General features: G+C 55.1%; 78 protein-coding genes and 1 riboswitch. Of the genes, 54 read left to right on the forward strand and 24 right to left on the reverse strand.

The window, feature by feature from the left end:
- Positions 1 to 332: 332 nt before the first annotated feature.
- From DFG60_RS11405 to dnaA, 7 genes are all read right to left on the reverse strand, one after another.
- Entirely contained in the window at positions 333 to 1391 is a 1059-nt protein-coding gene (locus tag DFG60_RS11405; RefSeq protein ID WP_114571902.1) for an HD-GYP domain-containing protein, read from the reverse strand.
- A gap of 86 nt (positions 1392 to 1477) precedes the next feature.
- Positions 1478 to 4117, reverse strand: coding sequence for a DNA gyrase subunit A (gyrA, locus tag DFG60_RS11410; RefSeq protein ID WP_114571903.1), 2640 nt, complete (start codon positions 4115 to 4117; stop codon positions 1478 to 1480).
- 27 nt (positions 4118 to 4144) lie between these two features.
- Positions 4145 to 6058, reverse strand: a complete 1914-nt coding sequence (gene gyrB, locus DFG60_RS11415; RefSeq protein ID WP_232818704.1) for a DNA topoisomerase (ATP-hydrolyzing) subunit B — start codon at positions 6056 to 6058, stop codon at positions 4145 to 4147.
- 10 nt (positions 6059 to 6068) lie between these two features.
- Positions 6069 to 7223, reverse strand: a complete 1155-nt coding sequence (gene recF, locus DFG60_RS11420; protein WP_114571905.1) for a DNA replication/repair protein RecF — start codon at positions 7221 to 7223, stop codon at positions 6069 to 6071.
- Positions 7224 to 7225: 2 nt separating this feature from the next.
- Positions 7226 to 7447, reverse strand: coding sequence for a S4 domain-containing protein YaaA (gene yaaA / locus DFG60_RS11425; RefSeq protein WP_114571906.1), 222 nt, complete (start codon positions 7445 to 7447; stop codon positions 7226 to 7228).
- A gap of 138 nt (positions 7448 to 7585) precedes the next feature.
- Positions 7586 to 8719, reverse strand: a complete 1134-nt coding sequence (gene dnaN / locus DFG60_RS11430) for a DNA polymerase III subunit beta (protein WP_114571907.1) — start codon at positions 8717 to 8719, stop codon at positions 7586 to 7588.
- 189 nt (positions 8720 to 8908) lie between these two features.
- A complete protein-coding gene (dnaA, locus tag DFG60_RS11435; protein ID WP_114571908.1) occupies positions 8909 to 10288 on the reverse strand; it encodes a chromosomal replication initiator protein DnaA in 1380 nt (459 codons plus the stop codon).
- 746 nt (positions 10289 to 11034) lie between these two features.
- On the opposite strand from dnaA, the gene rpmH reads away from it, so the two are divergent.
- From rpmH to DFG60_RS11475, 8 genes are all read left to right on the forward strand, one after another.
- Positions 11035 to 11169: a 50S ribosomal protein L34 gene (rpmH, locus tag DFG60_RS11440; protein ID WP_114571909.1), complete on the forward strand. Its 135-nt coding sequence runs from the start codon at positions 11035 to 11037 to the stop codon at positions 11167 to 11169.
- 171 nt (positions 11170 to 11340) lie between these two features.
- Positions 11341 to 11694, forward strand: coding sequence for a ribonuclease P protein component (gene rnpA / locus DFG60_RS11445; protein ID WP_114571910.1), 354 nt, complete (start codon positions 11341 to 11343; stop codon positions 11692 to 11694).
- Positions 11695 to 11762: 68 nt separating this feature from the next.
- The gene (gene yidC, locus DFG60_RS11450) at positions 11763 to 12608 is read left to right on the forward strand and encodes a membrane protein insertase YidC (RefSeq protein WP_114571911.1); all 846 of its coding nucleotides are present in this window, start codon (positions 11763 to 11765) and stop codon (positions 12606 to 12608) included.
- A 135-nt stretch (positions 12609 to 12743) separates the two neighbouring features.
- On the forward strand, positions 12744 to 14126 hold the full coding sequence (gene mnmE / locus DFG60_RS11455; RefSeq protein WP_114571912.1) for a tRNA uridine-5-carboxymethylaminomethyl(34) synthesis GTPase MnmE: 1383 nt from the start codon (positions 12744 to 12746) through the stop codon (positions 14124 to 14126).
- A gap of 31 nt (positions 14127 to 14157) precedes the next feature.
- Complete coding sequence (gene mnmG / locus DFG60_RS11460; RefSeq protein WP_114571913.1) at positions 14158 to 16050, forward strand: tRNA uridine-5-carboxymethylaminomethyl(34) synthesis enzyme MnmG; 1893 nt, start codon at positions 14158 to 14160, stop codon at positions 16048 to 16050.
- Between the two features lies 1 nt (position 16051).
- Complete coding sequence (rsmG, locus tag DFG60_RS11465; protein ID WP_114571914.1) at positions 16052 to 16768, forward strand: 16S rRNA (guanine(527)-N(7))-methyltransferase RsmG; 717 nt, start codon at positions 16052 to 16054, stop codon at positions 16766 to 16768.
- Between the two features lie 51 nt (positions 16769 to 16819).
- Positions 16820 to 17659, forward strand: a complete 840-nt coding sequence (gene noc, locus DFG60_RS11470) for a nucleoid occlusion protein (RefSeq protein WP_114571915.1) — start codon at positions 16820 to 16822, stop codon at positions 17657 to 17659.
- Positions 17660 to 17698: 39 nt separating this feature from the next.
- On the forward strand, positions 17699 to 18463 hold the full coding sequence (locus DFG60_RS11475) for a ParB/RepB/Spo0J family partition protein (protein WP_114571916.1): 765 nt from the start codon (positions 17699 to 17701) through the stop codon (positions 18461 to 18463).
- A 44-nt stretch (positions 18464 to 18507) separates the two neighbouring features.
- Here DFG60_RS11475 and yyaC read toward each other — a convergent pair whose 3' ends face one another.
- On the reverse strand, positions 18508 to 19128 hold the full coding sequence (gene yyaC, locus DFG60_RS11480) for a spore protease YyaC (RefSeq protein WP_114571974.1): 621 nt from the start codon (positions 19126 to 19128) through the stop codon (positions 18508 to 18510).
- A 176-nt stretch (positions 19129 to 19304) separates the two neighbouring features.
- On the opposite strand from yyaC, the gene DFG60_RS11485 reads away from it, so the two are divergent.
- The 19 genes from DFG60_RS11485 to DFG60_RS11575 all read left to right on the forward strand — a co-directional run bounded on the left by DFG60_RS11485 (position 19305) and on the right by DFG60_RS11575 (position 37546).
- On the forward strand, positions 19305 to 20225 hold the full coding sequence (locus DFG60_RS11485) for a mechanosensitive ion channel family protein (protein WP_232818703.1): 921 nt from the start codon (positions 19305 to 19307) through the stop codon (positions 20223 to 20225).
- On the forward strand, positions 20206 to 20394 hold the full coding sequence (locus tag DFG60_RS11490; protein WP_114571917.1) for a DUF951 domain-containing protein: 189 nt from the start codon (positions 20206 to 20208) through the stop codon (positions 20392 to 20394). The genes DFG60_RS11485 and DFG60_RS11490 overlap by 20 nt, the downstream gene beginning before the upstream one ends.
- 247 nt (positions 20395 to 20641) lie before the next feature.
- Positions 20642 to 21742 carry a redox-regulated ATPase YchF gene (gene ychF, locus DFG60_RS11495; protein ID WP_114571918.1) on the forward strand — a complete coding sequence of 367 codons (1101 nt, stop codon included), beginning with the start codon at positions 20642 to 20644 and terminating at the stop codon, positions 21740 to 21742.
- Positions 21743 to 21850: 108 nt separating this feature from the next.
- Positions 21851 to 22138, forward strand: a complete 288-nt coding sequence (rpsF, locus tag DFG60_RS11500; RefSeq protein WP_114571919.1) for a 30S ribosomal protein S6 — start codon at positions 21851 to 21853, stop codon at positions 22136 to 22138.
- A gap of 23 nt (positions 22139 to 22161) precedes the next feature.
- Positions 22162 to 22677: a single-stranded DNA-binding protein gene (gene ssb / locus DFG60_RS11505; RefSeq protein WP_114571920.1), complete on the forward strand. Its 516-nt coding sequence runs from the start codon at positions 22162 to 22164 to the stop codon at positions 22675 to 22677.
- A 46-nt stretch (positions 22678 to 22723) separates the two neighbouring features.
- The gene (gene rpsR / locus DFG60_RS11510) at positions 22724 to 22954 is read left to right on the forward strand and encodes a 30S ribosomal protein S18 (RefSeq protein ID WP_012371896.1); all 231 of its coding nucleotides are present in this window, start codon (positions 22724 to 22726) and stop codon (positions 22952 to 22954) included.
- A gap of 178 nt (positions 22955 to 23132) precedes the next feature.
- Positions 23133 to 25076, forward strand: a complete 1944-nt coding sequence (locus DFG60_RS11515) for a DHH family phosphoesterase (RefSeq protein WP_114571976.1) — start codon at positions 23133 to 23135, stop codon at positions 25074 to 25076.
- Entirely contained in the window at positions 25073 to 25516 is a 444-nt protein-coding gene (rplI, locus tag DFG60_RS11520) for a 50S ribosomal protein L9 (protein ID WP_114571921.1), read from the forward strand. The genes DFG60_RS11515 and rplI overlap by 4 nt, the downstream gene beginning before the upstream one ends.
- Before the next feature lie 19 nt (positions 25517 to 25535).
- Positions 25536 to 26888, forward strand: coding sequence for a replicative DNA helicase (gene dnaB / locus DFG60_RS11525; protein WP_114571922.1), 1353 nt, complete (start codon positions 25536 to 25538; stop codon positions 26886 to 26888).
- 204 nt (positions 26889 to 27092) lie between these two features.
- Positions 27093 to 28385: an adenylosuccinate synthase gene (locus DFG60_RS11530; protein ID WP_114571923.1), complete on the forward strand. Its 1293-nt coding sequence runs from the start codon at positions 27093 to 27095 to the stop codon at positions 28383 to 28385.
- A gap of 278 nt (positions 28386 to 28663) precedes the next feature.
- Positions 28664 to 29374 carry a response regulator YycF gene (gene yycF, locus DFG60_RS11535; RefSeq protein ID WP_114571977.1) on the forward strand — a complete coding sequence of 237 codons (711 nt, stop codon included), beginning with the start codon at positions 28664 to 28666 and terminating at the stop codon, positions 29372 to 29374.
- Positions 29375 to 29379: 5 nt separating this feature from the next.
- Positions 29380 to 31221: a cell wall metabolism sensor histidine kinase WalK gene (gene walK, locus DFG60_RS11540; RefSeq protein ID WP_408608667.1), complete on the forward strand. Its 1842-nt coding sequence runs from the start codon at positions 29380 to 29382 to the stop codon at positions 31219 to 31221.
- Positions 31218 to 32570: a two-component system activity regulator YycH gene (yycH, locus tag DFG60_RS11545; RefSeq protein ID WP_114571925.1), complete on the forward strand. Its 1353-nt coding sequence runs from the start codon at positions 31218 to 31220 to the stop codon at positions 32568 to 32570. Before walK ends, yycH begins: the two co-directional genes overlap by 4 nt.
- On the forward strand, positions 32557 to 33390 hold the full coding sequence (locus tag DFG60_RS11550) for a two-component system regulatory protein YycI (RefSeq protein WP_114571926.1): 834 nt from the start codon (positions 32557 to 32559) through the stop codon (positions 33388 to 33390). The genes yycH and DFG60_RS11550 overlap by 14 nt, the downstream gene beginning before the upstream one ends.
- A gap of 10 nt (positions 33391 to 33400) precedes the next feature.
- Positions 33401 to 34192: an MBL fold metallo-hydrolase gene (locus DFG60_RS11555; RefSeq protein WP_114571927.1), complete on the forward strand. Its 792-nt coding sequence runs from the start codon at positions 33401 to 33403 to the stop codon at positions 34190 to 34192.
- 107 nt (positions 34193 to 34299) lie between these two features.
- The gene (locus tag DFG60_RS11560; protein WP_114571928.1) at positions 34300 to 35580 is read left to right on the forward strand and encodes a S1C family serine protease; all 1281 of its coding nucleotides are present in this window, start codon (positions 34300 to 34302) and stop codon (positions 35578 to 35580) included.
- A gap of 139 nt (positions 35581 to 35719) precedes the next feature.
- Entirely contained in the window at positions 35720 to 35881 is a 162-nt protein-coding gene (locus DFG60_RS11565) for a CxxH/CxxC protein (RefSeq protein WP_114571929.1), read from the forward strand.
- A 71-nt stretch (positions 35882 to 35952) separates the two neighbouring features.
- Complete coding sequence (gene rlmH, locus DFG60_RS11570) at positions 35953 to 36432, forward strand: 23S rRNA (pseudouridine(1915)-N(3))-methyltransferase RlmH (protein WP_114571930.1); 480 nt, start codon at positions 35953 to 35955, stop codon at positions 36430 to 36432.
- A gap of 178 nt (positions 36433 to 36610) precedes the next feature.
- Positions 36611 to 37546 (forward strand): aldo/keto reductase, encoded by a 936-nt coding sequence (locus DFG60_RS11575; protein ID WP_114571931.1) that lies wholly within the window; start codon positions 36611 to 36613, stop codon positions 37544 to 37546.
- Positions 37547 to 37769: 223 nt separating this feature from the next.
- On the opposite strand, the gene DFG60_RS11580 is transcribed toward DFG60_RS11575, so the two are convergent.
- Together DFG60_RS11580 and DFG60_RS11585 are read right to left on the reverse strand one after the other, a co-directional pair.
- On the reverse strand, positions 37770 to 38633 hold the full coding sequence (locus DFG60_RS11580) for an RNA polymerase sigma-70 factor (RefSeq protein WP_114571932.1): 864 nt from the start codon (positions 38631 to 38633) through the stop codon (positions 37770 to 37772).
- Positions 38599 to 39918: a phytoene desaturase family protein gene (locus DFG60_RS11585; protein WP_114571933.1), complete on the reverse strand. Its 1320-nt coding sequence runs from the start codon at positions 39916 to 39918 to the stop codon at positions 38599 to 38601. The genes DFG60_RS11580 and DFG60_RS11585 overlap by 35 nt, the downstream gene beginning before the upstream one ends.
- Positions 39919 to 40141: 223 nt before the next feature.
- Here DFG60_RS11585 and DFG60_RS11590 point away from each other — a divergent pair, with 223 nt between their 5' ends.
- The 11 genes from DFG60_RS11590 to DFG60_RS11640 all read left to right on the forward strand — a co-directional run bounded on the left by DFG60_RS11590 (position 40142) and on the right by DFG60_RS11640 (position 58909).
- Complete coding sequence (locus tag DFG60_RS11590) at positions 40142 to 40735, forward strand: DUF4230 domain-containing protein (RefSeq protein WP_114571934.1); 594 nt, start codon at positions 40142 to 40144, stop codon at positions 40733 to 40735.
- Between the two features lie 252 nt (positions 40736 to 40987).
- Positions 40988 to 44587, forward strand: a complete 3600-nt coding sequence (locus tag DFG60_RS11595; RefSeq protein ID WP_114571935.1) for an AAA family ATPase — start codon at positions 40988 to 40990, stop codon at positions 44585 to 44587.
- On the forward strand, positions 44584 to 45021 hold the full coding sequence (locus DFG60_RS11600) for a hypothetical protein (protein WP_114571936.1): 438 nt from the start codon (positions 44584 to 44586) through the stop codon (positions 45019 to 45021). Before DFG60_RS11595 ends, DFG60_RS11600 begins: the two co-directional genes overlap by 4 nt.
- A gap of 12 nt (positions 45022 to 45033) precedes the next feature.
- Positions 45034 to 45630, forward strand: coding sequence for a hypothetical protein (locus tag DFG60_RS11605; protein WP_114571937.1), 597 nt, complete (start codon positions 45034 to 45036; stop codon positions 45628 to 45630).
- 234 nt (positions 45631 to 45864) lie between these two features.
- Complete coding sequence (locus DFG60_RS11610) at positions 45865 to 47058, forward strand: DUF4317 domain-containing protein (protein WP_114571938.1); 1194 nt, start codon at positions 45865 to 45867, stop codon at positions 47056 to 47058.
- Between the two features lie 34 nt (positions 47059 to 47092).
- Positions 47093 to 48184, forward strand: a complete 1092-nt coding sequence (locus DFG60_RS11615; RefSeq protein ID WP_114571939.1) for an alpha/beta hydrolase — start codon at positions 47093 to 47095, stop codon at positions 48182 to 48184.
- 82 nt (positions 48185 to 48266) lie between these two features.
- Positions 48267 to 51044 (forward strand): glycoside hydrolase family 3 protein, encoded by a 2778-nt coding sequence (locus tag DFG60_RS11620; RefSeq protein ID WP_114571940.1) that lies wholly within the window; start codon positions 48267 to 48269, stop codon positions 51042 to 51044.
- Positions 51045 to 51261: 217 nt separating this feature from the next.
- On the forward strand, positions 51262 to 52275 hold the full coding sequence (locus DFG60_RS11625; RefSeq protein WP_114571941.1) for a Wadjet anti-phage system protein JetD domain-containing protein: 1014 nt from the start codon (positions 51262 to 51264) through the stop codon (positions 52273 to 52275).
- A complete protein-coding gene (locus DFG60_RS11630) occupies positions 52257 to 53771 on the forward strand; it encodes a replicative DNA helicase (protein WP_114571942.1) in 1515 nt (504 codons plus the stop codon). The genes DFG60_RS11625 and DFG60_RS11630 overlap by 19 nt, the downstream gene beginning before the upstream one ends.
- Entirely contained in the window at positions 53758 to 54498 is a 741-nt protein-coding gene (locus DFG60_RS11635; RefSeq protein WP_114571943.1) for a DUF6063 family protein, read from the forward strand. Before DFG60_RS11630 ends, DFG60_RS11635 begins: the two co-directional genes overlap by 14 nt.
- A complete protein-coding gene (locus tag DFG60_RS11640) occupies positions 54482 to 58909 on the forward strand; it encodes a coiled-coil domain-containing protein (RefSeq protein ID WP_114571944.1) in 4428 nt (1475 codons plus the stop codon). Before DFG60_RS11635 ends, DFG60_RS11640 begins: the two co-directional genes overlap by 17 nt.
- 42 nt (positions 58910 to 58951) lie before the next feature.
- Here the strand turns inward: DFG60_RS11640 and DFG60_RS11645 are convergent, their stop codons facing one another.
- From DFG60_RS11645 to DFG60_RS11655, 3 genes are all read right to left on the reverse strand, one after another.
- Entirely contained in the window at positions 58952 to 59221 is a 270-nt protein-coding gene (locus DFG60_RS11645) for a type II toxin-antitoxin system RelE family toxin (protein WP_114571945.1), read from the reverse strand.
- Positions 59218 to 59442, reverse strand: a complete 225-nt coding sequence (gene relB, locus DFG60_RS11650; RefSeq protein WP_114571946.1) for a type II toxin-antitoxin system RelB family antitoxin — start codon at positions 59440 to 59442, stop codon at positions 59218 to 59220. Before relB ends, DFG60_RS11645 begins: the two co-directional genes overlap by 4 nt.
- A 123-nt stretch (positions 59443 to 59565) precedes the next feature.
- The gene (locus DFG60_RS11655) at positions 59566 to 60564 is read right to left on the reverse strand and encodes a tRNA dihydrouridine synthase (protein ID WP_114571978.1); all 999 of its coding nucleotides are present in this window, start codon (positions 60562 to 60564) and stop codon (positions 59566 to 59568) included.
- A 270-nt stretch (positions 60565 to 60834) separates the two neighbouring features.
- Here DFG60_RS11655 and DFG60_RS11660 point away from each other — a divergent pair, with 270 nt between their 5' ends.
- From DFG60_RS11660 to DFG60_RS11680, 5 genes are all read left to right on the forward strand, one after another.
- The gene (locus DFG60_RS11660; protein WP_114571947.1) at positions 60835 to 62355 is read left to right on the forward strand and encodes a malate:quinone oxidoreductase; all 1521 of its coding nucleotides are present in this window, start codon (positions 60835 to 60837) and stop codon (positions 62353 to 62355) included.
- Between the two features lie 278 nt (positions 62356 to 62633).
- Positions 62634 to 63191: an RNA polymerase sigma factor gene (locus DFG60_RS11665; protein WP_114571948.1), complete on the forward strand. Its 558-nt coding sequence runs from the start codon at positions 62634 to 62636 to the stop codon at positions 63189 to 63191.
- A gap of 1 nt (position 63192) precedes the next feature.
- Positions 63193 to 63912, forward strand: a complete 720-nt coding sequence (locus DFG60_RS11670) for an anti-sigma factor (protein ID WP_114571949.1) — start codon at positions 63193 to 63195, stop codon at positions 63910 to 63912.
- 130 nt (positions 63913 to 64042) lie between these two features.
- The gene (locus DFG60_RS11675) at positions 64043 to 65407 is read left to right on the forward strand and encodes a copper amine oxidase (protein ID WP_114571950.1); all 1365 of its coding nucleotides are present in this window, start codon (positions 64043 to 64045) and stop codon (positions 65405 to 65407) included.
- Positions 65408 to 65471: 64 nt separating this feature from the next.
- Positions 65472 to 66068 (forward strand): class F sortase, encoded by a 597-nt coding sequence (locus tag DFG60_RS11680; protein ID WP_114571951.1) that lies wholly within the window; start codon positions 65472 to 65474, stop codon positions 66066 to 66068.
- 47 nt (positions 66069 to 66115) lie between these two features.
- Here the strand turns inward: DFG60_RS11680 and DFG60_RS11685 are convergent, their stop codons facing one another.
- The gene (locus tag DFG60_RS11685) at positions 66116 to 66655 is read right to left on the reverse strand and encodes an ECF transporter S component (protein WP_114571952.1); all 540 of its coding nucleotides are present in this window, start codon (positions 66653 to 66655) and stop codon (positions 66116 to 66118) included.
- Between the two features lie 208 nt (positions 66656 to 66863).
- Here DFG60_RS11685 and DFG60_RS11690 point away from each other — a divergent pair, with 208 nt between their 5' ends.
- The 7 genes from DFG60_RS11690 (at position 66864) to rbsK (ending at position 73784) form a co-directional block, all read left to right on the forward strand.
- On the forward strand, positions 66864 to 67610 hold the full coding sequence (locus DFG60_RS11690; RefSeq protein ID WP_114571953.1) for a methionine ABC transporter ATP-binding protein: 747 nt from the start codon (positions 66864 to 66866) through the stop codon (positions 67608 to 67610).
- Entirely contained in the window at positions 67603 to 68265 is a 663-nt protein-coding gene (locus DFG60_RS11695) for a methionine ABC transporter permease (protein ID WP_114571954.1), read from the forward strand. The genes DFG60_RS11690 and DFG60_RS11695 overlap by 8 nt, the downstream gene beginning before the upstream one ends.
- Positions 68266 to 68281: 16 nt before the next feature.
- Positions 68282 to 69103: a MetQ/NlpA family ABC transporter substrate-binding protein gene (locus DFG60_RS11700; protein ID WP_114571955.1), complete on the forward strand. Its 822-nt coding sequence runs from the start codon at positions 68282 to 68284 to the stop codon at positions 69101 to 69103.
- Positions 69104 to 69318: 215 nt separating this feature from the next.
- Positions 69319 to 70347, forward strand: coding sequence for a LacI family DNA-binding transcriptional regulator (locus tag DFG60_RS11705; protein WP_114571956.1), 1029 nt, complete (start codon positions 69319 to 69321; stop codon positions 70345 to 70347).
- A 115-nt stretch (positions 70348 to 70462) separates the two neighbouring features.
- The gene (gene fucP, locus DFG60_RS11710) at positions 70463 to 71794 is read left to right on the forward strand and encodes an L-fucose:H+ symporter permease (protein WP_114571957.1); all 1332 of its coding nucleotides are present in this window, start codon (positions 70463 to 70465) and stop codon (positions 71792 to 71794) included.
- Positions 71795 to 71837: 43 nt separating this feature from the next.
- Complete coding sequence (locus tag DFG60_RS11715; protein WP_114571958.1) at positions 71838 to 72863, forward strand: aldose 1-epimerase family protein; 1026 nt, start codon at positions 71838 to 71840, stop codon at positions 72861 to 72863.
- Positions 72864 to 73784 (forward strand): ribokinase, encoded by a 921-nt coding sequence (gene rbsK, locus DFG60_RS11720; RefSeq protein ID WP_114571959.1) that lies wholly within the window; start codon positions 72864 to 72866, stop codon positions 73782 to 73784.
- 59 nt (positions 73785 to 73843) lie between these two features.
- Here the strand turns inward: rbsK and DFG60_RS11725 are convergent, their stop codons facing one another.
- A complete protein-coding gene (locus DFG60_RS11725; RefSeq protein WP_114571960.1) occupies positions 73844 to 75499 on the reverse strand; it encodes a M20/M25/M40 family metallo-hydrolase in 1656 nt (551 codons plus the stop codon).
- A 184-nt stretch (positions 75500 to 75683) separates the two neighbouring features.
- Positions 75684 to 75867: riboswitch (Lysine riboswitch) on the forward strand.
- A gap of 79 nt (positions 75868 to 75946) precedes the next feature.
- Between DFG60_RS11725 and DFG60_RS11730 the strand changes: the two genes are divergently transcribed.
- The 3 genes from DFG60_RS11730 (at position 75947) to DFG60_RS11740 (ending at position 78193) form a co-directional block, all read left to right on the forward strand.
- The gene (locus tag DFG60_RS11730; RefSeq protein ID WP_114571961.1) at positions 75947 to 76729 is read left to right on the forward strand and encodes a transporter substrate-binding domain-containing protein; all 783 of its coding nucleotides are present in this window, start codon (positions 75947 to 75949) and stop codon (positions 76727 to 76729) included.
- Between the two features lie 100 nt (positions 76730 to 76829).
- Positions 76830 to 77468 carry an amino acid ABC transporter permease gene (locus tag DFG60_RS11735; protein ID WP_114571962.1) on the forward strand — a complete coding sequence of 213 codons (639 nt, stop codon included), beginning with the start codon at positions 76830 to 76832 and terminating at the stop codon, positions 77466 to 77468.
- Positions 77465 to 78193, forward strand: a complete 729-nt coding sequence (locus DFG60_RS11740; protein WP_114571963.1) for an amino acid ABC transporter ATP-binding protein — start codon at positions 77465 to 77467, stop codon at positions 78191 to 78193. The genes DFG60_RS11735 and DFG60_RS11740 overlap by 4 nt, the downstream gene beginning before the upstream one ends.
- A gap of 53 nt (positions 78194 to 78246) precedes the next feature.
- Here the strand turns inward: DFG60_RS11740 and ahpF are convergent, their stop codons facing one another.
- From ahpF to DFG60_RS11780, 8 genes are all read right to left on the reverse strand, one after another.
- The gene (ahpF, locus tag DFG60_RS11745) at positions 78247 to 79770 is read right to left on the reverse strand and encodes an alkyl hydroperoxide reductase subunit F (RefSeq protein ID WP_114571964.1); all 1524 of its coding nucleotides are present in this window, start codon (positions 79768 to 79770) and stop codon (positions 78247 to 78249) included.
- 12 nt (positions 79771 to 79782) lie between these two features.
- Positions 79783 to 80346, reverse strand: a complete 564-nt coding sequence (ahpC, locus tag DFG60_RS11750) for an alkyl hydroperoxide reductase subunit C (protein ID WP_114571965.1) — start codon at positions 80344 to 80346, stop codon at positions 79783 to 79785.
- A 273-nt stretch (positions 80347 to 80619) separates the two neighbouring features.
- Positions 80620 to 82995 carry a putative bifunctional diguanylate cyclase/phosphodiesterase gene (locus DFG60_RS11755; protein ID WP_114571966.1) on the reverse strand — a complete coding sequence of 792 codons (2376 nt, stop codon included), beginning with the start codon at positions 82993 to 82995 and terminating at the stop codon, positions 80620 to 80622.
- A gap of 219 nt (positions 82996 to 83214) precedes the next feature.
- On the reverse strand, positions 83215 to 84762 hold the full coding sequence (locus tag DFG60_RS11760; protein ID WP_114571967.1) for a serine hydrolase domain-containing protein: 1548 nt from the start codon (positions 84760 to 84762) through the stop codon (positions 83215 to 83217).
- Positions 84763 to 84777: 15 nt separating this feature from the next.
- Complete coding sequence (locus DFG60_RS11765) at positions 84778 to 85212, reverse strand: DUF1801 domain-containing protein (protein ID WP_114571968.1); 435 nt, start codon at positions 85210 to 85212, stop codon at positions 84778 to 84780.
- Between the two features lie 75 nt (positions 85213 to 85287).
- On the reverse strand, positions 85288 to 86865 hold the full coding sequence (locus DFG60_RS11770) for a cation:proton antiporter (RefSeq protein ID WP_114571969.1): 1578 nt from the start codon (positions 86863 to 86865) through the stop codon (positions 85288 to 85290).
- A 55-nt stretch (positions 86866 to 86920) separates the two neighbouring features.
- The gene (locus DFG60_RS11775) at positions 86921 to 87286 is read right to left on the reverse strand and encodes a VOC family protein (RefSeq protein ID WP_114571970.1); all 366 of its coding nucleotides are present in this window, start codon (positions 87284 to 87286) and stop codon (positions 86921 to 86923) included.
- Between the two features lie 19 nt (positions 87287 to 87305).
- The gene (locus DFG60_RS11780; protein ID WP_114571971.1) at positions 87306 to 88067 is read right to left on the reverse strand and encodes a class I SAM-dependent methyltransferase; all 762 of its coding nucleotides are present in this window, start codon (positions 88065 to 88067) and stop codon (positions 87306 to 87308) included.
- Between the two features lie 219 nt (positions 88068 to 88286).
- Between DFG60_RS11780 and htpG the strand changes: the two genes are divergently transcribed.
- Positions 88287 to 90149 (forward strand): molecular chaperone HtpG, encoded by a 1863-nt coding sequence (htpG, locus tag DFG60_RS11785; protein WP_114571972.1) that lies wholly within the window; start codon positions 88287 to 88289, stop codon positions 90147 to 90149.
- Between the two features lie 64 nt (positions 90150 to 90213).
- Here htpG and DFG60_RS11790 read toward each other — a convergent pair.
- The coding region (locus DFG60_RS11790) for an IS3 family transposase (RefSeq protein ID WP_157964544.1) at positions 90214 to 91145 on the reverse strand (932 nt) is incomplete at its 5' end.

The following is a 91145-nucleotide window of genomic DNA, read 5'->3' on the forward strand; positions in this document are numbered from 1 at the left end:
AACAAGTTCTTCCGAACAAGTCAACGATTATTTTCAAATCGTTTTTCTTCTTTTCGCGTCGTCATCGTGTTTCTCTTGAGGACATGAAATAATATACCATGGTGATTATTATTGTGCAACCCTATTTCTGAAAAAGTTTTTGGATGTGACCCGATAAGTCGCCCCTTCGTTTTTTCTCTTCCATATATAGCTCTCTGAATATGCTCTCTGATGGTAACTTTGACATAGCAAAAGACTGCCTCTCCTCGATTGGATGGAGATAGCAGTCTTGAATGAACTTCATATTGATAGAACAGGACTATACATCGTTATGTTCGTTCCATCGTTCGAACTTAGAGTATTTGCATGATTTCTGTCTGACGTTTTTCTTTGAGGTTTATCGTCATCGTTTGACCAAAGTGATCATAAGAGACTACCGGCCGATCGAATTCGTTTGTCTCCTCGACGACCTGTCCGATTTTCCCGTCACTCAGCAATATCCGGTCCCCCTGTTTGATCTCAAAGAACTGGGCACCGAGTAACGTCGTGTAAGTCTCGTCAAACTGATGCGGCCGCGCCTTCATGAAACGGTATGCCTCCCACGGAGAATGCGCCTCCCGGTATGGACGCCAACTCGTCATCGCTGCGAACACATCCGCGACGATGAACAGCCGGGCATGGTCCGTAATCTTGTCCCCGTTCACCTTGAGCGGGTACCCTGAACCGTCAAGCCGCTCGTGATGCTGAACGATAAGGCGCCGGACCGTGTCCGAGATGATCGTCTCCTTTTGCAGGAGCTGGAACGCCATCGCCGGATGGCGGTGGAAGATTTCCTGCTTCATCGCTTCATAACGCTTAGAGTGGCGCCATTCCATCAATCGGGCGAGACCGCAGTCGGCGAAATAGGATGCTGTCCACAGATCGAGAACCATCCGGCGATCCTTGCCTGTCCGTTCAGCGAGCAATTGCGCGAGCGCCCCGCGATAAATTGCATGCCGGACCGTGTAGGCTTCCGTTCCTTTTTCAAGGAAGTAAGGCAGGATCTCATCAGGTGCAATTCTGTCAGGTGCGGACCGGTTGATCAAATCGATCGCTTCATAGATATTAGGGGGCATCCCTTGTTCCCAAGAAGTGAATGCCTTGTCGTAGGAAGCGATGAATGCACCGAATCGATCCACCTCGATCGGTTCGGACAGGAGCGCATCTTTCGCTTCAAGCTGCTTGCGCGCCGCCTCCTCAAGTTCCTTCCCGCGTGGTTCGATCTCGACTTCCTTGATCAGAAAGCGTTGCAGACGACGCAACTCGTCGAACGTGACCTTCTTTCCTGAGTCGACGATCGGGTTTTTTGTATGTAAAAATACCGGGCTGCTCAGTTTATCCCCAATCACCAGGTGTTCACTTTTGATTTTCATTCCGGTCCCTCCTTTTTCGCAAAAAGAGCAGAGCAAAGACACGGTTGATGTCTCTACTCTGCTGTCAACTTACTCATATGGTTGTCTTACTCTTCTGGTGCTTCTTCTGACGTCTCTTCAGGAAGGACTTCATCCACTTCGACTTCCGCGCCCTCTGTTTCGCCGATCACAGGCTCTTCCGTCTCTGCTTCAAGACTCTCTTCCTCTTTTTTCAGCTTCGCGACGGTCGCTACGCGATCTCCGTCCTCGACCCGGATGACTTTGACCCCTTGGGTGTTTCGTCCGACGCGCGAGATGTTCTGGGAGTCGGTACGAATGACGATTCCGCTTTCCGTCATGATCATGATGTCGTCATCGACATCGACGATCCGAAGAGCGACGATCGGCCCTACCCGTTCCGTCACCTTGCTCGCGATGAGACCTTTACCGCCACGCGACTGCGTGCGGAACTCAGTCATCGGAGTACGCTTCCCGTAGCCTTTTTCCGTGATGACGAGGACATCCTGCGTCTCGCGGACAAGTTCCATTCCGATGACGATATCTTCACCGGTGAGCGTCATCGCCTTGACGCCGCGTGCACCGCGGCCCATCGAGCGGACGTTCGCGATCGGGAATCGAATCGATTTCCCATTTTTCGAGGCCGTGATGACTTCGTCCTCCGTCGCTGCAAGGCGTACGGTGACGAGTTCGTCGTCCTCGAAGAGACGGATCGCAATCAAGCCGTTCTTGTTGATGCGAGCATATGCAGAGAGTGGGGAACGCTTGACGCGTCCCTTCTTCGTCATGAAGATGAGCGACTTCTGCTCATCCTGCATGATTTCTTCCTCTGCCTCGACCTCTTCGCCTTCTATAACGTCGATCACTTCAGCCGGCGGCAGAACTTCCTGCGCCGCCTGCTCTTCGAGATAGCGTTTGAAGTTGACCGGAATCATCGTCTCGACCTTCTCGTCGCGTTCGATCTGAATCAAGTTGATGATCGGAACACCCTTCGAAGAACGGCTCATCTCCGGCACTTCATAACCGCGGATCCGGTAGACCTTGCCCCGGTTCGTAAAGAAGAGGATCGTGTCGTGTGTCGAGCACGAAAGCAGACGCGTGACATGGTCTTCGTCGTTCGTGCCGATTCCTTGGACCCCTCGTCCGCCACGACGCTGCGTGCGGTACGAGTCGGTCGTCAGGCGTTTGATGTAGCCGCTGCTCGTCAACGTGATGATGATATCCTTCTCCGGAATCAGGTCCTCATCCTCGAACTCGATGTGGTCCATCCGGATCTCAGTCCGGCGTTTGTCGTTGAAGCGTTCCTTCACTTCCTCGAGTTCCGTCCGGATGAGGTCGAGCAGGCGCTCGTCATCTTCAAGGATCGCCTGCAACTCCGCGATGAGTGAGATGATTTCTGCGTACTCTGCGTCGATTTTCTCACGTTCGAGACCAGTCAGGCGCTGAAGGCGCATCTCAAGGATCGCCTGCGACTGCCGGTCCGACAACGCGAAGCGCTCCATCAGCTGCTCGCGCGCAGCGTCCGATGTCCGGTTTCCGCGGATGATCGCGATGACTTCATCGAGATGATCGAGGGCGATACGGAGTCCTGCAAGCAGGTGCTCCCGCGCTTCAGCTTTCTCGAGGTCGAACTGCGTCCGGCGACGGACGATCTCTTTTTGGTGCTCAAGGTAATGATAGAGCATCTCCTTGAGCGTCAATGTCTTCGGTCGTCCGCCGACGATCGCTAGCATGTTGACGCCGAACGTCGTCTGCATCGGTGTCTGCTTATAGAGGTTGTTCAGGATGACGCTCGCGTTCGCGTCGCGGCGTACTTCCATGACGATGCGCATACCGCGGCGGTCCGATTCGTCACGAAGATCCGTGATGCCCTCGATCTTCTTCTCACGGACGAGATCCGCGATTTTCTCGACGAGACGTGCCTTGTTGACTTGGTAAGGAAGCTCTGTGACGAGGATGCGTTCCCGGCCCTTCTTCGTCGTTTCGATCTCCGTCTTCGCCCGGACGATGATCGATCCGCGACCTGTCTCATACGCGCGGCGGATGCCGCTGCGCCCGAGGATTTCTCCTGAGGTCGGGAAATCAGGGCCCGGGATGTGGTGCATGAGCTCTTGGATCGTGATGTCCGGATTGTGCGACAGTGCGAGCACACCGTCGATCACTTCGCCGAGCTGGTGAGGCGGAATGTTCGTCGCCATCCCGACCGCGATCCCGCTCGATCCGTTGACGAGCAGGTTCGGGAAGCGGGCAGGCATGACGACCGGCTCGCGTTCGGATCCGTCGTAATTGTCCTTGAAGTCGACCGTGTTCTTGTTGATGTCACGGACGATCTCCATCGCGATTTTCGACATACGCGCTTCCGTATACCGCATCGCTGCCGCCGAATCGCCATCGACGGAACCGAAGTTTCCGTGTCCATCGACGAGTTCGTAGCGGTAGCTGAAGTCCTGTGCCATCCGGACCATCGTGTCGTAGACGGCAGTATCCCCGTGCGGGTGATACTTACCAATGACTTCACCGACGATACGGGCGGACTTCTTGTGCGGCTTGTCGGCACGGATCCCGAGGTCGTTCATCGCGTAGAGGATACGGCGATGACCGGGCTTGAGCCCGTCACGCACGTCAGGCAGCGCCCGCGAGACGATGACGCTCATCGCGTAGTCCATGAAGGATGTACGCATTTCTTGACTGATATTGATATCTTTAATATTCGACTGTTGATCGGACATTCTTGTGGCCACCCTTTCTGTTCAACGTTAAATATCCAGGTTCTTCACGTAATGGGCGTGCGACTGGATGAAATCACGGCGTGGTTCGACCTGATCGCCCATCAGCATATCGAAGACCTCATCGGCCTCGATCGCATCTTGGAGCTCGACGCGCAACATCATGCGGCCGCTCGGGTCCATCGTCGTTTCCCAGAGCTGCTCAGGGTCCATCTCACCGAGACCTTTATAACGTTGAATGTCATAACGGGCATTTTCCGGAAGACGCTCGAGCGCTTCCTGCAGCTCCCGCTCATTGTGGACGTAAGTGATGTTCTTGCCTTGCTTGATCCCAAAGAGCGGCGGCTGTGCGATATAGACGTAGCCGTACTCGACGAGGGGACGCATGTAGCGGTAGAAGAACGTCAAAAGCAATGTCCGGATGTGGGCGCCATCGACGTCGGCATCGGTCATGATGATGACTTTGTGATAGCGCGCCTTCTCGATATTGAACTCCGCGCCGACACCTGTGCCGAGCGCCGTGATGATCGTCCGGATCTCGTTGCTTCCGAGGATCTTATCAAGACGCGCCTTCTCGACGTTCAGGATTTTCCCTCGAATCGGAAGGATCGCCTGGAAATGACGATCGCGTCCCGATTTCGCAGAACCGCCCGCCGAGTCACCCTCGACGATGTAGAGTTCTGAGATGGTAGCATCGCGCGACGAGCAGTCGGCGAGCTTACCAGGGAGCGAGCTGACTTCGAGGACACCTTTACGGCGTGTCAGTTCCCGCGCTCGCTTCGCAGCGAGACGGGCGCGTGAAGCCATCATCCCTTTTTCGACGATTGCACGTGCGCTCGACGGGTTCTCGAGCAGGAACTGCTCGAACGTCGACGAGAACAGCGTGTCTGTCGCCGTCCGCGCGTCCGAGTTTCCGAGCTTCGTCTTCGTCTGTCCTTCGAACTGTGGATCCGGGTGCTTGACCGAGACGATCGCCGTCAATCCTTCACGGACGTCTTCACCGGACAGCGTGCCGTCCGCATCCTTCATCAAACCGAACTTCTTCGCGTAGTCATTGATGACTCGCGTAAGCGCCGTCTTGAAGCCGGTTTCGTGCGTTCCGCCCTCGTGTGTCGGGATGTTGTTCGTAAATGAGTAGATGTTCGCGGCGAAGCCGTCGTTGTACTGGAGCGCGACTTCGACTTCGATCCCGTCCTTCGTCCCGTGGACGTAGACCGGATCTTCATGGACGACTTCCTTCGAACGGTTCAAGTGCTGGACGTAGGACTTGATTCCACCTTCGTAATGGAACTCGCGTGTCATCGGCTCATCGTCACGGTCATCCGTGATGATGATCTTCAGTCCCTTGTTCAGGAACGCGAGTTCACGGAGACGTGTCGCGAGCAGATCGAAATCATATTCGAGCGTCTCCTGGAAGATCTCGCTATCCGGGAAGAAACGGATCGTCGTCCCTGTATCCTCGGACGTACCGACGACTTCGAGGTCCTGTACAGGCGCCCCGCGGTGATACGCTTGATAGTAGACCTTCTCATTGCGCCGGACGAAGACTTCGAGCTTCGTCGAGAGCGCGTTGACGACCGACGCCCCGACTCCGTGGAGACCGCCGGACACCTTGTATCCGCCGCCGCCGAACTTACCGCCGGCGTGCAGGACGGTCAAGATGACCTCGACCGCAGGACGGCCCATCTTCTCCTGGATGTCGACCGGGATTCCGCGGCCGTTATCCTCAACGACGATCGAGTTGCCCGGTTCGATCGTCACTTTGATCGTGTCACAGTGACCTGCGAGCGCTTCGTCGATCGAGTTGTCGACGATTTCCCAGACCAAGTGGTGAAGTCCTTTCGAGCTCGTCGAGCCGATATACATACCAGGGCGCTTCCGGACTGCTTCTAGACCTTCAAGGACTTGAATCTGTTCGGCACCATACCCTTGTTCCATTTCCATATCTTCATGATTACTCATCGGTTTTCTCACCTACTGTTTTTTTATATGGTCTATCTTCAAAAATAACTTCCCCTTGTTTCACGTGGAACAGCCGTGCTTGCCGGATCGTCTCGTGGGCGATCCCTTCGACGCTCGTCGTCGTCAGGATCGTCTGGACCTTCCGCTGCATCGTGTCGAGCAGATGGGTCTGCCTATGGTCATCGAGTTCTGATAGGACGTCGTCGAGCAACAGAATCGGGTACTCGCCGACCTCCTCGTGGATCAACTCGATCTCCGCAAGTTTCAAGGAAAGCGCGGCTGTCCGCTGCTGCCCTTGCGAACCATAGGTCTGAACATTGCGTCCGTTGACCTCCATCTCGAAATCGTCACGGTGCGGACCGAAAAGCGTCACGCCCCGACGGATTTCACTCTCTTTCATTTTACCAAACTTCTGTTCATAAGCTGCAGTCATTCCTTCTACATCCAGCAAATCATCACCGAACGTATCGGAACGATAGATCAGGACGAGCTCTTCCCGTCCTCGGCTGATCCCGTCATGGATCGGCCGTGCCCATTTTTCGAGCTGGGCGATGAAATGATGACGTCGCGTTACGATCTTAACGGCTAGCGCGATCATCTGCTCCGTCAAAATATCAAGGAAGGTCTCGTCCCCTCCTTTCATCGACAGCTGCTTGAGCAGCGCGTTGCGTTGCTTGAGCACCTTCAAGTATTGACTGAGCTCGTGGAGATAGACGGGGCTGACCTGACCGATCTCCATATCGAGGAAGCGTCTTCTGAGCTGGGGGCTGCCCTTGACGATGTGCAGATCCTCCGGAGCGAACAGGACGACGTTGAGCGCGCCGATATAGTCGCTCAGGCGTCGTTGCTCGAGATGGTTCAGCTTCGCCTTCTTCCCGCGTTGCGAGATGATGATCTCCTGCGTGTGGCTGCCCGTCCGCTTCACGATCCGTCCCTCTACCCTGGCCGCTTCCGCGTCCCACTGGATCAGTTCCTTGTCATGCGTCGTCCGGTGGGATTTCGCGAGCGCGAGGACATAGATCGCTTCGAGCAGGTTCGTCTTCCCTTGCGCGTTCTCCCCGATCAGGACGTTCGTCTTCTCCGAGAATGACAACTCGAGCGTGTCGTAGTTGCGATAGTGGCTGAGCTGCACCGAGTCCAGCCGCACGATCAGTTGCCCTCGTTCTTGATGACGAACTGACCGTAGTCCTCGACGTCGATGACATCCCCGTCCCGAAGCTTACGGCCGCGTCGCTGATCGACCTCGCCGTTGACGAGAATCGGCACTTCCGCGAGAAACGGCTTCGCCTGCCCGCCGCTCGAGATGATATCCGCTAATTTCAGGAATTGACCGAGTGTGACGTATTCAGTCGTGATATTGATTTGAATCATGTCTGATTCCTCCTACCTACATATTAAAAATGGCGTACTCTTTATTGTACTAAAAAAGTTCGTTTTTAGCAAAAAAACGAACACATATACTCCTTATGAAAAAACGGCTCAGGGAAGTCCTCTCCCTGAGCCTGTTGGTCATGCTGTACGGACGGGCAAAATCAACTGCAAGACGTTGTCCTGGTCGACCGGATGAAGGATGAACGGGCGGATCGAACCGGTGAACTGGATCTCGATATCCGTCGCGTCGAGCGCCTTCAGCGCATCCATCATGTATTTCGAGTTGAAGGAGATCTTCAACTCCTCCCCTTCGAGCGAGAGGATGCTGACTTGCTCCGACACCTTTCCGACTTCCGGGGAATGCGAAGAAATCTCGACGGCCTCAGAACCTTCAGCGGCGAACTTGATGACGTTGTTGCGGTCCTCACGCGCGAGAAGCGAGGCACGGTCGATCGCCTGAAGCAATTCCTTCGCGTTCATGCGGACTGCCGTCCGGTATTCTTCCGGGATGAGACGCGACGTGTCCGGGTAGTTGCCGTCGAGCAGACGTGAGAAGAACAAGACGTGCTTCATCTTGAAGAGAATCTGCTGGTTCGTGATCACGACATCGACGTATCCGTCGCTCAGAAGCTTCGAGAGCTCGTTCAAGCTCTTTCCGGGTACGATGACATTCTGGAACGTGATCTCCTCCTCAGTGTCGAACTGAGCGCGTCTGAGGGCAAGGCGGTGACTGTCGGTCGAGACGCAAGTCAAGATTCCTTTATCCGCCGAGAAGTTGACACCGGTCAGGACCGGGCGCGTCTCCTGGACGGCGACGGCGAAGCTCGTCTGGCGGATCATCGAGCGCAACAGATCTGCAGGCAGACGCAAACGTTGGCCTCCGTCCACTTGCGGCAGGCGCGGGAACTCATCCGGATCGAGTCCATTCAAATGGAACTCTGCCGTACCGGACTGGATGCGCGTCATGAAGTTCGGAGAGACTTCGAGCGTCACTTCATCCGTAGGAAGCTTCTTGACGATGTCACCGAAGAAACGGGCGTTCAGGACGACACTGCCTGCACGATGGACCGTCACGTATGACTTGCCTTCTTCTTCCGCATAGATCGTCCGTTCGATCGAGATTTCCGTGTCGCTGCCAGTCAACGTCATGCCGTCGCCGTGGGCTTCGAGCTTGATGCCTGTCAGGATCGGGATGGTCGTACGGGATGAGACTGCCTTTGCTACATCTTGCACAGCTTGAATCAATGCTTCGCGTTGAATGGTGATATGCATAAGTTCGTTGTTCTCCTCTCGATTGGTCGGTCAGACCATCATAACATAATAATATTTATTTTTAATAATAGTATTAGGGCCTGTGGATAGTGTGGATAAGTCGGTGGATAACTTGGTATTAAGCCAAAATGCTTGTGGATAAACTGTGGATAACCACCCTCTTTTATCCACACCCTTATCCACAGGTCTTCATGAGTGTTTCAGTTCGTGCTTGATTTGTTCGACGACCTTGCCCGTTTCTTCATCGGAACGGACGAGCATGCTGATTTTCTCATGTGCATGGATGACCGTCGTGTGATCACGTCCGCCGAACTCCTCCCCGATTTTCGGAAGAGAGCTCTCCGTCATCTCCCGGGAGAGATACATTGCGATCTGGCGCGGGAAAGCGATCGATTTCGTCCGCTTTTTCGCCTTCAGGTCGTCAAACGGCAGATTGAAGTGTTTGCTGACGGATTCCTGGATGTCTCGGATCGTCACCTTCTTCGGTTCTGCGACCGGCATGATGTTATGGAGCGCCTCGGCTGCGACGTTCGGATCGATCGGACGGCCGACGAGATTCGCATAAGCGATGACGCGAGTCAAGGCACCTTCGAGCTCCCGGATGTTCGTGTCGATTTGGCTCGCGATATACATCATTACTTCATTAGAGACGTCAAGCTGCTCCGCGTTCGCCTTCTTCCGCAGGATCGCGATCCGCGTCTCGAGGTCCGGAGGCGTGATGTCGGTGATCAGTCCCCACTCGAAACGGGAACGCAGACGGTCTTCAAGCGTCGGGATCTCCTTAGGAGGCCGGTCGCTCGAGATGATGATCTGCTTCTGGTCGTTGTGGAGCGCGTTGAACGTGTGGAAGAACTCCTCCTGCGTCTGTTCTTTACCGGCAAGGAATTGGATGTCGTCGATCAGCAGGACGTCGATGTTCCGGTACTTGTTCCGAAACTCGACCGTCTTGTTGTCGCGAATCGAGTTGATGAAGTCGTTCGTGAACTTCTCAGAGGATACATAGGCGATCCGCGTACCGAGGTTCTGCTCCTGGACGTAATGACCGATCGCATGCATCAAATGCGTTTTGCCGAGCCCTACTCCCCCGTAGATGAAGAGCGGATTATAGGCTTTAGCAGGTGCTTCTGCCACGGCAAGCGAAGCAGCGTGGGCAAAGCGGTTTCCTGAACCGATGACGAACGTATCGAACGTATACTTCTCATTCAATTGTCCGAGTTCCGAGATCGTCATCTCCTCGACGGGACGCTTACGCGGTGCGGGCAACGGAGCCGGTTCGTACGCTTCCTCATTTTGACGGTCTAGCATCTTCTTCGCTTGGCCCTCTTCGATGAACTGGATATCGAGCCGGCTTCCGGTCACTTCCTCGACCGTGTCTTCAAGCAAAGATAAGTACTGGCGTTCTAACCACGTCACTGTGAACGCAGCCGGTGCCGACACGATCAAGGTCGTGCCGTTCAACATGACGCCTTCTGTGGATTTCAGCCACATATCGTAACTTGCTTTCGGTGTCCGTTCTTCCTCTTCGATCACAGACAACACGTTGTGCCAAAGTTCTGCGGCATTCTTCATAAAAACCCCCCTTACCTCCATATTGCGAAAAAATTATACACAGACATATGCACAGCACAAGTTAATGTAGAAACACGACTTATCCCCAAAACATAAAAGTTGTGGATAACGTTATCCACAAGCAAGAAAAACTGTGGGTAAAGTTATCCACAACGTGTGTATAACTCACTGTTCTAAATCATGATCCGACAATGTTATGCACAATTAGTGTATCAAATGAAATGTGGTGTGACAATGCTTTAAATGATTTATCCACAACAAAAGAGGGATATACACAGGGAGTTACCCACAGGGTGTGTACAGTGTGGATAAGCTGTGGATAATGAGTGGATAACTATTCGAAAGAGGAAGCGTCAAGGAGGAAGTTATACACAAATGGAATCAATCGTTCAAAATATAACGTACGGATTCAATATTGACGATTCGATTTCCATTCATTATGCTAGGCAAAGGTAAGAGTTATCCACGGAAAGTGTGGATAGTGTGGATAAGTCTGTGGATAGCTGGAAAAAGGAGTACTTCATTAGCAAAACTTCGATTCCTTTCTATCGCATGATAAGATCAATCAAATCGTCGACGCTCGAGATGATAGATTGGTGATGATCACTCCCCTCCTACCTTTCATGAACAATTCTTTTCCTGGAACGATTGACAATGCCGGAATCTGTTTATATAATCAACAAGACTGCCTTATGTAGCAAACGACGATTTTTGATAGAGTGTCATTTTAGAGGAGGTGCAGACTGATGAAACCAACTTTCAACCCGAACAACCGTAAGCGTAAAAAAGTCCACGGCTTCCGTGCACGCATGGCTACGAAGAACGGCCGCCGTATTTTGGCTGCTCGCCGTCTTAAAGGCCGCAAAGCCTTGACTGTATAATCGACAGCTTTTGCTGAGGTGATGGATCACGAACGCGTCTTGCGTTCCGTGGTCCATTTTTTTTGTCCCGAGTTCTGTCTTTTGTCACACCATAGGTATCGCCCGTGTGGAATGTTCTATGATATGATGAAAGACGACGAATTTTCGTGAAGTAAGGATGGAGTGATCAAGGTGAAGAAAGAATACCGCATCAAGAAGAATGAGGAGTTCCAAGCGGTGTTTAATCGAGGAGCCTCTGTCGCCAATCGACAGTTTGTCGTATACGCGCTTAAAAAGGAAGGACAGCCGCATTTTCGGATTGGTCTTTCCGTCAGCAAGAAAGTTGGGAACGCCGTCGTGCGTAACCAAGTGAAACGATACATTCGTGCGGCTTGTCAGACGCATACCGCCTCACTCTCGCCTGCCTATGATTTTGTGATCATCGCGCGGAACCCTGCTGCTGCGCTTACGCAGCAAGAGGTGACGGACAGTTTGCGGCATGTGTTCAAACGTGCTGGTGTATGGAAGCGTCAAGAGCAAAAATAACCGAAGACAAGACTTCGGCGTCCCGTTCATCACCAAGGCGCCTGAAGGGATGACATTTAGGAGGAATTATGAACAAGAAAGTGAAAATTTGGCTGACGCTTGGACTCGTTTCTGTCCTCGCCGTCGTCCTGTCCGGCTGTACGCCGGGTACGTATGGTACTGGGGATCCGATCACATCGGAGACAGAAGGTTTCTGGAATCACTATTTCGTCTGGCCGATGGCTTGGCTGATCCGTGAAATCTCGCACTTCTTTAATGATGACTACGGTGTCGGGATCATCATCACGACATTGATCGTTCGCCTTCTCATCCTCCCGTTGATGATCAAACAGACGAAGAGCATGGGCGGGATGCAGGTCATCCAGCCGGAGATGATGAAACTCCGAGAGAAATACAGCTCGAAGGACCAAGAGACACAGCAGAAGCTGCAGCAAGAGATGATGAAGCTCTATTCGGAGCACAACGTCAACCCGCTTGCCGGCTGTTTGCCGATCTTGATCCAAATGCCGATCCTGATCGCCTTCTACAACGCGATCGTCTATACGCCGGCAATCTTCCAGCACACGTTCCTCTGGTTCGACCTCGGTAAACCGGATCCGTTCTTCGTCCTTCCGATCCTCTCTGCGATCTTTACGTACCTTCAGCAGAAGATCTCGATGGCAGGACAGGAAGACAACCCGCAGATGAAAATCATGCTCTACGTCTTCCCGATCATGATCTTCATCATGGGTGTGACGCTCCCGTCAGCCCTTTCGCTCTACTGGGTCGTCGGTTACATCTTCTCGATCATCGTCACGATCGCGATCATGAAGCCGATGCGTGAGAAGATCAAAGCTCAGACGGAGGCGACTCTCGCTGCGAAGCGTGAGGCGGAAACACCGCAACCAGCTCCTAAAAAGAAGAAGAAACGCTGATCGTCCCGAGCGGCGCTCCATGAGGAGTGTCGCTCTTTTTCTTTATCCCCATTTCGTGTATAGTAGTTCCGTTATAGACTTTTTGAAATTCAACAGATGACATAGATCGATTTTAAGGATAGAGGTGCAGGACGGATGATGGAATTCGATACGATAGCCGCGATCTCGACGCCGATGGGCGAAGGGGCGATCGCGATTGTAAGACTATCCGGGACGCAGGCGGTTACGATCGCTGACCATGTATACCGGGGTGCAAACAGGTTGATCGATGTGCCGACGCATACGATCCATTACGGAAAGCTCGTCGACCGCGAGACGGATCAGGTCGTCGACGAAGTGATGGTGAGCGTCATGCGTGCGCCGAAGACGTTCACGCGTGAAGACGTCGTCGAGTTGAACTGCCACGGCGGGCTCGTCGCAGTCAATCGGGTGCTCGAGTTGATCCTTGAACAGCCGGGCGTACGGCTCGCGGAACCGGGCGAATTCACGAAGCGTGCATTCCTGAACGGCCGAATCGACCTGTCGCAGGCGGAAGCTGTGATGGATTTGATCCGGGCGAAGACGGACCGGGCGATGACCGTCGCGCTCGGTCAGATGGAAGGACGTCTGTCCCGGCTCGTCAACGAGTTGCGACAGCAGCTGCTCGAGACGATCGCGGCCGTCGAGGTCAACATCGACTATCCGGAATACGACGCGGAGGAGATGACGCAGGCGATCATCCGCGACAAGGCGGGAGACGTCCGTCGCGTCCTCGGTGAGTTGTTATCCACAGCCCGGCAAGGCAAGATTTTGCGGGAAGGGTTATCCACAGCCATCATCGGGCGTCCGAACGTCGGGAAATCGTCGCTTCTCAATACGCTCGTCCAGGAAGCGAAGGCGATCGTCACCGACATCGCCGGGACGACTCGGGATACGATCGAGGAGTACGTCAACGTCAGAGGCGTGCCTCTCAAACTGGTCGATACGGCCGGAATCCGGGAGACTGAGGACATCGTCGAGCGGATCGGCGTCGAGAAGTCACGACAGGCACTCAAGTCAGCAGATCTCGTCCTGCTCGTCCTGAACGGGAACGACGAACTGACGCCTGAGGACGAGCTTTTGTTCGATGCGATCGAAGGGATGAACGCGATCATCATCGTCAACAAGAGCGACCTCGAGCAGAAGGTGGACCTCGGGCGTGTTCGCGAGCGTGCGGATGGCCGTCCGGTCGTGACGACCTCGCTGCTTGAAGAGGCAGGGGTCAATGACCTCGAACAGGCGATCGCAGCCCTGTTCTTCGAAAAAGGCGTCGAGAGCAAGGACATGACGTACGTCTCGAACGCACGTCACATCCAGCTGATCAAGCAGTCGAGCAAGATGATCGAGGACGCACTCGACGCGGCAGAGAATGGCATGCCGATCGACATGGTCCAGATCGACCTTCGCCGCGCGTGGGATACGCTCGGGGAAATCAACGGGGACACGGTCCAGGAGAGCCTGATCGACCAGTTGTTCTCACAATTCTGTCTAGGGAAATGATCGTTTAATCATAGAAGGAGGAACCACATTTATGGCTTATCAAGCTGGTGAATTTGACGTCGTCGTCGTCGGTGCGGGACATGCGGGGATCGAGGCATCGCTCGCTGCCGCACGTATGGGGGCGAAGACCGTCATGTTGACGATGAACCCCGACATGGTCGGATTCATGTACTGCAATCCGTCGATCGGCGGTCCGGCAAAGGGGATCGTCGTCCGCGAAATCGATGCCCTCGGCGGTGAGATGGCGCGCGCGATCGATGCGACGTACATCCAAATGAAGATGCTCAACACCTCGAAAGGTCCTGCCGTTCGTGCGCTTCGTGCGCAGGCGGACAAGTTCGAGTACCAAAACCGGATGAAGAAGGCGCTCGAGGACGAACCGAACCTGCTTCTTCGTCAAGCCCTCGTCGAGCATCTGCTCATCGAGGACGGCAAATGCGTCGGCGTCGTCACGAACACGGGGGCGGAGTACCGGGCGAAGGCGGTCATCGTCACGACCGGGACGTTCATGCGCGGGAAAATCATCATCGGCGAACTGTCGTATGAAAGCGGTCCGAACAACCAGATGCCTTCGGTCAACCTGTCGAAGCACCTCGAGGAGCTCGGTCTCGAGCTCGCCCGTTTCAAGACGGGTACCCCGCCGCGGATCGACGGGAAGACGATCGACTACTCGAAGACCGAGATCCAACCTGGAGACGATGTCGCCTTGCCGTTCAGCTATGAGACGACGGAGATGATCACGGAACAGATTCCTTGCTGGCTTACGTACACGAGCGAGCGGACACACCGGATCATCGACGAGAACCTGCATCGTTCGCCGATGTTCTCCGGCATGATCAAAGGGACGGGACCGCGTTACTGCCCGTCGATCGAGGACAAGGTCGTCCGTTTCAATGACAAGCCGCGCCATCAGATTTTCCTCGAACCGGAAGGGCGCGATACGGAAGAGATCTACGTCCAGGGCCTCTCGACTTCCCTGCCGGAAGACGTCCAGCACGACATGCTTCGTTCGATCCCGGGGCTCGAGAAGGCAGAGATGATGCGTCCTGGCTATGCGATCGAGTACGATGCGGTCGTTCCGACACAGCTCTGGCCGACGCTCGAGACGAAGAAGATCGAAGGGTTGTTCACGGCCGGTCAGATCAACGGAACGAGCGGCTACGAGGAGGCGGCTGGTCAAGGCATCATGGCCGGCATCAACGCGACGCTCAAGGTACAAGGGAAAGACCCGCTCATCCTGTCACGCTCGCAAGGATACATCGGCGTCATGATCGATGATCTGGTCACGAAGGGGACGAACGAGCCGTACCGTCTGCTGACGTCACGCGCCGAGTACCGCCTGCTTCTTCGTCATGACAACGCCGACCTTCGTCTGACGGACATCGGTCATGAGATCGGACTGATCAGTGAGGAACGCCATGCGCGTCTCGGCGCGAAGAAGGACGAGATTGCGCGGGAAATGAAGCGTCTCGAGAAGACGATCATCAAGCCGTCTGCCGAACTGACTGCGCGTTTCGAGGCTCTCGGAATGGCGCCGCTCAAGGAAGCTGTCCAGGCCGCGACTCTCCTGAAGCGTCCTGAAGCGTCCTACGCGCTGATCGCGGAAGTCGCCCCGGCGCCTGTCGCCCTGTCGATCGAGGCGGCGGAACAAGTCGAGATCCAGGTGAAGTATGCAGGATATATCGACAAGCAACTCGACCAGGTCGAGCGGATGATGAAGATGGAACAGAAGCGGATTCCGGAGCGCATCGATTATGACGCGATCCAGGGCCTCGCGATGGAAGCGAAACAGAAACTAAACCAGGTGCGTCCTCTTTCGATCGGACAGGCGTCGCGGATCTCGGGCGTCAACCCGGCCGATGTCTCGATCCTGCTCGTCTACATCGAACAGGGCCAATACGCACTGATTTCGGAGAGTGAATGAGATGAAGGAACAGCAATTCGTAGAGGCACTGGAAGCGAAAGGATTGACCGTCTCACCTGAGCAGCTCGCTCAGTTCCGCCGTTACTATGAGCTTCTCGTCGAATGGAACGAGAAGATGAACTTGACGGCGATCACGGATGAGGAAGGCGTCTATTTGAAGCATTTCTATGATTCGATCACGGCCGCCTTCTATTATGACTTCACGAAAGTCGAGACGGTATGTGACGTCGGCGCAGGGGCCGGATTCCCGAGCCTCCCGATCAAGATCATGTTCCCTCACTTGAAGGTGACGATCATCGACTCGCTCAACAAGCGGATCGGCTTCCTCAACATGCTCGCGACGGAGCTCGGTCTCGAAGGTGTCGCGTTCCACCACGGACGCGCCGAGGAGTTCGGAAAGAACAAGCAATTCCGTGAACGTTTCGACGTCGTCACGGCGCGTGCCGTCGCCCGGATGTCAGTGCTCGCCGAATATTGCTTGCCGCTCGCGAAGGTCGGTGGTCAGTTCGTCGCCCTTAAGGCGGCCAAGCTCGGGGAAGAGCTCGAGGAAGGTGCTACCGCTTTGAAGGTGTTAGGTGGGAATTTACGGGAAAGTTACCAGTTTCAATTGCCAGGTGAGGAAAGTGAGCGTAATATCGTAATTGTGGATAAAAAACGACAAACTCCCGGGAAATATCCGCGCAAGGCGGGTACACCGGCGAAAGATCCGCTCAGTTGAATTTTTCGTTTCACGTGAAACGATGACATTATAAAGGTGAGGTGCGCCATCGTGAAGAATGCAATTGCCCGTCTGTTTCGAAAAGAGGAGCAGGAGTCTCCGCTCGAAGTGAGTCCGTTCGACAAAGTGCTTGAGCTGAGACTCGAGGAACTCGTTCCGAACCAGTTCCAACCGAGAACCGTCTTCGATGAGGAGCGGATCTCGGAGCTTGCCGCGACGATCAAGGAGCATGGACTTCTCCAACCGATCATCGTCCGTTCGCAAGGAACGGGGTACGAAATCATCGCGGGCGAGCGCCGCTTCCGGGCAGTCACCTCACTCGGCTGGGAGACGATCCCGGCCATCGTCAAGGAGATGTCGGATGAGACGACCGCGGCACTCGCGCTGATCGAGAACCTCCAACGTGAGGAGTTGACGCCGATCGAGGAGGCGGAGGCATTCGAACGTCTGCTCCTGATCCAGGGCGTGACGCAGGAAGTGCTCGCGAAGAAGCTCGGGAAGAGCCAGTCGACGATCGCGAACAAGCTTCGCCTTCTGAAGTTGCCTGACACCGTCCGGGAATCGCTGAAACGCCGGGAAATCACGGAACGGCATGCGCGTGCGTTGCTGCCGCTCAAGGACGACGCGCTCCAGGCGCAAGTACTATCCGAGATTCTCGAACGATCCTTCAACGTCAAGGAGACGGAACAGCGTGTCGAGCGCCTCCTGACGCCAAAGCCGCAAGTGAAGAAACGGCGAAAGAGCTTCGCCCGTGACACACGGATCGCCTTGAACACGCTCCGCGATTCGATCGACATGATCGAACGTACGGGCTTGCCGATCGAGAAGGAAGAAGTAGACTGTGAAGAATATGTAGAGGTGCGGATCCGCATCGCGAAGGCACGCCCGTAACTGCGGACGTGCCTTCCGCTACGTTTAGGAGAGATAGATGTGAAAGAAATATCGATTCGTTCGATTCGACCGAACCCACAGCAACCGCGTAAACAGTTCGATGAGACCGCCCTGTTGGAATTGTCGGAATCCTTGAAGCGACACGGGATGATCCAGCCGATCGTCGTCAGGCCGCGGGAAGGATACTATGAGATCATCGCGGGCGAGCGGCGCTATCAGGCGGCAAGACGGGCTGGTTTCAGCACGGTGCCGACAGTCGTGATCGAGGCAGACGAAAAACGGGTGATGGAGCTTGCCTTGATCGAAAATATCCAGCGGGCCGACCTCAGTGCGATCGAAGAGGCGATGGCGTATGCCGAGATGCTCGAGGAATTCAGCATCACGCAAGCAGAGCTCGCTGCGCGAGTCGGAAAGAGCCGTTCGCACGTCACGAACAGCCTGAGGCTGCTGCAGTTGCCGTTCTTTGTCCAGCAGGCCGTCATGGACGAAAAGCTCTCGATGGGACATGCCCGGGCATTACTCGCTTTAAAGAGTGAGGCGAAGATCGAACGGATGGCGGCTCGGGTGATCGCGGAGAACTGGACGGTCAGACGGCTCGAAGAAGAGATGCGTGGACGAAAAGTACGGCCGCAGAAGACGAAAGCGGCCGAAATCACCCATGTCGAGGAGGCACTGAGGGAGCGTTTCGGCGCCGCTGTGCAATTGAAGGGTGTCGGACAGCGGAACGGGAAGATCGAAATCAGCTTCCTGGACGAAGAGGACCTCAACCGGCTGCTCGAACTCCTGTTGCCGGAAGAGGATTGATGACACGGCACATCCCTCCGGAATCACTGATTCCTGAGGGATGTTCAGATCGTGCGAGGTGTGAACTCGATCGTCGTCCGACTCGTCGTCCGTGCTGTCAGTTTGCGGTCGAACGAGATGAAGCTGTTCGCTACGAGCTGAGCCAGTTCATAGACGAGATGGAGGCGTGTGTTCTGAAGGATCATCATCTCCATGAAGCCGCTGACGTTGACGACGGCCTTGATGTTGTAGTCACCGACTGCCGGGAGTTCCTTTTGGACGCCGGCACCCGGAGCGAGCGAGCCTTCCGAGAAGAAGACGAATCCGACGCTCGACAGACGTCCGAGACAGGCGTCGATCGCGATGACGAGCGGACGCTCGAACGAGGCCTCGATCTGTTCCATCGTCTCGGCCAGATTGAGCGCATGGACGGGTTTAGACAATGTGCCGTACACATGGATATGATTCGGATGGTGTGATTCGAGGAAGGTGCCGACGAGCGGTCCGAGGGAGTCCCCGGTCGAACGGTCCGACCCGATACAGACGAGCACGATCGGACGTTCCAGTTCTTCCGTATCCAACTGTTCAAGGAACTGTTCAGCCAGGCGTTCCTTCGCGAAGGGTTCCGAATGCTCTAAAAAGAAGGAATAGGGCTTAGGTTCGTGCGAGTGAAAGCGAAAGTTCATCTGGATCATCCTTTCTGCTCATGCTGTAGCCATCATGATGTAGGAAGCAGCTTATAGTGATGCTGTTCCTTTCCCGAAATGGATCGATCTGTAACGTCGAAATCTGCTCACCGGTTGAATCTCGTCAGGAATCAAGTATACTGTCCTATTAGAGAGAGCAGAGAGGAAGGATACGAGTGGAAAATGCAGACGTACAACAGTCAATGAGGAAGGTCGATCAGTTCATCGCGAAGTTCACGGACGTCGACCTCTGGATCGGGGTCGGCGCGAAGATCATCGTGGCGCTTCTGATCATCCTTGCGTTCTATATCATCGCACGGCTTCTGACAGGAGCTGTAGCACGCTTGTTCATGATGCGGCGCATCGGGGAGAACGATATCCTCGCGCAGCGTCAGAACGAGACGTTGCTCAAGCTGCTTCAGAACGCGATTCGTTATGTGCTCGGCATCGTGACGATCCTTACCGTGCTCAGCCAGTTCGGAATCAACATCACAGGTCTCGTCGCCAGTGCCGGGATCGCGGGTCTCGCCATCTCGTTCGGCGCGAAGAACCTGGTCCAGGACATCATCACCGGGGCCTTCATCATCTTCGAGCGCCAGTTCAAGGTCGGTGACTTCGTCCGTGTCGGCATGATCGAGGGCGTCGTGACGGAACTCGGCATCCGGACGACGAAGCTGAAAGGATTGAACGGAGAGATCCACATCATCCCGAACGGTCAGATCCTCCAGGTGACCAACTTCTCCGTCGACAACAGCGTCGCGCTCGTCGACATCAACGTCTCCTATGAGGAAGACATCGATCGTGTCGAGCAAGTGCTCGCCCGACTGGCGGAAGAGATCACGACGAAGTACGAGGACATGTTCGTCGAACCGATCCAGCTGCTAGGCGTCCAGATGCTCGGTCCTTCCGAAGTGACGTTCCGTCTGATGGCAGAGGTTCCGCCGATGCAGCACTTCCAGGCGAGCCGTCTCATCCGCAAAGAGCTGAAGCAGGGGCTTGACGCGGAAGGTATCGAAATCCCATATCCGCGGATGGTGATGATGAACCAGTCCGCGCCACAAAACGGAGGCGTCGCAAGTGGAACGGAAAACGTATAACCTGAATGATTACGTCGAGATGAAGAAGCAGCATCCGTGCGGGACGAACCGTTGGCAGATCATCCGTGTCGGCATGGACGTCCGGATCAAGTGTCAGGGATGCGGAGCAAGCATCCTGATGCCGCGCCGCGATTTCGACAAGCGATTGAAGAAGGTATTGTCCGAGTAAGAGAACGAGGAGGCTCCCCTGTCGAAAGGGGGCCTCCTTTCGTCTGTCGGCATCTCGCGCTGAACGTCAAGGAACGTCCCGGACTGTTTGAAGGAAGCGGCATCCGGAAAAAGAATCGGCATTTCCTTGCGCAAAAAAATTGAACTATCTATAATTGTGAAAGATGTGCTGACGTGGTGTAATCATTCTACCCACTGCGGCCGCTAGCACGGATTTCCTAGGAAATACCGAAAAGGAGGAATTCCAAGTGGGATTAACAGCAGGGATCGTTGGATTGCCGAACGTAGGTAAATCAACACTTTTTAATGCGATAACACAAGCAGGTGTCGAGGCGGCGAACTATCCGTTCGCGACGATCGACCCGAACGTCGGCGTCGTCGAGGTGCCGGATGCGCGCCTCCGCAAGCTGACGGAACTCGTCAACCCGAAGAAGACCGTACCGACGGCATTCGAGTTCACGGACATCGCCGGAATCGTCAAGGGTGCCTCGAAAGGAGAGGGACTTGGAAACAAGTTCCTCGCGAACATCCGTGAAGTGGACGCGATCTGTCAGGTCGTCCGCTGCTTCGAGGACGAGAACATCACGCACGTAGCAGGGAAGGTCTCGCCGATCGATGACATCGAGACGATCAACCTCGAGCTCATCCTCGCGGACCTCGAGCAGGTCGAGAAGCGGATCCAGCGTGTCCAGAAGATGGTCAAGGCGCGCGACAAGAACGCGGCGCAGGAGCTCGAAGCGCTCGAGATCGTCCAGCAGTTGCTCGAGAACGAGCAACCGGCCCGTCTCGCCGAGCTCACGGAAGACCAGGCGGCAATCGTCAAGCACTTCCAGCTTCTGACGATGAAGCCGATGCTCTACGTCGCGAACGTCGGAGAAGACGAAGTCGCGGACGCCGACAGCAACGAGAACGTCCAGAAAGTCCGTGAGTTCGCAGCGAAAGAAGGCGCAGAAGTGATCGTCATCTGTGCGCGGATCGAAGAAGAGATCGCGGAACTCGAGCCGGAAGAACGCCAGGAGTTCCTCGAGGACCTCGGCATCCAGGAATCGGGTCTCGATCAACTGATCCGTGCCGCATACAACACGCTCGGACTCGCGACGTACTTCACGGCAGGCGAGAAGGAAGTTCGTGCCTGGACGTTCAAGAAAGGCATGAAGGCACCGCAATGCGCGGGAGTCATCCACTCGGACTTCGAGCGCGGATTCATCCGGGCGGAGGTCGTGTCATACGAAGACCTCGCCGCAGCCGGCAACATGGCAACCGTCAAGGAACAGGGACGCCTCCGTTCTGAAGGGAAAGAGTACGTCTTCAAGGACGGCGATGTCGTCACATTCCGTTTCAACGTGTAATGGTTATTGCATAAAGCAAAATACTTTGGTAACATTAACAAATGTGAGTAATTGATTATTGCTCCTTGCTCCGTTTGTGAGCCGCCAGTCCAAGAGGAGGTGACAGATATGCGTAAATACGAAGTTCTTTACATCATCCGTCCTACTGTGGAGGAGGAAGCACGCAAAGCGCTCATCGAGCGTTTCAACGGCATCCTCGTCGACAACGGTGCGACAGTCGAGAAAACGACTGAAATGGGTAAACGTCGTTTCGCGTACGAGATCAACGATATGCGTGAGGGTTACTACGTGCTTCTTAACGTGACTGCTGAACCAGCAGCTACGAACGAGCTCGACCGTCTCATGAAGATCAGCGATGACATCGTTCGCCAAATGATCACAAAAGACGAGAAATAAGCTGAAACAGGAGAGTGATTCTGATGATTAACCGCGTCGTTTTAGTCGGTCGGTTAACTCGTGACCCTGAAATGCGTTACACGCAGAGCGGGATCGCGGTAACGCGATTCACACTCGCATGTGACCGTCCGTTCGCCGGACAAGATGGGAAACGGGAAGCTGATTTCATCGATTGCGTCGTATGGCGCAAGCAAGCAGAGAACGTTGCCCAGTATCTTAAGAAAGGCAGCCTCGCAGGTGTCGATGGCCGTCTTCAAATCAGCAGCTACGAAGGTCAGGATGGCCAACGTCGTTACCGCGCAGAAGTAGTCGCTGATAGCGTCCGCTTCCTCGAGTCGCGTAACGCGAGCCGTTCTTCTGAAGGAGATGCTTTCAGTACTGGTGGAACCGGGAATGCTGCAGGATGGGGTTCTCAGCCACAGCAGAACAACTCTTCCTCGTCAGCACCCGCTTCATCTTCGTCGAACTCGGGCTTCAGCGCTGATCCGTTCAGCGGTGGCAGCTCGATCGACCTCTCAGACGACGATCTTCCTTTCTAAGGAGACATCGTTCTGAGAAATCCAATCTATAAAGGAGGTAAATCACATGGCACGTCGTCCAGGTGGAAAACGTCGTCGTAAAGTATGTTACTTCACGTCGAACCACATCACTCATATCGATTACAAAGACGTAGAACTTCTCAAACGTTTCATTTCGGAACGCGGTAAGATTCTTCCACGTCGTGTGACTGGTACTTCAGCGAAATACCAACGTCCACTTACAATCGCAATCAAACGCTCACGTCAAATGGCTTTGATCCCATACGTAGCTGACTGATTCGGCTAAAGCGCGCTTCCCCTCGGGGAGGCGCGCTTTTTCATTGGCTTCGCATCGTTCTTTGTTTTCCCATCCAAACAGTTTATAATAAATAAGTTAACGGAAAATCAAAGCAGAGGAATCAGAAGGAGGCGCGACGGGCTTGGCTCAACAGTTACCACCTGAACGGGAACGGCGGATGGTCCGTTTCATTCCTTATATATTGATCGTCGGGCTGCTCCTCGTCATCGCGACCGACTCGTACGTCATCGCGGCTGTCGGGGCGGCACTGACGCTCGTGCTCTTCCTGCTCCATCTGATCGAGGAGCGGCGTGCACGACGGGCATGGCAAGCCTACGTCGGGGATATCGCCTACCAGGTCGAGGACACGGGACAGGACGCGCTGACGAAGATGCCGATCGGCGTCCTCCTCTACGACGAGGAGATGCTCGTGACGTGGTTCAACGACCCGATGCGGGACATCTTCCCGTCACTCGAGATGGGCCGGTCGCTCGACGACCTTTCTTCGCTCTTCGAGGAGATGATCGCGACCGACGAGGACCAGGCGACGCTTGAGGTCGAGGACGAGGTCTACCGCGTCTTCTCGAACCTCGAGAACCGGACGTTCTACCTGTTCGACATGACCGAGGAGGCGCAGGTCGAGCAGCAGCTCGTCGACAACCAGACCGTCATTGGCATCGTCTACCTCGACAACTACGACGAGATGACACAAGGGATCGAGGACCAGCTGCGCAGTGAGCTGAACAGCCGTGTCGCCTCCCTGCTCAACCAGTGGGCGTCAGAACACGGGACGTACCTGAAACGGACGGCGTCGGACCGGTATTTCATCGTCACGACGGAAGAAAATCTGCGCTTGCTTGAGAAGTCGAAGTTCGGCATACTGGACCAAATCAGGGAAAGTACGGGTGAACGCGGCGTCCAGTTGACGCTGTCGATCGGAATCGGCTGCGGGAGCAACCCGATCCCTGAGCTCGGGCTGATGGCCCAGAGCAGCCTCGACCTCGCTCTCGGGCGGGGCGGCGACCAGGTCGTCATCAAACGGGACGGCAAGGTGCGCTTCTATGGAGGCAAGACCAACCCGACGGAGAAACGGACACGGGTGCGGGCACGCGTCATCGCGAACTCGCTCCGCGATCTGATGAAGGAATCGAGTCGCGTCCTGATCATGGGACACAGGCATCCTGACATGGACGCGCTCGGCGCTGCGATCGGCGTCCTGAAGCTCGCCGAGATGAACGACAAGGAGGCGCACATCGTCCTGCCCGAGTCTGAGATCGGACCGGGGATTAGTCGCCTGATGGCGGAGATCCAGCAAGTGCCGCAGCTCGACAGCCGATTCATCAACGCCTTCCAGGCGGATCAGCTGATCGACGAACGGGCGCTCCTGATCATCGTCGACACGCACAAGCCGTCGTTCGTCGTCGTGCCGTCACTGCTCGACCGGTTCGAACGCACGGTCGTCATCGACCATCACCGCCGGGGTGAGGAGTTCGTCGACGAACCGGTGCTCGTCTACCTCGAGCCATACGCGTCATCGACGTCCGAGCTCGTGACGGAACTGATGGAATATCAGCCGTCGAGCGAGAAACTGACGATGCTCGAAGCGACGGCATTGCTCGCAGGCATCATCGTCGATACGAAAGGCTTCACGCTCCGGACAGGCTCGCGGACGTTCGACGCGGCATCATTCCTGCGCTCACAAGGCGCGGACACGGTGCTCGTCCAGGATTTCCTGAGCCAGGACCTCGCGACGTACGTCGAGCAGTCCCATATCGTCGAGCGGACGGAACTGTACCGCGACGGCATGGCGATCGCGACGGCGGAGCCGGGTGTCGTCCACGATCAGGTGTTGATCGCCCAGACGGCGGACCAGCTGCTGACGCTCAAAGGCGTCCGTGCCTCGTTCGTCATCGCGGAATTGCAAGACGGGCGGACCGGCGTCAGTGCCCGGTCGCTCGGGGACGTCAACGTCCAATTGATCATGGAATCGCTCGGAGGCGGAGGTCATTTGACGAACGCCGCGACCCAGATGTCCGAGAGCGTCATCACGGTGGCCGATACGCTGCGTAAGGCGATCGACACCTATTTAGAAGAAGAGACAAAAGGAGAGGAAACAGAATGAAGGTCATTTTCCTGCAAGATGTAAAAGGACAAGGCAAGAAGGGTGAAGTCAAGGAAGTGGCGGACGCATACGCGAACAACGTCCTCCTGAAGAAGAAGCTCGCACGCGCTGCGACGACCGGGAACCTGAAGGCGCACGAAGCGAACGAACGGAAGGCTGAAGAGCTCGCGAAGCAGGCCGTCCTCGACGCAGAGGCGCTCAAAGAGAAGATCGAAAAGGAGACGATCGTCGTCAAGACGAAGGCGGGCGAAGGCGGGCGTGTCTTCGGTTCGGTGACGAGCAAGCAGATCGCCGACGCCCTCAAGTCGATGGACTATAAGATCGACAAGCGCAAGATCGAACTCGAACATCCGATCAAGGCACTCGGTTTCACGAAGGTCCCGGTCAAGCTCCACAGTGAAGTGACAGCAACGCTCAACGTACACGTCCAAGAAGCATGACGAGAAAAGGGGACCGGTGATGAGTGAAGTGATGCAAAATACGCCGCCCCATAGCATAGAGGCGGAACAGGCCGTGCTTGGGGCGGTCATGATCGACGCCGATCGATTGATCAGTGCGTCGGAGCGGCTGCTCCCGCACGATTTCTACCGGGCGGCCCACCAGAGGATCTTCGAGGCGATGCTCGTCTTGTCGGACCGGGGCGAGGCGATCGACCTCGTCACCGTGACGGCAGAGCTCGACGCGACGGGGATCCTGAACGAGATCGGCGGGCTCGCCTATCTCGCTGAACTCGCGGAAGGCGTGCCGACCGCGGCGAACATCAACTATTACGTCGACGTCGTCGACAAGAAGTCGACCCTCCGCCGTCTGATCCGGACGGCAGGCGAGATCGTCACGGACAGCTATGAACGCCAGGACGAGGTCGACGTCCTACTCAACGAGGCGGAACGAAAGATTCTCGAGGTCTCGCAAGGGAAGGGAAGCGCGAGCTTCATCCCGATCAGTGACGTCCTGACGAGCGCCTACGCGACGATCGACAAGCTGCATAAGCAGTCGGGCGAGACGACAGGGATCCCGACCGGATTCCGCGACCTCGACAAGGTGACGGCCGGTTTCCAACGGAACGACCTGATCATCGTCGCTGCCCGTCCGTCCGTCGGTAAGACGGCGTTCGCCCTCAACATCACGCAGAACGTCGCGACGCGGGCGGACGAGAACGTCGCCATCTTCAGCCTCGAGATGGGCGCGGAGCAGCTCGTCATGCGGATGCTCTGTGCCGAAGGGAACGTCGACGCGCAGCGTCTTCGGACCGGCCAGCTCGAGGACGAGGACTGGGGCAAGCTCTCGCTCGCGATGAGCAATCTGTCGCGTGCCGGCATCTACATCGATGACACGCCGGGCATCCGGGTCAATGACATCCGGGCGAAATGCCGCCGCCTGAAGCAGGAGCACGGCCTCGGCATGATCATGATCGACTACCTCCAGCTGATCCAGGGGAACGGCCGCTCGAGCGACAACCGCCAGCAGGAGGTCTCGGAGATCTCCCGCTCGCTCAAGTCGCTCGCGCGGGAACTCGAAGTCCCTGTCATCGCGCTGTCTCAGCTGTCGCGTGGTGTCGAGAGCCGTCAGGACAAGCGTCCGATGATGTCCGATATCCGGGAGTCCGGGGCGATCGAGCAGGATGCCGACATCGTCGCCTTCCTGTATCGTGACGATTACTACAACAAAGAGACGGAAGACGCGAACACGATCGAGATCATCATCGCGAAACAGCGTAACGGTCCGACCGGTACGGTCAAGCTCGCCTTCCGTAAAGAATTCAATAAGTTCGTCGACCTCGAGCGGAGCGATTCCTACGCGCCGCCTGCCTGACGAACAAGAAGATCGCTTTCCATCCGGAAGGCGGTCTTTTTTCGTGTTATCTTGAATCTGAACGATTGAAATGAAGAATAATCGATTATTAAACGAACGAATACGAATCTTAATATATTAATGTTCGGTATTTGGTTGACTTCTTCTGTTAGCCGCGATACACTAGACCATGGTTTTGAATCGTACGTGGAGGTGGATGAAATCATGTCATCAGTAGTAGTCGTAGGTACCCAGTGGGGAGACGAAGGAAAAGGGAAGATCACCGATTTCCTCTCGAAGCAGGCAGACGTCGTCGCGCGTTATCAAGGGGGAGACAATGCCGGGCACACGATCGTCTTCAATGATCAGACATACAAGTTGCATTTGATTCCATCAGGGATTTTCTATTCGGATAAGAAATGTGTCATCGGGAACGGCCTCGTCGTCAACCCGAAGTCGCTCGTCAAGGAACTGAACTATCTGCATGAGCGGGGCGTCTCGACGGACAATCTGCTCATCTCGAACCGGGCGCACGTCATCCTGCCGTATCATCAGCTGCAGGATCAGCTCGAAGAGGAAGCGAAGGGCGACGCGAAGGTCGGAACGACGCTCAAGGGAATCGGTCCTTGCTACATGGACAAGGCTGCCCGGATCGGTATCCGGATGGCGGACCTGCTCGACAAGGAGACGTTCGCCGAGAAGCTGAAGAACGTGCTCGACCAGAAGAACCGGATGTTCACGAAGATGTATGACGCGGAACCGATCGCGTTCGAGGACATCTTCGAGGAGTACTACGCATACGGACAGGAGTTCGCGAAGTACGTCTGCGATACGTCGGTCGTCGTCAACAACAGCCTCGATCGCGGGGAGAAGGTCCTGTTCGAAGGCGCGCAAGGCGTGCTGCTCGATCTCGATCACGGGACGTATCCGTTCGTGACGTCGTCGAACGCGTCAGCTGGCGGCGTCGCCTCAGGCGTCGGTGTCGGCCCTGCCCGGATCGACCACGTCGTCGGCGTCTGCAAGGCGTACACGTCGCGCGTCGGTGACGGTCCGTTCCCGACGGAGCTGTTCGATGAGATCGGCCACCAGATCCGTGAAGTCGGCCGTGAATACGGCACGACGACAGGCCGTCCGCGCCGCGTCGGCTGGTTCGACTCGGTCGTCGTCCGCCATTCGCGCCGCGTCAGCGGGCTGACGGATCTCGCACTCAACTCGATCGACGTCCTGACGGGCCTTGAGACGCTCAAGATCTGTACGTCGTATGAGTTCAAGGGCAAGCAGATCGACGAGTATCCGGCGAGCTTCCGCGACCTCGAGGCATGCGTGCCGGTCTACGAAGAGCTTCCGGGCTGGAAAGAGGACATCACAGGCATCCGCCGCTTCGAGGATCTGCCGCTCAACGCGCAGAACTACGTCAAGCGGATCGCGGACCTGACGGGCATCTCGCTCGTGACGTTCTCGGTCGGACCAGGCCGTGAACAGACGGTCGTCCTGCGTGACCTCTACGAAGAAGCATGATTTGCTGACAAGGCGCCAGTCTTCTCCATCCGGAGTGGACTGGCGCCTTTTTCATTCACTTCGGGAGTGCTGACGGACGTTCTCTTGATACAGAGATTTCACCATCTGAAACGAAATAGCGTATACTGAAAAGGAAGTTTCACGTGAAACAACCGGCGCGAAACCTCTGTTGAAGAGAAGACGAGTGGCGACGGGCAGTTTCCGGCGCCACCTTTCTATATGCAACGAAAACAGGTAAAATAGGTTGAATAGAAATTTTTAAGGGGGATGACCCAGTGATCGATCGTAAAATCCTCGTCGTCGACGACGAGCAGCCGATTGCGGATATATTGAAGTTCAAGCTTGAAAAAGAAGGATACACGGTGTTCGTCGCAAACGACGGCGTCGAAGCGATCGAGAAGGTGGAGGAAGTCCATCCTGACTTGATTCTGCTCGACATCATGCTTCCGTTGATGGACGGGATGGAGGTCTGCCGAGAAGTCCGGAAGAAATACGACATGCCGATCATCATGCTGACGGCGAAGGACTCGGAGATCGACAAGGTGCTCGGACTCGAGCTCGGCGCGGACGATTACGTCACGAAGCCGTTCAGCTCGCGTGAGTTGCTCGCACGCGTGAAGGCGAACATGCGCCGTCATGCAATCGTGCCGGTCGAGGAAGAGGCGGGCCCGGGCGAGAACGATCTCGCGATCGGGGAGTTGCTCATCCATCCGGATTCGTACACGGTGACGAAGCGGGAAGACAAGATCGAACTGACGCATCGTGAGTTCGAGCTGCTCCACTACCTCGCCCAGAACATCGGCCAGGTGATGACGCGGGAGCATCTGCTCCAGACGGTCTGGGGATACGACTACTTCGGCGACGTCCGGACGGTCGACGTCACGGTCCGCCGCCTGCGTGAGAAGGTCGAGGACAACCCGAGCACGCCGACGTACATCATGACACGTCGCGGTGTCGGGTACTATCTCCAAGACGGGGAGAATGAATAAGCATGCTGAAAGGGACGAACTTCTTTAAATCCATCCAGTGGAAGCTGGTCGTGATCTATGCGCTCTTGATCCTCGTAGCGATGCAGGTCATCGGCGTCTATTTCGTTCGTTCCCTCGATAAGCAATATGTCACTAACTTCTCGAAGTCTGTCGAAGACCGGGCCGGACTTGTCGCGTACAACGTCGGCAAGGAATTCGACAAGGCAGGCGACGATGAAGCCTCTAAGCGGCAGTTGGCCCTCTCCTTGGACCAGCTGCTGTCTGAGTTTAGTAACAGTGCGACGTCGAGGAACGACATCCTTGAAGTACAAATCATCGATTCAGACTCGGTCATCCGCGCGACCTCGGACGAGGGCAACCGCGGGGCGATCGGGCAGCGGGCGACGAACTCGCTCGTCAAGAAGGCATTCGCGACGAGTTCCTCGAAGTCCGACACGGTCCTCGACCCGACGACCGACGAACGGATCCGCGTCTTCGCGGTACCGGTGACGTCAGAGCAACGCGACGCGACGATTGGGATGATCTATGTCCGGGCGTCGATGGAATCGATCTACTCCCAGATGGAGCAGGTCACGCGCATCCTCGCGACCGGGACGATCATCGCCCTCGTCATCACGTCGATCCTCGGCGTACTGCTGTCGCGGACGATCACGCGTCCGATCTCCGACATGCGGCGCCAGGCGATCGAGATGCGAAAAGGGAACTTCTCGCGCAAGGTAAAGGTCTACTCGGATGATGAGATCGGCCAGCTCGCCCGTTCGTTCAACGAACTGACGGATGAGCTGCTCGAGGCGAACGCGACGACAGAGGCGGAACGCCGCAAGCTGACGAGCGTCCTCGAGAACATGACCGATGGCGTGATCGCGACGGACCGGACGCTGCGCGTCATCCTGATGAACGACCAGGCGAAGGACATCGTCGGCATCGAGGAGGAGAGCACGGGGACGAACCTGAAGGAGCTGCTCGGACTCGGCGACGACTTCATGATTCCGGACGACGGCACGATGCCGCCGCGTCTGCTCGACTTCTCGAGCGACGAGGAGCTCTTCCTCGTCCGGGCGTTCTTCTCGCCCGTCAAGAAGCACAGCGGCCCGGTCACCGGGATGATCGTCGTTCTGCATGACGTCACGGAGCAGGAGCAGGTCGAACAGGACCGCCGCGAGTTCGTCGCGAACGTCAGCCATGAGCTGCGGACGCCGCTGACGACGATGCGGAGCTATCTCGAAGCGCTCGCTGAAGGAGCCTACCAGGACGAGGAGCTCGCCCCGCGTTTCCTTGAGACGACGCAGAACGAGACGGAGCGGATGATCCGCCTCGTCAACGATTTGCTTCAGCTGTCGAAGATGGACAGCAAGGAATACAAGATGAACAAGGTCCGCTTTGACTACATCCAGTTCCTGAGCGACATCATCGACCGGCATGACATGACGAAGCCGGAGAAGATCCGCTTCCGCCGCAAGATCATGAAGCGGAAGGTGTATGTCCGCGCCGACCAGGACAAGATGATCCAGGTCGTCGACAACATTTTGACGAACGCCATCAAGTACTCGCCGGAAGGCGGGACGATCACCGTCCGCACGATGCTCCGGGCGAAGCGGATCGTCATCAGCATCAAGGACGAGGGCGTCGGCATCCCGAAGGCGAACCTGCAGAAAATCTTCGAGCGCTTCTATCGTGTCGACAAGGCGCGGGCGCGCAAGATCGGCGGGACGGGTCTCGGTCTGTCGATCGCGAAGGACGTCGTTGCCGCCCACAGCGGAGACATCTGGGCTGAGAGCGAATGGGGCAGAGGGACGACGATCTACTTCACGCTTCCGTACGAGGCGATCGAAGAGGTGGACGAATGATCAAGATCGAACGCTTCAAGAGCTTGTTCTTGTTCCTGCTCGTCGTCGTCTCGATCGCACAGACGGCGACGCTCTGGACGTATCGTCCGAGCGGCGATCCGATCGAGCAGGAGCAGACGAGCCTCAACCAGATCGATGCGTCGAAGACGCTCGAAGGAAAACAAATCACGTACCCGGAGCAATCCGTCTATACGGCAAAAGGCGAATCATACGCGACGCGGCTCAGCGGACGGACGATCCTCAGCCGGATCGGTGCTTCGTTCAACATCGGCTCCGTCTCCCTGACGGACAAGGCGACGGTCATCCCGAGCAGTGAGCGCGTCGTCGAGATCGACTTCGCGTCCCCCGTCTCGGCCGGCATGATCAGCGACCTGATCGGGGAGAAGAAAATCGCGATGGAGGAATCTGTCGCGCGCGTCCACCTGCTCGAATATGACGGACCGATCCTGCGTCTTGAGACAGAGACTGGACGGTTCAAGGACTTTCATCTGAACGGGGACGACGCCGTCCTGAAGCGGCTGTTCGCCTACGACAAGAAGCAACCTTTCCGTAAGATCACGCTCGAGAGCGGCAGATACTTCTATGCGCCGAGCGGAACGCTCCGGCTCGAGGAGCTGCTCGTCTATGATGACGTCGAGAGCAGCCCGACACCGATGAACCGGATCCGGGCGGCCTTCTTCCCGGACAATCCGAACGTCCAGCAAATCCGGAGCCGGGAAGGGCAGGACGTATTGACCGACGGTGTCAGCGCGGCGACCTATGACCGGTCGTATAACGCGTTCCGCTTCAACACGCTCTCGCCGAGCGCACAGAGTTCGAGCGACATCGACTACGCGAGCCTGGTCAACTATGTCAACATCCACGGCGGCTGGCTCGAGCGCTCGACGCAAAAGAGCGGCTTCCAGTTCTATTATGATGGGACACAGCGCCTGCCGGAGGCGAAGAAGCGGACGACGTTCCGGCTCCACCTCGGCAAGTATCCGGTCTTCGCGACGACAGGGACGATCCTCGAGATGCCGAACTTCGACCTCGCGACGATCGTCATGACGTACGACGAGAACCAGGTGCGCTCACTCAGCCGCGGCTTCCTCCGTTCGGACCGGAAGCTCGTCCTGCGCGAGAAGCTGCTCCCATCGATCGACCGGGTCGTCGCAGACCTTCGGGCGAACGAGATGTTCAGCCAGGTCGAGGAGATCAAGATCGGCTACCAGATGACTTATACGGCGTCACCGAGCCGCTACGCGTTCCTCGAACCAGCCTGGTTCGTCGAGCGGGACGGCGACTGGGACGCCCTGCAATACACGCAAAACGAAGCGCAAGGGAAGGTGATGTTCAATGGACTGGAATAAGGCGAAGACGCTTCTGATCCTGACCTTCCTCATCCTGAACGCCTACCTCGCGATCCAGCTGATCGAGCGGACGACCGAGCCCCGGCTCGTCTCGTCGACGACGTCAACGGTCGCGAGCGTCCTCAAGGAACGGAAGATCGACGAGAAGACGCTCCCGAACGCTTCGAAGGAGATCGGCTATCTGACAGGTGAGATCGACACGTCGAGCTTGAAACCGGATGAGGCATCGGGTCTGTCAGGCGCCGTCACCTCGATCAGGAACAAGGTCGAGTGGAACATCCGGCTTGCGAACCCATATGCCCTCGACACGAAGGCGATGCGGCAGTCGGCGACGAAGTTCGTCCAGGAAAACGTCAAGCACGGAGCCGAGTACAGCTTCTGGAAGTACGATAAGACACGGGACGAGATGACGTTCGTCCAGACATACCGCGGACAGCCGCTCTACTCGACGTCCGCAGAAGAGCGGGGGACCGAGGATATGATCGGTCCGTCGCTGCTCGTCATCCAGCTCAGCGACGGCAAGGTCATCAGCTACAATCAACGGCACTTGACGGAAATCGTCCGCCAGAACCAGGACGTGACGCTCCTGTCGGCGAGCGAGGCGATCGTCCAGCTCTCCGAGAACGGGCACTTCCCGCCCTCGAGGAAACTGACCCGGATCGAGCTCGGCTACTTCTGTCTCGCGACGGACGGGACGCAAGCCGTCCAGATCCTGCCGCCGACGTGGCTGATCGAGCTCGACTCGGAAGTCTTCTTCGTCAACGCGATCGACGGCGGCGTCCAGACGATCGAGCAGCTCGACGCCGTATCGAAGAAATGAGGAATGTACGATGAGCTTACACTATAGCGTGCTCGCGAGCGGATCGACAGGAAACGCCCTGTACATCGAGACCGAACAGGCGAAGCTCCTCGTCGACGCAGGGCTGACGGGCAAGGCGCTCCTCGCCCTGTTCGACCAGATCGAGCGGACGCCGCACGGAATCGACGGGTTGTTCGTCACCCACGAGCACTCGGACCATATCAAGGGCGTCGGCATCGTCGCCCGCAAGTACAACATCCCGATCTATGCGAACGCGAAGACGTGGGAGGCGATGGAGGCGAAGATCGGCAAGATCGATCCGGCCCTGAAGTTCCACTGGGAGATCGGCGAGCTCAAGCAGTTCGGCGACATCGAGGTCGAGTCGTTCGGCGTCAGCCATGACGCGGCCGAGCCGATGTTCTTCCAGTTCGCGCACGACGGCAAGCGTCTCGCCCACATCACGGACACGGGCTACGTCTCGGACCGGATGAAGGGCGTCATCCGCGGCGCCGACGCCTACATCTTCGAGACGAACCACGACATCGGGATGCTCCAGATGGGCCATTACCCGTGGAGCGTCAAACGACGGATCCTCGGCGACTACGGCCACGTCTCGAACGAGGACGCGGCGATCGCGATGAGCGAGGTCATCGATGAACGGACGAAACGGATCCACATGGCCCACTTGAGCAAAGACAACAACATGAAGGAACTCGCGCGGATGAGCGTCAGCCAGACGCTCGCGAGCCGCGACGTCGACCTGAAGAAGATCCAGCTGCTCGACACGGATCCAATCATCCCGACGCCGCTGATCCGGCTCTGATTATGGGAAATCATCAAAGATGCTCAAAATACCCCCACATTTGGCTAACTCGCCGAGTGATGGGGGTATACTTGTTCTAGGAACCATGCAGATGAGGAGTGAACGCGATGGATCGACCAGACGAACCAAGAGATCAAGACCCGTATAGAGAGAATCGGGAAGACCCGTACCGGACGGACAGCGGATTCCCGCCGCGCCAGCCGCTCGGCGGACAGGAAGAGATGGACGAACGGAGACACGAAGAACCGCGCAAACGGGGGGGAGGTCGCGCCTTCTTCCTCGGATTGCTCGGGGGGATATTAGGTGCGCTCATCCTGATCGGCGCGTTCTATCTCCTGCGCGATCAGATCCTGCCGCAGGCGACGAACGATGCGAAGGTCGAGACGGCTGTGACGACGAGCGCCTCAGAGGACGACATCGTCGGCGCCGTACAGAAGACGAAGGAGGCGGTCGTCAGCGTGACGAACCTCCAGAGCTCGCTCTTCTCGGGCAACGCCGAGGAGACGGGGGCAGGATCAGGCGTCATCTACAAGAAGGATGGTGACAAGGCATACGTCGTGACGAACAACCACGTCGTCGAAGGGGCGAGCGAACTGTCGGTGACGCTCGCTGACGGGACGGCGCTCGACGCGAAACTGCTCGGGGCGGACCCGACGTACGACCTCGCCGTCCTGCAGATCGACTCGAGCAAGGTCAAGCAGGTGATCGAGCTCGGCGATTCGGACAAGCTTCGGGCGGGCGAGACGGTTCTCGCGATCGGCAACCCGCTCGGCGTCTTCGCGAACTCGGTGACGCGCGGCGTCATCAGCGCGCAGGAGCGGACGGTGCCGGTCGATACGAACAAGGACGGGCAGGAGGACTTCAACACCGAGGTCATCCAGACGGACGCCGCGATCAACCCGGGTAACTCGGGCGGGGCGCTCGTCAATACGAACGGTCAGCTCGTCGGCATCAACTCGATGAAGATCGCGGAAGCGAGCGTCGAAGGGGTCGGCTTCGCGATCCCGGTCAACGAGGCGCTCCCGGTCATGCGGGACCTCGAGAAGAACGGCGAGGTCGTCCGGCCGCAGCTCGGTGTCCAGATCCGGGACATCAACGAGTTGCCGAGCGGCTACCTCGAGGAGAAGCTCAACCTGCCTGACGGCGTCAATAACGGATTGCTCGTCGTCGGTCTGACATCGAACAGCGGTGCGGCGGACGCGGGCATGAAGGAAGGCGATGTCATCGTCCAGGTCAACGACACGAAGATCAACTCGTTCGCAGACCTCAAGAGCGTCCTCTATCGCGAGGCGAAGATCGGGGATGAAGTGACGGTCATCTTCTACCGCGACGGCAGCAAGGAGCGGGCGAAGGTGAAGCTGTCGGCACAGAACGCGGTCCAGCAGTGACATAAGTCAGGACTGCTCAGATTTGTGATACAAATAACTGAGGAGCAGTACTTCGAGGGACGGCAAAACGCCGTCCTTCTTTTTTGGTATACTGAGAGACGGAAAATACTGTGGATAACGACAAAAGGAGAGATGGATTGTGGATAAGTATGTATGTTTGGAACATGTGGAACTGGCAATGGACGAGATCGTGGACGAGACGGAAGAATACCCGATTCTTGAGGAGCTAAACACGGAAGAAAAGAAGACGTGTGAATATTGTCCACAACCTGCCGTATATGTTGTGTCAAGCAAAAAATAAATCTCAACATGTGGATTTGTGGATAACTCTGTGGATAACTCCTGAATTTTCAGTCAGAAAGTGAGAAACTCATGAATATTTCAATTATCACGGTCGGCAAGCTGAAAGAGAAATACTTGAAACAAGGCATCGCCGAGTACACGAAGCGCCTCGGAGCCTACTGTACGATCAACGAGATCGAGGTGCCGGACGAGAAGGCGCCGGAGCAGCTCAGTGAGGCCGAGATGCTGCAGGTGAAGAAGAAGGAAGGCGAACGGATCCTTGCGAAAATCGGACCGGACGTCCATGTGATTGCGCTCGCGATCGAAGGCAAACAGCGGACGAGCGAGCAGTTCGCGAGCGAACTCGATAAACTCGCGACCTACGGCAAGAGCAAGATCGCTTTCGTCATCGGCGGCTCGCTCGGTCTGTCGGAGGAAGTGATGAAACGCTCGGATGATACGATCTCGTTCTCGAAGATGACGTTCCCGCACCAATTGATGAAGATGGTGCTGTGTGAGCAAATCTACCGGGCGTATCGAATCAATCGGGGCGAGCCGTATCACAAGTAAATGAGGTGTATGAAGGCTCTGCAATAGTCGAATTGCAGAGCCTTTATTGATGAGTCTTAAAGGAGAAAAGTCTACTTTCATTGCAAGCAAAAAAACAGGCTCAATAGTAACACGAATAAGTTTAGCTCGGTTTATACTACGCTTAACTCATCCTGAATAGAAAGGTTGGAAAACAAACATGAATAAACGTAAACTCGGAAATACAGGCATCGAAGTGTCAGAGATCGGTTTTGGAGCGTGGCAGTTAGGTAATGAAAAAGACTGGGGCAAGATGACAGGTACAGAAGCGATCCATCTAATTAAACAAGCAATGGATGAGGATTGCACGTTTTTTGATACGGCACCAAACTATGGAGCTGGTAAAAGTGAAGAGCTCATCGGGAAAGCCATTAGAGGAAAACGGGATCAAGTTATCGTCAGCAGCAAAGGTGGACATCATTCAAATGGAGAACTGAACTTTGACCCGAAACAATTACGGCTATCTGTCGAAAGTAGTTTAGGCAGATTACAGACCGATTATTTAGACTGCCTCTTATTACATAATCCTCCTTTCTCGACGCTAACTAATGAATCCCCGCAGTTTGAGTTACTCGAACAGCTAAAAGCTGAAGGGAAAATTAGAGCCTACGGGGCTTCGGTTGATACGGGGAAAGAAGTGATTGAATTAATCAACCATACCGACAGTCAGGTGATCGAGGTCATGTTTAACCTGTTTCATCAAGAACCAGGCGAGTCGATCAAGCTAGCTCATCAACAGGGAGTCGGCATCATCGGCAAAATTCCACTCGATTCAGGTTGGTTGACAGGAAAGTATGATCGTCATAGTACATTTAGCGGGATTCGGGACAGATGGAGTGAAGAAGAAATTCAGAGAAGAGCCCAATTAGTAGAGAAAGTTCGTCTCATTCTTGGAGAAGAAGTTTCGATGGTACAATCGGCTCTCCAGTATATTCTTTCCTTCAAAGAAGTGTCTACCACCATTCCTGGAGCCAGAAATCTTACGCAGCTACGACATAATCTGTCCGCATCAGAAGGCGAGCTATCGATTAGAGTGTTACATAAGCTCCATAAACTATGGGAAGAAGAAATAAGTGATTCGAAGCTACCGTGGTAATTGAAGAAACTCGGCAGGTGTATCGGTCATATCCAATCAATCGAAGTGGAACGCATCATAAGTAAGTGCGGTTTTCCCGCTAAAAGAAAAAAACGCGATTGTCCCTAAAGGATTTCATTGATCTCCTTCAGGGACAATTTTGCTTTTAATGAATCGATTTGTGTTTCTGACACTGATAGCTCTTAACTTGGAATCCTATCAAAAACTCCTGTCTCTATCGCTTTCAATGAACAGGTAATTTATCCGGATTCATGATGATATACATTTCGACTATTTTTTCATCACGAATGTAAAAGCTGAGAACACTTTGAATCTTCCCATTCATGTAGATCACGACTGCCGGTTGAAGATTGACGTTCTTGATTTCAAAGAAGAAGTCTTCCGGGGCCTTCTTCATCACCCCGTACAGCAAGGCGAGGACGCTCGAGACGGATACGATCGGACGCACCGCAGCTGTGACTTTTCCACCGCCGTCAGAGAACAGGGTCACGTTTTCTGATACCAGGTCTAACAGGACATCCATGTCTTGCATGTTAAACGCTTCTACGAATCGCTCGATCAGGGACGCGTTTTTTTCAAAGTCCAAGCTTTCACCTTCTACATCGGAGATTTTTTGCTTGGCCCGGCTGAAGATTTTTCGGCAATTGTCTTCTTTCTTTCTGATCAGGTCCGCGATTTCTGCGTAAGAGAAGTCGAACACCTCCTTAAGCAGGAGGATGGCTCGTTCGTCTGGTGTCAAATGCTCCATCATGCGCAAATAGGCGATGCTTAATCCTTCTTTCTGCATCAGCATTTCAGAGGGATCGAACGCCTGAACCTTCTCGAGCAATAACGGTTCCGGATTCCACGGACCTATATATTGTTCCCTTTTGTGACGTGCAGACTTTAATACATCGAGACAGCGGTTCGTCATCATTTTACAGAGATATGCCTTCTTGAACTCCACGTTGCTCTTGCTCAATTGGTACGCTTTCAGGAAGGTCTCTTGGACGAGATCTTCTGTTTCGACGACTGAACCTAACATTCGATACCCGATCGAAAACAGCAACGGCCTAAATTGCTGATACTCTTGCTCCGTGATCTGCACGATTTCTCCTCTTCTCCTCTAAAATGACTTCTTCCGCTGCCTGTTTTCCGCTGCTGACGGCTGCATCTGACAAAATCGAGTGCGGGGAGGCCCAGTCTCCTGCGATATAGACCCCCGGGATTCCTGTTTTGAAACGCTGCAGTTTTTGTTCATCTCCGACTTGGGGCAAGCGTTGGTTCACCGTGATGTCAGGGATGAAACGTTTTGTGATCATATATTGCTGCCATCCTGGCTGCAGCTGATCTAAGAATCGTTTCAGCTCGTCTTTGATGCGTTTCTCGTCTACCTGGTCAGCTGGATGATGATATTTGAATACATGGAGCACGACATTCTTCGGGTCGTCTGAAAGGCGGGCATAGGTCGAATGGACGGAATAGTAGAGGGGATCCGTGATACCCATGGCGAACAGATTGTTTGGGTTAGGAAGCTGCGTTAAAGCTAGATCGAGCGTTGCGCCTCTGACGGCGATTATCTCGCCAAGAAATCGTTTCTGATCAAGATGAACGTTGTCATCCAACATCTTGGCGAGCTCCTGAGGACCGGTTGTACAGATTATATACTTCGTGTGAATGTCTTCGTCGTTAGCCAAGATCAATTTAAAATGATCCTGTTCAAGAGGAACGATCTGTTTGACGGGAGTGCGTGTTCGAACCTGGACGCCTGAGTTGACTGCCTTGCTGTGCAGTTGATCGATGATCGTCTGCCAGCCTCCGTCTAGATAGAGTACCCCTTTCATCGCCTGTTTCATGCTCGATAACATGACTTTCGCGCTTGCCGTTTCAGGGGCATTGCAATACGTGGAAAGCCTGCCAAGCACGTGCAGCAACTGCTTGCATCTTTCAGAGTAGGCTACTTGCGTGACCCATTGCTGAAAGGTTTGCTCTGCTAAATTGTCAGGATTTGTATTCATTACCTTCCATAACACCGCTATCCATTCCATACGTTCTCTAGGGTTCAAGAGACGTGTCGTAAAAAGTTCCAAAGGCGAAAACGGAGCGGCATATTCGAGGTCGTTTTCAACCAATATTCCGCCGACTTTAGGGGATTTTCCGCTAAGACGAATACCTAATTCTTCGAGGACGGACTTGGCGATTCCTTTTTTCGCAAGGGCGTGCGGACCTACGTTCAAATACTGCTGCTTGATCTTATTCGTACCCGCCCGTCCTCCAAGGCGTCCTCCTTTTTCGAGCACCAATATGGATAAATCCGTGCGGGCCAAATAAGTGGCAGCCACATATCCGGCTAGTCCACCACCAACAATGACGATGTCCCATTTCTCAGTCATATGATGACCTCCTTAAGTTCTTTTACAACTTAAGACGACAGAGGATCGATGGATGTGACATGGTTTTGATTGCTTGCGAGAAAATATATAAACATTTATAGAGAATGAGGATGCTTTCCGAAAAATCTATCTCGTTAAATCGAAATTCATATAATACTACAAAGGATAAAAATGTATAATAGGTAAAGGATAAAAATTACATATTTCGTGAGGAGATACGAATTTGAAAAAACTGATGGCAACGATTGTAGTTGTGGTATTGACGGTCGTGATAGCGGGTGCAGTCATTTGGTCTCAAATGAAGCCGCTTGGAGTCACCACAAGTAAGAGCTCCAGTACCTCTTTAGTGCAGGATAGAATATTGGAACTGTCAGAGCTCGCAACGCTGAAGTACGAGTACAGCGAAGTCATCGTAAGTCGCACTGATAGGAAGGTCCCTATGACAGATATTAAGTTTGCTGAAGCGATCAAGCTCATTAGGTATTCCGGTTATCTGAAGGCAGGGACTGACCTTTCGAAAATTAAGTTATCGTATGATGAGACGGATGACCGTATGTCAGTTCGAGTTCCGAAATCCGAAATACTGGATAATGTGGCTGAGACCGAAAAGGCGAAAGTGGAGGACGTTAAAGGTAGTATTTTGTCTGACTATCCCTCTCAGACGATTTTCGATGAAATAAACACCAATAAAGAAAAGATGGAAAAGAAGAAAATCAGCCAAGGATTTTTAGACGAAGCGGATCAAGCGACAGAGAAATTATTGACTTCTTTCTTGAACTCAAATGGATATAAAGACGTTGTGATCGAGTTTTATTAATGTGACCTGATTTCCTTGAACAGTTCCATAGGTTCATTGAATCTCATGCCAAAGGGGAAATATGCATTGAGGATGTAGATTTTCTATTCTGTTTCCTGCCGCATTAAGACATTCTAAGCTTTAACGATGATTTATTTTGTTTTTATAAGACAGCCGTTCAATCGTGCTGTCTTTTGTTTTGTCTAATTTAGTTGTAATTGCTATATATTGGTTTAAAATTGAAGATAAAATACATGTTAGGTGGGGTGTGTAATGGGCTTCCAAAAGTGGATTCGAATTTTGATACCTGAGCTGCAACTGATTGATTTCGTAAAAGAAAAAGGATTCGCGAGCAAGAAACAGCGAATCGGCAAACAGGCTCAAACGATGGTGAGTGCTGGGGCATTGAGAACTGACTCGATTAGTGGAGGCCCACAACATGTCCCCCATTCTGTAGGAGCGGTTGGGGAAGTAGTCAAAGATGCGAAGTACGGTATAAAGCAGATGGGATTGAATCGATCGAACGAGGAACTGGATGTTATTTTTCAGGAGATCAAGCAGGAGCTGAATGCCCGGATTTTGAGACAAGGCTCTTTCATTGATGAGCTATCAGTTGCATATAAGAGCGCATTTTTCAAGAGAGAGAAAAACAAAATCCAAAACACCATCCTTCTTGCGGGACCAGCAGGAACTGGGAAGTTTACGACAGTCGAGCTACTGGTCGACCAGCTCTATAAAAAGAAACTCGTTCCTTACAGACGGGTAACTACAATCGATTTGAAGAATTACGCGAAAGAAGACGTTCACAGTAATTTTGTATTGGATTGTTTTGCGGCTTTTGAGTATGGGATTGGCACCGTCTGCTTTACAGGTTGGGAGAACGCTGATGATGAGGTGTTGAAGTATATTTCTCGTCTCGTCCAGCAAGGGTTTTTCAGGACTTCAAACAGTCAAATGATCGAGGCCGCCAACTATTTTCTCATTTTTTATTGCGATGTCGATCTAAAAGAAGAGGTGCATGGGAAACTGCCTGCTGAAATAGCGAATAAAATTCCTGTTCCTATCCTGAAGGAAATACAATCTTACGCTATTTCAGCACCACTGATGCCGAGCGATGTCGAAGCTATTTTAAAAGCGAAGCTCGAGATTGCTTCCCGTAAGCTTGAAGTTCAGACGCAGTTGAATGTCTTGATTGAACGAGAGGTGTTTGCCGGACTGGTCGAACGAATCATGATTACGAAAAAATATGGTGAAGCTATCGAGCAGCTAGTGGAGAAGGATTTTTATAAGGGGCTTGTAGATTTAAGATCAAGAGGCCATTTACTGGTGGGGGACTTTATTCAGATTCAGTTGCAAGGGGATGATCTATCGGCAGTGAAAGGGCAAAAGACTTTCCTGTTGAAGACGATTCCATTCGTAGAAGAAGAGAAGATAGAAGACTTACTTGATGAGCTCAATCGTCTGACTGGTTTGGACGCAGTGAAAAGAGCGGTACACGAGCTGTTGGAAACGGTGAAGGCAGAGAAGATGAGGGAGGAAGCTGGACGCAGACAGTCCGGAAAAATGACGATCCACATGGTGTTCACCGGAAATCCGGGAACTGGTAAAACAACCGTCGCAAGGCTGGTGTCGCGGATATTGAAGGCGATGGGGCTGCTTTCGCAAGGACAGCTCGTAGAAGCATCAAGGCAAGACCTGGTTGGAGAATACGTTGGATCTACTGCCCCTAAGACCAATGCACTCATTGAACAGGCGCTTGGGGGTGTCCTCTTCATTGATGAGGCGTATTCCTTGTCACGGAATAAGCAGGATCCGTTTGGTCTGGAAGCCATTGATACTATGGTCAAGGGAATGGAGGATCACCGTGACGATCTGGTCATCGTTCTTGCGGGTTACACGAAAGAGATGGAGGAATTCCTGAAAATGAATCCTGGTCTTCAATCAAGATTCCCTTATCTTATCGAGTTCCCGGACTATTCTTCCGAAGAGATGTTCGAGATTTTGGAAGGGATGGTGAAAGCAAAAGGCTTCAAGATTGAAACAGGTCTGGAAGAAGGTCTCCTCGAGTTGTTTGATTCAAAACAGATTTCGGGCCGTAATGATGCTGGAAACGGGCGTCTGGTCCGGAATATGTTGGAGGATGCAATTCGGAAACAGGCGGTGCGCCTGAATCAAAAAACAGGCATACGGGACTACGAACTTTTAGCCGCTGCAGATTTCGGCATCGCTAAGCGTCCGAGTTTTGAGCTGGAGCCGGCATTTGAAAACATTATCGGTCTCGATACCGTAAAAGAATTCATCAGAAGCTTGGAAAAACAAATTCGCGCAAATGACAAGAGGAAAAAGGCTGGGATCCGGACGGAACAAACTCAAACGCTGAATATCATCTTCTCAGGAAATCCGGGAACTGGAAAGACTACGGTTGCGCGAATGCTCGCTGAAATGCTCAAGTCGCTGGGATTGCTGAAAAGAGGGCACTTGATTGAAGTGGACCGGAGTCAGCTCGTTGCCGAATACGTAGGACAAACAGCGGTCAAAACTACAGAAATCGTCCAATCTGCTTTAGGAGGAGTGCTATTCATCGACGAAGCATATAGTCTGGTCGAAGAAGGGGGGCAAGGCGGAGGTTTTGGGAAAGAGGCGATTGATACTCTCGTCAGACTGATCGAAAATCATCGGCAGGACCTGGTGGTGATTTTAGCCGGATACACCGATGAAATGGAGAAGTTTTTGCGGAGCAATCCAGGGCTCGGTTCCCGCTTCCCTATGAAAATCGAATTCCCTGACTACACAGCGGAACAACTTGTCGACATAACGAAAATCCAAGCGAAGGCAAAGGGGTTTGAGCTTGATTCGGACATGCTCGTGACATTAGCTCAATTTTATGAAAGAAAACAGATACCAGGTAAAAACGACAGTGGCAATGGGCGTCTCGTAAGAAATATGCTGGAATCTGCCATCAGGCATCAAGCAGTCAGAATAATGGAGGACGAAAACGTCGACCAGGAACAATTGAATCTACTGGGCATCGATGATTTCGGTTTGATGAATGAACGACCGTCAGTCAATGCGCTAAAAGAACTCGATGCGGTTGTCGGGTTGGATGAAGTCAAGATGTTCGTCCGTTCGCTATCGGCGCAGGTCGAAGTGGCGAAGAAAAGGAAAGCGATCGGTCTGCCGGACATGGGTGCTCAATCTTTGCACATGGTGTTCAAGGGAAACCCGGGGACCGGGAAAACTACGATTGCGCGAATCCTGGCTAAAAGGATGAAGGAGCTTGGCGTCATCAAGCTGGACCATATCGTGGAAACGGACCGCTCTGGACTTGTAGCGGGGTATGTTGGTCAAACAGCTCTTAAAACACGCGAAGTTCTCGAGAAGGCATTAGGTGGTGTTCTGTTCATTGATGAAGCTTACGCTCTGATTGGTGAGGGACAAGACTTCGGTCAGGAAGCAATCGATACGATCGTCAAATTCATGGATGACCATCGTGAAAATATGATTGTGATCTTGGCGGGCTATGAGGATGACATGGAAAACCTGCTAAATTCGAACGCCGGGCTACGCTCCAGATTCCCGAATGTGATCACCTTCCCTGATTATTCAGTTGACGAGCTTGTAGAAATCAGTGTTCTTCTCCTGAAACCAAAGGGGTATGAGTTGAGTGTTGGTGGAGAAAAGGCCATAAGAGGAGTGTTTGAAGACATGGCCGGAGAAGATTCTTCAGGAAACGGACGTCTTGCGAGAAATATTTGTGAGGCCGCCATTCGACGACATGCGTTGAGATTAAGTGAGATGGAAGAGCCGTCTAGGGAGGATTTGACGTTGTTGACGGTCGAGGACTTTGTACAAGCGGGAGGTGTTGAAAGGTGAAAAAAATCATTCGAATATTGTGGGCGCTCTTCTTCTATGTCCTTCTTTTCCCTGTCTCGATTCTGATGATCGTAATCGGTCCTTTGATGTCATTCACAGATATGCTGGATGTCTATAAATTGGGGGCGCCAAGACTTGATCTTGGACTGAGCATTATTGCTATCGTTGGGTTCATTCTGTTTTTATCGATGAAGTATTCCTCTTTGAATTGGATCTATCGTAAGTTTCCGGTCCTCTTGCCGTTTTTTCAAATGTGTTTCCTCAGCTTCATCATCATGCAAATCAGCTTGATGTTTGCGAACCTGTGGGCGGATGACATGCTGATAGGGAAAACTGTCGCAATGGGATTGACAATCCTTACGATCGTAATCGGACGAGTCTTTTTATCCTATTGGTACTATAAGTATCCGATTAGCTATAAGATGATGCGCTAAGGAGGAGCTATGATGTTGAAGAGAGCGAATAGGAAAAAAGGAATGATTGACGGCAGGCATGATCTAACGCAGTTTGGGGAAGAAGAACAGCGGCAGGAGATCATCCCTCACGAACATAGCCATAGAAAAGTAGTTTTCTTAGGGACTATTTGTACGGTGATTTTGGCAGCAACACTAGGCATGATTTCAAACTTCTCCAGTTCAGAAGGAAGTGCCGAGGAGATGGTCGCTAATCGAATCAGTAAGTCTACCGCGGCAGGCGAGACCGTGTTTACGGAGGAGACCAATTCAGGAATCAGCGCAAGGGATTTCGAGGTCACTTTGGGGGATTCCGGGGGTGAGGCGAAAATGCTGATATGGGACTTTAACAGCGAGGATAATGATGAAGTCCAAATCCTTATAAATGGACAGCTGATGCGAGAGAAACTCATATTGGCACACAATCCTGCAGCGCTCTCGATACCGGTTCCGAGTACGGTGACAGTAAAGGGACTAAAGGATAATGGAGCTGGTATATCGTACGCAGTCAAGTTTCCGAATGATAAAGTGACGTATTATAATGTCGTAAGCGTGAATTCGGGTAATACGTATACCGTCAAACCATTATAAATGCCAGAGATGATTATTGAAGTCGAAGAATCTGAGTGCCCTTATTTTCCAGGGGCATTCAGATTCTTTTTAATAAGCTCGGACTTGATAGATACTTGAAACGAAAGATAGAGGGTTTAAACAACTGGTTTTTCAAATCTTGCTATAATAGGTGACATCGGAGAATTACCATTAGTTGCTGATGCTTTTGTTACGCCAGACATGAACCTACTTAGTCAGGGAGTTGATATAGAAATGAACAAAAAAGACATAGCCGACATCCGCAAACACTTCAAAGTGGATGCCGATGCACTCAAAATCGCTGAGATCTACAACATCTATATACGGAAGGAAAGCAATGAGATCTTCTACGAGGAGAGCCGTCCCTTCCCGCTGCTCGAGAAGGAACAACAGGAGCTGTTCCTCGCGAACTTCAAGAAGGTACTCGGCGGAAAGCTCGACGCGAAGCTGTTCGAGGTGAAGTTCCAGCCGCACGAAGACGGGCAGGAAGATCATACGCAGCGCCTTCTGTATGAAGGATTGCGCGCGGAGGACTCGGAAGACTGGCAGGAGAACATGCGACAGATCGCGCTGAAGATGTTCCGCGACGTCCAGTATGAGGACGACATGGTCGTCACCTTCATCCGCGGTCAGTACTATAAGCCGACGAAACGCCACGCGGACGAGACCGACATCGATCCGCGGGACGACGTCTATACGACGCCGCTCATCCTCAGCAGCCTGAACTCGACCGAACTGCCGAAGACGTCGCTCGTGTTCGACTACATCGAGCGCGAGTTCAAGTCGAGCCCGCTCGTCGACCCGGTCATCAAACTCGACACGCCGGTCGGCGGTTTCCTGTTCCCGTGCTTCACGGACAACGCACCGGACGTCAATCATATCCTGTACGCGGCGCACAAGCCGAACCGGCCGGACTTCCAGTTCATCGAGAACGTGCTGAACGGTCAGGAGATCGTCACGGCCGAGGAGGACAAGGCGGTGTTCGAGGAGGTCGTCAAGGCGGTCATCGGCGAGGAAGTGAACGCGCAGACGCTCGCGACGGTCTATGAGGAGATCAACTACCTGCTCGTCGCAGAACAAGAGAAGGAAGACGAAGAGGAGAGCACGCCGGTGCTCGACGCGCGGGAAGTCGAACGCGTGCTGAAGGCGAGCGGCGTCGAGGACGTCGACACTGAGCGGGTCGAACGGGCCTTCAAGCAGGTCGTCGACGACGAACGCTACGAGATGAAGGCAAGCAACATCGTCCCGAGCTACGCCTCGAAGTCGATCAAGATCAGCACGAAGGTCGCGAACATCGCGATCAGCCCGCAAGACTTGCGGTACGTCAAACAAGTCAACTACAAAGGCAAGCGCTGCCTGTTGATCGAAGTGGAAGAGGACACGGTCATCGACGGGTTCAAGCTGATCTCAGAAGACCTGATCGATTAAACGACAAATAAACTGTCAGGGAGGTTCGAATACTATGTCGACTCACCACATCTCATATGCACAACTGCTCCATCGCCTGGAGACGTCCGCGCTCACCCGCAACGAGAACGGCGTCGAGACGGTCATCAAGCCGATACCGGATTCAGACACGAAAGGAACGCTCGACCCGCGCGTGCTTGACGTCGTCCTGAGACAACGTAGTGAGGAACCGGCAACTGAAGCGGAAACGGCGTTTTCGATCGAAGCGATCCGCGCGCAGATGGGCTGGCCGAATCAGGATGTCACGACGAGCGCCATCCGTATTCGGTCGCTCGTCCTGGACGGTGAGAAGGGAAACATCCCGGTGCGGGTCTATGCGCCGAAAGCGGACGAGCTCCTGCCGGGCGTCATCTTCTTCCACGGCGGCGGATTCTTCGGCGGCGACCTCGAGACGGTCGAACATCCATGCAAGGCACTGGCGGAAAAGGCGAACGCGGTCGTCGTCTCGGTCGATTACCGTCTGGCGCCGGAACACCCCTTCCCGGCAGGACTCGAGGATTGCTTCGAGGCGGTCAAATGGGTCCATCGGCATGCGGAGGGGCTCGGCATCGCTAAAGAAAAAATCGCGGTGGCCGGAGACAGCGCCGGCGGGAACTTTGCCGCTGTCTGCGCCATCCTCGATCAGGAACAAGGAACGGACATGATCAAGTACCAGGCGCTGATCTATCCGGTCGTCAATCTCGGGTCGATCGAGACGGACGATTACAGATGGAGTCTCGCGCAATATGACATACACGAGCATGATGAGCTGATCCGGGGCATCGTCTTGTCGCTCGGGGAGTCGGCCGACCTGTTCAACGACATCTACCTGCAAGGAAAAACGGACGTGACGAATCCCTTTGTCTCTCCGTTATTCCATGCTAAAATGAAAGGGCTTCCAGATGCGCTCATCGTCACGGCGGAGTATGACTACCTGCGACTTGAAGGCGAGGCCTACGCAAGGAAACTCGCGCGGGCCGGCGTCGAGACACGGATCGTCCAGTACAGAGGGATGGACCATGCGTTCATCGATAAGCTCGGCGAGTACCCGCAAGCAGAGGATTGCATGAACGAAATCGCAAAAGGGCTCAAGCGCGTCTTCGGATGATTTCGCGCGGAATTTTTCGAAAGCGCTTTCGATAACTGACAGGACTGGTTTATCACGAATTTGAATCTAAGGAGATGACGGGATGAAAAAGTATACGCTCGACTGGAATACATACACGGAACTGGCACGGACTGCGGTCGCGGAAGGGGCCGTCCTGCTCAAGAACGACAAGGAGACGTTGCCGATCGCACCAGGCGCGACGGTCGCGGTGTTCGGACGGAGTCAGTTCAACTACTACAAGAGCGGAACAGGGTCAGGCGGGATGGTCAACGTCTCCTACGTGACGAGTCCGCTCGACGCGCTCAAGGAATGCGCGGACCTTCAGGTGAACGAATCGCTACTGAAGGTCTACGAGGAGTGGGTCGAGAAAAACCCGTTCGATAAAGGGGAGGGGTGGGCCGGAGAGCCGTGGTCGCAAGTCGAGATGGCCGTCACGGACAGCCTGGTCGAAGAGGCTGCTAGTGCATCCGACGTCGCACTGATCCTGATCGGCAGAACGGCCGGCGAGGACCGTGACAACACGGCTGATCCGGGCAGTTACCTGCTGACCGACATCGAGGAAGAGCTGATCAAGAAGGTGACGAAGGCGTTCGCGAAGACGGTCGTCATCCTGAACGTCGGCAACATCATCGACATGAAATGGGCGACGGACTACAGTCCGAGCGCGATCCTCTACAGCTGGCAAGGGGGGATGGAAGGCGGAAGCGGACTCGTCGACGTCCTGACCGGCAAGATCACGCCGTCCGGGAAGCTACCGGATACGATCGCCCGCTCAATCGACGCCTATCCGTCGACGAAGAATTTCGGGGACGCGGACAAGGGCATCTATCAGGAGGATATCTACGTCGGTTACCGCTACTTCGAGACGTTCGCGAAAGGACAGGTCCTCTATCCGTTCGGGTTCGGCCTGTCCTACACGGATTTCGCGCATGAGGTCGTCAAGGCGGCAGAAGACGGCGGAGTCATCACGCTCGAGGTCGCCGTGAGAAATGCGGGCAAGCGGAGCGGCAAGGAAGTCGTCCAGGTGTACGTCGAGAAGCCGCAAGGTGCCCTCGGCAATCCGGCGCGCGCGCTCGTCGCCTTCGAGAAGACGATGCTGCTTGAGGCAGGCGAGCGTGAGACGCTCGTCTTCAAGATTCCGGTCACGGAATTCGCGAGCTACGACGACAGCGGAGCGACTGGACACAAGTCGTCCTACGTCCTGGAAGTGGGGACATATCGCCTCCACGTCGGGACGGACGTCCGCTCGGCGAGCCCAGCCTTCGACTACACGGTCGACGCGCTCCGGGTGATCGAGACGCTGAGTGAGAACATGGCACCGGTCGAGCCGTTCGCACGCATGAAGGCGACGCTCGGCGAAGAAGGATATGAACTGGCGTACGAGGACGTGCCGCTCCGGACGATCGATGTCAAGGAACGCTGCGCAAACGAGCTTCCGGCAGACCGCGCCTATACGGGCGACCGTGGATTCCGGCTTGCGGACGTCCATCATGGAAAGGTCGAGCTCGACGTCTTCCTCGATCAACTGACGGACGAGGACCTCGCCTGCATCGTCCGCGGGCAAGGCATGAACTCGCCGCGCGTGACACCGGGTACGGCCGGCGCGTTCGGCGGCGTCTCGGACGATCTCGAGGCGTGGGGGATCCCTGCCGCTTGTTGCGCCGACGGTCCTTCCGGTATTCGGATGGACATCGGGACGAAGGCGTTCTCCCTGCCGAACGGGACCCTGCTCGCCTCGACCTTCAACCTCTCGTTGATGGAGGATTTGTTCGAGATGACGGGACTCGAGCTGCGTAAGAACCGGGTCGACACGTTGCTCGGACCGGGCATGAACATCCACCGCAATCCGCTGAACGGACGCAACTTCGAGTACTTCTCGGAGGACCCGCACCTGACCGGGCGGATGGCGATCGCTCAGCTGCGCGGGATGCACCGGGTCGGCGTGACCGGCACGCTCAAGCACTTCAGCGCGAACAACCAGGAATTCCACCGGCACGACATCGACTCGGTCGTCTCCGAGCGGGCGCTCCGGGAAATCTACCTGAAAGGGTTCGAGATGGCGGTCAAGGAAGGGGAGGCCCGCTCGATCATGACGACGTACGGCGCCGTCAACGGCGTCTGGACGGCAGGACTGTATGATCAGAACACGCGCATCCTGCGCGGCGAGTGGGGCTTCGACGGCATCGTCATGACGGACTGGTGGGCGAAGATCAACCGGGAAGGCGAAGCCGCGAACAAGTATGACACGGCATCGATGGTCCGCTCGCAAAACGACCTCTACATGGTCATCAGCCAGCCGGACGCGAATCCGTTCGAGGACAACACCATCGCGTCGCTCGCAGAAGGGGAGCTGACGCGCGCTGAGCTGTTGCGGAGTGCTGCGAACATCTGCCGCTTCATCCTTCAGGCACCGGTGATGGAACGGACGCTCGGCCTGCACGACGGCGCGGTCGAGGTGATCGGCCAAGGCGAGGCGTCTGAAGAGGACCTCGACTTCGACGTCGCCTATCAGCACGTCGATGACGGCGGGAGCATCAGCCTCCGCGACGTCGACACGTCGACCGGCAGCACGCACGTCTTCGCGATCTCGATCGATCAGCCGGGGATGTACGAAGTGACGGTCACGGCGCGTTCGCATGCCGGTGAGCTTGCCCAGATGCCGGTGACGCTGTTCGCGAACAACACGCCGTCCGCGACGTTCACGTTCAACGGAAGCGGCGGGGAGCTCGTGACGCAGTCGGCTCAAGTGTTCTTCCTCAACCAGCACAACTACCTATCCCTCTTCTTCGCGCTCGGCGGGCTCGAGGTCGAGGACATGACGTTCAAACTTTCGGATTCGTTCCACATGAAGAACGTTTAAGGGAAACCTGACAATGAATAGCGCATGCGTCTCTGCACGGGATGCAAAGAAGGCAAGCGAGAGACGGATGACGTCCTTCGCTTGCCTTTTATAGTCGATTTTCGATTTCCAGTATAAAAACGTTTTTGCAATGTCAGCAACCCGTGACACTATTTTCTTTAGCAGGTAAAATAAAAGTAAAATATTGTAATTATAGGTGGGATGATCTATCAAAGACATGTTAACGGACAATCTGTTGCGGCACCGGACGAAGACGATCACGATCGAACAGTTGGAGAGGCTGGTTCCACCGACCACGACTTACGAAGTTTTCGCCGAGTTGGTTTTATCCTTCGAAGCAGGAGGCGTACTTGAAATGGTTCGTTCAAGAGGGCGTAACACAAGAACTCCTTCCCTAGCCTATTCATATCGGATCCAAAAGTACCTGCTCCTGGACGCCCACCATGAGGAGTTGAAGAGGTTCCGCCTAAGCCTGCATCCATCCATCAGTCTAGATGCCTATTACCTACTGAGTCCATCCGAATGGGAGAGGAATCGCTCTGACGTCCTGAAAGTTCATTCCTATATCGAGCGGTACGGTTTTCCGGTGACGGAAGTCCCTGCACCGGAGCGCAGCGTCGAGCTGTTCGGTAATGAGAAGACGATCACGGAGGACGGCGGGAAGGAGCTGCTCGAGCGAATCGGCCTTTTGGAAGCGATGAGAATCATCCCCGTCTCGGATCCTCTCATGTTCGCCTTCAATCCAATGAAGGTAAGAAATCCTGTCCAGTACCATCTGATCGTCGAGAACAAGACGACCTATCAGGCGCTGGCAGAGGTGCTGACGGCGACGGCATTCACGACGCTGATCTACGGGAGCGGCAATAAAATCGTTAAAAGCATCGAACAGTTCGATCGTCAGATTCCAATCGAGGCGGAACATGTCCTCTATTATTTCGGGGATCTCGATTGGTCCGGCTTGTCGATTTGGCATCGATTGGACAGAAAGCGGACAGTACTGCCTGCTCTTCCGTTCTATCAGGCGTGTCTGAAAAAAGGCGCACTGGTCGGAAAAACGACGCAACGGGACGATGAGAGGGCATTCGAGTCCTTCGCCGCCCATCTCGAGACGAAGGACGCGCGGCGCGTCAGGGAGGCGCTTGCTGACGGGTGCTATTATCCGCAAGAACTTTTGAAGACGAGCGAATTACAGATGATTTGGAGGGACGCCGTGTGGAAGCGAAGGAACTGACCGGAATCACGTCCGGATATAAGGAGCGGATGCGCAGGGTGGCGCTGTTCGATCCGCTGTTTGAACTCGGACGGAAACAGATGAGGGACGACAGAGGAGAGACGATCGACATGAAGGGGCTCGGGATGTTGACGCTTCTTTACTTTTTTGAGCAGAAGGTGATGCGAAACAACAAGGTAGGCGCGAAGGACGCGGCGGTGTTTCTTCGGACCGCGACAAATGATGCCTATGCCGTTCCTGTTACGCATTGGGACGAGATTGCCTCTGTCATCATCAAGACGTTCCGCCCGCAGACCGGTAAGAAGCGGGAATATCGGTTCGAAGACTGGGAGACCGGACGAACGGGAGAAATCGAGTACGCGATCCTGAAGGCGAACGGATACGATGCGAAAGAAAACGTTCAGTATTACACGCTTGACGAGGACGGGCTCGAGCTCGTCTTCGCGACGAAGGAATTCTACAGCGAGTTTCAATTGTCGATCAACCAATTGATGTTGCGTAAACAGCTTGAAAAAGGAGAGTTCCAAAGTGCGCTCCGGCAAATCAATGAGATGTTCGTCGATGTCGAGGCGCTCGAAGAACGTATCAGCAAACTGCGCCATGAGATACAGCGCAGCATCGTCTCGGAGGAAACTTTCGAGCGCTACAGCCAACTGATTGAGGATGTACACGCGCGTCTGGAACGGGAAAACGAGGAGTTCAAGGAACTGCGCGAATTCGTCACCGATTCGCGGGAACGGCTGTACGAGAAGGACGCCCATCGCAGGGAACCGAAGACGTACGGTTTGATTCTGACGATCGTCCAACGTCTCGAACAGGTCCATTACAGCCACTCCGACCTCCTTCGGCAGATCATCGAGCTGAAGACGCAGACCCTTCGAGCGGCCCAGGAAGCGCTGTACCATACGGGCATCGATGCTTTCAACTTCAACCAGGAAATCGTCTATCGTATCGTCGGCACTCCTCTTGATCCGGACACGATGAAAGGGATGCTGCACCCCTTTCTGTCCATTCAACGAGCGGCGTCATGGTCCCCGTTCGCGGTGTTCGCGGAACAGAACATTCGGGAGAATCGGGAAGCTTCAGACGATTTCGATTTCATGAAAGTCGAAGGTGAAGCGAGGGATGGCGACCAGAAAAGACTGAAGGAAGCGTATGGCGAGATGATGGAGAAGCTGCTCGAAGCGATCGAAGGAGGCGAACGGACGCTGTCCGGATTCGTTGAGACCATCCGGATAAGCGGTAAGGAAGAACTGTTGCAACAGCGTTATTTCTATGACTTCTGGATGATTCTGCACCAGCGCTCACCGCTCCAGGCAGAAGACGCGAAGGGTGAGGAGAACGATCGGCATCTGTTCGACCGCGCACTTGCAAGTCTTGGTGACCGGACGCTCATCGTGCAAGAGCAAAAAATCATCCTCCACGTGACTTCACGTTATAGCATTCAGGAGATGGAGTTCGAAATCAAGGAGGAAATGATCGATGCAATACAGTGAACATAAGGTGCTACAAGCGTTTGACCTCTATTCAGTCCTTGCTCGGGATGGGAACGCCGGAAACGAATACGTGACGCTCTATAAATCCGATGACGCGATCAGGGGACTCGTCGATCGTTTCGCCCTGCATGTCGACTGCGTCGTCGTCTTCACTGGAGAGCAGATGTATTTGATCCCAAAGACGAAGTTATCCGTCTTTCACGTCAACAACGATTACATCAAGAAGACGTATTTGCGAGCGAACGCGACGAACGCAGACATCTACCTGCTCTACTTCGGGACGATCGTCCTATTCGGCGCGTTCTACGACAGTTACCAGACGATCGAGCCGACCCGTTCATTCATCACGCTTGAGGAGTGGGCTGCGCTCGTCTCGGAGCGGATCGGGATTCTGAAGGAGCACGACGAGGAGACGCTTCGAAAGAGCGAGCAGGAATTCTCCTATAACTGGATGCAAATCATCGAGAAGTGGGATGACATGGATGATATCCGCGAAACGGCGAAGAAACAGAGCGGCAATACGATCAGCCGGCTCAGTTTCATGGATACGATCAAGCGTTTCCTCGTTCATCAGCAACTCGCAGACGAAATCGGCCATAACGAGGTCGCCTTGACCGAAAAAGCGAAGACGATCGTTCAGCGCTATTTCATGGAACTCGAGTATAACAAAGGAATCCTCGAATTCCTTTATCAATGGGAGGATGAAGCAGATGCCGTCAATAAATAAAATTCGTTTCACGAACGTCGTCTACGAGGACGGAATGAAGCGCTACAACGATGAGATATTTCATTTCGACGGCTTCAACGGGGCGCTTGTCCTCGAGAATGGCGGCGGCAAGACGGTATTCATCCAGACGGCACTGCAGGCCATTCTGCCGCATACGAATCTGTCGGAACGGAAAATCCGCCATACCCTCCAACTTGACAACTACCCGGCGCACATCGCGATCGAATGGCTGCTGAGTGAATCACCGCGTCGGTACGTCGTCACGTGCGTCAGCCTATTTTTGGCGAAAAACGAATTGAATTCCTATCGTTATGTCTATCCCTATGTCAACGGGGATCCGAACGGGATCGAAGGAATTCCGTTCGTCCGGAAAGGAACGAATCGACCGTCGGACCGGGGGGAGATCTCGGAGTACTATCAACAGATGACGCAGCGACACATCGGAGCGGAAACGTTCTCGACGATCAAAGCGTTCCAGGAACATATCGAGGAGCACTACCATATCATCAAGAATGAATGGGAAGCGATCGTTCAAATCAACAGTACGGAGGGCGGTGTGGAGGCGTTTTTCGACGAATGCAGACAGACGAGACAGCTGCTCGACCGCTTGTTGATCCCGACCGTGGAGCGGGCGATCGCAGGACATTCCGAGCAAGCATTCGCCGATACGTTTGAGACACATCGAGACAGCTTTAAGCAGTATAAGGAGCTGAAGCGTCAAATCATCGAGAATCAACGTATCGAGAATCGGTTGACCGATTACGTGGAGACCTTCTTGCGCCTCGACGAGAAAGAGCAAACCTATTTGCGACATAAGCAAGACGCAAAGGCCATCATGCAGCTTCTGTGGCGGCAAAAGGAAGAGAATCGGCTGCTCGTCGAGAAACTGATGGAGGAGCACTCGGCGGCAGAAGCTGAATCACGTCTGCTTGAAATCAAAGGGCTGTCGGTCGAACTTAGGCGAGAGGAGGAGGAACTGACCAAGCGTAAGCAAGCGTATGCCCGCGCCGAACAGACGTGGGAAACGAGGGAACACGAGCACGCTGCCGTCAGCCGAGAATACCACTCCCTCCAATTGGCTGAAATCGAGCTCAGCTTGAAGACGGAGCAGGAACGTTTGAGCTGGCTTGAGAGAGAACTTGAAAAGATCGACCTGGATGAGAAGCTGCAGGATTTGAAACAGCAGTTCGATCACAATACAGGAGAGCTGGCTGGCTACTACCAGGAAGAGAGAAGCAAGACGGCGGAGCAGCTGGTTCCTGTTGAGGAACAGCTCGTGTCGATCGAGGCGGACATCGGATTGAAGGCGGAACGGATACGCCAGGCGAAGTCGGAATACGGAGAGATGAAGACGCAGTTCGATAAATTGGCAGGGCAATTGGAACAGCAGCAATCGGAGCAGGAAAAGACGAGGAATCGCCTGTTGTCGAATCCTCAGCAGGAGACGGTGAGCGATCAGCTGAAACAATGGATCATACGGTCGAATCAGCTGGATGAAGAAGGAGCGCGTCTTCGGACGGAACAGAAGAAACTGCAGGAGCAGATGTCCGCAGGCGAACAGGAGATGGAAGAAACGATCCGGGCAAAGGAACACCAGGGCAAGATGCTGGCTGCGCTAGATGAGAAGATGCATCAATTGCACGCGCAGCAAGCAACGCTCCTTTCGGTGCTCGGTCGCTTGTACGCGCCTTGGGAAAGGACGGAATCCGTCTATTTGAAGCAGGAGACGTTCAGACAGCGGATACAGGACGAGCTTTCGCGACTGGAGCGGAAACGGGAAGACCTGTTGCTCGAGGAGAGAAGAGCACATCGCTTCAAGGATGACTATGAAGGGCAGCAACGATTTTTCGCGGATCCCGTCATCGAGAGACGATTGCCGCAGTGGAGTCATCAGGTTGGATCGATCGAGACAGGAATCGAGTACATCCGAACGCTTGGCGAGCAGGAGCGATCTTTTGCTGTGTCCTACCCCCTATGGGCGACGACCCTCGTCACGCTCAGTTCGTGCAAACCGGCGCTTCTCCAAAAGCTCGATCAAATCCGAACTGAAATGCAGTTCCCGATTTTCGTCTTATCGACCGAAGAGGCACGTGCGATCGTCAAAGGGGAGCAGACGGACTGGGAAGCGGTCACTCCTCACCATTGGCGCAAGAACGAAAGCGATACATCATTCGAGGAATGGAAGCGACAAATCGAGGATGGTGCCATCCGTGCGAAGAAGGAGCGGGAAGCGTGCGAGGGACGCATCAAGGAATGGGAACAGGGCCAAGAGAACATTCGGACTTTTCTTGAAACCTATCCGCGGGAACGATATGAGTCGTATCGGGACGAACAGGCGGAAACACGCGCAAAGCTCGACTTGGCGCAAAAACGACAGAACGAGCTGAAAGGTTCGATCCTATCATGGAAACAGCAATTCGAGGCACAAGCGACGCGCATCACGCGCACCGCTTCTGAATACGACGGTCTCGCTGTCCGGATCAAGGATGGAATCGAATATGAACGCCGAGAAAAGGAGATGCAGGAAAGAAGGATAGCGCAGGAGGAAAAACGGGGTCACATGGAGGCGCTCGATGACAGGATGAACATGATGAAGGAAGAAGAAGCGCGCCTTCGGGATCAAGCCCTCGTACTCAAGGAGACTCAGCGCTCCCTTCATGGCGTCCTCGTGAAATTTGACGAAGAAATGGAACGCCTGGGGCTGTCCGGCATAGAACCGATTTTTACTGGAATGACGAAAAGTGTGTTGCTCGAGCAACGAGATGATTTGAAACGAAAGCTTGACGGCACCTCGTCAGAGCGGAACGAGATTCAGATTCAAATCGATGGATGTCGTAAAAAGATAGGCGAAGAACGACGGCGGGAAAACAGGTTGAGAGAGGAACATCCAGCGGATCAATTCATCCCGGATTTCGTTTTCCCTGAGAATGGGAATGAACGGTTAATTGAGCTGTTGGGGCAGAAGAAGAGGCTTGAGTCGGAAGTCAAAGCAGCTGACGATTCGTTGACGAAGGCGAACAGTGAAAAAATCAAACAACAGTCCCGTGTCGAGCGAATCGAAGAGAAGTTCGTTGAGTCGTTCGCAGATGAACAGCCATTATCCTTTACAGAGTTATGGACGGTCGTCGAAACAGCACTCGAAAAAGAAAAACGGGCGCTTGGCGAGAGAAAGGCGCATCTCGCACGGGAGGAGGTCCGCATCCGCAAGGAACAAGACAGCATGAGAGAGGCGGAACGCAAACTCGAGAAATTTGAATACAGGCATCTTTTTACGGGACCTTCCGTGACAGCTTCCGTGTTGACGACCGAGCAGGAGAACGACTTCACCTACGGGCGTGGCGCTGTCGCCGATAAAATCGGCGAGTATCTGAATCGAGCTGAAGCGATGGTGGAACAGGAGAAAGGGAAAGTCGACCGAGAAAAGGAGGCGTTCAAAACCTTCTGCAAAACGCATATCTCGAACATCAAGATGAGGGAAATGGCGCGACAGGGTATTGAACGCAAACAGTCCTATCAGGAGATCGTCGCTTTCCATGAGTTGATGAAGGTACGCATTCAGACGGCCATCAAGTACTGTGACGAAAACATCATGCAGCACGACAAGATGCTTGAACAATATGTGCTCCATATCCAGAACCACCTCCGTACGGTGGTCGAGGAGTTGGCGCTGATTCCTCGGAAAACGAAAGTGAAGACAGAGGAAAAATGGAAAGAGATTTTCAAGTTCACGATTCCGGAATGGACAGAGGAGGACGGAAAGCTACGGATTCGCAGGCACATCGAATGGATTCTCGAAGAGCTGGATAAAGGACTCACTTCAGGACGCTTCCTGAACTCGGAAGGTCAGGAAGACGCTGGCAAGGTCCGTCGGCATATCGAAATGTGGACCCACTCGAAGCAACTGCTACAGACGGTGATGGATGGAAAAGAAATCCGGGTGGCGTGCCGAAAAGTGACGAATGACAATCAAATCAGCACGAAATCCTACTCGTGGGATGAATCGAATGCTTGGTCAGGCGGAGAGAAATGGAGTAAGAACATGGCGCTCTTCCTCGGCATCCTGAGCTACACGGCGGAGAAGCAGAAGCATGCCATCCCGAACATGAGACGGCATCGCTCCGTCATCATGGACAATCCGTTTGGCAAGGCGTCGAGCAATCACGTCCTCAGCCCCGTATTCTTCATCGCGGAACAACTAGGTTTCCAAATCATCGCGCTTACGGCCCACGCTGAAGGAAAGTTCTTGAAGGACTATTTTCCAGTCATCTACAGCTGTCGACTGAGACAGGCGGTCGATTCGAACCGTCAAATCATGACGACCGAAAAACATATCCATCAGGCGTTCTTCAGGGACCACGAACCGAGAATGCTCGAACACATCGGGGATATGGAACAATTAGAATTGTTGTAACTAAAACAGGCAAGCGGAAGACCGATGACGTCCTTCGCTTGCCTATTCGTATATATCTTTCCTGTGTCCGACTTCGAGTCTCAAAATCGTGATCGTTTCGTCATTGATGTCCGCGATCAAGCGATAGGCACCTACCCGGTATCGGCATTCACCTGAACGGTTCGAGACGAGTCCTTTACCATGACGTCGGGGATCATCCGTTCCGACGAGATTTTTCTTGATCCAGGCCATGATGAGACGGGCTTGGTGAGGATCCATCTTCTTAAGTGCTTTTCGTGCGCCATGTTCGAATTCGACTTGATAACTGCTCATTCGAGATCAAGTTCCTTCATCATGTCATCGAAGGAGATGCTTTCTGATTTCTCTTTGTGTCGTCTCATTGCATCGTGATAAAGAGAGAGGTCCAGGTCATCCTCGATCTTCTCGAGGACAGACTCACGAAACAAGGCAGATAGGCTGATATTCTTTGCTTTGGCATACTCTTTGATCAATCGTTCATCCCGATCATCCAGCCGAAGTGAAATCGTACTCATAAAAATCGCCTCCTTGTAATACATTGTATTACATATGTGTGGAAGGTACACCTGGGATGAGGAATGAATGGATACGAAAAGAGGAGCCGCATGATGCGACCCCTCTCAAAGAAATCCGATTTCTCAGGAAACCGTGAATGAATTCACTTCGTGGATGCCTTCGGTCTCGACGAATTCGTCGAGCATCGCCCGGACCTCGTCCGTCGAGTTCGTCTCCATCAGACGGACGCGGAGCTCACTCGCCCCGCGGAAGCCGCGGACGTAGATCTTGAAGAAACGGCGGAGCGGTTTGAAGAGGCGCGGTTCGAACTCGGCCGAATATTTGTCGTGCAGGTCGAGCTGGAGACGAAGGAGATCGAGCAGTTCCGTGCTCGTATGTTCCTTCTTCTCGACTTCGAACGCGAACGGGTTGTGGAAGATCCCGCGCCCGATCATGACGCCGTCGATGCCGTACTTCTCGACGAGTTCCATCCCGTGCTGACGATCCGCGATGTCCCCGTTGATCGTCAGGAGGGTGTGCGGTGCGATCTCGTCGCGCAGCTGCTTGATCTCCGGGATCAGTTCCCAGTGTGCCGGCACGCTGCTCATCTCTTTCTTCGTCCGCAAGTGGATCGAGAGGTTCGCGATGTCCTGCTCGAGGATGTGGCGCAGCCAGGCGCGCCATTCGTCGACGTTCGTGTAGCCGAGGCGCGTCTTGACGCTGACCGGCAGTCCGCCGGCCTTCGCCGCCTGGATCAATTCAGCAGCGACCTCGGGACGAAGGATGAGGCCTGAGCCTTTTCCGTTCGCAGCGACGTTCTGGACAGGGCAGCCCATGTTGATGTCGATTCCGCGGAAGCCCATCTCGGCCATGCCGATGCTCATCTCGCGGAAGAACTCCGGTTTGTCCCCCCAGATGTGGGCGACGATCGGTTGCTCGTCCTCCGTGAACTCGAGACGTCCCCGGACGCTCTGCTTGCCCTTCGGATGGCAATAGCTCTCTGTATTCGTGAATTCCGTGAAGAACACGTCAGGCCGCGCCGCTTCTGCGACGACGTGGCGGAAGACGACGTCAGTGACGTCTTCCATCGGCGCGAGCACGAAGAACGGCCGCGGCAGTTCCTGCCAAAAGTTATCTTTCATCATATATCAAACTCTTTTCTTTTAAGGATTAAAAAATTTCATCAACTATACACTTTAAGGGTAATGGCCGAAAAGTGCAAGGGCGCGACTTCCTGTCACGACGCGCATCAACGGCATGATTCGCCCGGCGCATCACCTAGCAAACATTGACAGCGTTTTTATACAGTCTCCCCCTGAAATACGCTATGATAGAGTTATGTTTCAAAGGGGCGGGGGTTTGCCCCATATCGTGAATTCGCAGGAGGGCCTGCGCTTAGGGGGAAAGGGAATATGAGCAGCAACCATGGCAAGACGGACGTGATTTTGATCGGGGCAGGCGTCATGAGCGCGACGCTCGGCGTGATGCTGAAGGAGCTTGCGCCGGAGTGGAACATCAAGGTGTTCGAGAAGCTCGGAAGCGCCGGGGAAGAGAGCTCGAACGAGTGGAACAACGCGGGCACGGGGCATGCCGCGCTGTGTGAACTGAACTATACGTCGGAGAAGGCGGACGGGACCGTCGACATCTCGAAGGCGATCAAGGTCAACGAGCAGTTCCAGCTGTCACGCCAGTTCTGGGCACATCTCGTCGAACGCGGCCTGATCGAGCGCCCGCAGGACTTCATCATGCCGATCCCGCATATGAGCCTCGTAGAAGGTGAAGCGAACGTCGATTTTCTGAAGCGCCGAATGGAAGCGCTGTCAGCGAATCCGTTGTTCGAAGGGATGGAAATCTCGGATGACCCGGCGAAGCTGAAGGAATGGATCCCGCTCATCATGGATGGACGCGAGACGGACACGCCGATCGCCGCGACGAAGATCGATTCAGGGACGGACGTCAACTTCGGTGCGCTGACGCGGATGCTGTTCGCGTATCTCGAACGCGAAGGCGTCGAGCTGAACTATAAGCACGCCGTCGAGGATCTGAAGCAGGAGAGTGACGGGACATGGGGGCTGAAGATCCGTGACCTCGAAGGCGGCAAGATCGAACATCATACGGCACCGTTCGTCTTCATCGGCGGAGGCGGCGGAAGCCTCCATCTGCTGCAGAAGACAGGCATCCCGGAGTCGAGACAGATCGGCGGCTTCCCGGTCAGCGGACTGTTCCTCGTCTGCGACGACCCGGCGATCGCCGAGCAGCACCACGCGAAAGTATATGGTAAGGCGAAGGTCGGCGCACCGCCGATGTCGGTGCCGCACCTCGATACACGCTACATCGACGGCAAGAAGACGCTCCTGTTCGGACCGTTCGCCGGCTTCTCGCCGAAGTTCCTGAAGACGGGATCGAATCTCGACCTGATCCGGTCGGTCAAGCCGAACAACCTCGTCACGATGCTCGCTGCCGGCGCGAAGGAGATGCCGCTGACGAAGTATTTGATCGAGCAGGTCCTCCTGTCGAACGACAAGCGGATGGACGAGTTGCGCGAGTTCATCCCGAATGCGAAGAACGAGGACTGGCGCGTCGTCGTCGCCGGTCAGCGCGTTCAGGTCATCAAGGATACGGACGCCGGGCGCGGCACGCTCCAGTTCGGCACGGAAGTCGTCAGCGCGGCTGACGGTTCGGTCGCAGCACTTCTCGGGGCGTCACCTGGTGCCTCGACTGCCGTCCACGTCATGCTCGAAGTGCTCGGGAAATGCTTCCCGGAGCGGATGACGGAATGGGAGCCGAAGCTCAAGGAGATGATCCCGTCATACGGCCTCTCGCTGACGGACCATCCGGAACTGTTCAAGCAGGTCCATGCCGATACGGCGCGCGTCCTCAAGCTCGACACTGGGGACGTACCGGCGGAGTCGGTACGAGACAAAGCGAATTGATGAAGAAACCTTCCCTTCTCAGAGAGTTGGGAAGGTTTTTTGTCGCATGATCAAGGGAAAATCCAGATGGGCTGAAAATGAAGGACCGATTCGTGTGACTTCCAATAATTTTGACGGGAAATTGATCCAAACTGTCCGATTTTTCGTATAGTATATAGGATGCACACTTGATTCGGATGACTCCCTTTTGATTTAGCAGTGAACATCAAAGGATGGAGCCTTGCAAGACGCGACGCGTCTCCGGGCACACCGATCATGAAAACAAAAGGAGACCGTCTATGAGGTATAGTGATGATGCGCAATTGTATCGCCGCATCCAGGCGAAAGATAAGGAAGCACTCGAACTGCTGTACGACCGGTATGAGAAGCTGCTCTTCTCGTTCCTCTGTAAGCTGACGTCCGACCGGGAACTCGCCGAGGAAGCGATGCAGGAAGTGTTCGTCAAGATATGGCGGGGCATCGGGCATTATGATGAGAGTAAAGGCAAGTTCACGTCCTGGTTGTTCACGATGGCGCGGAACGCGGCGATCGATCTCGTCCGCAAGCGCAAGGAGCCGACCGCACCGATCGAAGCGGCAGGAGAGGTGGCGAGCAGCGAGGCGTCGGTCGAAGATGCTTTCGAATGGAAGGAAGAACGCCTGAAGGTACAGGCGGCTGTCGCGAAGCTCTCGGAAGACCAGCGTGACGTCATCGATCTGATGTATTTCAAGGGATATACACAGCAGAAGATATCCGACGTGCACGGCATCCCGCTCGGGACGGTGAAGAGCAGGATCCGCCTCGCATTGTCGAACTTGAAGAAGATACTACACGCCGAACGGGAAAGGGGGGGATGAGATGGACAAGATGAATTGTGATCGCCTGATCGATTACTTCAACCAGAATTTGTCTGACGAGGACAAGGCACGCTTCGAGATGCATTTGAAGGAATGTCCGCAGTGCCAGGCCGAACTGAAGGAATGGGGCGAGCTGACAGGGGATCTCGTTTATCTGTCGGAACCCGTCGCACCTCCTGCAGGAATGAAAGGGCGCATCCTCGACCGCGTCTTCGAAGAGGAACCGGCAGTCGCACCGGACGCCGGGAAGCAAGCTGAAGTCAAACCGTTCCCGGCGAAGCGCAGGAACTGGTGGGCACCACTCCTCGCAGCGGCGCTCTTCCTTTCTCTGCTCGGCAACGGGTATGCCTGGACGATGCTGAACAAGGAAGAAGCGGCCGACCCCGTCGCAGGCATCGATGACGTCAAGCTACAGAGCGACACGGATTCGACCGGTGACGCATCGCTGTTCGAGAAGGACGGCAAGTTGAACGTTCTCGTCGAGGCCGGAAAGCTGAAACCGCTCGAGGGCGATCAAGTCTATCAGGTCTGGCTCCTCAAGGACGGTAAGCCGGTCCCGGCCGGCGCGTTCGAACCGGACGCGAGCGGCAAGGGCGCCGTCTACCATACGATCGACGATGACGGGACGAAGTGGGATACGATTGCGATCACACTGGAACCGAAGGCGGGGAACACGTTGCCGGAAGGCGAGATCGTCCTCAGCTCGGCGCTGACACTGTGAACATTGATCCGACTGCCGAAACAGGCAGCCGGGTCTTTTTTTATTTTTTTTGCATAAAAGTGATCCAAACGAGAACCGCCGTCGTTAGCTCTAGTGAGAAAGACAAAAACGACAAAGGAGATGTTTGATCATGAATTGGAAAAAAACGATGCTCGCTGTACCGCTTAGCGTTTCACTGATGGTTCCGGCGATGGGGACAGTCAGCGCGCACGACCACGAGGGGAACAAGGGGAAACACGCGCCAACGGTCAATTCACCAGCTTCTGATCTACGTGCTACTTTGGACCAGCTTCTATCGGAACACGCCTACCTCGCAGTCATCACGATGCAAAAGGGGATCGACGGGGCGGAAGACTTCGAGGCTTCAGCGGCAGCGCTGAACGAGAACACGGATGACCTGTCGGCCGCGGTCGGTTCGGTCTACGGGGAAGAGGGCGGCGAGGCCTTCAAAAAAATCTGGAGCAGCCACATCGGCTACTTCGTCGACTATGTGAACGCCTCGGCGAAGGACGACAAAGCCGGAATGGACAAAGCGAAGCAAGAGCTCGACGCGTACCGGGTCGAACAGGCGAAGTTCCTCGAGACAGCGACGGAAGGCCGCTTGAAGGCGAACGAACTCGAAGAAGGACTGGCGATGCACGTCGAACAGCTCCTCTGGGCGTTCGATAACTACAGAGCGGAAGACTTCGACAAGACGTACGAGAACCTCCGCGAGTCGATGCATCATATGTTCGGGACGGGGAAAGGGCTCTCATGGGCGATCACGGATCAGTTCCCGGACAAGTTCGAGAATACGAGCGTAGATACGCCGGCAGCTGACCTTCGTGCCGACTTGAACTACCTCCTGTCCGAGCATGCGGCATTCGCGATCCTCGCGATGCAAAAAGGTATCAGCGGCGCGAAGGACTTCGATGCTTCGGCAGCTGCACTGAACGAGAACACGGAAGACCTCTCGAAGGCTGTCGGTTCGGTCTATGGTGAGGAAGCCGGCATGCAGTTCAAGGAAATCTGGGGAAGCCACATCGGTTACTTCGTCGACTACGTGAAGGCGACGGCGGCCGAGGACGAGGAAGCGAAGAAGCAGGCCCTCGCCGAGCTCGAGGAATATAAGGTCGAACAGGCGAAGTTCCTCGATACTGCGACGGAAGGCCGCCTGAAGGCAGCTGACCTCGAAGCGGGACTTCAGATGCACATCGAGCAATTGCTGAAGGCGTTCGACAGCTACAACGAGAAAGACTATGAGACGACTTATATGAATGTCCGTGAATCTTACGGGCACATGTTCGAAGTCGGAGCAGGACTCTCGGGAGCGATCGTCGATCAGCATCCGGAGAAGTTCGCGGAGAAGATGCCGAACGAGATGCCGAAGACAGGTATGGGCGGAACGTCTGAAGGGACGTTGACGACAGAGATGTTCCTCGCTCTGTTCGCGACAGCGATGCTCGTCGCCTTGTCGGCAGTGGCACTTCGCTCGCGCAAGACGAACGACCAATAATAATCGAAGTGGCGATGAGGGGATGAACCCCTCTCTGCCTTTCGGATGAAAGGGGTCTGACGTGATGAAGGGACCGGTTTCCGTCCTGCTGCTGTCCGCGCTGCTTGCCGGTTGCGGAGTGAGCGGGGAAGAGATACAAACGAAAGAGAAGAACGAGCCGTCTCGAGCGAAGACGACTGCTTCCTCCGAGGGGCGGGTCATCAAAGAGAACCGGGTCAGCATCGAACCGTCGCGGATCGAGATCCCGTCGCTCGATGTCGATGCGAAGATCGAGGAAGCAGGACTGCTCGCGAACGGGCAGATGGAGGACCCAAAATCTCCTGAGACCGTCGGCTGGTATGCGAACGGCACGAAACCCGGGGAGCGGGGCAACGCGGTGCTCGCGGGACACGTCGACAGCAAGACCGGCCCGGCCGTCTTCTTCGATCTACAGAAGCTGAACAAAGGAGACGAGATCATCGTCTCGGATGAAGAAGGGGAACGCCTGACCTTCGTCGTCGAGGAGAAGAAAAAGTACCGGGCAGAGCTCTCGCCGATCGAGGACATCTTCGACTATTCCTACCAAAGCCATCTCAACTTGATCACCTGCACGGGCGTCTTCGATCAGGAGACGAAGAACTACGACGAACGGCTCGTCGTGTACACGACGCTCCAAAAATGATCACGGACGACGAAGGACACCCTGACGCGAAAGTCAGGGTGTCTTCTTCATGCCTGGTATTTTTTGAAGAACGGTGTCTTCTTCAAAGCGATCGCGACCGGGATCGCAATCGCGAGACCGACGAGGTTCTGTGCGATGTTGCCCGGAATCGACTTCATCGGTGCGATCCAGCTGCTGAGGAGGATCGCTTCGTGTACGTAGTAGACACCGAGCATGACAGGCATCGACAGGACCATCCCGATGATGTTAAACAGGATGCTGTCACCTTGGCGGCCACCCGACCAGGCGATCTTACCGACGATGTAGCCTTGAAGACCGCGGGCGATGATGGTACCGGGAGCCCATGGCGTGTAGTTCGAGACGATGTCGAACAGTCCCATCCCGATGGCGCCCGACGCGGCACCTTTTTTCGGTCCGAGGACGAGCGCGATGATGAACATCATCGCCGTCCCGAGGTGGACGAGACCGCCACTCGGTGTGGTCGGAACACGGATGAAGAATGTAGCTACGAAGACGAGAGCGATTGACATGGACGTCAGGATGAGATGGAGCGTCCTTGAGGATGAATAAGGTGCAGCTTTTTGCATGATCGTAAACCTTCTTTCTCAAATCTGAATGATAGGATAACCTTAGCAAAGGATTGAACCAGTTAAAAGTATCAAAAGTGGATAAAGTGAAGGGGTCAGTTTATTTGTCTCTATCATGTTAGCAAGGGAAAGCGAAGAAGCGCATAGCATGACAATGAATGTCCGCATGAGGTAGAATGAGAACCGTTGCAAAGGGAGGAGGCGTCAAATGATCACGTTACGTACAGTCAGTAAAACATTCTCGGAACAGCCGGTCGTCAAGGCGGTCTCGCTTTCGATCGATCCAGGTGAGGTGCACGGGATCATCGGGGCGAGCGGGGCCGGGAAATCGACGCTCCTCCGCCTGATGAACCTGCTCGAGCGCCCGGACGCGGGAGAAGTCGAGTTCGACGGTCAGCCGTTGATGCGACTCCCGGAACGAAGGCTCCGCCACGTCCGCCAGGAAATCGGGATGATCTTTCAGCACTTTCACCTCGTCTCGAACAAGACGGTCGAACAGAACGTCGACGCCCCGCTCAGAATCGCACGGGTGTCGAAAAAGGAACGATCCGTCCGGGTGAACGAGTGCCTTCGCTTCGTCGGGCTCGAATCCTTCGCCGGGAAATACCCGGCTGAACTGAGCGGGGGGCAGAAGCAGCGCGTCGCGATCGCACGGGCGCTAGCGAACGGACCGCGTGTCCTGCTCTGTGATGAGCCGACCTCCTCGCTCGATCCCGGAACGACGTCCGAGATTTTACGCGTCCTGCAGGAAGTCAACCGGACGCTCGGCGTGACGGTCGTCCTCGTCAGCCATGAGATGGACGTCATCAAGAGTCTCTGCGACCGGGTCACCGTGATGGAGGACGGGGAAATTCGCGAGACGGTCCGGATCGAACCGGCCGGTATCCCTTCGATCGACAGCGACGCCATCTGGTTCCTGACGCAGCTGACGGAAGGGGGCGGCCCGCATGCCTGACGTCCTCCTTCAGTATGAAGAAGAGATCAAACTGGCGATCCTGCAGACGTTCGCGATGGTCGGGGTCTCCGTGCTTGCTGCGATCCTGCTCGGACTCCCGCTCGGGACGCTTCTGTTCCTGTCCCGAAAAGGTCAGCTGCTCGCGAACGGCTTCGTGTTCTCGAGCTTGAACCTGCTCGTCAACACGATACGGTCGTTTCCGTTCCTGCTGCTCGTCGTCTTCCTGATCCCGTTCACACGCCTTCTGCTCGGGACGGCGATCGGGACGGCAGCTGCTACAGTGCCGCTCGCGATCATAGCTATCGCCCACTATTCACGCCTCGTCGAACAGTCATTGCTCGATGTGCCAAGAGGCGTGATCGAGGCGGCGGTCTCGATGGGTGCCTCGACGCGTGAGGTCGTGCTGAAGTTTCTGTTCGTCGAAGCTCGTTCAGGGCTCGTACTCGGTCTGACGACGTCGATCGTCAGCTTCATCTCCTACTCGACGATCATGGGGGTGGTCGGGGGCGGAGGCATCGGCGACTTCGCCATCCGCTACGGCTACCAACAGTTCCAAACCGAATTGATGATGTACATGATCCTGATCATGGTCGTGCTCGTCCAACTGATCCAGTTCGCTGGAACGACGCTCGCAAGAGTGCTCGATAAACGCTAGAAAAGAGGAATAAAGAATGAAAAAAATACTGATATCAATGACTGTGCTCGTCCTTGCGCTCGCAGGATGCGGCAATGGCAACGAAGAGGCTAAGGAGACGGAATCGTCGACGGAGACGACGACGCTGAAGGTCGCGTCGCTGATCAAGCCGATGACGGAGATTCTCGACCTCGTCAAACCGGAATTGAAGAAGGAAGGGATCAACCTCGAAGTGGTCGTCCTCAGTGACAACGTCCAGCCGAACAGCGCTCTCGCGGCGAAAGAGGTCGATGCGAACTTCTTCCAGCACGTACCGTACATGGAGGAGTTCAACCGCAACAACGACGCAGATCTCGTCCCGGTCGAACCGATCTACTTCGCGAACTACGGCGTCTACTCGAAGCAGTACAAGTCGATCGACAAGCTTCCGAAGGGCGCGGTCATCGCGATCGCGAACGACGTCTCGAACATCGACCGCTCGCTCTCAATGCTCGCGCAGCACGGCGAGATCAAGTTGAAGGAAAAGACGGGTCCTTACTACACGATGAAGGACATCACGGAGAACAAGAAGGGCTACAAGTTCAAGGAGGTCGACCTGTTGATGCTCGCGCGTCTCTATGATGACGCGGACGCGGTCGTCATGACGCCAGCCTACGCGGCGCCGCTCGGCTTGACGCCGAAGAAGGACGCGCTCCTGACGGAGGGCGTCGAGAACGACTTCGCGATCACGCTCGTCGCCCGCAAGGATAACGCGGATTCGGAAGCGATCAAGAAGCTTGCTGAAGCGATGACGAGCCCCGAGGTGAAGAAGTTCCTCGAAGAGAACTATGACGAGACGGCCATTCCGGCGTTCAAATGATGAGACGGACCATTCCTTGCGAATGGTCTTTTTCATGCCCTAAAAAGAAAGCGCATACAAAAAAGTGTTGCGTCCTAATCGAGGCGATGCTATTCTAGTTTCAACAATAAATCTAAACGTTTACATTAATTTATGAACTTTTAATTAAAAGAATGCTGATATATATTATTTTTTATCTAAAAATCTAAACGTTTACATTTTGGAGGTGGATAACGATGGAGAACAAGCCGAACATCCAAGACGTCGCGAAGAAGGCGGGCGTGTCGATCGCGACCGTCTCGCGCGTCATCAACAATCAAGGCGGCGTCCGGCGCGTGACGGAAGAGAAGATCCAGCGTGCAATCGAGGAGCTCGGCTATATCCGGAGCGCAGCGGCACGGACGATGAAGCGGAAGGACACGAAGACGATCGGCGTCATCGTCCCGGACATCCAGAACCCATTCTTCCCTCTCTTGATGGCAGGAATCGAGCAGAAGGCGAGCGAGCGGGATTACTTCACGATCTTGAGCAGCACGAACGAGTCGCCGGTCATCGAGGAGAAGATCATCCGCAACTTCCTCGAGCGCGGCGTCGACGGGATCATCATCACGACGGCGAACGAGGACGGCGAGTATTTGAAAGTGCTCGAGGAACAAGGGGTCCCGGTCGTCGCCGTCGACCGAAGCATCAAGAAGTTCGACGTCGACACGGTGCTCGTCGACAACGTCAAGGGTGCCTATCAGGCCGTCCAGCGCCTGATCCTGCAAGGACATCGCAAAATCGGGATCATCCGGGGACCGCAACATACGACGCCTGGACTCGAACGTTACATCGGTTATCAGAAGGCGCTCGAGGATTACGGGATCCCGCTCGACGAGAGTTACGTCGTCGACGGCGATTTCAGTGAGGCGAGCGGATATACGGCGACGAGCGAGCTCTATCACCTTCGCGACAAACCGACCGCCGTCTTCTCCTCGAACAACATGATGACGATCGGCTGCATGAAGGCGCTCGATGCGCTCGATTGGAGACTTGGGGAGGAAGTCGCGTTCATCGGGTTCGATGACGTCGATATCGCGACCTTCCTCAGTCCGAAGCTGTCGGTCGTCGCCCGGCCGATGTATGCGATCGGTGAGATCGCCTTCACCTTGCTGCACGACCGGATCCACTTCAAGGAAGACTTGCCGAAACGGAAATACCTCCTGTCACCGGAACTGATCACGAGACAATCCTGTGCCATGACTGATTCACATATTCCGCGCTGACCGTTCAAGGGGATTTTCCCCTCTGACGAAATGTAAGCGCTTCAAAGGTGGTGAGGCCGCGCGGGAACAGCGGCAGTGAAAGCTTCGACCATACTACTCATTAGGAGGAATCATCATGACGAAAGATCCAATCATCCAATTACCGGACGGCTATTTGAACCGGACCCCGATGTTCCAATTCATCCTGCTGTCGCTTCTCTTCCCGCTCTGGGCGGTCGCGGCCAGCCTGAACGACATCCTGATCGCGCAGTTCAAGCACGTCTTCGAACTGAGCGATTTCGCGAGCGCGCTCGTCCAAAGTGCCTTCTACGGCGGCTATTTCCTCGTCGCGATACCGGCATCGCTGGTCATCAAGAAGACGACGTATAAGTTCGGCATCATGACCGGTCTCGTCTTCTACATCATCGGATGCACCTTGTTCTATCCGGCCTCGAACATGGCTACGTACACGATGTTCCTGTTCGCCATCTTCGCGATCGCGATCGGACTCGGTTTCCTCGAGACGGCGGCGAATACATACAGTGCGATGATCGGTCCGCGCCAGTACGGGACGCTCCGCCTGAACATCAGCCAGACGTTCTATCCGATCGGCGCGGTGTCCGGAATCCTGCTCGGGAAGTATCTCGTCTTCCAGGAAGGTGAAAGCCTCGAGAAGCAGATGGCGAGCATGACTCCGGCAGAGGCGCATGCGTTCGGGCTCGAAATGTTGCAGCATACGCTCGAGCCGTATAAGTACATCATCTTCGTTCTCGTCGGAATCCTCATCCTGTTCGCCGTGACGAAGTTCCCGGCCTGCAAGCCGGAGCAGAAGGACACGAAGAAGGTCGACGTTCTCGCGGCAGTCAAACACCTCGGCGGAAACAGACGCTTCCGTAAAGGAATCCTCGCTCAGTTCCTCTATGTCGGGATGCAGGTGACGGTCTGGTCGTTTACGATCCGTCTCGCGCTTGAACTCAACCCTGACCTGAATGAGCGGGTCGCATCGAACTTCATGCTCTACAGCTTCATCGCCTTCTTCGTCGGAAAGTTCGTCGCGAACTTCCTGATGGCCCGCTTCTCGCCGGCGAAGGTCATCGTGGCCTACGCGATCATCGGGACTGCCGTCCTTGCGTACGCATCGTTCGTTCCGAACATGACGGCAGTCTATGCGGCAGTCGCGGTAAGCATGCTGTTCGGTCCTTGTTGGGCGACGATCTATGCCGAGACGCTCGAAGTCGTCAAGGAGAAGAAGTATACGGAAATCGCAGGAGCAGTCCTCGTCATGTCGATCGTCGGCGGTGCGTTCATTCCGGCCCTCCAAGGCCTCGCTTCGGACTGGTTCGGTTCGCTTCAGCTGTCGTTCCTCGTCCCGATGCTCTGCTTCGCAGCGGTTGGAGTCCATTTCTTCGGTAAGATGAAGGACAGCTCTGCGGTCGTCACGGAAGATGAAAAGAAAATCGCGCAATGACGTGCTGAAACACAGAAAATAAAGTACATGGAGTTGAACAGACATGGCAATCGGAAGAGTGGCGCTCCGGCGCGAGTATTTCAGAGAAAAGAGAGACACGATCTACGCACAAGGAAAGATGGAGGTCGTGATGTTCCGCTATCCGTCAGGCGTCGAGGCGCTCGAGATCACGAACGAACTGGGACGGATGACGGTCCTCCCTTACATGGGGCAGATGATTTGGGACCTGATGTTCGATGGCATCGACCTGAAGATGAAGAACATGTTCGACCAGCCGAGAAAGGCGGAGACGATCATCGACACATATGGCTGCTTCGCGTTCCATTCCGGGCTGCTCCAAAACGGATGCCCGGCTCCAGAGGACGACCACGCCCTGCATGGCGAGATGCCGTGCGCGGACATGGACGAGGCATGGCTTGAAATCGATCAGGAGAGCATCAGGGTATGCGGGACGACGGAGCACGTCAAAGGGTTCGGGCATCACTACGTCGCTAGCCCGTCCGTTACGATGTTCGAAAGTTCGAGCTTCATCGAGATCAAGATGAACGTCCGAAATCTCTCGAGTGCGAAGATGCCGCTGCAATACATGTGCCATACGAACTATGCATATGTCGAAGGGGCAAAGATGACGGAGAACCTCCCGGAAGGAGCATTCACTTTGCGAAAGACGGTCCCGGCGCACGTCAAGCCGAACGAACAATGGCTCGCCTACAACGAGGCGCTGCTCGAAGGCCGCGAGACACTGGAGAGCCTCGATCGACCTGAGATGTATGATCCGGAGATCGTCTTCTTCGCGGACCGGCTCGACCGCTATGCGGAGACGGCGGAGTTCCGCATGAAGTCGCCCGAGGTGGAATTCTTCACCCGCTTCAAGACGTCCGAGCTGAACTATGCGACACGCTGGCTCCTCTATAACGGGGATCAGCAAGTCGGGGCGTTCGTCCTGCCGGCGACGTGCCGGCCGGAAGGCTACCTTGCCGCTGAAGCGTCAGGGACGTTGATCGAGCTTGCGGCAGGCGAGGAGAGAACGTTCACGGTCACGACAGGAATGAAAAAGGGGGACGAGTAAGTGGATATCGCAGTCATCGGGTCGAACATGGTCGATCTCATCACGTATATTGAAACAATGCCAAAAGAGGGTGAGACGCTCGAGGCACCTGATTTTGAGATCGGTTGCGGCGGGAAGGGCGCAAATCAGGCGATCGCCGCGGCGAAGATGGGCTCGCGCGTCATGATGGTCACGAAGGTCGGCGACGATTTGTTCGCGGACAACACGATTGCGAACTTCGAGAAGCACGGAATCGATACCGAGTTCACCGAGAAGGTGCCGGGGACGTCGAGCGGCGTCGCACCAATCTTCGTCGACCCGGAATCGAAGAATCGGATTTTGATCATCAAGGGTGCGAACGCACATCTCGCACCGGAAGACGTCGACCGGGCAGCAGACAAGCTGAAACAGTGCCGCCTGATCATCCTGCAGCTCGAAATCCCGCTTCCGACGGTCTACCGGGCGATCGAGTTCGGCAATGAACACGGCATCCCGGTCATCTTGAACCCGGCACCTGCATCGAAGGAACTCGACTTTGACGCAGTTTGCAAATGTGATTTCTTCATCCCGAACGAGAGCGAGCTCGAAATCCTGACGGGGATGCCGGTCGAGACGGAGGAGCAAATCAGGCAAGCGGCGGACACGCTTCTTGTGAAAGGCGTCAAGAACGTCATCGTGACGATGGGCAGCCGCGGCGTCCTTTGGATGACGAAGGGCGAGAGCCATTTCGTCGCGTCCCACCGCGTCGACGCGATCGACACGACGGGAGCGGGCGACGCCTTCATCGGCGCCTTCTCGAACGAATACGTCAAGACGGGTGACATTCTGCGGGCGCTGAAAGCGGCGACCGCGTTCGCCGCCCTCAGCGTGACGAAGCGCGGGACGCAATCGTCCTATCCGACAGCTGCAGAGGTCGAGGACTTCATCGCAGAACGAGTCTGACACGAAATAGGAAAAGCCGCCATATCCTCCTGTAGAGAGGAATGGCGGCTTTGCTGTCGTCAGACTGTGCCGAGCAGTTTCAAAATGATCAGGTTCGTCAAGTTCGGGACGACCTCGAGCGAGTACGTCATCTCCATCCGTTCGAGCTTCTTGTGGGCATCGAGTCCATAAGGCCCGACGTTGATGACCGGGACGTTCAGGTCGCGGATGTCCTGGTAGTCGACATGGTGTTTCGTCCCCCAGCCCGGATTGTTGCGCGAGACGGCGTTGATGCCCTCGTCGTCGTCGCTCAGGGCGACGAAGCTCATGTCCGAGATGTAGGGGAAGAAGTTACGGGTGACGATCGGGTGCGGATAGCTCGGCTGGATCGCTTCGACCGCTTCGTCGAGCGCGTTTATCAAGTTCGCCTCGTTCGCGTCCTTGCCGGTCAGCTCGATGCGCGGCGAGTATAGAGACGAGTAGAACAGGATGATCGCAGGCGTCTTGTCGCGCATCCATTTCCATGCCTCCTCGACGACGCGTGCGGCGAACATGCGCGTATCGAGCGTGCTGTCCTTCAGGAGCTGCGCCTTGAACGCGTCCATCGCATCGGTGAAGGCTTCACCGTGGGCTTCGATCAGCTGCGCCTCCATCTCCTCGTACGTCATGACCCGTGACGTCCACGTCGGCTGCACGAAGCGTTCGCCGCTGCGTTCGCAGTAGTCGGCGTAGCGTTCCGTAAAGGAAGAAAGGGCACGGTCGAACGCGATCGTCGCCTGATCCTTCAGCAGTTCAAGGACGTCGCGCGGCGACCAGGAATGGATGAAGAAATTGTAGTAGACATAGGCTGCGAGCGCCGTCTGGACCGTGTAGGAAGGCTTCAAGTCCGTCTGTTTGAGGGAGACGGGAGGCACCGTCGTCTCGCCGAACGCCTCGTTGCAGAGCTCCGGATTGTAGTTGATCTGCCGCGTCAGCTCGGCCGCGATGAAGTTCGGGTCTAGTCCTTCGAACGCAGAACCGACATGCGTCTCGGCACCTGTGATGAAGAAGGAGGGAAGCAGCTTTCCGACCGTCCCCTTGTAGATGTAACGGTTCTCGTCGCCTTCATAGCGCGGGGCGACGAAGTCGGCATTGATCGCGGCCGTGTAGTCGAATCCGTGCTCCTTCTTCCAGCGCTTCAACGTCTTCAGGGCAGAGAGGACACCGTGCGAGCTGTCCTCCTCATCGCATTCGGCGAGCAGGACGAGATTCCCGTCGAGCTCTTCCGGGTGTTCAGCGTAATGATTCAAGAGATAGAGGTGACTCGCGACGCCGCTCTTCATGTCGAGCACGCCGCGTCCGAACAGCCAGTCCCCGGAATCTAGCTGTGCGCGGGCAGAAGGAGGGAGATCCTCGCTTTCAAGTGAAGCCATCAGGCGCTCCGGATCGCATGCCTCCTCGCGGAGCTGATTGTAATCCTCGATGCCGACCGTATCGACATGTCCCATCAGGATGACGGTCCGGTTGCTCGTCCCTTTCGTTCCTTTGACGAAGGCGAGCACGTTGTAACGTTCCCGGTCATCCTGGATCGTCTGCTCCAGTACGAGGTGATCATTATTCCGAGAAAAGTAAGGGGATTCTGATAAAATTTTGTATAAATATTTTGAGATAAAAGCTTCTCCTTCAGTGTTGACGACGCTTTCAATTTTTACTAATTCCTTCGTAAGAGAGAGAACCTCTTCACGGCAATCTAACATGGTGAGCACACCCCAGTTCATATTTTATCGATATTGTACAAAAACTAACCTACCATCCAAATTCAGTCAAGTAATTTTGAAGATATAAAAAAATTGGGTGATTTGTGGTTGAATTTTCAGAAACGGTTCGATATAGTGTATATAAACTTACAACAATGAATATTAAATCCTCGTCTTTCGCATTAGATGGGGTAGAGGTCGCGATTCAAATCAGTATCTTGCCTGAGGTTCAGTGAAACCTGGGAAGGCAGGAAAAAGGTTGGATCGCCGAAGCGTTTGGACTCACTGCGTCCAAAAGGCTGGGGCTGCACTCGAACAGGGGCAGAACTGTCATATGCCGATCCGGCATGTGGAGAACTATCTTCATCAATGCGAAGGATGAGGATCGGATAACGCCGTCACAGCATCCCTGTGGCGGCTTTTTATTTTTTAAGGGGGAAACGGAAGATGAAAAAATTGACGATCGCAGCACTCGCTGCCATGACGGTACTGGCAGGATGCGGGACAGAGAAGGCAGACAAGAACGGAGACGCGGCGAAGACGGAACTCGTCAAAGACGGGGCGTTGACGTTCTCGATGACGGGACTCTATCCACCGCTCAACTTCAAGAAGGACGGCAAGTTGACAGGATTCGATGTCGAAATCGGGACCGAGATCGCCAAGCGAATCGGGCTTGAAGCCAATCCGGTAACGAATCCGTGGGAGACGATCATCCAAGGATTGAAAGCGAACAAATACGACGCGATCATCGGCAGTATGACGGCGACGCCGGAGCGCGATAAACAGGTCGACTTCACGGACCCGTACTACCTGTCAGGCGCACAGATTTTCGTCGCAGGGGACAATGGGACGATTCAATCGAAAGAGGACCTGAAAGGGAAAAAGATCGGCGTCATCCAGGCGAGCACGTGGAAGGATATGGCGGAAGATCTCTCTGACGACGTCAAAGGCTACCCGACGGACGTCAACGCGTTGCAGGACCTCGAACTCGGACGTCTCGACGCCGTCATCACGGACAAAATCGTCGGTGTGAGCGCGAAGAACGAAAAAGGAATGGACATCAAGCCCGTCGGCGAACTGCTCAACGAGGACCGCGTCAGCATCGCGGTCGCGGAAGGCGACAAGGAACTGCTCGACAAAATCAACAAGGCGCTCGCCGAGATGGTCGAGGACGGAACATACGAGAAAATCAGCATGAAGTGGTTCGATACGAACATCATGGAAAAATAAGCTACAGCAAGCGGACGGTGCGACGAGAAAGTGCCGTCCGGGAAAGGGGTATGAAGTGCTTTTTCTAGAAAATACTATTTCAATCTTTGACCAACACGGCATGGCCTTCCTGAAGGCGGCCGGCCTGACGATTTCGATCACGGCCATCTCGCTCCTGTTCGCGACGCTGATCGGGACGATCTTCGCCGGATTCAAGATCTCGTCGAGCAAACTGCTGAACCGGATCGCCGACCTCTACATCGGGGTAATCCGAGGGACGCCGCTGATCGTCCAGATCATGTTCCTCTACTACGGCCTTGCGAACTTCCTGACGCTCGACAGCTTCACGGCGGGCGCGCTCGCGCTCGGTGTTCACACCGGTGCCTATATCGCGGAGATCTTCCGCGGTTCCGTCCAGTCGGTCGACCGGGGGCAGATGGAGGCGGCGCGTTCGCTCGGGATGCCTTACTTCCTCGCGATGCGACGGATCATCTTCCCGCAGGCGTTCAAACGTTCGATTCCTGCGCTTGCGAACCAGTTCATCATCAGTCTGAAGGACTCGTCGCTCGTCGCCTACATCGCCGTGACCGATCTCTACAGCGTCGCGCTCAGTGTTCAAGGCGAGAACTACATGCCGTTCGAGACGTTCTTCGTCGTCGGCATCTACTACTTGATCATCGTCCTGATCTTCACCTGGTTCGCGAACCGGATCGAAGGGAAGCTCGATGTCAGCAAGCCGAAGGAGGTCGCCATCCCATGATCACAGTCAAAGGACTTTCGAAGTCATTCGGTCAGCTCGAGGTGCTCAAGCAGGTCGACCTGACCGTCGCGGAGAAGGAGGTCGTCGTCCTGATCGGGGCGAGCGGATCGGGGAAGAGTACGCTCCTGCGCTGCCTGAACTTCCTTGAGGTATCGGAAAAAGGGGAGATCACGATCGACTCGGAACGGGTCGAGCTGACGAAGAAGAAGACGGATTTGAATGCGGTCCGGCAAAAGGTCGGCATGGTGTTCCAGCACTTCAATCTCTTCCCGCACAAGACGGTCCTCGAGAACATCATCGAAGCACCGGTCTTCGTCAAGAAGGAGAAGAAGGAAGTAGCGAGCGCGAAGGCGATGGACCTGCTCGCGAAGGTCGGTCTCGCCGACAAGGCGAACTACTACCCGGAGCAATTGTCCGGCGGGCAGAAGCAACGTGTCGCGATCGCCCGTGCGCTCGCGATGGAACCGAAGGTGATGCTGTTCGACGAGCCGACCTCGGCGCTCGACCCGGAACTCGTCGGAGAGGTGCTGCAGGTCATGAAGGACCTCGCGCGCGACGGGATGACGATGGTCATCGTCACGCATGAGATGGGCTTCGCACGCGAAGTAGCGGACCGCGTCATCATGCTCGCGGACGGTAACATCATCGAGGAAGGGCATCCGGGCGAGATCTTCGCACGACCGAAGCACGAACGGACACAGCGTTTCCTGAATCAAATCCTATGAGAAGACAAGAAAAAGCGAGCACCTCGGATGAGATGCTCGCTTTTGCTGTATGTTCAGTTTCGAATCAGGTAGTCGAATGCACCGAGTGCAGCCGTCGCCCCAGACCCCATCGAGATGATGATCTGCTTGTACGCGCTGTCCGTGCAGTCGCCTGCTGCGAACACGCCAGGGACGTTCGTCGCACCGTGGCGGTCGACGATGATCTCGCCGAACTTGCTGCGTTCGATCACGTCGCCGAGCCAGTCCGTGTTCGGGACGAGTCCGATCTGGACGAAGACGCCTTCGAGCTCGACATGCTGCTCGACGCCGCTCTCGCACTCGACGTACGTGATACCGTTGACTTTGTCGTCGCCTGTGATTTCCTTCGTCTGGGCGTTCTTGACGACCGTGACGTTCGGCAGGCTGTTCAGACGCTGTTGCAGGACGGCATCTGCCTTGAGCTCGGGTGCGAACTCGAGGACCGTGACGTGCTTGACGAGACCGGCGAGGTCGATCGCCGCTTCGACGCCGGAGTTCCCTCCGCCGATGACCGCGACGCGCTTCCCTTCGAAGAGGGGACCGTCACAGTGCGGGCAGTAGGCGACACCTTTGTTCTTGAACTCAATCTCGCCCGGTACGCCGACGTTGCGCCAGCGTGCTCCGGTCGAGAGGATGACGCTCTTCGACTTCAGGATCGCACCGTTCTCGAGCTCGAGCTCGATCAGGTCCTTCTTCTCGAGGCGCGTCGCACGCTGCAGGTTCATCACGTCGATGTTGTAGGCCTTGACGTGCTCCTCGAGGCTCGCGACGAGCTTAGGGCCTTCCGTGTACGTCATGCTGATGAAGTTCTCGATGCTCATCGTATCCATCACCTGACCGCCGAAGCGCTCAGCGACGATGCCGGTGCGGATGCCTTTGCGGGCTGCGTAGATGGCAGCACTCGCGCCGGCAGGACCGCCGCCGACGACGAGCACGTCGAACTCCTTGCCTTCGAACTCGGACGCGTCAGGCGCGCTGCCGAGCTTCGAAAGGATCTCTTCGAGCGACATCCGTCCGCTGCCGAACGACTCCCCGTTCAGGAAGACGGTCGGTACGGCCATGATGTCCTTCTGCTCCACTTCGTCCTTGAACGCCGCGCCGTCGATCATCGTGTGCGTGATGTTCGGGTTGAGGACGCTCATGACGTTGAGTGCCTGGACGACGTCCGGGCAGTTGTGGCAGCTGAGGCTGATGTACGATTCGAAGTGATAGCTGCCCTTGATCGCACGGATCTGGGAGATCAGCGACTCGTCCACTTTCGGTGCGCGTCCGCTCACTTGAAGCAGTGCGAGGACGAGCGACGTGAACTCGTGGCCGAGCGGGATACCGGCGAACACGACACCCGTGTCTTCCGACGCGCGGTTGACGCTGAAGCTCGGCGTGCGTGCAAGCGTCGTCCGCTCGACCGTGATACGCGGCGACATGTTTGCGATTTCGTCGACGAGTTCGAGCATTTCACGGGAGACAGTATCTTCTCCTGCGCTCACCTTGAGGACGACGTCGCCTTCCATCATTTGCAGGTATTGCCCTAACTGTTCTTTGATCGCTGCTTCTAACATGGAGTGTACTCCTTAAATCTTTCCTACGAGATCAAGGCTTGGCTTGAGCGTCGCAGAACCTTCTTGCCATTTCGCCGGGCAGACTTCGCCTGGATTGTTGCGGACGTACTGAGCAGCCTTGATCTTGTTGACGAGCGTGCTCGCGTCGCGGCCGATGCCGTCAGCGTTGATCTCGACAGTCTGGATGACACCGTCCGGGTCGATGATGAATGTACCGCGGTCAGCGAGACCAGTCGTTTCGCTGAGGACGTCGAAGTTGCGTGAGATCGTGTGCGACGGGTCGCCGATCATGACGTACTCGATTTTGCCGATCGTCTCAGATGTCTCGTGCCACGCTTTGTGTGTGAAATGTGTGTCTGTCGATACAGAGTACACTTCGACGCCGAGGTCTTTGAGTGTCGCGTACTGGTTTTGGAGATCTTCGAGTTCAGTCGGGCAGACGAACGTGAAGTCTGCAGGGTAGAAGCAGACGACGCTCCACTGGCCGCGGAAGTTCGCGTCCGTCAAGTCGACGAATTCTCCGTTATGAAAAGCTGATGCGCTGAATGGTAGTACTTCTTTGCCGATTAAAGACATGATGAAATTCCTCCTCAAGGGTATGTGATGGAATCACTCCGGCAATCCAGGTCTCCCCTTATGCTAGAATAATTCTAATGTAGTACTAATTTCTAATAAAGCAGACGTTTTGTCAAGTGAAACGATGCAAATAGTATTTTCAGATGATAATAAAGCGCTTACATATTTATTCTCATTTTTCTTTGTAATCTGCGGTAAGGGGAGCGGACGAAAAGCATCCCCGTTCCTTCGACACGGAACGGGGATGCTTTCGTCTATCCTGCTCTGCTGAAATCAGCTACCGAGACGCGATGATTCTTCGAGCATCCGGTCGAATTGGGCGACTGGCAGCGGGCGGCTGTAGAAGTAGCCCTGGATCTCGTCACAGCCGAGCGCACGAAGGATCTCACGCTGCTCGAGCGTCTCGACGCCTTCCGCGATGACGGAGAGGCCGAGACCGTGTCCGAGATGGATGATCGTCTGGACGATCGAACGGTCCTTCAGGCTCATCGTCAGATCGCGGACGAACGGTTGAGCGATTTTCAGGTGGTTGATCGGGAAGTGCTTCAGGTGATGGAGCGAGGAGTAGCCCGTACCGAAATCGTCGAGCGCGATATGGATTCCGAGGGCCCTGAGTGCCTCCATCTTCTCAATCGAAGCCTCTGCATCGAGAACGGCGACGCCCTCTGTGATCTCGATTTCAAGTGAGGCAGGGTCAAATCCTGTCTCATCGAGGATGATTGCGATCGTCTGCAGCAATTCCGTGTGCATGAACTGGAGAGGAGACAGGTTGACGGCGATCTTTAGGTGATCGTGACCATTCGTGTGCCATCTCTTTCCTTCCATACATGCGCTCCGAAGGACGAATTCGCCGATTGGGATGATGAGCCGGGTCTCTTCGGCGAGCGGAATGAACTCAGCCGGGGAGACCATCCCCTCCGCCGTCTCCCAGCGAATGAGCGCTTCGAGTCCGACAATCTCGCCTGTCAGGATATCGACTTGAGGCTGATAGTGAAGGACGAATTCCCCGTTTGTGATCGCCTTCCGAAGACCGTTCTCAAGCTTCATCCGGCGCGAATAGCTCTCGTTCAAGTCATGGGAGAAGAAGGCATGGCTGTTGCCCCCGCTCTCCTTCGCCTTGTACATCGCCATGTCCGCGTGCTTCATCAGCGCTTCGGTGCTTTCACCGTCCTGCGGATAGAGGGCGACACCGATGCTCATCGACAGATGGATCTCGTGTTCACGGAGCGTGAACGGTTCCGCGACGACTCCTTGCAGGCGTGCGATGAGCGAGAGGATTTCTTCCTCGCTCGAGAGACCGCCGAGGAGGACGGCGAACTCGTCACCGCCTTGGCGCGAGATCGTATCCTCCTTGCGCAAGGACTGGACCATCTGCTTCGAGACGTGGCGGAGCACCTCGTCGCCGAACTCATGCCCGAGCGTGTCGTTGATGTTTTTGAAACGGTCGAGGTCGACGAATAAGATTGCAACGAGTCCCTGCCGCCGTCTTGCTTCCCCCATCTCTTCGGTCAAACGTTCGAGGAAGAAGCGCCGATTCGGCAGGTCGCTCAGCACGTCATGATACGCCATGTGGCGCATCTTCTTTACGACAGTCGTCAGCTGATGATTCTTGCGGCTGAGTTCGTCAGTCCGTTCCGTGATCCGCTGTTCAAGCCGTTCCGTCAGTTGATGGTATTTGTCGAGCAGATTTTGGTTCTCAAGAAGGGTCAGAACTTGGCGCGAGACGACGAGAAGGATGGCAATCGACGCACCGATCGACAGGCTGTCCATCCCTTGTTTCTGTGACAGCATGACACTGAACAGGAGGATGACGCTCGCATATGGAAGCCAGAGTCTCGTCAGGAAGAATCGTCTGGCCGTGCGGTCCTCAAGATTTTCGCGTATTCGGACGAAATCGAGGGACGCAAGGCCGGCGAAGCCCATCAGATACAGGGCCATCGTCCAAAGCGGGTCGAACAGGCTCCCCGACAGATAGAGGTTCGATCCTTCGAGATAGAGATAGGCGGAGTCCGCGAACACCTGGACGAGCAGACTCAGCATCGTGATGTACAGGACGTTTCTTGAGAAGAGATGCTCGCTGCCGAAGAAGGAACGCATCGCGATGAACAGCAAGACGAGATCACCGACCGGGTAACCGATCGAGACGAACAGGAACAATGCGGATGACGATTCGTCCCCGACGATGTCGCGGATGATGAAGTGCCAGCTGAAGGAGATGGCGACGGTCATGATGATTGCCGCATCGAATGAAATTTTGCAACACTGCATCAAATCGGAGACGCGCCACGTCTTATAAAAAAAGGCGGCAAGATAGAAGACGACTTGCAACATGTAGAAGAAATCGGGCCACCCGGGGAATGATGGTATGACGGCCTTCACGATTTCCGTATAGGTCCAGATACCTTCTGCGATCGAGTAGCTGAACGTCCCGAGCATGATGAGTTGCCAAAATCTCTTTTCCATTCCCTGATGACGATTTTGAACGAGATAGAGGACGAGCGTCACGACCCATGCAGCTGAGAAAGAAATCAGGTCACCGCCGACGGTGAGAAGGCGGTCGTTCTCCTGAAACAGGTAGAGCCAGGCGTAATAGACCAAGATGTGAGCGACTGCGAAAGATAGAAAGATGCGCTTGGCCGTTGTTCGCATTCATTTGCCTCCATTCCGCGTGAAGAGTCAAACTTCATATAGTTTCAATTATATAGGATATAAGAAAAACAACTTCATATTTTTATAAAAAATGGTTATTATTTCAATTTAAATAATGGGTTACGGATTTGAAAGATACGGCAGCAGCACGAGCGTAATGATGAAGCAGGAACGACGAATAACCCCTGCGTCCGATCGGATGCAGGGGTTATTCGTCGTTCAGGCGACTGGAAGGCTGACCTTCGGGAAGCGCCAAGCATAGTCGAATTCAATCGTCGTCTCGCCTCGAACGGACAGGAAGTTGACGAGTCCGTATTCCCGCGTCAGGAACTGGGACGGGGTGATCGGGCGTCCGACGAGCGTCTGATCGGCGTTGACGTCACGGATCAGCAAGCGATCGTCTTCGATCGACACCTCGTACGTGTCCTCGCCGTCGCTATAGCGACCGGTCCAGTCCCGCCAGTCGGCTGCCTCTGAAGGAACTTCCGTGAAGGCGGGGCAGGCCTTCGTGTCGACGATGATGCATGAGGTGTCTTCTGGAAACCCTACGCTGAACCGCACGTTTCCATCGCTGTCGACGGCGCGGTATATGTTCGTTCCGGTCCGCTCGAGAACGTAGGAGATGCCGCCGTGCGTCAAACGTGTTCCATCCTCCGTCTGTCTGAGCTCAAGCAGGCCATGATAGCTGTGGAGGAACGTGCCCGTGTAAGCCGAAAGATCTTCGGACTGCAACGAATGCGTATCGGATGTCGTCTCCTCGCCGAGCAGTTCGTCGACCAGGGCGTACCCCGCGTTGAAGATGTTCTCCCCGTTCGCGAGCGCGATGACGGCGATCCCTTTTTCCGGCACGAGGATGAACTGGCTCGAGTACTGATAGCTGTACTGACCGTAGTGCCAGAACCGTTCGACTCCCTGCTTCGTCTCGCGGAAGAAGGTGATTCCGCATCCGGCTTCCGTCGCCGTGTACCAGGGGATCTGCTCCTTGCGCATCTCGTTGATCGAGGCCGCGTCCATGAGAGGTGCGCCGAGCTCGAGGTGGAGGCGGGCGAACTTCTCCAAATCCTGGAGAGAAGAGAAGGCATAGTAGGACGGATGGTTCGCCGCGTAGTCGCTGAATGTGTCAGAAGGGACGATCTGCCCGTCCTTCCTTGAGTGAGGAAAGGCGAGCGGTTGTTGCTTCGCACGCACCGGGTCATAGGTCGTCTGCGTCATTCCAAGCGGATCGAGAAGCCACTCCTGCATCAGTTCAGCGAACGGCTTGCCGGTGACGGTCTCGGCGACGAAGCCGGCGATGTTCAGCCCATGGTTGCCATAGGAATAGGCCGTACCCGGCCGGAACAGGACGGGAAGCGTCGGGACGGTGTTGCGGATGTAGTCCTCGAGAGTCCGGTCGTCCGGGTGGCAGTCTCCGGTCGGCATGCCGGACGTATGGGACAGCAGCATCCGTGTCGTGATCAGTGGGGTCGCCGTCTCATCCGAAGTCTTGAACCACGGGATGTAATGCGTGATCGGGAAATCGAGGTCGAGCAGGCCTGCCTCTGCGAGCCGCATCAGGACGGTGCCGGTCAGCAGCTTGCTGACCGAGGCGATGCGAAAGAGGGTCTCGGGAGTGACCGGGGCACCGGTGTCGTCCGACGCCGTCTTCCCGTAGCCTTGCGACACGAGCATCTCGCCGTCTTTCATGACGAGAACGGCAGCCCCGGGGATTTGATTTTCCTGCATCGTCTGTTCGACGATCCGATGAAGTCTTTCGATTGAATATGACATATGGATCTCCTTAGGTTATTTAGGTTCTGGATACATCCGTTCGAGGAACTCGATCGACTGTCGGATCAACTGACGCAGCACGTCGGTATCGATATCCGCGACCTTGTTGATGTAGACACAGGCCTTCCCTGACGTATGCTTGCCGAGGCGTTCGAGCAATGCCTCCCGTCCTGCGTCTCCGGTCGCGAAGTACAGGCTCGTCTTCCCTTTGCGCGGCGAGAAGCCGACGAGGAAGCTGTCCCCCTCATGACCGGTCGGGTAGCGGTAATGATAGCGGCCGAAACCGATCATGCTCGCCCCCCACATCCGGGGCGGATGTCCGGAGGTCTCCGTGAAGATCTCAAGCAATTCGTAGGCGTCCTCCTTTTTCCGAGGGTTCTCGATCTCCTCGAGGAAGGCGGTGACATCGCCTTCATTTTCGTTCTCTCTCGTCTTCTGTTCGTAGGCCATTCCAGTCACGTCCTTTCAAAGGTCTTCAACGACAGCCCTTCTGTCATGGTTTTCTGAACATGAGAAAGCTGTCGCTCAATGCGTATCTTCGAGGCGGACGAGCTCGTCCATGATGAGCTCGATTTCCCGTTCGGCGACCTCGCGCGAGATGATCTCTTCCCGGACGAGCCGTTCGATTGCCTCGTGTTCCGCATACAAGGCAAGGCGGCGCAGCAGCGTCTGTTGGCGCTCTTTCAGTTCAGGGTATCTCTCGAACAGGCGCTCCGTCTCGCTGCGAAGCGAAGTGACTTCGTCTTCGTAGGAAGAGAGGAGGTCCCGGGTCGAGGCTTCCGTCAAGAACAGGTCGCTTCGCGCCTTTCGAATCTCGCTGACGGCGGACTCATAGCGGTGGCTTCTTGCGACGAGCGCCTCATAGGCGAGGTGCGCGTCATCCTTCTGCTCCGTACCGAGCAGGCGCAGGAGCGGCTTGATCGAGAGGCCCTGGACGACGAGTGAGAACAGGACGACGCTGAAGGCGAGGACGAGGACCGTCTCCCTGCCTTCGAACGAGCGCGGCAGGCTGAGTGCGAGAGCGATCGACAGCGACCCCTTCAATCCGCCCCAGTTCAGGATATGTCCCCAGGCGAGCGGGACGTTCTTCAAAAACGAGATGCTCGCGTAGACCGAGACGGCCCGGGCGACCAGGACGATCATGATCGCAATGGCGATCAGTCCCCATTTGTCCATCAGGTCGATCTGTGTGATCTCAAGACCGACCATCAGGAAGACGAGCGAGTTCGCAAGCAGCGCCGCGACGTCCCAGAAGCTGTTGATGTTGAGCTTGGTCGTCGGACTCATCCCGATCCGTGCCCCATAGTTGCCGAAGATGAGCGCCGCGACGACGACAGCGATGACACCGGACGCCTCGAACGTTTCTGCTGCGAGAAACGCACCGTAGAACAGGATGATGCTGAAGATGATTTCGAGCGGATAGTCGTCGTACAGCTTCGTCAGTTGGGAGAAGGCGTAACCGAAGATGGCTCCGACGAGCAGACCGAGGGCGATGACGCGGACGAACTCGAGCAGGCCAAGACCGAAACCAGCTACGCCGAGATCGAGATACGTCAACAGATAGAGCGAGGAGATCTTGAACAGGACGACGGCGAGACCGTCATTGAACAGGCTCTCCCCCTCGATGATCGTCGCAAGCCGTTTCGGCACGCCGACGCTCTTGAAGATCGACAGGACGCTGACGGGATCGGTCGCGCTCATCAGGGCAGCAAAGACGAACGCGGCAGGGACCGGCAGATCAAGAAGCCAGATGCCTGCGAAGCCGATGATCAAAAACGACAGGAGCGTCCCGAGAAACGCAAGCGAGATGATCGGCTTCCTGTTGTCCTTCAGATGCGGGAACGGCAGCTTGAGCGACGCCTCACCGAGCAGCGCCGGCAAAAAGAGGGTGATGATCACGAAATTGAACACTTCCCCTTCCGTGATGAACGATTTGACCGGTTCAAGGATGGGCACGTTCGCGAGACCGATCAGCGTGCCGACGATGACGAGCGCGATCGGATAAGGCTGATTCATTTTCTTTGCGACAGCCGTGATACCGGCAGCGAGCATGACCAGGACGAGCCCGAGTTCGAATACGTGGTGCAGATCGAGTTCTTCCATTAATCTACCTTCTTTCGTCGATGAGATGCCTTCCTTTTCCCGTCAGATACCGGCATCAATCTTCGGTCTGATGCTCGCTCATGAAGGCGAGCGTATTACCTTCCGAATCCTCGAAGAACACCATCCGCATCTCCGTCGTCCCGACCTTCGCGACGGTGTGGGGTTCATCCGTGAAGCGGATGGTCGCCCCCTTCTCACTATATGTCGCGGCGACGTCCGCCACCGTCAAGTAGAGGATCGAGCTGTGCGCGAATGCTTCGCTTTCCGGAACGCTCAAGATCAGACGGACGCCGGCACAGTCGAGAAAACCGAGCGTCTCCGTGCGGAACAGAAGCGGCAAGCCGAGCTCCTCCTCATAGAAGGCGATTGCCCGGTCAAGCTCCTTGACCGGTACGGCGATTTGACCGATTTTTTGGATCATCGTGTCCCGACTCCTTTCATTATTTCAATGCCTCGAACAGGAAGACACGGGACGAGGAGTCCGGTTCCTTGCCTGTATAGTCTGCCGTCACCTCGACGTCCGTGAAGCCGATCTCCTTGAGCACCATCTTGAATTCCTCGATGCCGTACCAGCGGAGCGGAAGGCGTTGCAATTCTGTTTGAATCAGATTGCCGTCGCGCCACTTCTCATATTTGATGAAGATGACGTGACATTGCGTGAAGAAGTCGAACTGTGCCGTCTTCGTCTCCATCGTGATCAGGCTGCCGTCCCTCGATGTAAACGAGGACGTCCCGCTGAAGGCTGAAATCGCGCTCGGCGTCTCGGGAAGCGACAGATCGAGAATCAACCGTCCACCTGGTTCGAGGTGGTCATACAGCCGGCGAAGCGTCGAAATCGATGCACTTCGTTCCTCGATCAGGGCGAATGAGCCGGCCGGGATGATGATCGCCTCGTAGTCATGCGGCAAGTCGATCGTCTCGAGTGCCCCTTCATACAGGACCGGCGCAAGTCCGCGCTCCTTGGCCTCATGTGCACACGCATCGAGCATCTGGGGCGAGTTATCGATTCCTTCGACGCGCAGGCCCGCCTCGAGCAGCGGGATATAGACGCGGCCGGAGCCGACCATCGCTTCAAGAATGCGTCCCTCGCAGTTCGCGAGACGTGACCGGTAGTACGCGATGTCACCGCTGAATGCGTGGCCGACCGGTTTCGTCAGCCGATAGACTTCCGTGCAAAGTTCCCCGTATTGACTGAATGACATGAAAACTCCCCCTTATCTCGTTAGCTTCAGATTACCTGAAAATCGGACAGAGGAAGAGGGGATCCTTCCGAGAAAAGGGAAGTGGTATTTTGTGCGATGGGACGGTGCGAGCAAGGAATGCGAGGTATGTCATTGACAATTTTTCGGATGGCATGATAGAAAAGAAGTAGTTAGCACTCTTCGTATAAGAGTGCCAAAAAATGCTTAGGGGGATTTCTCATGGAGACGAAACAATTCAAAGCGGAATCGAAGCGGTTGCTCGAGATGATGATCCACTCGATCTACACGCAAAAGGAGATTTTCTTGCGGGAGCTGATCTCGAACGCAAGTGACGCGATCGACAAACTCTACTACAAGGCCTTGACGGACGACAGCCTCGTCTTCGCCAAGGAAGACTATACGATCACGATCATCCCGGACAAGGACAAACGCCAGCTCGTCATCCGGGACACGGGGATTGGGATGACGCGAGAGGAACTCGAGGAGAACCTCGGGACGATCGCGAAGAGCGGATCGCTCGCCTTCAAGCAGGAAAATGAAGCCGAGGACGGACGCGATTTGATCGGACAGTTCGGGGTCGGGTTCTACTCGGCGTTCATGGTCGCGGACGTCGTCACGGTCGTCACGAAGCCGTTCGGCAGCGACGTCGCCTACAAATGGGAATCACGCGGCATCGACGGCTACACGATCGAGACGATCGAGAAGGAGACGGTCGGGACGGAGATCACATTGCACCTGAAGGCGGACACGGAGGACGAATCCTTCGGTGAGTACCTCGAAGGCTATCGCCTGAAGCAGATCATCAAAAAGTATTCCGACTTCATCCGCTACCCGGTCCAGCTCGAGGAGATCGAGCGCGAGAAGGCCGAAGGCTCGGAGGAATACGCGGAGAAGAAGGTGCTGAAGACCGTCAACAGTATGGTGCCGATCTGGCGTAAGAACAAACGGGAACTGACGGACGAGGACTATGCGAACTTCTATGCCGAGAAGCACTACGGATTCGACAAGCCGATGAAGCATCTCCACATCAGCGCGGACGGTGCCGTGCGCTACCAGGCGATCCTCTACGTTCCGGAGCAGATGCCGTTCGACTACTATACGCGCGAGTTCGAGAAGGGACTCGAGCTGTACGCGAACGGCGTGCTGATCATGGAGAAGTGTGCCGACCTCCTGCCGGACCACTTCAGCTTCGTCAAGGGGATGGTCGACTCGGAGGACCTGTCGCTCAACATCTCCCGTGAGATGCTGCAGCACGACCGGCAGCTGAAGCTGATCGCGAAGAACATCCAGTCGAAGGTGAAGAAGGAGCTCGAGACGCTGCTGCGCGACGAGCGCGAGAAGTACGAGACGTTCTACGGGGCGTTCGGACGCCAGCTCAAGTTCGGCCTCTACAACGACTACGGCATGCATAAGGACGTGCTGAAGGATCTCGTCCTCTTCTACTCATCGAAGGAGAAGAAGCTCGTCACGCTCGCGGAGTACGTCGGGCGAATGCCGGAAGAACAGAAGTATATCTATTATGCATCCGGTGAGAGCGTCGAACGCCTCGACAAGCTGCCGCAAACGGAACGGGTGGCGGACGAAGGTTATGAAATCCTCTACTTCACGGAAGAGATCGACGAGTTCGCGATCCAGATGCTCGTCGAATATGACGGAAAGCCGTTCAAATCCGTCACGAGCAGTGATCTCGGCTTGCCTGAAGCAGAGGCGACGGACCAGAAGGATCACGAAGACCTCTTCTTGGCGATGAAGGAAAAGCTCGGCAGCGACGTCAAGGACGTCCGCGCCTCGGTCCGCCTGAAGACGCATCCGGTCTGCTTCTCGACGGACGGTGCCGTCTCGATCGAGATGGAGAAGGTGCTACGCGCGATGCCGAACGCGGGCGACGTCGAAGCCGTGAAGATCCTCGAGGTCAACACGAACCACCCCGTCTTCGCTGCGCTCGAGAAGGCACACGCGGAGGACGAGGCGAAGTTCGGACGCTACACGAAGTTGCTGTATCAGCAGGCGCAGCTGATCGAAGGACTGCCGATCGAGGATCCGGCCGCCTTCGCGAACGAGGTTTGCGAGTTGATGATTTGAAGACAGACGAAAGAAGACATTCCGCACTGAACTGAACCAAAAAAGTTAGACAATGAATGATTCGTCAGGCGACCTTGAGGACCTGAGTCCGGTATTCCACCGGGCTCAGGTTTTTTAGTCGTCTCTTGATGCGACGATGGTTGTAGTACTCGATGTAACGCACGAGCTCGCGCTTGAAGTGGTCCATGTCATCGAACTCCTTGAGATACAGGAGCTCGGACTTGAGCACGGCGAAGAAGCTCTCGATGGCTGCGTTGTCGAGACAGTTGCCCTTACGGGACATACTTTGAGTGATGCCGTGCTCCCGGAGCGTACCGATGAATGGCCGGTATTGATAATGCCAACCTTGATCGGAGTGAAGAATCGGCCGTGCCTGCCCGTCGAGCCTCCCGATCGCCTGGTCCAACATCTCGCCGACGAAATGATAGGTGGGGCGGTCCGACACGGTATAGGCGATGATCTCCCGGTTCCCCAGGTCCATCATCGGCGAGAGGTAGAGCTTCTCCCCGAAGAGGTGGAACTCGGTGACGTCAGTCACCCATTTCTGGTTCAGGCCGGAGGCCTTGAAGTCCCGTTGGAGAAGGTTCGGCGCGACCTCCCCGACCCGCCCCTTGTAGGAGCGGTATCGCTTCATGCGGACGAGGCACTTGAGGCCGAGCTCACCCATGAGGCGGCGCACGGTCTTCGGGTCGTGTCGGAAGCCTTGGCGCTCGAGGAGCGCGTGGATGCGACGATAGCCACATCGTCCCTCGTGTTCGTGGAAGAGGGCATGGATGGCCGCCTTCACCTCCGCATACTTGTCCTCGGCCGTCAGGCGCGTCCGCCAATAGTAATAGACGCTCCGGGCCATACCGAGCACGCGAAGGAGTCCCGGGACGGGATAGGTCGCCCGCAACTCCTCGATCACTTGCGCCTTGATCCGGTTCGTCGCGCATTCTCTTCTTGAACCAAGGCTCTCAATTTTTTTAACGCGGCGTTCTCCATCTCGAGGTACTC

Origin of the sequence: Exiguobacterium flavidum (assembly GCF_003344535.1) — a bacterium.
Taxonomy (GTDB): Bacteria; Bacillota; Bacilli; order Exiguobacteriales; family Exiguobacteriaceae; genus Exiguobacterium_A; species Exiguobacterium_A flavidum.

Excerpts from the sequence above, each read along its gene's own strand:
- mnmG (WP_114571913.1), top strand. The coding sequence starts at position 14,158 with ATGGCTTATCAAGCTGGTGAATTTGACGTCGTCGTCGTCGGTGCGGGA.
- DFG60_RS11620 (WP_114571940.1), top strand. The coding sequence starts at position 48,267 with ATGAAAAAGTATACGCTCGACTGGAATACATACACGGAACTGGCACGG.
- DFG60_RS11675 (WP_114571950.1), top strand. The coding sequence starts at position 64,043 with ATGAATTGGAAAAAAACGATGCTCGCTGTACCGCTTAGCGTTTCACTG.
- yaaA (WP_114571906.1), bottom strand. The coding sequence starts at position 7,447 with ATGATTCAAATCAATATCACGACTGAATACGTCACACTCGGTCAATTC.
- htpG (WP_114571972.1), top strand. The coding sequence starts at position 88,287 with ATGGAGACGAAACAATTCAAAGCGGAATCGAAGCGGTTGCTCGAGATG.
- dnaA (WP_114571908.1), bottom strand. The coding sequence starts at position 10,288 with ATGAAGAATGCCGCAGAACTTTGGCACAACGTGTTGTCTGTGATCGAA.
- DFG60_RS11735 (WP_114571962.1), top strand. The coding sequence starts at position 76,830 with ATGGCCTTCCTGAAGGCGGCCGGCCTGACGATTTCGATCACGGCCATC.
- DFG60_RS11610 (WP_114571938.1), top strand. The coding sequence starts at position 45,865 with ATGAACAAAAAAGACATAGCCGACATCCGCAAACACTTCAAAGTGGAT.
- DFG60_RS11680 (WP_114571951.1), top strand. The coding sequence starts at position 65,472 with ATGAAGGGACCGGTTTCCGTCCTGCTGCTGTCCGCGCTGCTTGCCGGT.
- DFG60_RS11755 (WP_114571966.1), bottom strand. The coding sequence starts at position 82,995 with ATGCGAACAACGGCCAAGCGCATCTTTCTATCTTTCGCAGTCGCTCAC.
- ahpC (WP_114571965.1), bottom strand. The coding sequence starts at position 80,346 with ATGTCTTTAATCGGCAAAGAAGTACTACCATTCAGCGCATCAGCTTTT.
- DFG60_RS11615 (WP_114571939.1), top strand. The coding sequence starts at position 47,093 with ATGTCGACTCACCACATCTCATATGCACAACTGCTCCATCGCCTGGAG.
- yyaC (WP_114571974.1), bottom strand. The coding sequence starts at position 19,128 with ATGAACTTTCGCTTTCACTCGCACGAACCTAAGCCCTATTCCTTCTTT.
- gyrA (WP_114571903.1), bottom strand. The coding sequence starts at position 4,117 with ATGTCCGATCAACAGTCGAATATTAAAGATATCAATATCAGTCAAGAA.
- DFG60_RS11640 (WP_114571944.1), top strand. The coding sequence starts at position 54,482 with ATGCCGTCAATAAATAAAATTCGTTTCACGAACGTCGTCTACGAGGAC.
- dnaB (WP_114571922.1), top strand. The coding sequence starts at position 25,536 with ATGAGTGAAGTGATGCAAAATACGCCGCCCCATAGCATAGAGGCGGAA.
- DFG60_RS11625 (WP_114571941.1), top strand. The coding sequence starts at position 51,262 with ATGTTAACGGACAATCTGTTGCGGCACCGGACGAAGACGATCACGATC.
- gyrB (WP_232818704.1), bottom strand. The coding sequence starts at position 6,058 with ATGGAAATGGAACAAGGGTATGGTGCCGAACAGATTCAAGTCCTTGAA.
- DFG60_RS11705 (WP_114571956.1), top strand. The coding sequence starts at position 69,319 with ATGGAGAACAAGCCGAACATCCAAGACGTCGCGAAGAAGGCGGGCGTG.
- rpsR (WP_012371896.1), top strand. The coding sequence starts at position 22,724 with ATGGCACGTCGTCCAGGTGGAAAACGTCGTCGTAAAGTATGTTACTTC.
- relB (WP_114571946.1), bottom strand. The coding sequence starts at position 59,442 with ATGAGTACGATTTCACTTCGGCTGGATGATCGGGATGAACGATTGATC.
- DFG60_RS11550 (WP_114571926.1), top strand. The coding sequence starts at position 32,557 with ATGGACTGGAATAAGGCGAAGACGCTTCTGATCCTGACCTTCCTCATC.
- DFG60_RS11555 (WP_114571927.1), top strand. The coding sequence starts at position 33,401 with ATGAGCTTACACTATAGCGTGCTCGCGAGCGGATCGACAGGAAACGCC.
- DFG60_RS11715 (WP_114571958.1), top strand. The coding sequence starts at position 71,838 with ATGGCAATCGGAAGAGTGGCGCTCCGGCGCGAGTATTTCAGAGAAAAG.
- rpmH (WP_114571909.1), top strand. The coding sequence starts at position 11,035 with ATGAAACCAACTTTCAACCCGAACAACCGTAAGCGTAAAAAAGTCCAC.
- fucP (WP_114571957.1), top strand. The coding sequence starts at position 70,463 with ATGACGAAAGATCCAATCATCCAATTACCGGACGGCTATTTGAACCGG.
- DFG60_RS11670 (WP_114571949.1), top strand. The coding sequence starts at position 63,193 with ATGGACAAGATGAATTGTGATCGCCTGATCGATTACTTCAACCAGAAT.
- DFG60_RS11695 (WP_114571954.1), top strand. The coding sequence starts at position 67,603 with ATGCCTGACGTCCTCCTTCAGTATGAAGAAGAGATCAAACTGGCGATC.
- ssb (WP_114571920.1), top strand. The coding sequence starts at position 22,162 with ATGATTAACCGCGTCGTTTTAGTCGGTCGGTTAACTCGTGACCCTGAA.
- DFG60_RS11575 (WP_114571931.1), top strand. The coding sequence starts at position 36,611 with ATGAATAAACGTAAACTCGGAAATACAGGCATCGAAGTGTCAGAGATC.
- rsmG (WP_114571914.1), top strand. The coding sequence starts at position 16,052 with ATGAAGGAACAGCAATTCGTAGAGGCACTGGAAGCGAAAGGATTGACC.
- yycH (WP_114571925.1), top strand. The coding sequence starts at position 31,218 with ATGATCAAGATCGAACGCTTCAAGAGCTTGTTCTTGTTCCTGCTCGTC.
- DFG60_RS11665 (WP_114571948.1), top strand. The coding sequence starts at position 62,634 with ATGAGGTATAGTGATGATGCGCAATTGTATCGCCGCATCCAGGCGAAA.
- DFG60_RS11685 (WP_114571952.1), bottom strand. The coding sequence starts at position 66,655 with ATGCAAAAAGCTGCACCTTATTCATCCTCAAGGACGCTCCATCTCATC.
- DFG60_RS11405 (WP_114571902.1), bottom strand. The coding sequence starts at position 1,391 with ATGAAAATCAAAAGTGAACACCTGGTGATTGGGGATAAACTGAGCAGC.
- DFG60_RS11530 (WP_114571923.1), top strand. The coding sequence starts at position 27,093 with ATGTCATCAGTAGTAGTCGTAGGTACCCAGTGGGGAGACGAAGGAAAA.
- DFG60_RS11595 (WP_114571935.1), top strand. The coding sequence starts at position 40,988 with ATGGGCTTCCAAAAGTGGATTCGAATTTTGATACCTGAGCTGCAACTG.
- DFG60_RS11635 (WP_114571943.1), top strand. The coding sequence starts at position 53,758 with ATGCAATACAGTGAACATAAGGTGCTACAAGCGTTTGACCTCTATTCA.
- DFG60_RS11655 (WP_114571978.1), bottom strand. The coding sequence starts at position 60,564 with ATGAAAGATAACTTTTGGCAGGAACTGCCGCGGCCGTTCTTCGTGCTC.
- DFG60_RS11730 (WP_114571961.1), top strand. The coding sequence starts at position 75,947 with ATGAAAAAATTGACGATCGCAGCACTCGCTGCCATGACGGTACTGGCA.
- rplI (WP_114571921.1), top strand. The coding sequence starts at position 25,073 with ATGAAGGTCATTTTCCTGCAAGATGTAAAAGGACAAGGCAAGAAGGGT.
- yidC (WP_114571911.1), top strand. The coding sequence starts at position 11,763 with ATGAACAAGAAAGTGAAAATTTGGCTGACGCTTGGACTCGTTTCTGTC.
- DFG60_RS11645 (WP_114571945.1), bottom strand. The coding sequence starts at position 59,221 with ATGAGCAGTTATCAAGTCGAATTCGAACATGGCGCACGAAAAGCACTT.
- rpsF (WP_114571919.1), top strand. The coding sequence starts at position 21,851 with ATGCGTAAATACGAAGTTCTTTACATCATCCGTCCTACTGTGGAGGAG.
- DFG60_RS11690 (WP_114571953.1), top strand. The coding sequence starts at position 66,864 with ATGATCACGTTACGTACAGTCAGTAAAACATTCTCGGAACAGCCGGTC.
- DFG60_RS11725 (WP_114571960.1), bottom strand. The coding sequence starts at position 75,499 with ATGTTAGATTGCCGTGAAGAGGTTCTCTCTCTTACGAAGGAATTAGTA.
- DFG60_RS11765 (WP_114571968.1), bottom strand. The coding sequence starts at position 85,212 with ATGGCCTACGAACAGAAGACGAGAGAGAACGAAAATGAAGGCGATGTC.
- DFG60_RS11775 (WP_114571970.1), bottom strand. The coding sequence starts at position 87,286 with ATGATCCAAAAAATCGGTCAAATCGCCGTACCGGTCAAGGAGCTTGAC.
- DFG60_RS11660 (WP_114571947.1), top strand. The coding sequence starts at position 60,835 with ATGAGCAGCAACCATGGCAAGACGGACGTGATTTTGATCGGGGCAGGC.
- DFG60_RS11780 (WP_114571971.1), bottom strand. The coding sequence starts at position 88,067 with ATGTCATTCAGTCAATACGGGGAACTTTGCACGGAAGTCTATCGGCTG.
- dnaN (WP_114571907.1), bottom strand. The coding sequence starts at position 8,719 with ATGCATATCACCATTCAACGCGAAGCATTGATTCAAGCTGTGCAAGAT.
- DFG60_RS11770 (WP_114571969.1), bottom strand. The coding sequence starts at position 86,865 with ATGGAAGAACTCGATCTGCACCACGTATTCGAACTCGGGCTCGTCCTG.
- DFG60_RS11560 (WP_114571928.1), top strand. The coding sequence starts at position 34,300 with ATGGATCGACCAGACGAACCAAGAGATCAAGACCCGTATAGAGAGAAT.
- DFG60_RS11740 (WP_114571963.1), top strand. The coding sequence starts at position 77,465 with ATGATCACAGTCAAAGGACTTTCGAAGTCATTCGGTCAGCTCGAGGTG.
- mnmE (WP_114571912.1), top strand. The coding sequence starts at position 12,744 with ATGATGGAATTCGATACGATAGCCGCGATCTCGACGCCGATGGGCGAA.
- DFG60_RS11700 (WP_114571955.1), top strand. The coding sequence starts at position 68,282 with ATGAAAAAAATACTGATATCAATGACTGTGCTCGTCCTTGCGCTCGCA.
- ahpF (WP_114571964.1), bottom strand. The coding sequence starts at position 79,770 with ATGTTAGAAGCAGCGATCAAAGAACAGTTAGGGCAATACCTGCAAATG.
- rlmH (WP_114571930.1), top strand. The coding sequence starts at position 35,953 with ATGAATATTTCAATTATCACGGTCGGCAAGCTGAAAGAGAAATACTTG.
- DFG60_RS11605 (WP_114571937.1), top strand. The coding sequence starts at position 45,034 with ATGTTGAAGAGAGCGAATAGGAAAAAAGGAATGATTGACGGCAGGCAT.
- DFG60_RS11760 (WP_114571967.1), bottom strand. The coding sequence starts at position 84,762 with ATGTCATATTCAATCGAAAGACTTCATCGGATCGTCGAACAGACGATG.
- DFG60_RS11515 (WP_114571976.1), top strand. The coding sequence starts at position 23,133 with ATGGTCCGTTTCATTCCTTATATATTGATCGTCGGGCTGCTCCTCGTC.
- DFG60_RS11585 (WP_114571933.1), bottom strand. The coding sequence starts at position 39,918 with ATGACTGAGAAATGGGACATCGTCATTGTTGGTGGTGGACTAGCCGGA.